We start from the raw sequence: 115,343 nt of genomic DNA, 5'->3' as shown, positions 1-115,343 counted from the left end.
GGGTTGGTGGTATAGATTGGCAGCACTTCCAGTATGATCACGTGAAACAAGGGAAACGTCAGGTAGGATCTACCTTCAAACCTTTCGTTTATGCAACGGCTATCATGCATCTTGGGATGACACCTTGTTCTGAGGTTTCCAACGCAAGTTTCAACAAGGGCTCTTATCACGTTCCAGGACGTGGCGGAATGCTGACATTGAAAAATGCCTTAGCACAATCTCAAAACCCGGTGGCTTTGCGTTTGGCAGAGATGTCCGGAACCAAGAATGTCATTCAAACGGCAAGAGATCTTGGTGTAACAACCGATATTTCTACCAGTTTACCAATGGCATTGGGAACTTCAGATATTACGATCTACGAAATGCTTGGAGCGTATAGCACATTTGCAAACTTCGGAAATTACACCAAACCAGAGATGATCTGGAGAATCGAAGATGCGAACGGCCGTGTGATCAAAGAAGTGAAGCCTGTCGTAAAAGAAGTGATGAACGAAATGTATGCTTACACCATGATCGATCTGATGAAAGGTGTAGCAGAATTCGGTACCGCATCGGGCGAGCTGAGAAGACGAGGTATTCCTGCATCTGTAGAGATTGCTGGTAAAACTGGAACCACGCAGAACAACTCGGATGGTTGGTTTATGGGAATTGTTCCAAAACTGGCAACTGGCGTCTGGGTTGGTTGGGAAGATAGAGCTACCCACTTCTGGAGTACTGGTGAAGGACAAGGAGCTAAAATGGGTCTTCCGATCTGGGCGATCTACATGAAAAAAGTTTTAGCAAACAAAGAATTGAACATTCTTCCAGAGGACAAGTTTATCAAGCCTGCCAATTGGACAGGAAGCTGTTCGGATCTCAATAATCTAAGAAATGGCTACGGCGACGAAGGTGGCTTACAGTCGATAGATGAACTGAAAAATCCAACACGAATCGTTCCAGAAAACCCCGTGAAGAAAGAAGATCGTACCAACGAAGCCCTTAATTCCGGAGAAGATATAGATTTTAACAAATAAAAATATAACCCACATTTCTGATGTGGGTTTTTTATACAAATGAAACTCAATCTCATTACCCAAAAATTCACTAAGTTGTTTCCAGGTGATCTGTCCGGAAACACGATGCAGAGACAAACGCCCGACGTGATGTTTTGCGCCGTAAAGCCTGCTGATTTTATTAATACTGAACTCATTGATTTTAATACAGATCTGTCGGTCGAAATTGGTTTGGGAAATTTAGAAAGTGATCAAGCTTTTCTTGCTGCTCAAGACCTCCCTGACAATGTGGAAACTTACGCCACAGCTTATGCAGGCCATCAGTTTGGTAATTGGGCAGGACAATTGGGCGATGGAAGAGCGATCTACGCTGGTGAAATTCAAAACGGAAACAGGCAGACCGAGATCCAATGGAAAGGTTCTGGCGCAACACCTTACTCAAGAAATGCGGATGGAAGAGCGGTTCTACGTTCCTCGATCCGGGAATATCTGATGAGTGAAGCGATGTTCCACCTAGGTATTCCGACGACCAGAGCCTTGAGTCTTTCCAAAACAGGCGAAGATGTCATCCGCGATATCCAATATTCTGGGAATCCGCAGAAGGAGCAAGGCGCAGTGGTGGTGAGAACGGCGGAATCATTTCTTCGTTTCGGACATTTTGAATTGCTGTCTGCTAGAAAACAAGAAGATCTACTAAAAGAATTAGCAGATTATGCGATTGAAAATTTCTTTCCAGAAGTTCAGTCAGAGAATAATTCCACAAAATACATCGATTGGTTTCAAGCGATTTGCGACCGGACTTTGAAGATGATCATCGATTGGTATCGCGTCGGTTTTGTTCACGGTGTTATGAATACTGATAACATGTCTGTCCTTGGTTTGACAATCGATTACGGGCCCTATTCTATGATGGACGGCTATGATCTGGAGTTCACACCAAACACCACCGATCTGCCAGGAAGACGATATGCTTTTGGGAAGCAAGGTCAAATCTCACATTGGAACTTAGCAACTTTGGCCAATGCTATTTTTCCTCTAATTAATGATGCTGAGGTTTTAGAGAAAATCCTTGATGATTTTGGCAAGCAATTTTGGGTGAAGCATGACAAGATGTTGGCGGACAAATTTGGTTTTGATGGGGTTTTAAAGGAAGATGAAAAGTTCTTCACCGAGTGGCAACAGACGATGCAGGATCTAACTTTGGACTATACTTTATTTTTCCAACACCTTGAAAAACCTGCTTCTGAAATCAAGGTTGAGGATTTCAAAGATTGTTTTTACGGTGTTTTAAATGAAACTGAATTGAAAAAACTGTCGACATTCATCGAAAAATATCAGGCAAGAAAACTTCAAAACAAAATCTCGGAAAGTGAATCGTTAGAATTAATGTCCAAAACGAATCCGAAATTCATTCTCAGAAATTATCTCTTGTTCGAAGCGATTCAGGACGCGGAAAATGGAAATTACGAGATGTTCTTCAAACTGAAAAAAGCGTTGGAAAATCCTTACGAGAATCTATTTCCGGAATTCAATAAAAAGCGACCTTCGAAGTATGATAACCAGACGGGAAGCAGCCAGTTGTCTTGTAGTTCGTAAAATACATGCTAGATTTTTAGATATTAGACCTTAGACTTTTTATTTTTGCAGAAATTATCAAACTTTGAAACTCCTGAACAAATTTCTATCCTTTCTGAAGATCGTTTTCCCATCCACCAAGACCGAAGGTTTTATCTTCCTGTTTTTCGTGATTGCTTATGGCGTTAACGCTTGGTTTATCGCAGACAATTTCACAATTGTCTATGACGACAGGATTCCGTGGGATGGTTACTTTAGTTTCGATAATCGTGCAATTGTTCAGACTGGCGGTGGTTTTGAGAGACATCCGTTGTCCAATTATTTCTTTGATGTCATTCGGGATTTTGCGCTTTGGATTTCGGACAATCATTACAATTCGACTTTCCGATTGATTTTGGCATTGCTGTCAACGTTGATTGTAAGTTTGGCGAATATTCAGATCTTCAAATATCTCAATAATATCATCGGCCTTCCATTGAAGATCAGTCTTTTGATTTTGGCTTTCTACGGCTTGTTTGTGACGAATATCCTTTTGTCTTTCACACCGGAAACTTACACTTATACTTTGCTTTTTCTGTCGGTTTTCAATTACTATTCGGCAAGGAAAATTAATGAAGAAAAACCAATCTCATTTGGGGCGAGCATTTTCGGTTCTGTTTTCATCGGCGGACTTACCATTACGAATATTGTCAAAGTTTACATTCCATTTTTGTTTGAAAAGAAGATTTTCTGGAACTGGAAGAAAATTGGAATGGCCGTTTCGAAAATTGCTGTTTCAATTGGCGTTTTTGTGTTTCTGTTTTTGTTGAGATTGGATTTTAATTTTCAGAATTTCCTGAACAAGACCGAAGAACAGTATGACAAATTCTCCAAACCGAAAGTGACGCCGCTTTGGGATATGATCTCCTCGTGGTTTTTTGGCGGCAATATTTTGTTCTCGAATTATGAGATCAGAGATTATCACAATAAGGACAAAACTTTTTACTACAAAGCTTTGTTCATGGACGTTTATTCGTCTTTCGTTCCTTATATTTTTGTTGGAATTATTTTATTAATGATCATCTGGAGCGTGCTCAAAAATTATAAAAATAAACTTGTTTGGATCTTGGTAATTTCCTTTTTGGTGGATATTATGATCCATTGCGTTTTGAAATTTGGCCTTCATACGTCTTACATTTACGGCGGGCATTTTGTTTTTGTCTTTCCATTGTTGATCGGTTGGCTGTTTTTTAGTTTTAAAGACAAGACTTTGCCACTCACATTTTTGTACGGAACTTTAATGGTCTTGACAGTTTATCTCGCCTTCAATAACTTTTACCGACTTGGCGAGTTCTACCAATTTCTGGAAACTTACTACAAATAAAAAAGCCTCCGAAAAAATCCGAAGGCTCTTATTGTAAAAATTAAAATTAGTTCTTAATAATTTTCTTGGTCACCGGTTTCCCATTTTCAGGTTCAATTTTCATGAAATAAACACCTTTGCTCAAGTTAGAAATATCAATGCTTGATCTGTTTTCTGTTGTCAATAATACTTGTCCAGCCGCATTGTAAAGACTTACTTTGAATTTCGAAACGTTCTGATCCAATTTGATATTGATGATGTCCTGCGTTGGATTTGGATAAACACTGATATTGTCCTTAATGATTTGCGGTGCAGAAGTTCCCAAAGATGTAAAATCAATCACGTCTTTCAAAACGCCTAGAGAAGTTGTTGCCAAAAAGACTTCTGCTTTATTATCATCTGTAAAACGTGTTGTGCCGCTGATAATAATTGAGTTGTAATAGTTAGATGATGCTCTTTCTGTCCAGTTAGCGCCGCCGTTATTTGTGTAAATTACTTTTGGAAGCGTGTCAAAATAGATGGTTCCGATCGCTACAATTTGCCCATCCTTTTCTGTTGAATGCTCTACTTTGTGAACCAATCCAGTGTAGATTTTTGTCCACGTGTTTCCAGAGTCAAGAGAAGTGTAGATCCCGTTTGATGCAGCGATGGTATACTGGTTAGAATTCAAAGGGTTTTGTGTAAGACTGATGACGATATTTGGTAAGGTTAACTCCTCCAGGCCAGCAGTGATGCGTGTCCAAGAAGTTCCGCCGTCGGTTGTTTTCAGAATTTGGTTTCCAACTGTTATCAATATTTCATTGGAATTACTTTGATTGATTTTAATTCCCTGCAGATAATCACCGCTATAAGGCAGGGTGATAAAATCGTTTATCGGATTGTCACGATTCGTAAAATCACTTTTTATTAGCGTTGCCGTTTCCCCATTGAATACGGACATCCATACGATATTTGGGTTTGCAGGGTCAGATTCTGCTGCAGTAAATCCTGTATCGAATGTGCTGTAAAGTGGTGTTTCTGTCAGTCCGTAATCATCACTTACATTTATCATATTTCCCATAAAAGAAGGCGCATATGTGTAGACTCTTCCTGGATGTTTTTTGTCAGGATAGACCAATTTTATTTCTTGTCCCATTGGGAACTCACTCAGTGGATAAACATTACGTGGTGTTTCCTGATTGCTCACAAGATTTTTCAGCACATAACCATACTGAACGCCATACATTAATTGATCTTCTCCGTTGTTGTTTTTTATGATGTCCACTTTTCCCATACAGTTGAAAAATGGATTTGTCATTGTGGTAAGCGTCATACCTTTGTCAGTAGAAGATTTGGCATATCTGTTATTTGAGATCAAGACCTGATTCGGATCATTAGGATTGAATGCTGCATTAATTCCGTAGAAATATGAAGATCCATCTACAAGCCCGTCATGTGGAGTAGATGTCCAAGTTGCACCACCATTGGTTGTTACAGCAACTCTATCGTCTGCCAGAACAACGACGTGATTGGTATCATTCGGGTTGATTTCTATTTTTGGGACGTTTTTCAAGCCTGAACCTGCTTCCCAAGTAATACCTGTTTGTTCTGTCCAGGTATTCCCGCCGTCTGTAGATTTGTAAACAGCTTCGTGCTGGTCAAGATAAGCCCATCTCAGACCAGTTCCAACATAGATGATGTCACTGTTTTGTGGATCGATGGCGATTGTCTGCAGGATAAGTCCGTTCAGTTTTTCTGTCCAAGTTTCACCAGAATCTGTAGAGATCATCAAACCACCATCTACATTTCCTGGTCCACCATTACGAACAACAAAAAGTTTTTGGATATTCTGAGGGTCCATTACGGCATCGTTCAAAAGAACACCTTCATAGTCTGTTCCATCATATACTTTTGCCCAGGTATTTCCACCATTGTTTGTCGTGAAAAATTTATCATTTGCTAACATCGATACATTGTTCATTGTACCGTCATCGTGAATGGTGTAGTTGCTGATAGAGTAGATATCTTCATTTGCGGGGACATCGTATTCTTTAATAGGAGTCAAAGATTGCAGATCCAAAACGATGATCTTATTTAATGAGCTTCCACTTCCAAAATATTGGATAAAACTAAGAGCAGTTCCATTATTTGTAAGTCTCACTTGGGAGATATTCCCGGAAAATGCTGGATATGGAAGGGTGTATAAGACATTCCATGTCACGCCATTATCCATTGATACCATAATGTTCTTATCGATAAAGGTGGTGGCGTAAACCTTGTTTTGGACCACTTTGTCGTAAACAAAATTTCTCAGTTGTCCGTATTGCGGATTACCTTCAAAACTGACCTGGGCAAAAGACAGTGTCACAAGGAAAATTAAAAAGAAAGTAAAAATTGCTTTTTTCATAATAGATTAACTTTATTTGAAAGCAAATGTATTTTTCTGCCAACGAATAAAATTATTTCCGCAATGAATAAACAGGACTATTTAAGAAAAAACGTGACATTTTTCTATATACTTGATATATACGCATATAAATCGTTGGAATTTTCAAGATTTAATTTTTTGGAAATTCTTTCTTTTCTCTTTCGGCAAGCTTCGATAGTAATGTTGAAAATTGAGGCGATCTCCTTGGTAGAGAGATTCATATAGATGTAGGAAATATAACGGATATCGTTTAAAGTCAAATCGTTATGTTTCTCTTTTAATGATTTGATAAACTTGCTGTTGATCTCTTGGAAGTGATTCAGAAAATCGTCACTGTTGTCTTCTTTTGAGAGTACTTCTTTCAATTGATCCAATTGTTTTGCTAAAAGTGGATTCGTTTTCATTTCCGGACGTTCTTTCAGGCGGAGAATGTAATCCTCGATCTTGTCATTTTTTTGGGCAAGATGAATAGCGTTGGCAGCGATTTTTCGATTTTTATTTTCGAGTTCATTTTTCAGTTTTTCTTTTTCCAGAAGAGCGACGGTTTCTTTTTCTTTGATCTGTTTTTCAAGAAGCAAAGCGTAATTCTCTTTATTTTTAAGTTCCAGGGCAATGATCTGCTCATTCTGCTCGGCAAGTCTTCTTTTCTGTTTGTTCTTTTGAAGATAACCTCGGAAAAGCCAGAGAATAAATGCAACCACAGCGATCCAAAATCCGATGATGTAGAACTTTAATTTTTTCTCATTTGTCAGTTCTTTTTGAGAATCCTGAAGCTTCAGTTTGATCTCGCTGTTTTGATACATTGCTTGATTCTGGATCGCATTGAGGGAATCTTTCACGACAAGCACAGAATCTTTGTATTCAAGAGACTTTCTGTAGTCGCCTCCAGCAAAATAATTATCGGAAAACCGAGTGTAGATATCCGTCATATTGCTGTAGTTCAGATTTTCTTTCTGTGCCTGTTTGATGACTGAAAGTGCCTTTTCTGGATTTTTCTCGTCTTCATAAACTTTGGACAATATCAAAAGAGCAGACACTTTGTGGTCGTTATATTCTGGTGTGTTTAGTTTATTGATCAAGGGATTGAGAAGCGCGAGTGTCTTTTTATAGTCTTTTCGCTCCATTGCATTTTTGGCTTCCGCAATGTCAAGCGCTCTCTGGATATCCATTTTTGCGATCGGCCGGGCAACGGAAATATAATAAGAGGCTTTGTCCAGTTCTTTGGTCGTATTGTAAGATCGGCAAGGTTGCCCGCGTACAGGGCAATTCCTATAGTGTCTTTGTTCGAGATAGCAAGGTCGTATGCGCGTTTCTGATGTTTCTCGGATTCTTTATACTTTCCTTGTCGCAGATAAACGAGTGCGATATTGTTCAGAACCGTCATTTCTCTGTCTTTGTTCAGATGTTTCAGAGCAATGGTGTAAGCTTCCAGATAATAATCAAGGGCTTCACTGTAATCCAACATCTGATAATAATTAAGACCGATGCAATTGGTTGCAATGAATTGCTGTAGATACCAATCATTCTGTTCGGACAGGCTTCTAGCTTCGGTAAATAATTCTAAAGATTTTGTGTGATTTTTCTGATATAATGCGTCTATTCCTTTGGATATCAATTCATCACATCGTTTTTTTGAAGTGTCATTTTGTAACCCAGAAAGTAGGATGAGAAAGGATAGCAGAAACTTCATAAGGGTGCAGACGTGAAGAGATTGTCAAGTAAAATTAGCTAAATTATTGATCTAATAAAAATTGCAATTTCAAGATAAGACATAAAAAAAACCGGAACTGAATCCGGTTAATATATTTATTTAGCTTCGACACAAAAAACAGCGTAAGGAATGACCATGGCCGATGGGTAGACCCTCTTGATATTTCTCAGGTCGTCAGCCGCACTTTGCTTTGAAAAGTAACTTCCGGCAAGGATCTTATAGTTTGGTCTGAGAGAAGCGTCTTTCTCAACTTTCAGGTTTCTGAAATTATTTCTGAATTCTACACTGATCTTGCTGGCTTCTTCATTGCTTTTTACCACTACAACCTGGATCTTGTAACCCATGATCTTCGGATTTTTTCTGCAGATCTCGGCATTTGTAAGTTCTCTATTGGCTACCAAAATTTTTGGTGGTGCCTTCACAATTGTTCCGGCAGAACGGTTGCAATTGCCTTCTACCTTTTCCAAAGCATCATTAATGCGTTCGTCCAGCGAGAAGGAAAGCTCGGTTCCAGAGAGTGTGTCTTTCTTCACAATGTATTGAGCATCAATTTGGTAAAAAGAAAATACAGTTGCGATTATGAAAAGCTTAAGCAGATTGTTCATTTAATATTTATTTTAGGCAAATTTAAAATAAATTGATTGAAACGCAAACCTTGTTATTTAGAACGTTTACAAATTAATTGGATTTGACAAAAAGCATGCGATAAGGTCTTCTTAATTTTTGTTAATGTGCTATTTTTGCGGAATTGAATGTAAACAGTCAATAGAATTTACTAACCCAAGATTATATAAATGATTAGTTGGAGAAAGCATTACAAAAAGGGTCTGATAGCAATTAGTTTATTGTTGTCAACCGGCGCTTCTGTTTATGCACAAGGCGATCCAAAGAAGGGGCAAGAGTTGTTCAAAGCAAATTGTACAGCTTGTCACACACTGGATAAACAGGTTATTGGACCGGCGCTTGGTGGCGTTGTCGACAGATTGAAAACGGAGCACAATCTTGATACAGATTGGCTTCACAAATGGATTAAAGACAACAAGGCTTTAAGAGCATCTGGAGATAAGTATGCAAACGAGGTTTTTGAGAAATTCAACAAAACCGAAATGCTTGCGTTTCCAAATTTATCGGATACGGATATCGATGATATCTTGGCTTACACCACAGATCCACCTGCAGAAGAAGTAGTTGCCGATGCCGCCGCTGGTGATGCAGGAGCAAACAGTACTGCAGCTATCGAAGCTCAAAAAGCACAAGAGCTTAATTCTAAAATCGTAATTGCAGCGTTGATTGCAATTTCTGGTTTGTTGTTCTGGTTGTTGTTGAAAATTCGACAATTAGTAAAATTGCAGCAAACTCCAGAGTTGTCAGAGCTTAATACAACTAGAGTTACCAATTTCTCTGCGATGTACGAGAAGTACAGCTATGTAGGAAAAGGTGTTGTGGCATTATTGGCATTGTTTGCATTATACGGCGTTTGGAACTGGTTGATGTGGATCGGTGTTTACAAAGGATACGCTCCTGAACAACCAATCTATTTCTCTCACAAGATCCACGCAGGCGAAAACAAGATCGACTGTCAGCTTTGTCACTCAGGTGCAAAGTATGGTAAAGTTTCTGAGATCCCTTCTCTTAATGTTTGTATGAACTGTCACCGTTCTATTTCTGAATACAAAGGGAAATATATCGAACCTGGAAAAGACAGAGAATTCTACACCGGTGAGATCAAAAAGATCTATCAGCATGTAGGATGGGATGAAGATAAGCAAGCCTACACTGGTAAAACAGAACCTGTAGAGTGGACAAGGATCCACAATATGCCGGATTTTGTTTACTTCAATCACTCTCAGCACGTTGTTGCTGGTGAGCAGGCGATCATCAATGGATTCAATTCTAAGCAAAAAGATGCAGCGAACAAAATCGATGTTGTTTGTAAAGCTTGTCACGGAAAAATTGATACAATGAATGTGGTTCAAATGGCCAACGACTTCACCATGGGATGGTGTATAGAATGTCACAGAACTACAGAAGTAGATATGAATAACGGTTATAATAAAGAATACTTCAAAAATCTGCATGATAAGTTGAAAAAACAATACGGTGAAGGAAGTAAGATCACTGTAGATGCAATTGGAGGTCTTGAGTGTGGTAAATGTCATTATTAATAACAAAAATTAGAAGTATAAATGGCTTCAAATAAAATACAATTCAGAAGTATTCACGAACTAAAAGATCCAACCCTGAACGGGAAGTGGGCGCTGAAAGAGTTTCAGAATGAGATTCCGGTAGATGAATTCTTGGAAGATGCTGGTAACTCAGGAACTTCTCGTAGAGATTTTCTTAAGATATTAGGTTTCTCTACAGCAGCTGTTACTTTAGCAGCTTGTGAGGCTCCGGTTCTTAAAACGATCCCTTACGTGGTAAAACCACACGATATTATTCTTGGGATCCCTAACTTTTACGCATCTTCATATTTTGACGGATTCGATTTCGCTAGTGTTTTAGTTAAGACTAGAGAAGGACGTCCAATTAAAATCGAGGCAAACCCAACAGCTGGTTCATTAGGTAAGACCAATGCAAGAGCTCAGGCAAGTGTACTTTCTCTTTATGATAATGATAAAGTGAAATTGCCAGCTTTGAATGGAGATGAGCAAACTGATTTTAATAAGATCGATGATTTCGTTTTAAAAGGCCTAACAGAATCTCAGGCAAGTGGTAAGAAGATCGTGGTATTATCACATTCTTTCCCAAGCCCGACTTTCAAAAAGTTGTTTGGAGATTTCAAAACCAAATATCCTTCTGCTGAACTGATCACTTACGATGCAATTCCTTACGCTGCAGCATTGGACGCAGCTCAGGAAGTTTTCGGACAAAGAGCATTGCCTGTTTATGATCTTAGTACTTCTCAGTTGGTTGTTTCTTTCCAAGCAGATTTCTTAGGAGACTATAATGCATCAAGCTTAGAAGTTTCTTATGCTGCGGCAAGAAAGCCAGGTCAGGATATGTTGAGACACATCCAGGTTGAATCTAACTTGAGTTTAACTGGAGCTAACGCCGATTCTAGATATAGATTGAAGCCAAGTGCTGTCTTCAAAACTTTGGTAGAAGTTTATAACGGATTGAACGGTGGAACTGCTGATAAAACAGCTTCTGAGATCGTAAAAGAACTTCAGGCGAAAGGCAGCAACGCAGTTGTTTTGGCAGATGGTTCAAAAGCAGCTTATGTTCTAGCTCACTTGATCAATCAAAAATTAGGATCTAAAGCTTTCACAGGTAAAGCTAATTTCCTTAAAGAATATGACAACGCAAGATTCAATGAGTTTTTATCTTGGTTGAATGGCGGACAGGTTGGCGTTTTGATCTCTAACAATGTTAACCCGATTTATTCTCATGCAAAAGGAAAATCTCTAAAAGCAGCTTTGTCAAAAGTTCCTTACTCTGTAGCAATTACAGATAAGAAAAATGATATTTACAAAGCTTCCAAAGCAGTTATTCCAGCTACACATTGGTTAGAATCTTGGGGTGATATTGCTCCGGAAACTGGTGCATATTCATTGATGCAGCCAACGATTCAAAAGATCTTTAAATCAAGACAGGTTGAAGAATCTCTTCTGGTTTGGATCAATGGAAAAAACAGTCCAGCCAATAATTACTACGAATATCTTAAAGCAAATGCTTTAACGCTTAATGAAGGAAAAACTTTCAATAAGACTTTATATAACGGTTTCACGACTGGTGGTCTTTCTACAGGATTGGCTTACTCAGGCGGAAATGCAGCTCAGGCTGTTGCTGAATTATCAGCTTTCAAACCGGCTCAATTAGAATTACAACTTTATACCAAACAAGCAATTGGTGACGGAACGCAATCTAACAACCCTTGGTTGATGGAGCTTCCGGATCCTATCTCTAGATTGTCTTGGGATAATTACTTGACGATCTCTCCAAAAGATGCAGAAGCTTTGAAGCTTGAGAATAGCCTTAACGCTAGAATGCAGCTAGATGGAGACTTGGTTAACGTGACTGTAAACGGTGTAACATTGAAAGATGTTCCTGTTTTCATCCAACCTGGACAAGCTGAAGGATCTTTGGGTCTGGCTTTGGGTTATGGTAAAAAAGATTCAGGGAAAGTGGCTGATACAGGTATCAATGCTTATCCTTTATTCGATGGTTATAATACAGTTCTTACCAATGTAAAAATTGAAAAGACCGGAGAAGATTATGAGTTCGCAGGAATGCAGCTTCAGAATACTTTGATGGGTCGTTATGAGATCGCTAAAGAAGTTTCTTTGGAAGATTTCATCAACAAACCAACAGATGAGTGGAACAAGCCTTTGGCAATGCATACTATTGGAGGTGAACTTCCTATCGGGAAGATCGATCTTTGGGATGCATTTGATGATACAGATGGCCCTCACTTCAACTTGTCAGTCGATCTTAACTCTTGTACCGGTTGTGGTGCTTGTGTTGTAGCTTGTCAGGCAGAGAACAACGTTGCTGTTGTTGGTAAGGAAGAGATCAGAATGTCCAGAGATATGTATTGGTTGAGAATTGACCGTTACTACTCTGCAATCGAAAAGATCGAGACAAAAGAGCAGATCGACAGAGGTCTTAATGCTGCTCAACTTTATGGTGGTCCTTTCACAGAAGGTATCTTGAACCATCCAGCTGATAATCCAGATGTGATCTTCCAGCCGGTAATGTGTCAGCACTGTAACCACGCTCCTTGTGAAACTGTATGTCCAGTTGCGGCAACATCTCACGGGAAGCAAGGTCAAAACCAAATGGCTTACAACAGATGTATCGGTACAAGATATTGTGCGAACAACTGTCCATATAAAGTAAGAAGATTCAACTGGTTCAACTATGCATTGAATGACAGATTTGACTTCAATATGAACAATGACCTTGGAAGAATGGTTCTTAACCCAGATGTTGTTACAAGAACAAGAGGGGTGATGGAAAAATGTTCTATGTGTATCCAAATGACTCAATCTACGATCCTTGAAGCTAAGAAAGATGGTAGAAGAGTGAAGGATGGCGAGTTCCAGGTTGCTTGTGCAAATGCTTGTTCTACAGGTTCACTTAAATTTGGAGATATGAATGATGTAGCTTCAGAAGTTCGTAGCTTGTTCAACAGCACCAGAAAATACGTATTGCTAGAAGAGATTGGTACAAAACCAAACGTTTTCTATCATACAAAAATCAGAAACAGAAAAGAAAGTTTAAATAATAAATAGGTAAAAAATGTCAGGACATTACGAAGCTCCGATAAGGGAACCTTTAATTATTGGTCACAAGACTTATCATGATATCACAGAGGATATCGCAAGACCTATCGAAGAACGCGCAGGGAAATTATGGTGGGCATCATTGTACGCCGCTTTAATTCTGTTTGTTTACGGATTTGGTTGTATTGCATACACCATCGGAACCGGTATCGGTGCCTGGGGACTCAACAGAACCATTAACTGGGGTTGGGATATTACCAATTTCGTTTGGTGGGTAGGTATTGGTCACGCAGGAACATTGATTTCTGCCGTACTATTATTATTTAGACAAAGATGGAGAATGTCTGTAAACCGTTCTGCTGAAGCGATGACGATCTTCGCAGTTTGTCAGGCGGCTATCTTCCCGGTAATTCACATGGGTAGAGTTTGGGTTGGATATTGGGTTTTCCCTTTGCCAAACCAATTTGGTTCTCTTTGGGTTAACTTTAACTCACCATTGCTTTGGGACGTATTTGCGATTTCGACTTATTTCTCAGTATCAGTTGTATTCTGGTTTATGGGATTGATTCCTGACTTTGCAATGATCAGAGATAGAGCAAAAACGCCTTTCAATAAGAAAATTTATACACTACTGGCATTCGGATGGGGTGGAAAAGCAAAACACTGGCAAAGATTCGAAGAGTTATCTTTGGTTCTAGCAGGTTTGGCAACACCACTTGTATTCTCGGTACACACGACGGTATCATTTGACTTTGCTACATCGGTGATCAAAGGATGGCACTCGACCATTTATCCACCATATTTCGTGGCTGGAGCGATCTTCTCAGGATTTGCAATGGTACAAACACTATTGTTGGTTGCTAGAAAAGTTTGTCACTTAGAAGACTATATCACAATGTATCATATCGAAATTATGAACATCGTAATCGTAGTAACAGGTGGAATGGTAACTGTAGCTTACGCAACTGAGTATTTTATCGGTTGGTATTCTGGATCAAGATTTGAAGATTTTACATATCTATCTCCAGGAGCAGCAACTGGACCTTACTGGTGGGCTTTCTGGGCATTGATCATTTGTAACTTGGTTGTTCCTGCAGCATTCTGGTTCAAAAAAGTTAGAACCAATATCTTCTGGACATTCATTATCGCATTGATCATTAATATCGGAATGTGGTTTGAGCGTTTTGACATTATCGTCATCAACTTGTCAAGAGATTATTTACCATCTTCTTGGACAATGTTCAAACCGACGATCATTGACGTTGGAGTATATTTAGGAACGATTGGTTTCTTCTCAGTACTATTCTTATTGTATGCAAGAACATTCCCTGTAATTGCACAAGCAGAATTGAAAAGTATTTTGAAAATTTCCGGTGAAACTTATAAAGCAAAAGAAGGAGATGAGCACCACTAAAATTATATATGGACTTTACGGCGACGACGATGATCTAATGCACGGCGTTAAAGCCTTTATGGATAAAGGAATCAGTATAAACGAAGTGTATACACCGTTTCCTGTTCACGGACTAGACAAAGCACTTGGATTAAAGAAGACCAGAATTTCTGACGCAGCATTCATCTATGCTTGTTATGGAGTGACGATTGGGATTACTTTGACCGCTTGGATCATGAACCACGACTGGCCGCAGAATATTGGTGGTAAACCGTCATTTGACTGGGCACACAATTTCCCGGCATTTATTGATCCAATGTTCGAATTGATGGTATTCTGTTCTGCTCACTTGATGTCATTGACTTTCTTGGTTAGAAATAAAATGTATCCAGGTGCAAAACCTCAGAATCCAGATCCAAGAACTACGGATGACAAATTTATGATGGAGTTTGTTTCTGATGATGTTGAAACTATTAAACAACTGTTGATTGATACAGGTGTTGAAGAAATAACAGTTAAAGATGCTTAAGATGAAGAATAGTATATTAAAAATTACGGCAATCTTTGGTTTAACTACTGTTTTACTGAATTCTTGCGGTGGTCCAAAAGACAATCCACCTTTGGTATATTTTCCAGATATGTATTTTCCTGTAGCTTATGATCCTTTGATGAAAGCGAAAGATGCTTATTCTGATCACGAAAATGAGATCCCTGCATTCGTTGCTCGCAATGGTGCAACCGGACTTTCTCCTGTGGAAGGCAGTGTCGCTCAAAATAGAGATGGAATCGTAACTGAAGAAGCCTTACCAAAAAATGTAGATCAGTACAACGCAGGCTATGAAGCTTCAAGATTGATCACAGCTTCTCCTTTGAAACCAGAAAATCTTGAAAAAGACCTGGCAAGAGGAAAAGTGTTATTTGATCATACTTGCTCTGCTTGTCACGGAACTGGAGGTGACGGACAAGGACCAATTGTAAAAAGTGGTGCTTATGCAGGTGTTCCTAATTATGCTGACAGAGATATCACGATCGGATCGATCCATTATGTTTTGACAAATGGTAGAAACGCGATGGGATCTTACGCAGGACAACTTAATGTAGGAGACAGATGGAGAGTAGCTTTATATGTTTATAATACATTCAAAGCGTCAGCTGCTACAGCAACTCCAGCCGCTGCTGCTCCAGCTGCGACGGCAACAGCTACGACAGAAAAAACTTCTACTGCAGCACCTGCACCGGAAGCTAAAACCAATGCTAAATAAAAAAAGAAAAAAATGTATAGTTTTTCACCTAAATTAAAATTGTATTCTATCATACTCATTGTTGTAGGAGTTGTTTTATTCGGGATTGGTTATGCTCTTAACCATGGTTTGGATGATACTGCAATTTCTCATTGGATGGAGTCTGTTCATTCAAAAGGTCACGAGGCGCCTTCTCATTCTAGTGAGCTAGTTGGTCCTCAGGATCACGATGCCCATTTGGAGCATGCAAAACACCAGATCCACAATCAGCCTTTGGCGGCAGTTCATACATTTGCAGTATTCTTTTTCGGGATCAGCTGTTGTGCATTGTTCTTCTATAGTATCCAGCACGCGGCTCACGCTGGTTGGTCTATTATTGTGACGAGAGTGATGGAAGCAGTTGCTTCGTTCATTCCTTATGGAGGAGCGCTTTTAATTATTCTGACGCTTCTTAATGCTACTCACAATGGACATTTGTTCCATTGGATGGATCCGAATCTAACCGATCCGAATTCTCCAGAGTTTGATGTTATTTTATACGAAAAATCAAGATTCCTTAATATTCCTTTCTATGTTATTAGAACTTTAATCTATACATTAGGAGCCACTTTCTTTGTATTAAAACTGAAAAGTATTTCTAAAAAAGTAGATGAAAACAAAGGAGACAGAAAAATCTATGCTAGTCTTTACAGCTGGAATGTAGGTTACATCGCATTCTTCGGGTTTGCTTCTGCAGCTTGGGCTTGGGATTGGTTGATGTCTATTGACCCACACTGGTATTCTACACTTTATATCTGGTATTCAATGGTTAGTTGTTTGTCAACTGCTGTGGCCTGTATCATTTTGGTAAGTGTTTATATTAAGAAAAAAGGCGTTTATCCTCAATTCAATAATAACCACCTTCACGATCTTGGTAAGTTCTTATTTGCAACTAGTATGCTTTGGAGTTACCTTTGGTTCTGTCAGTTTATGTTGTATTGGTATGCGAACATTCCGGAAGAGATCAATTATTTCTTCGGTAGATTCGAATATTACAAACCGACTTTCTTGCCAATGTTGGTTATCAATTTCCTTGTACCGTTGTTAGTTTTAGTAAGCAGCAGCATCAAGAGAAATTACAAAGTGGTAACATTTATGGCTTGCGTTGTGATTTTCGGTCACGCAGTAGATTACTTCAATATGGTAATGCCGGGAACAGTTGGTCCTTACTGGAACAATATTTCAATGTTGTTCTTAGTATTTGGATCGTTCATTTTCTTTGTTGGTCTTTTCGTTTTCGCCGTGATGACAGCATTGTCAAAACTGAAATTGATGCCAACTGGAAACCCATTCTTCCACGAATCAGAGATCTACGAATATCCTTTCTAATTAATTTTAGAACTGAAAATATAAAACCCAGCAGAGATGTTGGGTTTTTTTATTAATTTTAAAGAAACAAAACTCAGATGATCCATAAACTCCCTATAGAAAATATCCTTTTTCTGGATATTGAAACAGTTTCTCAAATAGATTCATGGAACAATCTTGATACTACAACTCAATATCTTTGGGATAAGAAAACAAAGTCTCAAAGGAAAGAAGAAATAGAAGCTTCCGATTTCTATGAGCAACGTGCCGGAATAATGGCAGAATTTGGAATGATCATCTGCATATCGATTGGAATGATCGATACCAATTCCGGAAAGTTGAAGATCAAGACTTTTTCAGGTGAAGAAAGAAACTTACTAATTGAATTTTGTGAATTGTTCAATGTTCCCAGGATGAACAATGTGATCCTCTGTGCGCATAACGGCAAAGAATTCGATTTCCCTTATATAGCAAGACGACTTTTGGTTCTCGGGATTCAGCCACCTATGCCTTTTCAAATGTTCGGAAAGAAACCTTGGGAAATTCCGCATATCGATACAATGGAACTCTGGAAATTCGGAGACTGGAAAAGTTATGTTTCACTGGAATTACTGGCTCACATTTTCGGAATTCCAACACCAAAAGATGATATTGACGGCAGTATGGTTGCCGATATATACTACAAAGACGGTGATATAGACAGAATCATTCATTATTGTGAAAAAGATGTCTTAACTTTGGCAAACGTTTTCCGGCGTATGCGTCAGGAAGATATATTAAAAAGATTAGATTAAAATGAAACTGACAGACGATCAAATCGCTGATATAGGCGAAGAAATAATCAAGGAACTGAAATCCGTTTATGACCCGGAAATCCCTGTTGATATTTATGAATTGGGATTGGTTTACGATGTTCAGATCTCAGAAGAAGCAGACGTTTTGGTAATAATGACTTTGACATCTCCAAACTGTCCGGTTGCAGAAACTTTACCAGTGGAAGTGGAAGACAAAGTACGAGGCGTAGAAGGTGTAAAATCTGCCAAAATAGAACTCACCTTTGAACCAACTTGGACCAAAGAAATGATGAGCGAAGAAGCCAAGTTTGAACTCGGTATGTTATAAAACAAAATCCTGCACTTCGCAGGATTTTTTATTTTAATTTTTATATTCGAAAAGTAATATCTTTTTAATTTCCGGATGCAAGCTGAGATAAACCGGACTGGTTTTCACAGTATGCTCAATGAATTCCTGTTCTTCGCTAGTGTAAGAATGTGGAAACTTGAAAACTGCGAATATCTCACCAATCCTTCTTGGTTCAAAATACATTGTTTTTTTCAGTTCGCAACTTGCTCCGGTGATATCAACGTGTCTGTCATTCCCCAAAACAACAAGCGAAGCAAATGCGCTTTCTGCCAACGCCGTGGCAAAGATGTCAGTAGGAGAAAAATGTTCTCTTTTCGTAAAGTCGTTGGAAGGAACATAGGTGGAGAAAACGTCGCCAGAAGCTTCGTGTACAGATTCAATTTTGAAGTCGCCTAAGTATGTAGTTTTTGAAGTCATAATGATAGTTTTTAAATTGTTTTTCTGTAATAAATCTACGCTATTTTTTCGGAATTTACAATTTCAAATAGTACTAATTATCAAAATGTGATAAAATTAATATTTGATCTACCAATCTAAAAATGAAAAATATCCTTCGCCATATTGTAAGCGCTTTCAAAATGAAGCAGATTTTGGTGAATGTCAATTTTCTCAGATGACATAAAAGTAAAAACCTTCTCCGTCGGCATGTTTCCTACCAGATCATCCTTCGCCATAGGACAACCGCCAATTCCTTTTATCGCGCTATCAAATCTCCTGCAACCTTCATCGTAGGCCGCTTTCAGTTTAATGTAAGAATCCTCGTAACGGTTGTGGAAATGCGCTCCAAAATTAATTTCCGGATATTTGTGAGGCACTTTGCTGAAGAGAAGTTTAATTCTTTCCACATCGCCCATGCCAGTTGTGTCGGAAAGTAGAATATCCTTGATTCCCATCTCTTCAAAACGTTTCGCCCAAAAATCCACATCTTCCCATTTCCAGCTCTCGCCGTAAGGATTTCCAAGCGCCATAGAAAAATAAAGATTCAACTGTCGGCTTTCAGACTTTGCCAATTCAAAGATTTTCACCACTTCCGTAAAAGCTTCTTCACGGCTTTTGTTTGTATTCCGATGCTGGAAGGTTTCCGAAATCGAAAACGGAAATCCCAGAATATCAACCTGCTCGTGGCTCAACGCTTTTTCAGCACCTTTAAAGTTGGCAACTATTACGGAAAGTTTTGTATTGGAAAGTGATTTATCGATTTCGTCCAGCACAGTTCCAGAATCCGCCATTTGAGGCATCGTTTTCGGGTTTACAAAGCTTCCGCAATCCAGCACATTAAAACCAACTTCCATTAGCCTATTGATGTAATCTATTTTCGTTTGAGTGGGAATCATTTCTCCCCAGCCTTGCATCGCGTCTCTAGGACATTCGGTTAAGAACATTTATTTATGTTTTAAATTTATTTGACTGCGTCGAACCACTTTGTTAGGTTTGGGCAGCTTTATCCGCCTTCCGCTCCCAATCTTTTTTGCCAAGGCTTTTCCCAATGTAAAAAAGGATTTCCGCTCAAGTCGGGCTGCGGTTACGAGTTGCAACATCTTTCAATAGTCAACAATCAATCATCATCTATCGCTTATCATTTATCGCTTAACTCTAGCCACGAATTGTTTGTTGTTCACTGCATAAATATATAACTTTGCGGAGATATAGCAAATTATATGGAAAACATCCAATTGGACGGAGTTTGGAAAGAAAAACTCTTGAACAGATTCATCACATACATCAAGATATTTTCAACCAGCGACGCAGAAAGTGAGACCACACCTTCCACGGAAAGACAGTGGGACATTGCGAATTACCTTCACAATGAGTTACAGGAAATCGGTTTGGAAGATGTCAGTATCGATGACAAAGGCTATGTTTTTGGGTTCATTCCTTCCAATATCGAGGAAACGGTTCCACAAGTTGGATTCATTGCGCATTACGATTCTTCACCAGATTTCAGCGGTGAGAATGTGAATCCGCAGATCTGGGAAAATTATGACGGCGAAGATTTGTTGTTGAACAAAGAAACAGGATTCACCTTGTCTTCAACCAAATTTGAAGCTTTAAAAAAATATATAGGACAAACCATCATCACAACAGATGGAACCACGTTGCTAAGCGCAGATGATAAAGCCGGCGTTGCAGAGATTGTAACAGCTGCAGAGTTTTTGTTAGCAAATCCTCAAATCAAACACGGCCGAATTTCCATTGGATTCAATCCGGATGAGGAAATTGGAAGAGGCGCTCATCATTTCGATGTTGAAAAGTTTGGTGCAGAATGGGCTTACACAATGGACGGTGGCGAAATTGGCGAATTGGAATATGAAAACTTCAACGCGGCTGGCGCGGTTGTGAAAATCCACGGATTGTCTGTCCATCCAGGTTATTCTTTCGGTAAAATGCTGAATGCAGGATTGGTGGCTTCAGAGTTCATCAATTCATTACCGGAAAATGAAACGCCAGCAACAACAAAAGGTTTCGAAGGATTTTTCCATCTGACGGATTTTGAAGGCGATGTTTCCGAAGCTAAACTTCAATACATCATCCGTGACCACGATGACCAAAAGTTTGAAGATAGAAAAAAACTGATTGCTGAAAAAGTAAAAGCAATCAACCAAAAATACGGAGAGAAAACGGCCGAGATAGAAATAAAACCGCAGTATCTCAATATGAAAAAACAATTCGAGGGGAAAATGCACATCGTGGACATCGCTGAACAAGCAATGAAAAACGCAGATATCACCCCGAAAATCAAAGCCATCAGAGGCGGAACAGACGGCGCACAGCTATCTTATATGGGATTGCCTTGCCCGAATATCTTCGCTGGTGGACACAATTTCCACGGTCCTTACGAATTTGTACCTTTGGAAAGTATGATAGCGGCCGTGAGCGTAATCGTTCATATCTCACAATTGGTAAAGTAATTGATTCATTAAATCAAATAAAATCTCTGAATGACAATCAAAGAAAATCAACAAGAATTAGTAGAAGAATTCTCCTTTCTGGAAGATTGGGAACAGAAGTATGAGTACATCATAGACCTCGGAAAAGAGTTGGAAGGACTTCCCGATGACAAAAAAACGGACGACAATCTCATCCGTGGTTGCCAGTCCAAAGTTTGGATAGATGCCGAACATAAGGACGGGAAATTGTTCTTCAATGCAGATTCTGACGGAATTTTGCCAAAGGGAATCGTTTCGCTTTTGGTTAGAATCTACAGTGGACATTCTACGCAGGAGATTTTGGATTCGGATTTTGATTTCATTTCACAAATCGGTTTGCAGGAATTCTTGTCTCCATCCAGAGCCAATGGATTGATGGCAATGACCAAGCAAATCAAATTTTACGCGGTCGCATTTCAACTAAAGAAATAGGTGAAGACAATTTTAGCATATCGTTTTTCCGCATTTGGGGATGTCGCCATGGCAGTTCCCGTCTGTATCGAGTTTCTGGAGCAAAATCCGGATGTGGAAATTATATTCATCAGCAGAGGTCATTTTAAAGATCTTTTTGATGGTCATCCCAGATTGATCTTCAAAGGAATTAGCTTTGATGATTACAAAGGGGTTTTTGGTATCAGAAAACTGACAAGACAACTCATCAAAGAATACAAACCTGATTTTGTAGCTGACCTTCACGATGTGATCAGAACAAAAATGGTGAATTCTATTTTCAAAAGACATCGGTATAAAGTTTTTAAAATCAACAAAGGCAAAGAGGAAAAAGAGAAACTGACCAACGTTTGGAATCTCGATAAAAAACCATTGAAAAGAACTGTGGAACGTTATGCGGACGTTTTCAGAAAAATGGGATTTCCCTTGGAATTATCACATCAATTAAGACCTCAGGCTGATGAAAAAAGCGGAATCGGTTTTGCACCTTTTGCCCAACACAAAGGCAAGATGATGCCGCTTGAAAAGTCTTTCGAACTGGCTCGAGTTCTTGCCAAATCACATAAAATATATTTTTTTGGAGGCGGAAAAGAGGAGGACGAAATCCTGAGGAAATGGGAAAGTCAAATTCCAAATACACAAAGCCTGTCTGGCAAACTGAAACTGAAAGAGGAACTTAAAAAGATTGCTGACCTGGAGACAATGATCTCTATGGATTCGGCGAACATGCATCTGGCAAGTCTTATGGGGACCAGGTGTATTTCCGTTTGGGGTTCCACGCATCATTATGCCGGCTTTTTGGGCTATGGGCAAAGTGAGGAGGATATTATCCAAGTGAAAGATCTTTCTTGCAGACCATGTTCTGTCTTCGGGGACAGAGAATGTTTCCGTGGGGATTATGCCTGTCTTGAGGAGCTTAACATTCAGAAAATTGTCGATAGGATATGAAACTGAGTATCTGTGTTCCCGTTTACAATTTTGATGTCAATGAACTGGTCAATGAACTTAGATACCAAATTGATAAAGGTTTGGAAGCAGAGATTCTTTTGATTGATGATGCCTCAGAAAAGTCCTTTATTGAAAGTAATAGAGATTTAAGATCGAAGGTAGGCCAATTTATTTTTCTCGATAAAAACATTGGGCGCTCCAAGATCCGAAATCTTTTCTTAAAGTATTCCAATTCAGATTATCTGCTATTTTTAGACTGTGATGGGAAGGTCATTAGCAAGAATTTTCTCAAAAATTATATTGAGTACATTGATTCCAAAAATCCAGATGTCATTTTTGGTGGCAGAAAAGTGAGTGATGTCAAACCTGATTCTGAATATGGACTGCGATGGAAATTTGCTACAGAAAGGGAAAATCTACCTGTTGAAAAACGTGTAGAATCGCCGTATTTGGACTTTCAGACCAATAATTTTGTTGTTAAAAGGTCTGTTCTTGAGAAGGTGCCTTTCAATGAAGGAATCACACAATATGGCTATGAAGATCTGGTCTTTTCTAAAGATCTGCACGACCAAGATATAAAAATTGATCACATAGACAATCCGATTTTCAATAATGATGTTGAGACTAATGCTGTTTTTCTAGCCAAAGCTGAGCAGTCTGCAAGAAGTCTAGCTCAGCTGATAAAAAATGATAAAAACTTTGATAGGGTTTCTCAAATCAAATTGGCAAAAGCTTATCTGTTTATGCACAAAACAGGAACTATCTACATTTATAGATTGCTTTACAGAATCGTAAAATCCCGATTAGAAAAAAAGCTCTTAACGGGCAGTGCCTCGCTAAGAGCTCTTGATCTTTATAAATTAGGCCAGCTTACCTTGTATATGAATAGGCTGTAGTTTGATCATAATTTAGGTCTATTTTCAGATTGGCAATATTCATCCAAGTTGCCACTTTCAATCCAAAATATCCAATTAGCATTCCGAATGTATTAAGGAAAACATCATCTATATCTGCTGTTCCCCTTGCTGTGTAATATTGTGCCAATTCTATCATAGAAATTCCACAAACGAAAAGAAAGAATAATAATGGGAGATTGTTAAGTTTCTTTATCAACAATCCAAGTCCACCAAAAGGAATGAAAACTAAAATATTCCCAACAATGTTGACCATAAATTTTTCTGAGAAGAAATTGTTATAGCGCAAAAAGTAAGTGATGCTTTGGAGCGGATTGAGTTGTAAGAATCCGAATTCCGGATGTCTTCCGCAACCGTAGAACATCATATACAATAGAAAAATAGTGTAGAAGGGAATTAACACTGCATAATATCTTTTCATAGGTTTCCTTTTGAGGGGATTAGTAATTAAAAGAGTTTATACCAAAAGAAGGCGTAACAATTTTATTTCCTACAGCCATCAAAAATCTTTCCAAAATAAAAAATTAAACAAGCGATTAACCTTTTTATTGAACTTTAACGTTTTTGTTAAGCCTGGGTTGATAAATTAACATAATTTTAAGAAAGTGGGCAGTACAGGATTCGAACCAGTGACCTCTGCGATGTCAACGCAACGCTCTAAACCAACTGAGCTAACTGCCCAAAATTATTGTAGATGGAAATATAAAAAAAAATCTCCCAGTTTCCTGAGAGATCTTGTGGGCCCTGAGGGATTCGAACCCCCGACCCTCTGGGTGTAAACCAGATGCTCTGAACCAACTGAGCTAAGAGCCCTGAAATTTTTTTAAAGGCTTCAGTATCCTTTTTGTGGGCCCTGAGGGATTCGAACCCCCGACCCTCTGGGTGTAAACCAGATGCTCTGAACCAACTGAGCTAAGAGCCCCACTGAACGGCTTACCGTTTTGAGTGGTGCAAATATACAAATTATTACGAAGTCAGCAAATTTTTTTCTAAAAAATCTCCCACTACGAAGTTGCTTCCGCCAATAAAAATCATTTCGTCCGCTTTACAATTCTGTCTTGCAGAAAGATAACCGTCTTGAACGTTTTGAAAAATTTTGTAATTAATTTCACTTTTTTTCAATAGGTCTGCATAAATTTCAGGATTTCGTCCTCTGTTAACGCTTGGTTTTACAAAATAGTAATGGGCATCTTTGGGTAGAATCAGCAAAACCTCGTCAATTTTCTTATCGTTTACAAAACCAAGAACAATATGTTTATGTAAAGAATATTCATTCAATTGGTTGAAGACTTCTTCCAATCCAGCTTGATTGTGACCTGTATCACAGATGGTCAATGGATTTTGTGAGAACTCAAACCAACGTCCGATGAAGTTGGTGTTTTTATGGACATTCTGAAGTCCGGATTTTAAATTTTCTTCGTTGATTGTCAATCCTTGTTTTTTCAATTCATCGACCAAAGCCAAAACAACCCGTATATTTTTCTTTTGATATTTTCCTTTAAGGTCGGATTCAAGTGAATTTTCAATCGTTGTGGCATCAATGAAATCAGCGTTCAATTCTTTTGCTCTACTAATGACAATGTTTTTTACAACATCTTTTTCATCTCCGGAAATAATAGGCACATTTGCTTTGAGGATTCCGGCTTTCTCAAATGCGATTTCTTGAATCGTTTCACCCAAAAGGTCTTGATGGTCCAGTTGAACGTTTGTTATCGCAGAAACCAATGGTTTGATGATGTTCGTAGAATCCAACCTTCCGCCCAAGCCAACTTCAATGATTGCAAAGTCTACTTTCTGCTGATAGAAATATTCGAAAGCCATTATGGTTGTGAATTCAAAAAAGGAAGGCTGGATCTCACTCGGCAATTCCTGCAGCTTCATAATGAAATTGAAAACAAATTCCTTGTCACAATTCTCGCCATTCACTTTGATTCTCTCCGTAAAATCTATCAAATGCGGGGAATTGTAAAGACCTATTTTATAACCTGATTCATGAAGAACCGAGGCCAGCATATTACTCGTAGAACCCTTTCCGTTGGTTCCTCCGATATGGATCGTTTTGATTTTGTCCTGCGGATTCCCGAAAAAGTCACAGAGCTTTTTGATATTGTCAAGGCCAGGTTTGTATGCCGAAGAACCATCTCTTTGATAATTAGGCGCCTGAGCAAAAAGCCATTCTACGGCATCTTTATAATCTTGTGAAGTCATAATCTTTATGAAAGAACAAATTTAGAAATAAGAAGAATGAAAAAGAATCAATTGTGAGAATTTGAATTAATTAAATGAAATAAAAACGCCTTTGTGATCACTCAACATATCTTTTTCTAAAAATATATTTGCGTCTGTCAGATTTTTTGTAAGAAAATTAGGAATGATGATGTGGTCAATATTTTGTGTGATATTTTCCGTCGCATTTATCAGATTTAGATCATTGAAAAGTGATTTCAATGATTCTGTCGTTTCAATATTAATTGAGAATTGTCTTTCATTATCCAAAAAAGAAGTATTCAAATCGCCAACGATAATCAGATTTGGATTTGTTTCAGAGATTTTTTTGCAATCATTGATGCAATTCTCAAGCTCATTTTTCGCAAAAGGTTTTAATCTAAATCGAGTTCCAATTATTGTAGCATAAATGATAAAATCTCCAAACTTAGTTTCAAATTCCAATGCCAGACTCGTCTTTTCGTCAATGACAGAGAATTTTCTTTTTGCCGGAATTTTGGAATAAATCATTGTCCGGAAAGCTTTTTCTCCTTTCAAATATTTTGAATAGTTCAAACCTTCATAGTCGGTATTATCAGGGATTTGGTCAGAAAAATATTTGTAAGGAAAATTTCTGATGCTTAAATCGATGGCTTCATTAAGAATTAAAAAATCGAAATTTTGCGCATTCAGGAATTGTGCGATTTTTTCTTTACTTGTTTGCAAAGCCCAGTCGATATTTAGACTTGCAATTTTCATTTAGCTAGTTAAAAAACAATCGTGTAAGTTCCCTGAGAAACATTTTGGGACTTCTTCGCCTTCACATATTTCTTTGTCCAAATCACAGCTGCGGTGACGTTGCAAGCATCTTTGATTCCGCTACTACGTCCGGCAGAAGTTACATTTCCGGCTTTGTCAACGGTGATGAACATGACGAGTTGACCCTTTGTTTTACAATTATGAGAAGGCAATTTTCCGGCTTTTCCCATAGTTCCAGGAATGAAGGCGGTCAGGATTCTGTCTTTGCCTATTTTGGTGATCTTGTCGTCCTTCGGATCTTGGCTTCTGAGCGGAGTCGAAGAGTCATCTTTCTTGGCTAGTTTTTTATCCTCGGTTTCGGATTTTGATGGTTCCTTTTTTTCTTCTTTTACAGGAATGGCCCCTTTAGCTATGGAAACGGTATCTGCAGGTAAAACTTCAATATCAGGAAGATAGATTTCAGGTTTTACGACAGAGTCTTTTTCGGGTTCAGCTTCTACCGGTTTCGGAACTTCTGCAACAATTGGTTTTGGTTGTTCGGAAGCTTTGTAATAAAGGGAATTGAAGGAAAATAAAAGCACAAAAAACAGAAGTGCAACTACATAAAATGCAATTGGCAATCCTGATAATTTCTTTGTTCGTCTTCGGAATTCCATTTAATTATTTTAAAAATATTGATGATCGATCTAACTTCTAATTTTTCACTTAAGCCGGTTTGTTGATGATATCCAAAAACTCATTCGTATGAAACTGGATTTTCATCAATAGATAATCCACTTTCGCTACCAAAATATTGTGAAAGATGTAAGATAGAAATCCGACGATAAGTCCAATAACAGTCGGTGCTAAAGCTTTGTAGAAGTCTGCTGCTAAAATATTTTGAGAAATAACGGTTTCGGTTTTTGATAACGTTCCAAAAGTAGAGGTCAGTATCAAAACACCGCCAAGAAGTCCAAGCATTGGTGCTGCGCCAGAAAGCGTTGCAAGGAAACCGATGTTTTTTTCTGCTTTGTGGAGTTCGATCTGGGCGTGCGTTTCCATTGCGTTGGAGATCTCACTTATTGGTCTTCCCAATCTGTTAAGTCCTTTTTCCACACTCCTGGATTCCGGAGAATTATCTCTTCTGCAAAAATCAACAGCGGATTGAATTCGTCCGTCATTCAGAAGGTCGTTCACATTTTTCAAAAGATAGGGGTCAACCTGATTTTCGCGGTTGAGTGCATAAAATTTCTGTCCGAAAAAAACGATGGCTGCTATTCCGGAAATGATAAGAATGATGATGAGCGTCACGCTCAGCAAGCCTCCGCCAAAAAGGAATTCCCAAATAGAGATATGTTGCTCTGCCATAGTTTTTGTTTATTTTTTTACAGTTTCAAATTTATAAATAACTTAAAGATTAATCCTGATAGATTATTGAAAAGTTTACGAGAAATGATTATTGATAGGAATTTTAAAAAATAATCTTGTAAGTCCCTTTTGAGGATATTGTTGATGCCTCAGCTTTCACATATTGTTTCACCCAACTTACAGCAGTACTGGCCACACAAGGATCGGAAACGCCACTGAGACGTTTTGCGGAAATTACCTTTCCGGATTTGTCTACCGTGTAGGAAATACTGATGCTTCCGCTGGCTTTGCAATCGTGATTTGGCTGTGCGCCGCCTCTTCCCATTGTGCCAGGAATGAATCCAACTAGTTTTCTATCCACGCCGATCAAGCTGTTTCCGTCGCCATCGCCACCAAGTGGGTCGCCGTAGTTTCCAGGTCCAGTTCCGTTTCCTTGCGAGCCGGATTTGGTTCCTCTACCTTTTAGCAGATTTCCAATAGCTGCGTTTCCGCGGCCGTCTCCTGTAGCATTTTCTTTTTTGATGTTACCTTTGGTGTTGGTTTTTCCAGTGGTTGTTTTTGTAGAATTGGCAACTGGGGGAGAATTGGTTTTTTCGTTTGACTTCTTGGTTGCGACTGGTGGATTCTTGGTTCTGGTTGGGATTGGAACTGTATTTTCTGAAATGTCTTTATCCACTTTTTCTTTAGAAACTTTTGCAACTTCTGCCACGACTTCTTTTTCGTCTTTCTTTTCTACGATTGGCGCAGGACTTCCTTCTTCCTCTTTTGGCTCTTCCAAGCCTTTTCCATTTCTGTTGTCACCATAGTTGATGCGCATTTCCGTCAGGTCTACAGGAATGATGGTTTCACTATTAACTGCCGTTTTTTGGTGCGATTTGATGAATGAAGCAGGAAGAAAGAACAAGACTGAGAAAATGAAAACTCCCACCACCAAAGCTTTAGTAAGCGTAAACTCATAATGCTTGCGGTACTCGTAGGCGCCGTAGGCCTTGTGTCGGTCTTCGAAAATAATATCATCCAGATCCTGATACATAGGAAAAACTTGTTTGCGTTATAAATTAATTTTATAACGATTCGTAAATATAAATATTATTTCCTGAAAAAATTAGTCGTCAACTTCTATCTCGTCCGGACGGAAGTGACATTTCAGCTTGAAAGGGATCGGATTGTCTGAACCTGTGTAGAAATCTGTGATGTTTCCTGTCCAATAAAGTTGGAGGTCATCTGTTTCATTTTTTTCAAATTTGAGTTCGTTGTCGAATAGAAATGCTTCCTCGTCATCAAAAAGGTCAACTTCTGTAAAGATCTCGTCATCTGTATCTTCTACGATGAAAGTCTGCCCTTCCAACTCAGACGTTGTTACTGGAAACTCTATGATATCTAATGATAGTTGAGGGAAATTGTACTGCAAAGAGTCGTCATCAACATGGTCCAAAGCATCATCTGTGATGACCTCTACTTCCAAGAAATTCTGCGCATTGATGTAAACGGACTTGCAATAAGTGTTCTTGATAAAATACTTCAGAGTTTCCTCTGGGTGATAGATCTTTAGTATTCCTTTCATTGTAAGGATAATAGATTATGAAATGATTTTTTTTAATAGTGTTGAACAAAGATAAAAAATAGAATGAATGTGAAAAATTTTTGTTACTTATTTTTGGCAATAATCATTGAAATTAATAAAATTGTTGATATTCTATTAATATGAAAGCATAACCCGCAATATAAACAGGGTGAAAATTTATAATCATAAAATATTATCTTTACACTACTTAAAAATTTAGAATGAGATCTATTTATACAATATTGACCATTGTGGTATTTGCACTTTCTGCTGTTTCTTGTAAAAAAGGAGATTCACCAATGGTAAAAAATACAGGATTCGAATCCAGTTTGGATACGATCGCTGCCAATTATTACGAGGAATATCTCAAATTATATCCTTTGGAAGCTACTTCGCAAGGAGATGAAAGATATAACGACCTTCTGCCAAACAATCTGAGTCAGGAATTTATTCAAAATGAGATTGCTTTTTATGACTCCATTCAGAATCAACTGAAGTCTGTGGACTACAACAGTTTGGACAATGACCAAAAAGTGGTTTTCGATGTTTTGGAATATACGCTGATTGATAAACAGGAGCGTTACGCGTATCATCCCGAATATATTCCGTTCACGCAGTTTGGTGGACTGCCTTTGGATCTTCCGATGTTGGGAAGTGGAAGCGGTATTCAGCCTTTCAAAACAGAAAAAGATTATGATAATTGGTTAAAGAGAATCGAACTTTTCCCTGTCTGGATGGATTCTGCAATAGAAAACTTCCGAGCTGGAATCAAAACCAATGTTGTTCTGCCAAGATCATTGGTGATAAAAATGATTCCTCAGATGAAAGCCGAAGAGATCACGACTTTCGAAATCGATAAAAATATTTTCTACGGACCAATCAAAAATATGCCGAAGGATTTCAACCCTGTTACCGCAAATAAATACGCAAAACTTTATCAGGATGCTATCAAAAATAAATTGATTCCGGCTTATCTAAAAATGGCAACTTTTCTTGAAAAAGAATATCTGCCAAAAGCAAGAACGACTGACGGTTACAATGCTTTGCCAAATGGTACCAATATTTATACTTACTACGTAAAAAGCTGGACAACAACAAATAAAACGCCGGAAGAAATCCATAAAACTGGACTTTCAGAAGTGGAAAGACTTCGTGGCGATATGGAAAAAGTGAAGAATCAAGTCGGTTTCAAAGGTTCTTTGGAGGAATTCCTCAATTATGTGAAAACCGACCCGAAAGCAATGCCTTACAAAACTTCGAAAGAGGTCTTAGCCGGATTCCAATCCATCCTAGATAAGATTACGCCGAAGCTGAAAACGATGTTCAATGTCACGCCGAAAACACCTTTTGAAATTCGACAAACTGAAAAGTATAGAGAAGCCAGTGCGAGTGCAGAATACATTCAAGGAAGTCCGGATGGCAAACGTCCTGGGATTTTTTATACACCAATTCCTGACCCGACAAAATTCAACGTCACTTCCGGAATGGAATCTCTTTTCCTTCACGAGGCCATTCCTGGTCATCATTATCAAATTTCCCTTCAACAGGAAAATATGAAATTGCCTAAGTTTTTGAGATTCGGTTGGATTGGTGCGTACGGCGAAGGCTGGGCTTTGTACTGCGAATCACTCGGACCGGAATTTGGACTTTACACCGACCCGTATCAGAAAATGGGTTCTTTGAGTGACGAAATGTTACGCGCCGTTCGTTTAGTAATTGATACAGGAATTCACACCGGACAGATGTCGCGAGAAGAAGCGATTAAATATTTCCTCAGCAACGTCGCTTATGATGAAGCGGGCGCAACGGCAGAAGTGGAGCGTTATATGGCGATGCCCGGACAGGCTTTGAGCTACAAAACCGGCGCAATGAAAATCCGTGAACTCAGGGAAAAATATAAATCGGAATTAGGAAAGAAATTCAATATTGCGGATTTTCACGATGAAGTGTTGAGTCAAGGTTGCCTTCCGCTTCAGGTTTTGGAACGTAAAATGGATTTGTGGGCGAAAGATGTAAAGTAAGAATGAAATGAAGAAACAGATCAGAAAAGGATTTAGACAAACCAAATATATTTTTTACCAGGAAACTTTAGTCGATTTCAAAGACCACTTTTGGTCTTTTCTCGGCGCTTTTTTTGGAATTGGATTGATTGCTTTTCTGCAGTCTCAACAGATTTCCGAAATCGAAAATGTATTTTTAATAGGTTCATTCGGCGCATCAAGCGTTTTGATTTATGGTGCGGTCAACAGTCCATTGGCTCAACCAAGAAATTTGATTGGCGGTCACGTTCTATCGGCTTTGGTTGGCGTGACGGTTTTTAAATTTTTACCTGAGATTCTTTGGCTGAATGCTTCTATTGCAGTCGCATCTTCAATCGTAGTAATGCAAATTACAAAAATAATGCATCCACCAGGCGGCGCAACAGCTTTGATTGCAGTTCTTCCATCAGAGAAAATCCAGGAATTAGGCTATTGGTACGCATTGTCGCCGGTTTTGAGTGGTGCGTTTATCTTGTTGATTGTCGCTCTGATTTTCAATAATATTCCAAAAGGGAGAAAATATCCGCATCACGTTCGGCAATCCAAATATGTTCATATGAGAAGAATGTTGAACAAGAAAAATTAAAAATAAATGACAATAGATATTTTAAAATCGCTCTACAAGAGGGATCTGAACAAACTGAAAGTTGAAATTAAATCTTATCAAAACGAAACAACGCTTTGGGAAATAGATAAGCATATTTTGAATTCCGGCGGAAACCTTTGTCTTCATTTGCTTGGAAATCTCAATACTTACATTGGTGCAGAATTGGGGAATTCAAGTTATGTGAGGCAGCGCGATTTGGAATTTTCGTTGAAAGATATTCCAAAAACCGAACTTCTGGAAAAACTTGAATCTCTGATACAAATCGTCAATTCTACATTAGAAAAACTGTCCGATGAAGATTTGAAAAAAGAGTATCCAACAGAAGCTTTAGGCTACAAAATGACCACCGGATATTTCCTAATCCATTTGCTTTCGCATCTCAATTATCATCTTGGGCAAATCAATTACCACAGAAGATTATTGGATATCTAAATTATTTTTCGAATAGCATTTTCGTGATATAATCCTTCTCCCGACTGCCTCTCGCAGGCGAATATTCCCGGCCGTAAAAGATGATTTGAAGATGTAGTTTGTTCCAGACATTTTCGTTCCAGATACTTTTTGCATCGCGCTCAGTTTCCACCACGTTTTTTCCTGAAGTCAGTTTCCATTGCTTCATCAATCGATGGATGTGTGTGTCGACGGGAAAAGCAGGAAATCCAAAACCCTGACTCATCACAACAGATGCCGTTTTGTGGCCAACGCCAGCCAATTCTTCCAGCTCTTCATAAGTCTGAGGAACCACAGAATTATGCTTCTCAACCAGAACTTCTGCCATCTTTTTCAGGTTTTTTGCTTTGGAATTTGAAAGGCCTATTTCTTTGATCAGTTCTTTGATTTCTTCAACACTCAGCTTCGCCATTTTCTCAGGTGTATCGGCAACCGCAAATAGGCGAGGCGTGACCTGGTTCACTTTTTTGTCGGTCGTCTGGGCAGAAAGTGCAACTGCAACCATCAGAGTATAAGCGTCTTTGTGTTCCAGCGGAATCGGAACTTCGGGATATAATTTTTCCAATTCTTCCTGAACTATTTTCGCTCTTTGTTTTTTGGTCATATTTTTTTAATTTTTATGGCAGCTTTATCCGCCTTCCGTTCCCGCTTTTTTTGCCAAACCTTTCCTTATCCAAAAAAGAGCTCCACTCAAGTCGGGCTGCAGATTTCAGCATTTATTCAACATTTCACATCAAATTCACGATGCGAAATCTAAGAATAAACTAATTTTGTGTAAAATTAGAAATTATGTTGAAGCTTGGCGATTCTTTACCAGAATTTATCGGAACAAATCAAAACGGAGAACAAATCGATTCTCAAAATCTGAAAGGCAAAAAACTCGTTGTTTTCTTTTACCCAAAAGCAAGTACACCAGGTTGCACTGCAGAAGCCTGTAATTTGAGAGACAATTATTCGGTTTTGAAAGAAAAAGGTTTCCAGTTGATTGGCGTAAGTGCGGATTCTGAAAAGCGTCAGAAAAATTTCTCTGAGAAATATGAATTACCCTTTGATGTGATTGCGGATGAAGACCACGATGTCATTAATAAGTTCGGAGTTTGGCAGTTGAAGAAGTTTATGGGCAAAGAATTTATGGGAATCGTGAGAACGACTTTTGTCTTTGATGAAAACGGGATTTGCATCCAAGTCATTGATAAAGTGAAGACGAAAGACCACGCTGCGCAGATTTTGGAATAATTTATTTGATAGGAATCCAGATTTCCTCCTGAGCGTTTTCATCGGATGGATTATAATCTTCACCGAAAATCTCAAAATGCGGTCTGTCATCAACCTCAAAATTATTTTCCGGAATGAAGGTCTGAAAAATATAGCCGAAAAGTTCCGGTCCATTTTCAGCTTTTCCTTTGTAAGTGAAAACCAGATATTTTCCGCTTTCTAATGCAAAGGTTTCAAAGTCATTAGACATATTATCAAAATCAGAAACTTCGGCAATTGCGTATTTTGTGAAAGATTGATCGGGTGTGAAGTTCTCAGGATAGATTTGAAGTGAAAAAAGATGGTCAGAAATCCGACTGGTAATCTCATTTTTTCGCATCATCAATTTTCTCCAAACAATCGGCGTTTTGTCTTCCTGAAAAGAAGTTGTAATGCTAAAACCAATTAATTTCTTTGATTCGATGATTTCGATTCGGTGCGGTAAATTCATTATTACAAATTCAGTTCATAAAGATTCAAATCTTCGTTATCATTAGGAATTCTCACAACTTCTTTGAATTTCAGTCCAAGTTTTTCTATTAATTTGATTGAAGAAAAATTCTCAGGCAAAGTGATTGCGCTGACTTTTTTAATACCAAATTCATTGATTCCAACATCCATTATTTTCTGTGCAGATTCGTACGCATAACCTTTTCCCTCATATTCTTCAAAAAAAGCAAAACCAATATCCACACCATCAATTCCTTCGCGGTCGTACAAGCCGACGGTTCCGATTTTTTCATTGTTAGATTTCAGGATCACAATAGCATTTCCAAAACCCAATCTTTCAATTTGCGGAAGATTCTTTTCTCTCACATATTTCTGAGCGTCTTCCAAATTATGAACATTTCTGTCGCCGATATTTTTCAGCCATTTTTCTGTGTTGAGTAATTTCAACAGGAGTTCGGCATCGTCGATATCAACGAGTTTGATGATGAGGCGTTCTGTTTCGTAAGTTTTTGACATTAGTTTTAAATCTTATTTAATTAAAATTTAATCAGTAAATTAATTTTCATAATATCTCAATTCCTCGTTATCATCAGGGAAAATTACATATTTTTTGAATTGAAGTCCGAGTCTTTCAATTAGTTTTTGAGAAGAGATATTCTCGTCAGAAGTCATCGCCGAAAGTTTTTCTACTCCGAATTCCGTTTTGACAATTTCCATCAAATTGACAGCCGATTCGTAAGCGTAGCCTTTTCCTTCGAAGTCAGGGAAGAAAGAAAAACCAATATCAGGAACATCAATTCCTTCTCGCACGAAAACACCCACTGCACCAATTTTTTCATTCAGTTTTTTATGAATGACCACGTAATTTCCAAATCCCAATTTATCGATTTGAGGAAGAAATCGATTGGTGATGTACTTTTCCGCATCTTCTTTTGTTCGAAGATTTTTATCGCCGATAAATTTAATAAACGATGGTAAATTGTAAAGTTTCAGAAAGAAATCTGCGTCTTCTAAAGCTGCAGGTTTTAGAATTAATCTTTCGGTTTCGTAATTTTTCATACCGGTTTTAATTTATATTGAAAAAATCTGAAGATTTTTGAGTTTTTGTTTGTCTTCGAGAACCTCAGACTGACAATGCAAATGCTACAGATAAAGCAATCAGTTTTTGGCGAAAAGCTAAAATTTCATTAATCAAAAATAAAAAATTAAGGAACGATAACGGTAAAAATGTAAGCTAAAAGATTTACTAATAAAACGACTCCGTAAAGAATATTCGTTTTTCCTCGGCTTAAGGAAAGCATCACGGTGTAAAGTGATAAAGCTAGCAAAACCATTGATTTGATGTCAAGTCCAAGAACCAAAGGCATTTCGTAAATAATGGAAACTACGGCAACACAAGGAATCGTCAATCCAATACTCGCAATAGCAGAGCCTAAAGCCAGATTCAAACTCGTTTGAAACTGATTTCGTCTTGCGGCTTTTATCGCGGCCATTCCTTCCGGCAAAAGGACGACCGCTGCGATGATAACACCTACCAAGGCTTGTGGTGCTCCGAGATTGTGGACTACGCTTTCAATCGTTGGAGATAGGGATTTTGCCATTACGACAACAACGCCGAGACATATAAGTAGAAATATCAGACTCAGTATGCTTTCGACATTCGTTGGCGGTTCTGCGTGTGGCTCGTCATCATTTTCAGGAAGAAAATAATTTCTGTGTCTCACGGTTTGAACCATCAAGAATGTACTGTAAATAACCAAAGATGAAACTGAGAAAAAAATCAATTGTGCTTTGCTGAATGTGGCGGATAGTTCTGTTGTGGTGTAATTTGGTAAAATCAAAGTCATTACGACAATGGCAACCAAACTTATTAATGCCATATTTCCAGATGTTCTGGCGAAGAATTGTTCTTTGAATTTGAGTCCGCCAACTAAGAGACAAGCGCCGAGAATCCCGTTCAGAATCAACATTACGGCTGCGAAAACGGTGTCTCTTGCTAATGTGCTGGTCTCTTTACCGCCGGCTACCATCAAGGAGACAATTAATCCAACTTCCAGAACTGTAATGGCAATCGCAAGAATGATTGTTCCGAACGGTTCACCCACCTTATGTGCTACAACCTCGGCGTGATGTACGGCTGCCAAAACGGAACTGATTAGAAGTAAACTTCCTAAAGTGGCGAGCCAAGCGTTGTCATCAACAACACCAAAAAAATAGTATGCGAGCGATAGTAAAGGGAAAATGTAGGACCAGTGAAGTAAAGACTTTAAACTCATAAAAAATGATTTCTCTAATTTACAAAAAAATAATTAAGAAGTGTTTCGCGAGTTTTGACCAACAAAAAAGCCACCAAAATAGGTGGCTTGTATAATATTTGATAAAAAATTATTTTACCAAAGTCAATTCGCTGATGAGTCTTGTTGCTCCAGCATATTTGTCGATCACCCAAAGTACGTAACGAACATCCACGTTGATCGTTCTTTGCAAATTAGGTTCGAAAACGATGTCGCCACTCAAAGCTTCGCTGTTTCCATCGAAGGCAAGACCTAGCAAATTTCCATTTCCATCTATAATCGGAGAACCTGAGTTTCCTCCGGTAATATCATTGTTTGACAAGAAATTGATTGGCATAAATCCTTGTTTGTCTGCATATTGACCGTAGTCTTTTTTCTTAGCAAGGTCAAGGACTTTTTTTGGAAGGTCAAATTCCTCATCGCCTTTTTTGTATTTGGCAACCATCCCGTTGATATCGGTGTAATAGTTTTCTTTGATGCCTTTGTAGTTTCTGTCAGACCTTTCAGGAAGCGTTTGCACCGTTCCGTAAGTCAATCTCATTGTAGAGTTGGCATCTGGATAGAATACTTTTTCCGGCTGTGCTTTTCTAAGTCCGTCCAAGAATAGTCTGCTGTTTTTAGCAAAGTTCTCATCAACCTTGGCATATTTTTCAGTACCTAATTTTTGGTCTTCAACCACGCCGTTTACGAATTGTCTCAATTTATCGCCGTCAATTTTCAGTCTGTCCGGATTTTCTATGAAAGCCAAAGCTGATTTTTTATTAGCAAAAATAGAAGAGAAAGCCATAGTTGAAAGGCTATTAACATCTGCTGCTGAAATGGTAGGAGAAGCAAATTCTTTAGCCACCTTTGTTTTATAAAGAGAAGCCAAAGAGTTAAGCATTTCGCCTTCTACATTATCGTGGAAACCGTCGTAAGCCTTTTCAACAGCCTCGAGAACTTTTGGTTTCATAGCCGTTTTTCCAGCTTCGTCTTGGTCTGCGTAAGTTTTGAATAAACTTCCTAATTGGAACGCTGTAGCAATATAATGCGCATTTCTCTGCAAGATTGAAGCGTAGTTACGCTCAACATTTCTGCCAGAGATTTGCTTGTAATAAGTTTGAATTTCCGGTAAAACGCTGTAATAAGTTTGCTCATTCGGAGACTGAGCTGCCCATTGCGTGTAGATTTGTTCCGTTTTTTGTTTTTCAGAAACTGTTCCATTTTTCTTTACAGCATCAATGGTTCCTTGTCTGTTTTTCCAGTAATTGGCAACACTTGCGTACTGAGATGCATAATCCAACTGAGTCGCTTTGTCCTTGTCCATATACTTTTTCATTACGTCCATCGCTACTTTAGAAGCTTCAACCCAAGCTGGATAATCTTTGTCTACCATTTGTTCGATTCCGTAAGAAGTCAAATAACGGTTGGTTCTTCCAGGGTATCCAAGGATCATTGTGAAATCGCCAGGTTTGTAACCTTTAAGAGAAACTGGTAAATGGTGTTTTGGTTTCAGTGGAACATTGGTTTCAGAATATTCTGCTGGATTTCCATTAGCATCGCCGTAAGCACGGAAAACTGTGAAATCTGCAGTGTGTCTTGGCCATTCCCAGTTGTCTGTATCACCACCGAATTTCCCTAAAGATGAAGGTGGTGCACCAACTAGACGAATGTCTTTATAGTCTTGATATACAAAATAATAAAACTCGTTTCCATTGAAGAAATCTCTTACTACAACAGTGTATTTTCCGTTTTCAGAGTTTTCTGTCTGGATGGCTTTGTATTCTGCATCGATAACAGCTTTTCTGTCAGCAGCAGACATATTGTTGTTCAGTTTTGCATTGATTCTTGCAGAAACGTCATCCATTCTTACAAGAAATCTTACATAAAGACCTTTCGCATTGAATTCCTCATTCGGTTTCATTGCCCAGAATCCATTCTTCAAATAATCTTTTTCAGGTGTCGAAGCCGCCGCAACAGCATCATAACCACAGTGGTGATTCGTAAAAATCAATCCTTTGTCAGAAACCATCTCACCAGTACAGAAACCTCCGAAACTTACGATGGCGTCTTTCAAACTGGAGTTGTTTACGGAATAGATTTCTTCCGGAGTCAGGTGCAGACCTTCTTTTTGCATATCCACGCCGTTCAGACGTTTTACAAGCATCAGAAGCCACATTCCTTCGTCTGCTCTCATTTGCGCAAAACTCAATAAAAAAGTAAGCGCCAAAAATATTTTTTTCATAATAGAAATTTATTTTAATGGGGCTAATTTACTCATTATTTTAAATCTAATGGTATGAATTTGGATAAGAGACTAAGCAAAGTTCAAAGTATGAAATTTCTACAGTCAATCGGTATTTTATCATTAATATTACTTCTTACAGTTTCTTGTAAATCATCAAATCAATCTATGTCAGCAATGCAGAATCTTCACAAAAAATGGATGCTCGTTGAATACAAAGATTTTACTAAACAAGAAATGGTAAAGTTGGAAGCTAATATTGATTTGACAAAAAATGCAGAATCGCCCAATCGTTACACCGCAAAAATGGGTTGTAACGGCATGTTTTTCACGGCAGAATTTAATAACGGAAAAGCAAAATTCTCAGGCGTTGGTTCCACAATGATGTATTGTGACGGCAGGATGAAGTTGGAAGACGCATTCGGAAAAACTTTACCAACTATAACGCAATACAAAATCGAAGGACATTTTTTAACTTTATCCAATGCAAACGGTGACAAAATGAAATTTGTTGAGCAAGATTGGGATTAGGAAATGAATGATGAATTATAAATGATGAATGATTTCATCTGCGATTTAAAACATCAAAAAAAATTAAGCAAATTATAAATCCAAATAAAATTAATTATGAAAAGAAGTGCAAAAGCAGTCTGGAAAGGCACAGTAAAAGAAGGAAGCGGCGTTTTGACAACGCAAAGTACAACACTTAATGATACCCAATATTCTTTCAAAAGCAGATTTGAAGAAGGTGTTGGAACCAATCCAGAAGAATTGTTGGCAGCGGCTCACGCAGGCTGTTTCACGATGATGACGTCTTCGTTATTAACGGAAGCAGGTTACACACCGGAAACTTTGGAGACAGAATGCAAAATCAGTTTGGTGGACGGCAAAATCAGTTTGTCAGAACTCACCTTGAACGCAAAAGTACCAGGAATCTCTGAAGAAGATTTCCAGAAAATCGCAAAAAATGCCGAAGAACAATGTCCTGTCAGCGTCGCTTTCAGTTTCGAAAAATCTTTGACGGCCACTTTAGCTTAATTTGAAAAATCAACTTTCAAATTTCAAGTAGAAAATAAAAACCAAAGTTCATCTTTGGTTTTTTTGTCGAAAAATAGTATCTTGTCAGAATCAGATAATAATATAATTGAATGATAGAAAATAAAGAACATCAGTATGAAACAGCGGTTTTGGTTGGTCTTATTACTCAAAACCAAAGCGAAGATAAACTGATAGAATATATGGACGAACTGGAGTTTTTGGCTTTCACAGCTGGCGCTTCTGTTGATAAACGTTTTACCCAAAGACTGACTCAGCCAGATTCCAAAACCTTTGTTGGTAAAGGAAAAATGGAGGAAATCCGTGATTATGTAAAAGAGCAAAAAATCGGAACGGTTATTTTTGATGATGAATTGTCGCCTTCTCAATTGAAGAATCTGGAGCGCGAGATGGAAGTCAAAGTTCTCGATAGAACCAATTTGATTCTCGATATTTTTGCCCAAAGAGCTCAGACCTCTTATGCGAGAACTCAGGTGGAATTAGCTCAATATCAATATCTTTTGCCGCGATTGACCAGGATGTGGACCCACCTCGAAAGACAAAAAGGGGGAATCGGGATGCGTGGACCTGGGGAAACGGAAATCGAAACCGATAGAAGGATCATCCGTGACCGAATCACATTGTTGAAAGACAAATTGAAGGTCATCGACAAACAAATGGGAACGCAGCGAAACAACCGTGGGAAAATGGTTCGAACTGCGCTCGTTGGTTACACGAATGTTGGGAAATCAACATTGATGAATGCTTTGTCAAAATCCGATGTTTTCGCTGAAAATAAATTGTTTGCAACGCTTGATACAACAGTTCGTAAAGTTGTGATTGGAAATCTTCCTTTCCTTTTGACGGACACCGTTGGATTCATCAGAAAGTTGCCGACGCAGTTGGTAGAGAGTTTTAAATCGACCTTGGATGAGGTTCGTGAAGCGGATTTGCTGATTCACGTCGTGGACATTTCCCACGAAAGTTTTGAAGACCATGTTAATTCTGTGAACGAAATTCTTCAGGAAATAGATGCGCATCAGAAACCGATGATTATGGTTTTCAACAAAATCGATGATTTCAGTTACGAGAAGAAGGACGAAGACGATTTGACGCCGGGCTCCAACAAAAATATTTCTTTGGAAGAATGGATGAAAACCTGGATGGCGAAATCCAAATTCCCAACCGTTTTCATTTCAGCTTTGACGAAAGAAAACTTTCCGGAAATGAAGAAAATGATCTACGATGAGGTTCACAGGATCCACATTTCCCGTTTCCCTTACAACGATTTGCTGTTCGAATATTTTGAGGACGAAGAAGAAATCAATGAATAGAATCTTTTTATTTTTCTTTTTAATGATGGCGACTTTTGGGTTTTCTCAGAAGTCAAAAATCAATTTGGATGATATTAAGAAAGAAATTACGGATAAAGATTCGGAATTTTATTATCAGAAAATGCTTTTCAAATACAAAGGCTTGCCAAAGTCCATAGACAGTGTGGAGGCTCAGCATTTGTATTACGGAAGGACTTTCTTAGATAAAACAATTTCAACAAGCGATAAATCGTTCAGGAAACTTTTGGACGATTTCAAAAAACAGGATTACGCGGAAACCATCACAAAAGCCAACCAGCTTTTGTCCGTTGATCCTACCAATCTCGACTTGCTGATGATCATGTTACAATGCTATGACAAACAGCAGGATGTGAAGAATTTCACCTATTATCTCAGTCAGTTCAAATTGCTGACGAGCGCCATTTTGGATTCGGGCGATGGAAAATCGGAAGATTCAGCTTATCTCGTCAACTCTGTCGGCGACGAATATATTTTGATCAATGTCATCCAAATTCCGAGACAAGCGTCGAGGTCGTCAAAACCGGCAACGGGCGGAATGTTTGATATTTGGGAAAACAACAATACAAAAACCTACATCAAAGTCATTTATAACGACTTCTAACGGAGTCTGAAATTTAGATAAAACAAAAATATTAATGGAGTTATATTACTCATATTCAGTCCTAATCGTATTAGCATCATTGTTTGCTTACATCAATCACAGAATTCTAAAATTGCCAAGTGCAATTGGAATTATGGTCATCGCTATCGTCGTTTCTGTAACTTTGGTTGCCTCGGGCGACAATTTTTTGCCTAAGACAACCACGCATCTTACAGAACTCATCAACAATTTTGATTTCACCGAAGTTCTGATGGGCGCGATGCTAAACTTCCTGCTTTTCGCGGGTGGAATCCACATTAATATCAAAGATTTAAAGGAACAATTTGGTCCAGTCTTGATATTTTCAACCGTCGGTGTTATTATTTCCACGTTTGCAGTCGCTTTTGGTGCTTATTATTTGTTGCCTTTTGCCGGAGTTCAAATCCCTTTTATTTACTGTCTCGTTTTTGGCGCATTGATTTCTCCGACCGATCCAGTGGCGGTTCTAAGTATTTTGAAACAGGCGAATGTTTCAAAATCTTTGGAAACCAAAGTGGCCGGCGAATCGCTTTTCAATGATGGGATGGCGGTTGTGGTTTTCACGGTCGTTTTGCAATTAGCTATCGGAAAAGAAATCGATTTGAATGTCGAAAGTGTCGGCTTGCTTTTATTGCGTGAAGCTGGCGGCGGATTGCTTTTAGGTGTTCTTCTTGGATTATCGGCTTCTAGAGCGATGCGAATGGTGGATGATTATATTATTTCCGTATTGATCACATTATCAGTCGTTATGGGAGGATATTTGATTGCTCACGAGATGCATATTTCTGCACCTTTGGCAATGGTTGCAGCCGGATTATTTATGGGAAATTTTAGCGAGAGTTTCAAAATGAAATCGGAAACACAGGATTATTTGATTAAATTCTGGGAATTGATTGATGAAATTATGAACGCCGTTCTGTTCCTGTTTATCGGTTTTGAATTGCTGTTGATCAAAGACTTAAATGAATATCTCATTGCTGGTGGAATTTGTATTTTAATCGTTTTATTGGCGCGTTGGGTGGCGATTTTTGTTCCGACGAAGTTTATGTCTTTAAGATATCGATTCAGTCCACAAACTGTGAAAGTTCTGGTCTGGGGTGGCATCCGTGGTGGAGTTTCCATCGCTTTGGCGTTGTCGATTCCTCAGAATGAATACAATAAAATCATCATTAGTATAACTTATTGTGTTGTAGTCTTTTCAATTGTAGTTCAAGGTCTTACAATTGGAAAAGTGGCCAATCCGAATAAGATTGCAACGGAAGAAAAAATATTAGAAGAAATTCATTAAAAATGAAAGTGATAGACATCGAAACCTGGAAGAGAAAAGAACATTTCGAATTCTTTTCCGGAATGAAAAGTCCCTATTTTGGAATCGTAACAGAAGTTGATTGCACGGAAACGTTTCAGCTGGCAAAAGATAATAAGGAATCCTTTTTTGCACATTATCTTCACAAATCAATGAAAGCGGTGAACTCAGTTGAAGAATTTGGTTATAGGATTGTAAATGATGAAGTTATAGCATTCGACATTGTACACGTTGGTTCTACGATTGGACGAAATGACGGAACGTTTTGTTTCTCTTATTTCGAATATTCTGATGATTTTCAAATCTTCAATCAGAATTTGCAGAAAGAAATTGATGAGGTTCAAAATTCGACTGGTTTAAGGATTAAAAACGAGTCACTTCCACCAAATCATATCCGACATTCCACGATGCCTTGGACGAATTTCACAGGTTTGCTTCATCCAACAGATTTTGACCCAAAAGAATCGATTCCCAAAATTGTCTTCGGGAAATTCTCTGAGAAAAACGGACGGAAAATGTTACCAGTTTCTATTGAAGCGCACCACGATTTGATGGATGGTTTTCATCTTGCTAAGTATTTGGAAGCGTTTCAGAATCAGCTTAACTTAAAATGATTTTATTTTTGGTTGAGGTTTCGAGTTGGAAATAAGTGCTCCAGCGAAGCAATCTGTTAATAGAAAGATAAATCATATTTTCACGAGGAACTCCGAAGGAGTTCAATTTCCCATACAAAATTGAAACAATATGTCAGTTTCAACCGAAATAAAACAAGATCTCGAAATCCTAGCAATCCCGGAAAAAGCAGAATTTCTCCCCAAATTTTTCAAAACCGGAAAAGGCGAATACGGTGAAGGCGACCTTTTTCTTGGTGTCATCGTTCCAGACCAAAGGAAAGTGGCGAAGGAATATTATAATAAAATTTCTCTCAATGAATTGAGCGAATTTTTATCATCAAAATATCACGAACATCGATTGATGGCTTTACTGATGTTGATTCTGAAATTTGAAAAGTCAAAAGAAAATCCCAGCAAAAAGACATCATCGATTTTTATCTCAAGCATCTTGATTTCATTAATAATTGGGATTTAGTTGATACGTCGTGTTACAAGATTTTAGGTCGGTATTGTTTTGAAAATCAACAAGAAAAGCTATTGATCGATTTGTCGAATTCTGATAAAATGTGGGAGAAACGCATCGCAATTGTCGGAACAATGCATTACATCAAAAAAGGAAATTTTGAACTCACAAAGGAATTTGTAAAGAGAAACCTTGGTCATCCACACGATTTGATGCACAAAGCAAACGGCTGGCTTCTCCGCGAAATGGGAAATAGAAGCGAACGAGAATTACTGGATTTTCTCAACTTGCATTACAGAGAAATGCCAAGAACTTGCCTTCGATATGCGATTGAAAAACTGGATGAAAGTCTGCGTCAGGATTATTTGAAGGGAAGGATTTGATCTATGTCAGTTTTTCAGGAGAAAACACGACTTATTTTGAGAAAGAAAAATTATCTTTGTTAAAAACCAAATCTTATTTTCTGTGAAGGTTATCAAATATATTTTTCTGTTTTGCACAATTCTCACCTTGACGAGCTGTTTCGATATTATCGATAAAATAAGTCTGAAAGCCGATGGAAGCGGAGAATATGCTGTGATTCTGAATGCCAGCAAAAGCAAAACCCGCCTGCAATCCATCTCAAAAATGGAAACCATCAACGGCAAAAAAGTTCCCAAAAAATCCGAGATTGAAAATAAAGTGAATCAAGCTTCCAGCTTTTTCAAAAGCGTTTCGGGAATCAGCAATGTGAAAACGAGTTTGGACTTCGATAATTTCATCATTAAACTGAGTTGTAATTTTAAGAAAATTGAAAATATCAATTCAGGTTTGGAACAATTGAAAGCAAAGAACATCATCGGAAAAACGATTCCAACGCAATTGTACAAACAAAATGTCGCCGAGAAAACCTTCATCAGAAACAAAATCGGAAGTTATAAAAACGATTACGACAAGCTGAGCAAGGCGGACAAAGAAGTTTTCAGTGATGCAACTTACACTTCAATTTTACAATTCGAAAACGTGATAAGGTCTCAAACCAACAATTCTTACACAGTTTCGCCAAACAAAAAAGCGATCAAACTAAATGGGAATATATTGGATCTCATCCTTCAGAAAAAACAAATTCAAAATACCATCTTATTACACTAATCCAAGAAAGATATTAAAACTATGAAATCAATTTTACTAAAAAAACAACTTGTATTTTTCTTGATATTTTGTTGCGGTTTTGCCTTTTCTCAGACCAAAATTCAGGTTCCGGCGAGCGCCGTTTTCTATATGGAAGTCAATGGTAAGCAATTGAATGCAAAAACCAATTGGGAAAAACTAAACCCAATTCTGCAAAGTCTTAACAAAAATAATTTGGATAAACCAACTTGGAAAGATTTCTCCGATACGGGAATTCAGAAAGATGCGAAACAATATCATTACGTAAGTTTCAATGATTCTATCAAGAGTTATACGGCACATTTGATTTTGGAAGATTCGACGAAATTTTTAGAATTCATCAAGGTTTCAGCGAAGAAAGAATTGGAAATAACGAAGAAAGACAAATATTCTTTTACCAATTTGAATGATGATACTTTTGTGGCCTGGGACGGAAAACGTGCTGTAATAACTGGAATTAGCTATACCAAGAAATTTCCAAAATTTGATTACGATTATGCGGCTGACAGTACGGTTGTTGTAGGTGTTGAAGAACCGCCGATGATAGATAGTGCTTATGCAGAAACGGATTCCACTTATTACGAACCTGAAAAACCTTTCAATTATAAAGATGAGATCAAATATCTGAAGGACGAAATAAAATACACAAAAGAAGACATCAAAAGTCATCAGGACGAGATTGCACGGATGCAAAAAGATATCAAATATCTGGAAAAGCATCACAAATATCCTGAAGAAAAAAAATCTGATACAACAAGTGAAATGGACGAAGTAGCCTCTGCGAAACCAACGGAGGAGTATGATGAGGAAGCGGAGGATCTAGCTTATCAAAAGGAAATGGACTCTATCAAACTGGTGGATTTTAAAATGGTAAAAGCCTTTGCAGAGAAGGATTTTGACAGCTACTTTAGTTCTAATATGGAAGTTGAAGTTCCAAAAGAAATGGTCAAGTTCCAAGACCCGAATTCTGATGTGTTCGTATATTCAAATTATGGCGAGATCTTCAAAAACGGCGTTTACAAAGACTTGATGAAGTTGTACAGTTTCGGTGATGTATTGGACAATCTTTACAATTCCAATTCATCTTACAATCTGTATTTTGACAAGGACAAAGTAAGACTTGTGAATAACTATCAACACAGGAATAAGGAAACCCAAAAACATTTTGCCGCCGTCTATCAAGGTAAAAAGAACAAGAAACTGATGTCCCTGATCTCTGACAAAAGCATTGGTTATTATGCTGTGAATCTGGATGGATACAAGTATTTTGATCTGATGTACAACCTATTCGAGAATAATAACGGAAATGGTAAATATCAGAAAGAATTGGCATTGATGATGGAAACTGTGAAAATCGTATTGGATGAAGAAGCCATTTCCAAGATCGCTCCTGGAAACGGGATTTTTGTTCTGAATGCACTGAATACCAAAAAAGTGGATTACACAGATTATGAATACGATGAGAACTACAACAGCAAAGAACTAAGGAAAACCAAAGACGTGGTAGTTCCTGATTTTACCTTTGCATTTGCAACTCAGAATGACAATTACTGGAAACGCGTTTTTGATGTTTTGGCTACTAATAAAGAATTATCGGAACAGTTCGGGAAAAATGGCGATATCTATTATCTGAAGAAAGACCCGAAAAACAGCAATTATATCGATCAAATATTTTTCACAGTAAAAGACGGCGTCGTTTATCTGAGTTCTTCTCTGGATAATCTGATGGTGAAAAAACAATCTGCAACTTCTGAGAAATGGGCAAAAGATGCAGCGAAGCATCCAGCTTCTGGAAGTATCAATATGCAACGATTGATGTTGGGTCTGGAAAAAGAATTCAAAACGATCTCGGAAAAAAAGGCTTTGAACTTGTTTAAGAAAAATGTGGGCGATGTTTATTTTAAGACCGATGTAAAAGGCGAAAGCTTAGAAACAGAATTCAATTACACGACGCCCAATTCTTCTGAAAACAGTTTGATGTATTTCTTTGATTTTTGTAATGATCTGATCAAAATTTCTGAAAAGGAAACGTCAACCGCTTTGTAAATGAAAAGAGTAATTGCCTTTGTAGCATTCATTTTTGTGTTGGCGGTGGTCAGCTATTTCGTGTGGTCTCTGAAGGATAAAGATTTGAAGGCAGTTCCCAGAAATACAGACGTTTTGCTTCTGGTCGATTCTAAAAAATTGTCGGAGCAATATATTTTAACGTTAATAAAAAATCCGTCCAAATGGTTTGGAACTGCAAAGGGTTCATCTAAAAAGAGTGGAGTAGCAGTTCCGGATTATATCCAGATTTTCCATTTGAAAGGCACGAGTTTTTCTCAGTGGTACAGCGTTTTTGATATTTCGGATAAAGAGGAATTAATCAAATTTTTGAATAATAAAGGTTTTAAATTAATTAATAATAATTTTTACAAAAAAGACCAGTTTTCCGTGAAAATCGAAGCTTCGAAGTGTGTTGTCGGATTTTCAAATTTAAATTTTGATAGTGTAGCGACTGAGATTTTAAAGTCAAAATTCAAAAATTTATACGCTGACGAACTTATTAATAACTCAATTGCCAGCGTTTCTTATCTCGCAAAGTCCAAGATTCATAAGTTTGCGGTTTATTTGAATGATGATAATATCGAAATCAAAACAAAAACTGTCGACGATAATTTTTCGGCGATGATTTCAGATTTGGACAAGCAAACTTCATTTTTAAAATTGAATTTAGATTCCACCAACATAAAATTTGCTTCCGAATTATTCAATAAAAAACTGAGTGATTCCATCAAAATCAATTCGCTTTCAGCTGTTTCAGAGCTCGAAATGGTGAATGACAAGATCATAAGCTACAGCTACGATGACAATTTCAATGAAGTGGAGAAAGTGAGTTATCAGAAGCTTTTGCAACCCAATTATTCCATCAAGCTTCAAAGCTGGGAATCGGAAAATCTATGGCTGTATTTTCAGCAAAAGAGTTGGATCAATGCTCAAAATCAATTTACACCAATTCCATTTCAGCCGAATATCATTAAGAAAAACGGCATTGACATTTCAATTAGGTCAACAAGAAAGGACATAGAATTTGGAAAGAGTTTTTCTGGTAATTATGTTTTTATTAAAAATAATCCGTTATTAATTAAGTCAATCAAATTGCTTTCGCCTTCAGAAAAGAAAACCATCTCGAATATTGATTATGGTTTTTATGGAAACAAAGGTGATTATTATTACTTGAAAATTAACTTTAAAAAAGATAAATTACCACTTATTTTAAGATGGTAAATTAGACCAAAATGCAGATGGATTTTTTTGAGATAGTGTCTTTAAGAACAGTTGTACATTACTTTTTACACTTGGTTTTTCCGATAGCGATCGCTTACGTTCTTTTTAGAAGTGATTGGAAAAAAGCCTACTTTATTTTGCTTGGGACAATGTTGTTAGACGCAGATCATTTGCTGAGCACGCCTATTTTTTGTCCCGACCGTTGCAGCATCAATTTTCATTTGTTGCACACTTATTGGGCAATGGGAATTTATGTATTGCTCCTGTTTTTCAAAGGTGTTCCTAGGGTCATTGGTGTCGGACTACTGTTCCATATGCTGACAGACTGGATCGACTGCCAATTGCACATGATGAATCTGTAAAGAAAGAAGTTTAACTTCTAGCATTCATCATTTTGTGGTGCATAATTCTGGCGATGTTCAAAGCGCGCGCAATCGCAGTTTCGGTATTTTGACCTTCGAAGTTTTCATGGACAGTTTCTTCCCAGATCTGCAGCCAACGGTTGAAATGCCTTTCTTCCAACGCAACAACTTCATTGATCGGGAAATGAACACGCATAGGATTACCTTCGTAAACAGGATTTCCCAAAAGAATACTTTCCCAGAAATTATACATTTTCGGCAGATGTTTGTTAAGCTCTATCTTTGCAACATCTGTGAAAAAAAATCCAATGACATCGTCTTTTATGACTTTATCATAGAACTTATTGACCAGCGTCTCTACGTCTGCTCTGCTTGTAATATCTTTCATAATACAAAGTTATGGATTTTGTATCAAGTTGAAAATAAGATTATTATCAGTTTTTTTTATCTTTGCTGAAAATTAATAATGTTCACTTTCACTGTTTTACCAACTTTAGTAATCATAACTTTTATTATTGTCATCCTCTACAAACATTTTGTGAAAAAGGATAGGCAGGATTTGAAGTCATCTTTCCTATTCGCTCTGTTTTTTTCGGTGATTTGGGGTGGTCTATATTATTTAGTATTTTCATAATAAAACTACTAATTTTGCAAAATGGATCTAGAATTCTTTAAAAAGCAAGCCCAACAAAAACAGAAAGAACATCGGAAATTTTTGGACGGACTCAAAAAGAAACCGCCGAAAAATCTGGATTATTTGACTTTGGAAACCCACGAGGAAACCTTCCAAGAGATCGATTGCCTCAGTTGTGCTAATTGTTGTAAAACCACAGGTCCACTTTATACGGAAAAAGACATCGAGCGCATTTCCAAACATCTGCGAATGAAACCCGCCGACTTCGAAGCCAAATTTCTAAGAGTAGATGAAGATCAGGACAAAGTGCTTCAAGATCTGCCTTGTTTTTTCCTGAATGAGGACAACACTTGTTCGATCTACGACGTTCGTCCAAAAGCCTGTCGCGAATATCCGCACACAGACCGTAAGAAGATCTATCAGATCAATAATCTCACAATTCAAAATACTTTGATTTGTCCTGCAACTTATGTTTTTGTAGAGAAATTAAGGAAGGTTTTGGAGAAATGAGACTAATAAAGTTATCATAAAAATCTTAGCAATTCATAACTTTAACATAACTTGGTTTGATGTTTGTCATTGATAATCAAATCAATAAAAATAAAGTATTATGAAAAAGTTAATCACAACAACAGCATTTCTAGTCTTTGGGACGATATTTATGACGGCTCAAACGACAAAGAAAAAAGACAATACGGTGAGATCAGCTGAGAAACCAGCTAATAGTACGGAAATGAAAATGGAAACTCAGGTTCAGCCAAATGGAATGAACAGGACTATAGATACAGCAGCGGTCAATAACAGGTCCAAGATGCAAACCAATCCAAATAGGATCCAGCAAAATCAAGCTTTTCCAAATAACGGAACTTTGCAGAATCCAAACACAACATTACCAAATAATGGAACGTTGCAAAACCCAAATAGCACAATGCCTAACAATTCTACCACCTCACCACAAGTAATGCCTGTGAGTCCTGTAGAAGGTACGAAACCAAATAGATAAGATAATTTACAAGAAAAAAACCAGAGCCGATTGTTCTGGTTTTTTATGATTTTAATTTAGAATGATTGATTTAAATAGATATAATAAAAAGTTGGTTTGATATTTGGCTTTGTTAATTATCATTAAAAATAAATCATTATGAAAAAGATAATAACAACCGCAACATTTCTCGTTTTTGGAACAATGTTGATGATGGCGCAAACCACAAAGAAAAAAGAAACCAAATCGACTTCTACAAGAACAGAAATGAAAGCAAAGTCTTCTGTTCAGCAAAACAATATACCCAAAATGGTGGACACTGCGAATATCGAGCAACGACAAAAAGAAGCAGACGAAAAATTGCAACGACAAACAATTCCTCAAAAAGACGGATTGAATAACGAGACTGTAAAACCAGCACAACCACAGCCGGTTCCAGGACAATTAGAATAAAAAAACCAGAGCAAATCGCTCTGGTTTTCGTTTTATGCTTTCCAATCTACAACAGCCTTAATAAAAGCTTCTGCATTTTCAACCGGAATATTGGGGAGAATCCCGTGTCCGAGATTCACAATGTATTTATCTTTTCCAAAACGGTCAATCATCTCGTGAACCATTTTCCGAATCGTCGCCGGCGTCGAGTGCAATCTTGATGGGTCAAAATTTCCTTGCAGCGTTACCGAATTATTCGTGAATTGTCTTGCCAATTCCGGCGTAATTGTCCAGTCAACGCCCAAAGCTGATGCTTTAGATTTCGTCATATCTTCCAACGCAAACCAACAGCCTTTCCCGAAAACCACAACGTGCGTCAACGGTGCTAGAGCTTCCACGATTTGATTGATGTATTGCCAGGAAAACTCCTGATAATCCGCTGGCGAAAGCATTCCGCCCCAACTGTCAAAAACCTGAACGGCAGAAACACCTTTCTCCACTTTTCGTTTCAAATAAGCAATCGTCGTGTCCGTAATTTTCTGTAATAATTTATGCGCCGCTTCCGTTTGAAGGAAACAAAAAGATTTCGCAATATTGAAATCCTTAGAACCTCTTCCCTCGATGCAATAGCAGAAAATCGTCCAAGGCGAACCCGCAAATCCAATCAACGGAATCTCATTGTCCAACTTTTCCAAAGTCATTTCTATCGCATCGAAAACGTAACCCAAAGTCTCATTCACGTCTGGAACAATTACATCATCAACTTGTTGAACAGTTCTGATAGGTTCGTCCAACCAAGGTCCAACAGATTCCTTCATTTTGAAATCGATGCCCATCGCTTGCGGAACCACCAAAATGTCCGAGAACAAAATCGCCGCGTCCAAAGGAAATCTTCTGATCGGCTGAACCGTAATTTCCGAAGCCAATTCCGGCGTCTGGCATCTTGTGAAAAAGTCGTATTTGTCGCGCAACGCAATGAATTCCGGCAAGTATCTTCCGGCTTGTCTCATCATCCACACGGGCGGTCTTTCCACGGTTTCGCCTCGCAAGGCCTTCAAGTATAGGTCGTTCTTTATCATTTTCTTAAATTTTTTGGGCGCCATTTTCCGCCTTCCGTTCCCAATCTTTTTGCCTTGGCTTTTCCAGCCACAAAAAAGGATTTCCACTCAAGTCGGGGCGCGCTTCGCAAAGTTTCAACTTTAGTCTTCCAAATCAGCTTTTCCGGCAGTTGAACTTTCCTTAGAAATCAAATTCAACAAATCGGCTAACGTATTTTTATGACTTGTAATTATTTTATTTTCAGTGAGTTTCTTCAATTCTGAAGTCGTCGTTTTTCCAATCGAAAAAATCTTCAAATCCCCCAAACCATTGAACTTCGCAAAACTACGAACTCCGCTCGGACTGAAGAAAACCACAGCCTGATATTTCTCATTGATTTTCGGAAATAGTAGCTCGGTCTTATAAACAGGGATTTTCTTGTAAGAAATATTCTGCAAAGGCAATTTCTCATCCAAAACATCCAACGCCAAATCACCACAAAAATGCAGAAACTTTTCATTCACAGAATTTTCTGTAATAAACTGAGACAATTCGCTCGCATTCTTACAAAGTTTGAAAGTCCCAAAATTATGTTTCCTCAATTCCTTTTTAGTCTGCGAACCAACGGCGTAGATCTTATTATAATTTTTCTCAGCAAAATTCTCATTCGCGTCGAAACCATTTTCAAAAAAAGCTTTCACGCCATTCACACTGGTAAAAATCAAGGAATAATTCTTCAAATCGAAAGTTTTCGTTTTAATGAATTCCGTTTTGATGACCTCCACAAAATCAACTGACGTTTCCGTTCCCAATTTCTCAGCAACTTTTTCTTGGTCCAGTGATTTTGTAAAAAGGATTTTCATTGTGAGGATTTTACCACAAGGTTCACTAAGTTTTTTCACGAAGAACACAACGATTTTTTTAACTAGTGCGCTTTGTGAAATCCTTTGTGTCCATTGTGGTTAAGTATTTTAAAGGCTTTTTCTAATTACGTCCATCAATTCCTTTCCGCCGTTTTCCAAAACCTTCAAAGCTAATTTCGCTCCAAAATTCTCAGATTGGTTCCAGTCAAAGATCTCATCCGTTTCGATGCAATCTTTTCCATCAAGCGAACAAAGTCTGCCAACGAATCGGATTTGATTTCCAATCAATTCAGCTTTTGCACCAATCGGCGCCGTACAACCGCCTTCCAAAGTTTTCAGGAATTCTCTTTCTATAGTAATGCAAATCTCAGTTTCCTTATGAGAAATCGATTTTAAAATATCGCTCAATTCTGGATTGTCAATTTTGCTGGCAATTGCAACAACACCTTGCGAAGGCGCTTGCAATAAAAACGGGATTTGCTCATATTCCACATCCAGATTCATCCTTTTGATTCCAGCTAAAGAGAAAAGAGTCGCATCAGCAACGTCTCCGTCCAGTTTTTTCAAACGTGTTTGAACATTTCCACGGATGTCCGTAAATTCAGTTTCCGGAAATTCCTTCAACCAAAAAGCGCGTCTTCTCAAACTGCTGGTTGCAATTTTCAAAACATTCAAATCCAAAGCTTCCGCATCTTTATTTCTTACCAAAACATCTTCCGGAAAATCTCTTTCCAAAACTGCCGAAATCTGAACATTTTCAGGCAAAAGCGTCGGAACATCTTTCAAGGAATGAACGGCAATGTCAATCTCATCATTAAGCAAAGCAATGTCCAGATCTTTCGTGAAAATTCCCGTGATTCCCAATGCGTAAAGCGGTTGATTCAGGTTTTTGTCGCCAGAACTGATGATTGGAACGATTTCAGTTTGTAATCCAAGATTCTGAAGTTTGGCTTCAACTTCGTGAGCCTGCCAAAGGGCAAGTGGACTATTTCTGGTTCCTATTCTTATGGTTTTCATTGTTTTACTGTTTGTGGATGTCGAGGATTTCCTCCATCAATTTTGTGATTTCGTCGGCACGCGAAGGATTTTCCATAATGTATTTCGCAAATCGATTCGTGATTTTCTGAACCAGATTGTTGGACAGTTCCATATCTTCGATTTTGGCGTAATGGAATTTCTTATGGATATTATGCATTTCGTTTTCCTCGATTTTCTTCAAAGAATTTTTGAAATGATTGATTTGAGGTGCTAGTTTTCTTTTCTTTTCCCAATCGGCAAATTCCTTAGCCATTTCCTTGATGATGCCTTCCGCTTTCGGGATTTCCTTCTTGCGCTGTTCCATCGTTTCTTGGATGGTCTGCGAAAGTTGGTCCACGTCTATCAAAGTCACGTTTTCCAATTTCCCTATTTCCTTCTGGACATTGTTCGGCATCGAAAGGTCGATGACAAGCATTTCCTTGTTTTTAGGAAAATTGGTGTCGTCGATAATATATTTTTGAGCGCCGGTTGCAACAATTAGAACATCGGTTTGCTTCAATTCTTCGGGGAACGTTTCAAAATCGATTTGAGGAATGTTGTATTTGTCAGCAATCTTTTCAGCTTTTTCAAAAGAGCGGTTGGCTATTTTTATTTTTGGCTGATAGATGTGCTTTACCAGATTTTCAATCGTGTTTTGGCCAATTTCGCCAACACCCAAAAGCAAGATATTCTTCTCGTGAATGTGTTTTGTATTGTTCAAAATATAATGAACCGCAGCGTAAGAAACCGAAGCTGAACCTGTGCTGATCCCCGTTTCGTTCTTGATCTTCTTCGAAATTTGAATCGAAGAATTGATGGCGCGTTCCAAATATGGATTAGAAAAATCTTTGTATTTTTTGAATCGGTGATATGCGTTCTTGATCTGAGAGACGATCTCGAAATCACCAATGATCTGACTTTCTAGACCGGCCGCTACACGGAAAAGGTGAAACAAAGCATCTTCTCTTTGTAGCACATTCACGTATTTCAGAAACTCGGAAAGCGAAACGCCAACTGTGTTGCAATATAGTTCTGCAATGTGAAGATAATTCTTCGTCGTAGAGTAGATCTCTGTCCTGTTGCAAGTGGAAACCACGAATGCGTCACCATAATCCTGCTCGTGGATCTGGTTGACAAACGCTTTGATATGATCATCGAAAAATGCAAATCTCCCACGGGTTTCTGCATCGGCTTTTTCATAACTGATGCTAAGAACGGCCAGGTCTGAGGTTTGATGAAATTTATTTTTAGTGCTCATTTTCAGTCTGCAAATTTACAATTTTTAATACAAAGACTCTTTCCGAATTTCATTTTGAAAAATTGATAAAATCTATAGGCAAAACTTGGAATCGTGTAAGAATTGTAAAAATTTTAAAGTTTTGGTGTGAGAGTAATAATTTTTGATATTTAATTGATAATTAGATTTTTTTTAAGGGATAAATTATTGAAATTTTAAGGAAAATTTAACCAAATTATTTTTAATTCGAGATAGAGAATGACTCTAAATTTATATCTTTGTAAACTTAATAATTACTGAACGAAATGGGTATAATGGATATGTTTACGCAAGAGATTGCGATCGACTTGGGAACTGCGAACACACTTATCATACACAACAACAAAATAGTTGTAGATCAGCCGTCTATCGTTGCGATAGAGCGCTCGTCCGGCAAACCGATTGCCGTAGGTGAACAAGCAAAACATATGCAGGGGAAGACCCACGAGGATATCAAAACCATTCGCCCGTTGAAAGACGGTGTGATCGCGGATTTCCACGCTTCAGAACATATGATCAAGGAATTCATCAAACAAATTCCAGGGATCAAAGGAAAACTTTTCCAACCTGCACTTAGGATCGTGATCTGTATCCCTTCAGGAATTACCGAAGTTGAGAAAAGAGCGGTAAGAGATTCAGCTCAAAAAGTGAATGCCAAAGAAGTTCGTTTGATATATGAGCCAATGGCAGCTGCAATAGGAGTTGGGATCGATGTTCAGAAGCCGGAAGGTAATATGATCATCGATATAGGTGGTGGAACTACGGAAATTGCTGTGGTTGCATTGGGAGGAATCGTTTGTGACAAGTCTGTCAAAATTGCAGGTGATGTTTTCACAAATGATATTGCTTATTACCTGAGAACGCATCATAACTTATACATCGGGGAAAGAACTGCTGAGAGAATTAAAATCGAAGTTGGTTCTGCTGTGGAGGAATTAGATGTTCCAATTGATGATATTCCTGTACAAGGTCGTGATCTGATCACTGGGAAACCAAAAGAGATCATGGTCAACTATAAAGAAATTGCTAAAGCGCTTGATAAATCGATCATCAGAATCGAAGACGCGGTGATGGAGACTTTATCTCTTACGCCTCCGGAATTAGCTGCTGATATCTACAAAACGGGTATCTATCTTGCTGGTGGTGGTGCTCTTTTGAGAGGTTTGGCAGACAGACTTCACAGAAAAACGGGACTTCCTGTTTTCGTGGCAGAAGATCCTTTGAGAGCAGTGGTAAGAGGAACCGGAATTGCTCTTAAGAATATGGACAAATTCAATTTCCTTATCAAGTAATTAAGATTTTTCTCAAGTTTTTAGATGGGTGCTTTGCTGAGATTTTTTTCTAAGAATGCTTTGTTTGTGTTCTTTGTCTTTCTGCAATTGGTTGCAATTGTACTTATTTTCAGCAAGAATTCTATGCAGCAAAGTTTCATTGCGGCTAGAGCTGCGGCTTTCAATTCGTGGGTGTCTGGATATATAGATGAAGGAACTTCTTATCTGAAATTAAAACAGATCAATGAAGACCTTGTCACTCAAAACAAAGCCTTGATGTTGGAACTTTATGGAAAAGATAAAGTTGCCAAACCAAATTTCCGAAAAGTTTACGACACGATCGGCGGTGGACAGATCTATACTTTTGTAGATGGAGAAGTTGTTTTCAACAGCATCAACAGACGCGATAATTATTACACGATCAACCGTGGACGTCTTCAGGGCGTGAGTTCCAATATGGGTGTTATCGCTCCCAAAGGAATTGCTGGGATTGTGATCAATACTACTGATAATTATTCATTAGTTAAATCGATATTGAGTGTCAATAAAATAAAAATCAGCGCGTCGCTCAAAAAATCTGGCTACTTCGGCACATTGTCGTGGAAAGGCGATGACACTAGAACGATGACACTAGCTGATATTCCAAAATACGTTCCTCTGAAAGTTGGTGACACTGTTGTGACCGATGGCAAATCATCCATTTTCCCAGCTGGCGTTTTGGTTGGAACAATTGCAGGTTATGAAGTGGATAGCAAAACCGGTTTCTGGGATATCTCTGTAGAACTCAGCGAAAAGATCGGAAAACTAAGTAAAGTTTATGTGGTACGAAATCTGAAAAAATCCGAAGTTCAGAAAATAGATGATTCATTAAAAGTTCAAATTAAAAAAGATGATCAGTAGAAACGTTGTGTCAGATCTGGCTTTGATCGCAATATTGACGGCTTTTCAGATCTTTATTCTGAACAGGATCGCTCTATTCGGGCAATATATTCCGGTACTTTATCCGGTTTTTGTAATGTTTTATCCTTTCTTTAGAAATAGATTTCATTTTTTAGCATTGAGTTTTATTTTAGGGTTATGCGTGGATGCATTTCTTGGAACTTGGGGGATCAATGCATTTGCTACAACAGTTGTAGCTTATTTCAGAACAATTATATTCAGGACTTCTACAGATACGACAACAGATTTTTTCTCTTTCCAAAGTATCCAATGGACACAGTTCATCTTCTTTATTGTGACCAGCATCTTCATTCATCAGCTTTTGGTGCAGTACATCGAGTTCTTTAAGTTCGATAGATTTTTTGAAATTTTATTTAATGTAATAGTTACCAGTATAATCTCGTTTGTATTTATATTAGCCTATGCATTAGCATTTAAGATCAAGCAAAAAGTCTGAAACCGGAAGAACGTATATGATAAAAACATTATCACATTGAGGTTGCATATGTCCTCTGAAAAAATATTAAAGCACATATGAAGTCACAATATCTCAAGATCACACTCGCCCTTTCTATCATTGCATTGATGTTCATTGCAAGGCTTTCCTATCTGCAATTATTCACAGACCGATATGCCTTGAACGCTGCGAATACTTCTATCAAAATAGAATATGTCATCCCGCCGAGAGGTGTCATCTTTGACCGGAACGGAAAGATATTGGTTGGAAATCAGCCTTCTTTTGAGATTTCTTACACTGCAGCACTTCTGAAACCGGATTTCGATACGATTGGATTTTGTAAATTATTGGGAATTACAGAGCCTGAGTTCATCCAAACGATGAAAAATATAGAGAAGGAAAAGTATTATTCCAAGTTGACGCCAATGACTTTTATGAAAAATCTAAGTCGTGAGGAAATGGCAAGAATTCAGGAATTGATCTTCAAATATCCAGCTTTCAGCATCGTTCCACGTCCGCAAAGACAATATGAGGTCAACACTTCGGGAAACCTTTTGGGATATACCAACCAGGTCAATGATGCGGATATCAAAAAAGATTCAACTTACTATTTACCAGGAGATTTTGTAGGTAAAAGTGGTGTGGAGAAATCTTACGAAAAAGAACTTCGAGGTGAAAAGGGAATGAAATATATCCAGAAAGACATTCGCCAGAGAAGCATCGGTTCTTACAAAAATGGAGAACTGGACAAAGAAGTGGTTACAGGAAAGGATCTTACCTTGACCATCGATTATGACCTTCAAAGAATGGCCGAAGAGATGCTCGTGAACAAACACGGCGCAGTTGTCGCTCTCGATCCAAACAACGGAGAGATCCTGACAATGGCAACTGGTCCGGATATCGACCCAAATCTTTTCACCGGTCCCAATAAATCTAGAAACCTTTACAAATTAGCCAACGATACGATCTTCGAAAACAAACCGACTTTCGATAGGTCTGTTCAGGCTGCTTATCCTCCCGGATCTACTTTCAAATTGCTCACAGCTTTGGCCGCAATGGAAATGGGCGTGATGACAGACCAAACGATCTTTCCGTGTGGAAGAGGATTTTTTTACCGAGGAAAAAGTATCAAAGGTCACGGGGGTGCAGATCCGCTGATTCCGTCAATCCAGGTTTCCAGTAACTGTTATTTTACCTATGCTTATTTGGCCATCATCAAAAAGTATCCTGGAAATCCTTCTAAAGGCGTGGATGAATGGAAAAAAATCATCAACAGTTTTGGGGTGGGAGAATTCCTTAATAATGATCTAGCCGTTGGTGCAAAAGGCAGGATCCCTTCTGGCGAATTTTACGAAAAACGAATGAAGTCCATCTATAAGGCAAGTGGCTCCAAAAGGACAGATTTCAAAAATTGGGACGAGATGCCGACCGGAGCGATATACAACGGCATGGGACAAGGTGATGTTCTTTTAACACCGCTTCAAATGGCAAACTTCGTAGGTGCAATTGCCAACAAAGGCTGGTACTACACGCCGCATATCGTTAAATCTGTTGACGGAAAACCAAATCCAGATCCAAGATTCAAGAAGAAACATATGACCATGATCCAGAATCCTCAATACTATAATGTTGTCCTTCAAGGGATGGAAGCGGTAATGATAAAGGGAACGGGAAGAAGTCTGAAATCAAAAGATTTTACGCAACTGGCGAAAACAGGTACAGCGCAGGTTCCGCAAGGAAAAGATAATTCGATCTTTGTATTGATCGCGCCTGCAGATAAACCCAAAATTGTTGTAGTTGCAGTGATGGAGCATGCAGGATTTGGAGCAACGTGGGCTGGTCCAGCTTGTACCGTAATTGCTGAAAAATATATCACTGGAGAACTGAAGAGAGAAAATCTGTATAAGAAAATGATCACGTCCAGCTTTATGCCGGAGTACAGAAGACAATACATCTCCGAGATGAAACGTAAAGGCTGGTACAAAGAACCACCGAAAGATTCCGTGAAACTGAAAAGGATCAAAGATAGTCTCCAGGCCATCGAAAATAAAAAATTAAAGAAAGAAAGTTCACAAGTTAAACCTTTAAAAACCGGTGCGAAATGAAGTGGACAGAAGGGATTGATAAATTAGGAATTGCGCTTTATTTGATGCTTTGCATTTTCGCTATCTTCAATATTTATAGCGTGAAAGCCGATTTGGGACAAAAGCAACTGATTTTCTTCGGGATTTCTTTGTTTGTTGGGATGATGATTTTCTTTATGAGAACCAAATTCTTCGAGAACATGTCCCCAATTATTTATGTTGGAGGTGTCTTGCTTTTGATTGGTTTGTTTCCTTTCGGAACTGAGATCCTAGGTCAGAAAAACTGGTATAAGTTCGGAGGATTCACGATGCAGCCGGTTGAATTTGCCAAAATTGGAACGACGCTGATGCTCGCCAACTACGCTTCAAACCAGGATTTTGACATCAAAAAGAAAAGGTCACTGTATACTTCTATAGGCATTGTTGCAATACCAGGAATTGTCGTTTTAATGATTCCGGATGTTGGATCACTTTTGGTGTTTTTTGCATTCACATTAGCACTTTACAGAGAAGGGCTATCAGGATGGTTATTCGGTATCATTTTTTTCTTTGCTATAATTTTTCTGACTTCATTAGGAATTCACAATATAGATTTAGAAAACTCAAACCGGAATTTGTTGTTTTTTGTCATTTTTATTTTATTGATTGCCACAGGTCTAATATTCCTTAATTTTCGAAGGATCCCTTGGAATATCATCTCTATATTATCAATTGTTGGAGCTTTGGTTGTAGTTTGCAGCATAGCTTATGCCTCTCCCAAGATATTAGAGAAATTACCCACACACCAAAGACAAAGAATAGATGTTCTATATAAAGGAGAGAGTAAAAAAGAATTCAGAGACAATATTGGTTATAATCTACTCTATTCCAAAACAGCCATTGGCTCTGGAGGATTTATGGGAAAAGGCTACAAGCAAGGTTCCGTAACGCAAGGTAGATTCGTTCCTGAGCAGGAAACCGATTATATCTTCTGTACGGTTGGCGAAGAGTGGGGCTTTCTGGGAAGTACGCTTTTGATTATTTGTTATTCCGTTTTCATTGGGAGGATCTATTATCTCGCAGAAAATCAGAAATCCACTTTCAATCGGGTTTTTGGTTACAGTTTCGCCTCGATCTTATTGATCCACTTTGCGATCAATCTTGGTATGGTCATGGGACTTTTCCCGACGGTTGGGATTCCGTTGCCGTTCTTCAGTTATGGAGGAAGTTCTCTCTTGGCATTTTCGATAATGACCTTTATTTTCTTTAAACTCAATTACGCTGACAAAAATAGTTTGGTTTAATTTGTTTTAATTCCCCAATGGTATGTTAATTGTTGCGGAATTCTAAACAAATAAATAAAACTTATGAAAAAAATTATTTTATGTGCGTTTGTATTGGGAAGTCTTACAATGCAAGCTCAAAAGATCAGTTTAGGAAAGGCAACGGACATTGCTGGAAAAGGTTTGAAAGCAATGACTTTTACCAATGCTGATGCTGCAAAACTAGCCAAAGAATCTGTAGATTGGATGGACAACAACAATCAGGTGGCTGGCCCAAAAGATCCTTACACTGTAAGATTGAACAAGCTTTTTGCAAAACACAAATCTCAAGACGGATTAAATCTTAATTACAAAGTTTACAAAGTGAAAGACATCAATGCTTTTGCTTGCGCAGACGGCAGCGTGCGTGTCTTTTCTTCTTTAATGGATATTATGACAGATGATGAGCTGCTGGCCGTAATCGGTCATGAGATCGGTCACGTTAAAAATGAGGATACCAAAGATGCGATCAAATCTGCTTACTTGAAAGCAGCTGCATTGGACGCGGCATCGGCTTCTTCAAATACTGTCGCTGCACTAAGTAATAGCCAAATTGGTGAAATGGCAAATGCGATGTTAGACGCTACACACAGCAAAAAACAAGAATCTCAGGCCGACACATATTCGTACGATTTTATGAAAGCAAACGGATATGATGTTGTGGGTGCATACAGAGCCTTCAAAAAATTAGCTTTGTTATCAGAAGGTGGATCGGCTCAATCTGGATTCCAAAAGATGTTCAACTCGCATCCGGATAGCAATAAAAGAGCAGAGGCTATCAAAAAGAGAGCAGAGAAAGACGGACTTTGGAAAGATCCGGGAACAGTTTCTCTACCAACTACAAAACTTACAAAATAAAAAATTAAAGCAGCCAATCGGCTGCTTTTTTTTAGTTCTTTACCAAAACCAGATATTCCCAGGGTTTCAAATTAATTGTCGTCTTTTCAGAATTAATATTAAAGATCTTTCCAGTGAACAATTCCCGATATTGGCCATAATAATATTTTGTATCGACATTCGTTGGAAGACTTTTATCGGAGAAATTATAAATGGATAGGACAGCATCATTGTTCTTTTCACGATAGATGGAGAGAACATCACTCATCTGATTGTTTGTAACTCTTATCATTTCACCTCCAGATTTTCCATTCCACAAAGCTTGGTTTTTATGTTTCAAATCGAATAACTTCTGATAAATTCCATAGAATTTGTGATTTTTCCAAACGATCTCATCTTTCTCGAAGAACTCAAGACTTCTGTCCAATCCAGCTTCCTGACCGCTGTACACCAGAGGCATTCCGTTGGCTGTTCCACAAAGTACCATCGCCGTTTCCAATCCTTTACCAAAATTAGAAAACTGATTGCCTTCCCAGGAATTTTTGTCGTGATTGTCTGTGAACAACATTCTGTAAGAGTCTAATGGGAAACTTCCGACGTCGTGCGCCATGTATTCGTAGAGGGCTTCTGCGCCTTTTCCACCTGTTGTCGCCAATTTCAGTTTGTCCCAAAGCGACCAAGAGTAGGTCGCGTCAAAGGATTTTTTGTATAGGTCACGCGATTCCCATTCGGCAAGCATAAATACGGGTTTTATCGCATCCATTTCTTCCCTCGCATTGTCCCAGAAATCTACGGGAATAAAACCTGCAACGTCACATCTGTAACCATCAATGTTGGCTTCTTTTACCCAATATTTCAATGCGCCGGTCATGTATTCTCGGAAGTCTGGATTGTTGTAGTCAAAATCGATGACATCGTCCCAATCATACCAAGGTGTTGGTTGGAAGTTGCCTTCTCTGGATTTGGTGTACCAGTCCGGATGTTCCTTGGTCAAAGGATTGTCCCAAGCAGAATGATTCCCTACCCAATCGATGATGACGTACATTCCCATCGAGTGGATTTTGTCAACCAATGTTTTAAAATCCTTCAAAGTTCCAAAGTCCGGATTCACGCCTTTGAAATCTTTTACGGAATAATAACTTCCCAATTTTCCCTTTCTGTGTTCTTCACCAATGGGATGGATTGGCATGAGCCAAAGAATATCGACACCCATTTTTTTGAGTCTTGGCAAATGTTTTTCAAAAGCTTTGAAAGTGCCTTCTTTTGTATACTGTCGGATGTTGACCTCATAGATCGTCGCGTTCTTGCTCCATTCCGGATGTTTGAGTTCTACATAAGGTTTTGGCTGATAGCGTGGGTCTTTGGTCTGAGAGAATCCTAGGAACGGGATCATCAGAAGTAATAATAAGTATTTTAATGAATTCATAAGGTCTATATATTTCTCTAAAATTAAAAAGAGTTTTTCAAACTGGATTTATTAATATTCAAATTTCTCCAAAATATTTTCAAAAATAATGCAGCTATTAGTTTAAAAGTTACCGCAAATGATGTAATACGACTTTTAAGATTTAAAATAAAGCCACGGAGTGGCGACCTGTTAATAGAAATTAATCATTACACGAGCAAAGCTCCGTAGGAGCGGCCTGTAAAAAATTAAATAATAACACACACCATTTACAACAAACCTGATTTCAACCACAAACAGGCAACCGCCAACCACAAATAGACAACTGCCAACTACGAATGGGCAACTGCCAACCGCAACCAAGCAACTGCCAGCCACAAACAGGCAACTGCCAACCACAAATAGACAACTGTCAACTACGAATAGGCAACTGTCAACTACGAATAGGCAACTGCCAAACACAACTAAGCCACTGCCAATAGCAACAAGACAACTGTACAACAAAACAAGACTAGTTGCAAACGCAACAACCAAACAACTCCGGTTGCTGAGCGTAGCCGAAGCAAAAAAAAAGCATCCCGAAAACTCGAGATGCTTTTATAAAATTTATTTTAATGGAGGATTAAGCGTACATCTGCTCCTGCAATTCTTTGATTTTCTTATCTCCAAGATATTCGTCGTAAGTCATATCTCTGTCGATGATACCTTTCGGCGTCAACTCGATGATCCTGTTACAAACTGTTCCTAGCAACTCGTGGTCATGAGAGGACAACAAGATGTTTCCTTTGAAGTTGTTCAATGAGTTATTCAAAGTTGTGATACTTTCCAAGTCTAAGTGATTCGTAGGCTCATCAAGCAAAAGAACATTAGCTTTCTGAAGCATCATTCTACTGAACATACATCTCATTTTCTCACCTCCGGAAAGCACTTTACAAGATTTAAGAGCCTCGTCTCCTGAGAAAAGCATTCTTCCCAAGAAACCTCTCATAAATTCTTCGTGACGCTCCTCATCATTCTTCGTGAACTGTCTCAACCAATCCACCAGGTTGATGTCATCTTGGAAGAAATTGGTGTTGTCCAAAGGCATGTGAGATTGGTTTGTTGTAACGCCCCAAGCAATATTTCCTTTGTCTGCAGGTAGATTTCCAGCAAGGATTTCGAAAAATTCTGTGATTGCCAAAGAGTTTCTTGAGATGACCGCTACCTTATCACCTTTCTTAAGATTAAGGTCGATGTTCGAGAATAATAATTCGCCGTCTTTTGTTTTCTCTAGACCTTTGACATCCAGGATCTGGTCGCCAACTTCTCTTTCCGTATCGAAAATGATGGCTGGATATCTTCTTGATGAAGGTTTGATGTCATCGATGTTCAATTTGTCGATCATCTTTTTACGTGCAGTAGCCTGCTTAGCTTTCGCTACGTTGGAACTGAATCGTGCGATGAAATCCTGTAATTCTTTTTTCTTGTCCTCAGCTTTTTTGTTGGCCTGAGCTCTTTGTCTTGTTGCTAGTTGAGAAGCCTGATACCAGAACGAGTAGTTACCTGTGTATAGATTCAATTTTGCATAATCTAGATCGCCGATGTGCGTACAAACAGTATCCAAGAAGTGACGGTCGTGAGATACCACGATCACCGTATTCTCATAATCTGCTAAGAAATCCTCCAACCAAGCGATAGTCGCGATGTCCAAGTCATTGGTAGGCTCATCCAGGATCAGTACATCCGGATTTCCGAACAAGGCCTGTGCAAGTAGAACCCTTACTTTGTCTTTGTTCTCTAGTTCGCCCATCATTTGATAATGCATATCTTCTGAAATGCCAACATTAGAAAGCATCGTCTGAGCATCAGCTTCTGAGTTCCATCCGCCCATCTCGTCATAAACAACACCAAGTTCTCCCGCTTTGATCCCATCTTCATCAGAGAAATCTTCTTTTGCATAAAGAGCATCCATTTGTTCTTTAATGTCGAAAAGCATTTTGTTTCCTCTAAGAATGGTTTCGAGTACAGTAAAATTGTCGTAGGCAAAGTGGTCCTGCTCTAGGACAGACATTCTTTTTCCGTTTTCCAAAGAGGTGTTTCCGGAGGTTGGATCTTGTTTTCCGCTTAATATCTTAAGGAATGTAGATTTCCCTGCTCCATTGGCACCAATGATACCGTAGCAATTTCCTTTTGTAAATTTTATATTGACTTCATCAAAAAGAACTCTTTTCCCGAACTGTAATGATAAATTAGATACTGTTAACATATTGTTTTGTAAGTTTGTGCAAAATTACGAAAATTAGTTGGGATGAGGAAAGCCCGATAGTTATAATAATTTAACACTATGAAAATAGAAAAAACTGTTAATATCTTCAATAAAAGAGCCCGCTTCGAGTATGAAATCCTTGATGAGTATGAAGCTGGTTTAGTCCTGACAGGTACAGAAATAAAATCGCTCCGATCTTCCAAAGCATCAATCACAGAAAGCTTTTGCCAGTTTATTGATGAGGAACTTTACGTCATCAATATGATGATTGATGAATATAAATTGGGAACTTTTTATAATCACAAAACAAAAAGGGAACGGAAGTTGCTACTGCATAATTACGAATTGCAAAAACTTAAAAAAAAGTTAAAGGATGTTGGCAATACGATAATTCCCCTAAAGCTTTATATAAATGACAATGGTAAAGCAAAGCTACTTATATCATTGGCTAAGGGTAAAAAACTGTTTGATAAAAGAGAAGCGATCAAGGACAGAGAGAATAAGGTAAATATCCAACGGATATTAAAGAAAAGTTAAAAAAACTTTGTTTATAAAGAAAAATTATATTTATTTTGCATTATCAATTATTTAATCATTTAATTCTATGAAAAATCTAAAATTAGGAATTACAGCTTTGGCGCTTACTGTTGCCTCTTCTGTTTTTGCGCAAACTACTACTAACCCTTGGGTTATAGGTGTAGGTGCTCATGGAGTGAATCACGTTGCTCAAAGAAACAATTTCAGCAATACGTTCTCATTCAACAATTTTAAGGAAAACTTATTCGGAGTTTCAAAGTATTCAATTACACCGCCACTTTCTAAATTGACAGTTGCAAGAAGCCTTGGTAAAGGTTTAGTATTGGACTGGCAAACGACTGTTGGTAATGTTGACAACAAGAGATTCGCTATGGAGAAGGAATTCTTTTTAATGACTGGTCTTGGTGTTCAATTCAAAGCTGCAGGTCTTTTATGGGACGAAGAGTCTTGGTTTGACCCGTACTTGAGAGTTGGTGCTAACTATTTAAGACATGATTATACAGGTCTTACTTTCCCTGCGACTGATACAAAGTCTGGAGAAGTTCGTTCTGCATATAATGAAGATGGCGACTTGACTGGTAAAGCAAACCACTTCACTGTTAGTACAGGTGCTGGTATCAACTTCTGGGTTACTAAAAACTTCGGTTTAGGTGTTCAAGGAGATTATGTTACTACTCCAGTTGATAAATCAAACGTTGCTAACTTCTGGCAAGCTTCTGCGTCTCTATTATTTAGATTCGGAAATACTGACAGAGATAAAGACGGAATTCCAGACAAGGAAGATGCTTGTCCAGATACTCCAGGTTTACCAGAATTCCAAGGATGTCCTGACACAGATGGAGATGGTATCCCAGACAAAGACGATCAATGTCCAGATGTAGCAGGTCCTAAAGAAAACAACGGTTGTCCTTGGCCAGATACAGACGGAGACGGTGTATTAGACAAAGATGATGCTTGTGTTGACGTTCCCGGTCCAGCTGAAAACAAAGGTTGTCCTTGGCCAGATACAGACGGAGACGGTGTACTAGACAAAGATGATGCTTGTCCTACAGTATTCGGTCTTGCTCAATACCAAGGTTGTCCTAAACCAGCTTCAGCTTACGCTGACGAGGCTACAGGAGCACTTACAAACATCTTGTTTGACTTCAATAAAGCAACTGTAAGAGCAGAATCTGCAGGTAAAATCGAACAAGCTGCTTCTATCCTTAACGGAGCGAAAGATGCTACTTTCTTAGTAACTGGTCACACAGATGCTAAAGGTGCTGAAGCTTATAACTTGAAACTTTCTAGACAAAGAGCTGCTGCTGTAGTTGCTGCTTTAGAAGCTAAAGGTGTAAGTAAAACACAATTGAAATCAGTAGGAGTTGGTGAAAGAGACGCTAAAGTTTCTGAAAAAGCTTCTGATGCTGAAAGACAAGCTGATAGAAAAGTTGTAGTAGAGGCTGTAAACGGCGCTGCTTGGGATGCTCTTCAAAAATCAGATCTTCCAGTAGTAGAGAAAAAAGTAGTTAAGAAAAAAGCTACTAAAAAAAGAAAATAATTAGTAATTAATTTCTAAATATAAATACCTCCAATTTGATTGGAGGTATTTTTTTTGTTTCTATATTTCAGTACTTTTGTAATATAAAATAAAACTTGTAATGGGAAGAGCATTCGAATATAGAAAAGCCTCAAAAATGGCCAGATGGGACAAGATGGCCAAAACGTTTTCCAAAATAGGAAAAGATATAGCACTAGCTGTTAAAGCCGGCGGTACAGATCCAGAAGCCAATCCTGCGCTGAGAAGATGTATCCAGAATGCCAAAGGTGCAAACATGCCAAAGGACAATGTGGAAAGAGCCATCAAGAAGGCAAGTGGAGCAGATGCCGAGAACTACGAAGAAGTAACATATGAAGGTTATGGACAAGGCGGCGTGGCGTTCTTTGTAGAATGTACGACGAACAATACAACAAGAACCGTTGCCAACGTAAGAGCGATTTTCAATAAGTTTGACGGCAATCTTGGGAAGAATGGAGAGTTAGCTTTCATCTTTGATAGAAAGGGGATTTTCACTATCGAGAAAGCACAGATCAAGACAGAATGGGATGATTTCGAGATGGAAATGATAGACGGTGGTGCAGAAGAGATCGATCAAGACGAAACTGAAGTTCTAATCACAACAGCGTTCGAAGATTTCGGAGCAATGTCACATAAATTAGATGACCTAAAAATCGAAGTTAAAAGTGCAGAACTACAAAGAATCCCGAATAATACAAAAGAAATGACGGATGACCAGTTCAAATCCAATATGAAGATGTTAGAACGTTTCGAAGAAGATGATGACGTTCAGAACGTATTCCACAATATGGAATTCACAGAAGCGCAATTAGAAACGCTTTAGTCGGTAATTACCAAATAAAAAATCCTGAAACATAAGTCTCAGGATTTTTTATTTTTATAAAACGCTTTAATTATGCGTTTGGTTCAATAGATACAAATGATCTGTTGTTAGCTTTCTTTCTGAAAACAACTTTACCGTCAACAAGAGCATGCAAAGTGTGATCCTTACCCATACCAACATTTTCACCTGGGTGATGTTGAGTACCTCTTTGTCTGATGATGATGTTACCAGCAATAGCGTTCTGTCCTCCGAAAATCTTTACACCCAATCTTTTAGAATGAGATTCTCTACCGTTTTTGGAACTACCAACTCCTTTCTTATGTGCCATTTTATTTTAAGGTTTTTTGGTTAAAAAATTATTCAGCAGTTTCGCTGGTTTCAGTTACTTCAGCTTTAGCAGCTTTCTTAGGAGCAGCTTTTTTAGCTTCTTTTTTCTCAGCACCAAATCCAGTAATACCAGTTACGATGATTTGAGTAAGAGATTGTCTGTGACCATTTTTCTTCGCATAACCTTTTCTTCTCTTCTTTTTGAAGATGATTACTTTGTCAGCTTGAACGTGGTCAAGAATTTCTACATCTACGGTAATACCGCTTACAGCCGGGGCACCTACAGTTACGGAGCCGTTTACAGTAAGAAGAACTTTATCAAAAGAAACTTTCGTTCCCTTGTCTCCTTTCAAACGGTTCACAAACAACTTTTGGTTTTGCTCAACTTTGTATTGAAGCCCTGCTATTTCTACAATTGCAAACATTGTTTATAAATTTTATATTATTCGAGGTGCAAAAGTACATTTTTTCTTTCTAAAACACAAACACTTATCACAAACTTTACAATAATAATTATTAGGGCAGCTATTTCCGCCTTCCGTTCCCAATCTTTTTTGCTCACGATCTCAGTCTCAATAGAACACGAAGTCCACGCAAAAAAGGATTTCCACTCAAGTCGGGCTGCAGATTCTACATAAAAACACGAGACGAGATTATAAACACATTTTTTGATTCCAAATGAGTCTCAGAAGTCAAACATTTCTGAATTCCCATTCGTATTTTAAAAGAAATCAAATCTAATATCTAAAATCTAACTTCTAACATCTAATATATAAAAGAATACTTATAAATTTGACGACCGAAAATTCTTAATGATGCTGGATTTTATCAAGAAAAATATCGCGCTCATCTGGGCCAAAAAACATATCGCCAAAACAAAAGATTTTAAAACCAATGCGGTCAAGAATCAGGAAGAACTTCTGCTTTCGCTCGTCAAAACGGCTGAGAAAACTCTTTTCGGAAGAGAACATCAATTCGAAACGATAAAAAATATTGAGGATTTTCGAACCAATGTTCCGATTGCTGATTACGAAGATTTGAAACCTTACATCGAGAAGATCAAAAAAGGACAATCCAAAATCCTTTGGCCGGACTTGCCAGAATATTTTGCGAAGACTTCAGGAACAACCTCCGGCGCAAAATACATTCCGATTTCCAAAGAAGCAATGCCGTTTCAAATTGGCGCTGCGCAAAGTGCACTTTTTCATTACATTGAAAAGAAAAATAACGCTGATTTCGTCGGTGGAAAAATGATATTTCTACAAGGTTCTCCTGAATTAGAAGAAATCAATGGCATCAAAAACGGAAGATTGTCGGGGATCGTGGCACATCACATTCCAAACTATCTTCAGAAAAACAGATTGCCAAGTTGGGAAACCAACTGCATCGAAGATTGGGAAACCAAAATCGATAAAATCGTGGAGGAAACTGAAAAAGAAAATATGACCTTGATTTCCGGAATTCCGCCTTGGCTCATTATGTACTTCGAAAAATTGATTGACCGACACGGAAAGAAAATCACAGAGATTTTTCCAAACCTTCAATTGATCATAACTGGTGGCGTGAATTACGAACCTTACCGAGATAAGATGAATGAGTTATTGGGGAAACCTGTCGATATTGTTCAGACGTTTCCAGCTTCGGAAGGATTCTTTGCATTTCAGGATGATTATACGAAAGATGGATTATTGCTTTTGACCAATCACGGGATTTTTTATGAATTTGTTCCTTTGGAAGAATTCGGAAAACCAAATGCAAAAAGATTGACACTAAAAGACGTGGAACTTAATAAAGATTACGCCTTGATTTTGACGACAAATTCTGGACTTTGGGCGTATTCAATCGGTGATGTTGTGAGATTCATTGATAAAAATCCGTACAGAATTGTTGTTTCTGGAAGAACGAAACATTTCACTTCGGCTTTCGGCGAACACGTGATTGCATTCGAGGTGGAAGAAGCGTTGAAAGCAACCGTGGAGAAATTTCCTGCACAAATCACAGAATTCCATCTTGCACCACAAGTGAATCCTGCGGAAGGTCTACCTTACCACGAATGGTTCATCGAGTTTGAAAAAGAGCCGGAGAATTTTGAAGCTTTCAAATCTGAATTGGATTTGCAACTCAGAAAACGAAATACTTATTACGACGATCTCATTTCCGGAAATATTCTACAACCTTTGGTGATTGCGAAACTGAAGAAAAATGCCTTCCAGGATTATGCAAAATCCGAAGGGAAGTTGGGTGGACAAAACAAGATTCCAAGGCTTGCAAATGACAGAAAAATTGCATTATATTTGGAAAAACTAAATTTACAATGAGAACTTTTTCTTTTCTGATTGCCTTGCTGATCCTTTTGCAATCTTGCACCACAACCATCTACAGAAGTAGTTTGAACAAAGACGATTTTTCCGCAGTTCAGACGGGTAAGAAATACACTTTTTACGAAAACGGTAAACCAAAATATAAAGCCAGGGTTTCAACTGTGGATGAGAATAAAATTGTGGCGGTTGCAAACAGTCAGGAAGTGAACATTGCGAAAAATGATATCAGAGTGATTAAAAAAAATAATCCTGGCGGAACGACGGCTATCGTTGTAGGCTCTGTTGCTGGTATGACGGCGTTTGTTGCCTTAATCGTTTCGCTGGTCAATAACAGTTCTCCCGATTATTACTATTATTAGAATCTGAATATTAGAATTTGAAAATTTTGGTTGTTGTCCCGACTCTTCAATACACCGACCAATCCCATAGCCCCGATAGGAACGGCATCCTTTTTTGTCATTGCGATTTTTGAAACGTTCAATTCTGTAATAATGTCGTTCGCAATGACAAAAAAGATATAGTGGATAGCGGGATCAAGCTCCTGAAAATCCATCTTTCCAAATTATTTCCTAAAAATCGAATGCCAGTTGGAAGCTATCTGCTATTTTTGCATAATGGTTTCATTTACACCGCTTCGGGTTTTAAAAAATATAGAATTTCGTCATCTTCTCACGGGTAGATTTTTCCTTATCATCGCATTTAGGATGCTGGCAACGTTGCTTGGCTGGTGGGTTTATCAATTGACAAAAGACCCGTTTTCTATTGGTTTGATTGGCCTTTCGGAGGTTGTTCCTGCGGTTTCTTGCGCACTTTATGCTGGTCACGTGATCGATATGAACGAGAAGAAGAAGCTGCTCTTGCTTTGCAATTATGCTTATGTGGTTCTCATCAGTTTGCTCTTGATTCCGGCCTTTCTTGGACATAAATTACATTTTACCGGACACGAAATCACCTATTTTATTTACGCCGTCATTTTCTTTACTGGGATTTGTCGTTCGTTTTTGGGACCGCTGGTTCCTTCTATGATTCCACGGATTGTGAAGCAGGAAAATTTGCCTTATGCTGTCACTTTGAATCAGGCGACGTTTTTGATTGCTTCGGTTTCCGGTCACGCTTTGGGAGGATTTTTGATTGCCTTGATTACGATAAAATGGACTTTGGTGGTGATTGTGAGTTGTATGGTTTTATCGTCTTTGTTTTTCTGGACCATCAATAAACAGTTTTCTGAAAATAAAAATAAAGACGTCAAAATCTTCGAAAGTGTGAAGGAAGGTTTGGCGTACATCTATAAAACGAAGGAAATCCTAGGCGCACAAATGTTGGATATGTTTGCGGTACTTTTTGGAGGTGCAGTGGCTATGATCCCGGTTTTTGCAAGTGATATTCTGAAGGTTGGTTCCGAAGGTTTTGGACTTTTGAATGCGGCTTCCGATATTGGCTCGATGTTGATTATCATTACATTGTCTATGGTTCCGCTTCGTAAAAATCAAGGGAAAATATTGCTTTTTGTGGCGACTGGTTTTGGACTTTGTATCATAGGATTCGGATTGTCGAAAATGTACTGGCTGTCGTTTGCATTCTTGGTTCTGAGCGGAATGTTGGACGGAATCAGTGTTGTTATCCGTGGAACGATTGTCCAGTTGAAAACGCCTGAGGAAATCCGTGGACGTGTTTTGAGCGTGAATTCTATTTTCATAATGTCCAGTAATGAGCTTGGACAGTTTGAAAGCGGATTGACGGCGAAACTGATGGGCGTTGTCCGTTCTGTGGTTTTTGGTGGGACGATGACTGTTTTGACAGCGTTGTTCATCGGCGCGACTTCTAAGAAGTTGAGAAAGATGGAATATTAAGTTGCACGCTTTAACAAAACCTTGTTTGTAACCTAAGAAGAACTCCGGAAGTCTCCTGCAAGTTGTTTGAAACAAACCACGATCTCCGTTGGTTTGAAACAAGTCTGTTTGTAATCAAAGAAGAACTCCGGAGATTTCCCGCAAGTTGTTTGAAACAAAACGCAGTCGCAGGAAGTCTAAAACAAGTCTGTTTCTAACCAACGGAGGACTCCGGAAGTTTCCCGCAAGTTGTTTGAAACAAAATGCAGTCGCAGGAAGTCTAAAACAAGTCTGTTTGTAACCAACGGAGGACTCCGGAGGTTTCCCGCAAGTTGTTTGAAACAAAACGCAGTCGCAGGAAGTCTAGAACAAATCTGCTTGTAACAAAATGCGGTTGCAGGAAGTTTAAAACAAGGTTGTTTGTGACAAAACGCAAATTAGTTTAGGCAAAAACAGACTTGATTGTAAATAAAAAAGGAAGCAAAATTTGCTTCCTTGATTTTTGTTTTAATAGTGACCTTTTAGAGATTCGATATAAATAATTTCGTCAATTACTTCGTAAACAATTCTGTGTTCCATATTGATTCTTCTGCTCCAAGAACCACTCAAACTGTATTTCAAAGGTTCTGGTTTGCCAATTCCTTCAAACGGATTTTGTTGAATGCTTTTTAAGATGTCAGAAATTTTCTTTTGAATCAATTTATTTCCAGACTTCTTCCAAAATTCCAAATCATTCTCAGCTTGTTTGGTGAATTCTATTTCCATAGGTCATCAAGAGCGATTTTTTTTGTTTCCCCTTTTGAGATTTCTTTTCTTGATTTTTCAATCTTTAAAACAAAATCTTTATCGTAAGAATCTTCACTTTCAATGAAATCTACTTCAATCGCTTTGAGAATGGTTTTAATTTTAGCCAGTTCTTTTTTATTTTTTGGATTAATAGTAATTGTCATTTTGTAATTTTTATTAAAATTAATAAAAATATTTTATATCAAACTTCTGATCTTAGCGATCATATCATCGCCCAATTTATCCGCTTCTTCCTGAGAAAAAGCCTCAGTGTAAATTCTGATGATCGGTTCTGTGTTAGATTTTCTCAAATGAACCCAGTTTTCGGGGAAGTCAATTTTTACTCCGTCAACGGTTGAGATTTCTTCGTTCTTATATTCTTCCTGAACTTTGATTAATAAAGCATCAACGTCGATATCCGGCGTCAGTTCGATTTTCTTTTTACCCATAAAATAACTTGGGTACGTTGCTCTCAGTTCAGAAACGGTTTTGTTTTCTTTAGCCAAATGAGTTAAGAATAATGCAACGCCAACCAAAGAATCACGTCCGTAATGAAGCTCTGGATAGATGATTCCACCGTTTCCTTCACCACCGATTACGGCATTTTTTTCTTTCATTAAAGTCACCACATTCACTTCGCCAACAGCACTTGCAAAATATTCTGAATCCAGGTTTTTCGCAACATCTCTCAATGCTCGGCTGGAAGAAAGATTGGAAATGGCCACGCCTTTTTTATCTTTCAAAAGGTAATCTGCAACGGCAACCAAAGTATATTCTTCACCGAACATCTCGCCTTTTTCGTCCACCAAAGCCAATCTGTCCACATCCGGATCAACCACGATTCCCATATCTGCATTTTCCTTGATGACCAATTCGCAGATGTCGCCAAGATGCTCTTTCAAAGGTTCTGGATTGTGTGGGAATTGTCCGTTTGGTTCGCAATATAATTTCACCACTTCAACACCTAGTTTTTCCAACAAAGGTGGAATAGAAATTCCGCCGGTAGAATTTACAGCGTCAAGTACAACTTTGAATTTTTTAGCTTTTATCGCCTCAACATCAACTGTTGGTAAATCTAAAATTTGTTTGATGTGAATATCAAAAGCGTCATCTCTGGTTTCGTATTTTCCCAAATCATCTACTTCAGCGTAATCGAAATCTTCATTTTCTGCCAAAGCCAAAACATCGGCACCATTTTCTCCGCTGATGAATTCGCCTTTGTCATTCAATAATTTCAAAGCGTTCCATTGTTTTGGATTGTGAGAAGCGGTTAGGATGATTCCGCCGTCAGCTTTCAATTCAGGGACCATAATTTCTACGGTTGGCGTTGTGGAAAGTCCCAAATCAACCACATTGATTCCCAAACCTTGCAAAGTTGAAGCAACCAGAGAAGAAACCATTTGACCGGAGATCCTAGCATCACGACCGATGACAAGCGTTAGATCTTTTTTATTTTTATTGTTCTGAAGCCAAGTTCCGAATGCCGAAGCAAATTTCACCACGTCAAGAGGCGTCAAATTATCGTTTACTTTTCCGCCAATAGTTCCTCGGATTCCAGAGATTGATTTTATTAATGACATTTTTGAATTTTAAGGTTTGGCAAAAATACGATAATCTCGCATTTGGGGAAAAATAAAAGTGTTCGATGTGAACACTTTTTAATTCTAATGAAAAATTGAAGTTTTAGTTTACAATGATTGATGTTGTGACTTGCTGATTTTTTTTAATAGAAATTTCTGGATGTGTTTTGCTAACCCAGACTAGATTATTTCCTTCTTTTTTAAACGCTTCGAAATAATAAGTTGCAGCAATATTACTTGTGATGTAACTTGATAAATCCAAAGTTGCCAATCCATTTGCGTCCGAAGTTGCCTGTTTTTCTATCGTTGGGAGATTGCTGGCAGATGTTACTTTGGTTTTGAACATCATCACAACAACATCTTTTTGGGCAACACTCTGAGAATTTAAAACATTCATTTTGACAAGCGTTGGAGAAGTTTGGGTGGATGTTTCAGTTTCTGTAGAACTAGATTCTTCTGTGCATTCTGATCGGCAGCTTACTAATAAAGAGAATAAAGCTAAACTGTAAAATAATTTTTTCATGAATAAATGAGTTGAATAGTTTTTGTTTATAAAGCTGCTAATCTATAAAATTATTGCAATATTCATAATTTATTTAAGTATTTAGTGTAAATATTTTATTTAGAAAGAAAATCCTTAAGAACACCCACAATCCGAATCACAACCTTTGCCGTCTTTTTTCTTGGAGAAGGTCTTAGCAAATTTCTTAAAAGTAAAGTAAAGCGCTCCCAAAACCAATAATCCGATGATTGCGTATTGTATGATGATTGAGTTTTCCATTTTTCAGATATTTAATTTATTTCAGAATCTGATAAGCAACAAGTGCCGAAAAGTATGCCAAAAGCGTCATGGCAAAAGTCTGCAACATGGTCCATTTCAAACTCTGAGTTTCTCTGTAAACCACGGCGATTGTCGAGATACATTGCATTGCAAAAGCATAGAAAAATAAAATCGAAACGCCAGTTGCAAAACTGAAAACCTTCTCACCATTTGGATGTGTGTCCAATCTCATTTTCTCAATCAATCGGCCTTCCGGAGCTTCATCGTCCAAACTGTAAAGCGTAGATAATGTTCCAACGAAAACTTCTCTCGCCGCAAAACTCGTCAAAATCCCAATTCCCATTTTCCAATCGTAACCCAAAGGTGCAATTGCAGGTTCAATGCCGCGACCGATTTTCCCAAGATAAGATTGTTCTAGTTTCACATTGGAGGCAACACTTTGATTTGCCTTTTCCGAAGGTCCGAAATAACTCAATGTCCAAAGAATAATACTGACGGTGAAAATCACTTTCCCTGCGCCGCTGATAAAGTCCCAAACCTTTCCTAGAACCAATTTGAAGTCATAACCGAATAATGGCATTTTGTAAGTTGGCAAATCCATGACCAGGAAACTTTTGACTTTGGTTTTGATCACATTTTTCAGAATTAATGAAGAAAATAATGACATTCCGAAACCTATAAGATACATTGCCATCAAAGCAATCGCTCTGTATTTAATACCGTAAAAATTCTCGTCTGGAATAATTAATCCGATGATGATGCTGTAAACTGGCAATCTTGCGGAACAAGTCATAAAAGGTGTTACGAGAATCGTGATTAATCTTTCCTTGATGTTTTCAATATTCCTGGTGGACATAATCGCCGGAATCGCACAGGCTGTTCCAGAAACTAGTGGAACAATACTTTTTCCATTAAGTCCAAAAGGGCGTAAAAATCTGTCCATTAAAAAGATAACTCTCGCCATATAGCCGGAATCCTCGAGGAGATAAAGGAAATAAAGTAAAATCCCAATCTGTGGTGCGAATATGACGATGCCGCCAATTCCAGGAACAATTCCATTTGATATCAATGAATTGATCGGGCCTTCCGGAAGCTGTTCTGCTGAGAAAGTGGAGAGCCAACTGAAAGCGCCTTCTATCCAGTTCATCGGATATTCTGCCAAAAAGAAAACACTTTGGAATATCATTAATAAAATCAAAAAGAAAACCAAATAACCCCAAACCGGATGCACCAGAATTCTGTCCAATTTTTCTGTCAGAAGTTGTTTTCTCTGAGGGATTTTCTCTGTCGTTTCAGAGATGATTTTGTCAATATTCTGATATCTTCTTACAGTTTCCTGGATTTGAAGACGTTTCGGAACATTGCATTTGGCATCTTCCTGCGTGATCATTTCGTTAATTCTTTCAATCTTTCCGAGGTAAGTGTCGGCAGCTAAAAGTGTCCAAATCTTGTAAAGATTGTGGTCTTTGGTATTTTCTGCAATCTTGTAAACCAGACCTTTCTGCTCGATCGGGATTTCAAAAGTGCTTTGTGAAGATTTTTTGAATTGATTATTAAAAATGGCTTCTCGAACTTCCTCGATTCCCAAATGTTCCTTCGCATTAGTCCTTAGAATATCTACGTTCAGTTTTTTGGAAAGTTCACCTGTGTTGATCTTAATGCCTCGTTTTTCGGCTTCATCAATTTGATTCACGACCATCAGAATTGGAATTCCAAGATCCTGGATCTGCTGAAAAAGAAGCAAACTTCGCTTCATATTGATGGCGTCAGCGATGTACAAAACGCCAGCATAATTCTCCTGCTCTTGAATCAAATATCTTGAAAATATCGCTTCATCCTCGGAAGTCGGGTAGATGCTGTAAGAGCCGGGTAGGTCGGTGATCTCGACTTCTTCATTTTTATAAGTATAATTTCCGGAAAGGCTTGCAACGGTAACGCCAGCGTAGTTTCCGGTTTTCTGTTTTCTGTTACAGAGACTATTGAAAAGTGTGGATTTTCCCACATTCGGGTTCCCGACCAATAGGATCTGTTTCTTTTTTTTCTGATTCTGCATTATCCCAAAACTTCTACTTTGATGAATTTTGCTTCCTGTTCTCTCAATGCCACTCTTGTTTTCTCCGAGCCATATTCTATGTAAAGCGGACCGCCAAAAGGAGCCTGGTACAGAACTTTGAACGCGGTTTCCGGGAGAAGTCCCATTTCCAATATTTTTGTGGGCATCTGCAGGTTTTCATTGTCGTAGCCTGTGATCTTGCCCAATTGGTTTTTAGGGAAGCAGCACAATTTATCAGGATGTTTATTTTGCAAAATTCAAAGATTTAGAACTGCAAATATAGCTTGTTTTAAATAAATCTAAATAAGGATATTAATCATAAAAAAACCGGGAAGCAATTTTCCCGGTTTCTGATTTTATTTTTTCTTTTTGTCTGTGACAGTTTGTACCTCGATCGGATTGTCGTTGCTGTTGAAGAAATCTTTCAGCATTTTTTCTTGAGTTTTTAAGGCCTCACCAATGGTTACATCGCTTCCTGGCATTTTCATGCTAAGCATATTCTGTGGAACCTGAGTTCTTGCTTCCGCCATCGGATCTTGTTTGAAAGCCGCATAAGACTTCTCGAACTTATCTTTTGGAATTATTTTTAACTCATTGCTCATCCCGAATTTTGCATTCAGTTCTTCAGCATAGGTCAATTCTTTCCAGTCTTTTATAGATTTGTTTCCGGATAGCAACCAAGAGTAATTTTTACCTTCATCTTCAACTTTTACGATAAGCCCAGGCAATCCATAGAATTTATAAGGGCCATCTTGGAAAGGAATTTCCGTTGCGAACCAAGCGGTCCATTTTCTACCTCCAAATTCTGTCGTCGCTTTCTGAGTATTGTATTCTCCGATTTTTTCCTTGTCAGTTGTGATCTTCCATTCAAATTTGATGTTTTCTTCATATCCGAAAAGGTTTCTGCTGATTCTATCGCTGTAGGTCTCAACCATAGATGGATATACTTTGGAAATCTTGTATGAGAATTTTGGCATTTTGATCATTTTGGAAATGTCTTTCCATGTCTTTGTTTTTTCCATCTCTTCCACGGCTACTTTGATGATAGAATCCTGAGCTGGGAAAGTAAAGTCTTGGTAGATTGATTTATCTTTAACGATATCAAGCGTTGTCATCACTTTGTCAATTTTTGCAGAATCTTTTTTCGGTTTAAAACTTAATTCGTAGAAAAAACGATTGGCTGTTTGCTGCGCGGATGCTATAAATCCAAATAAAAGTATTGGAATGATGAACAATTTTTTGAGAGATTTCATAAGCGATTTTTATTTTTTTTTAATTGTCATATGCAATTGCGTGAGCAATTTCATAAATAGTATTTTTTGTATCTGAATAATTAGTGCAGGATTTTTTAAAATGTTACACAATTATTGATACATTTTTTTGATAGACTCGTTCAACGTTTTATAAATGTCAAGCTGTTCTTCATTTGTAATCGATTCTTCGTGAAGTTTCAAAACTCTTTCATCACCTCTCACGGCTGGTCCAGTTTGGGCAAGTTTTGGGTCGAGATGATAAATCTTTTCAACGGTTTCATTAATTAAAGGAAGGAAATAATTAAAATCCAGATCCTGGGAATCCGAAATTTCCTTAGCTCTGGCAAATAAATGATTCACGAAGTTGCAAGCGAAAACTGCAGTCAGATGAATGTATTTTCTTTTTTCATAATTTGAAACTTCTACATTTTCAGAAATGATTGAAGCTAATTCGAACAATGATTTTTCATCGATCTGATCTTCAGCTTCTATGAAAAACGGAATTTTGGAATAATCCAGAACTTTGGTTTTCGAGAAAGTCTGCAAAGGATAGAAACTTGCTTTTCGGTAATTGCCTTTCAATATTTCTTTTGGTAGAGAACCAGAAGTGTGGGCAACGAGCGCATTTTCATTTTTAATTAATTCGGAAACATTTTCCAGGGAAGAATCTGAAACAGCGATGATGTAAAGTTCCGCTTCTTCAAGATTTTCATTTGAATAAGGAATATTAAACTCATTTGAGATGTTAGAAAGTTCAATTTCATTTCGCCCAAAGATCTGATGAACCTTAATATTATTTTGAGTGAAAGCTTTTGCCAAATGATAAGCCACATTTCCCGAGCCGATGATTACTGTCTTCATAAGAACAAAGATAAGGATTTGAAGATTTGGATTTGACTAATATATTTAAGTCTCGATTTTAGATTTAGCTATATCCAAAGAAATTGAAAAAATAATTTAACTTTGGTCTTATTTTTTAATCAAAACTACGAAACATCTGAATGAAGCTCAAAGATGCGGAAATTGTAAACCTGCTGACTGCACCTCAAACGGTAGAGAAAGGTTTGCGTGCGATGATGGATGCTTATCAGAGTCGTCTCTATTGGCATATCCGTAGGTTGATTGTCGACCACGACGGCGCTCAGGATGTTTTGCAGGATACATTTATCAAGGCGTATCAAAATATTCATCAGTTCAAAAGTGATAGCAAATTGTACACTTGGTTGTACAGAATTGCTACCAATGAAGCATTGCAAGCGCTTAACAAAATGAACCGGATGAAAAAGACAGATGAAGATGCAGAATATCATATGCAGAATCTGGTAGCGGATAATGCAGGACAAGATGCTGAGGAGATTCAGGTTTTTTTGCAGAAAGCGATTCAGACTTTACCGGAAAAGCAGAAATTGGTATTCAATATGAGGTATTATGATGATTTGCCTTACGAAGAAATATCGAAGATTTTGGATATGTCGGTCGGAACCTGTAAAACGAATTACCACTACGCCAAAGACAAAGTAGAAAATTATATTAAGGACAATTACTCGCAAGAGTTTTAAAAAAATAAAAGGAAATGAAAATCGATATAGAAAAACTAAGCAAAAAAACGCCTTATCCGGAACCTTCGGAGGATTTTTTCAAACAGATGCAGGCGAATGTCATTTCGCAAACTGTTGGCAAAGAAACGGTTGTGGTTAAAAAAGAAACGAGAGTTTTCGCTCTTGATTTTAAGTGGATGGCAGCGGCAGCAGTAGTTCTGATTGCTGGGATCACTGCATTTTTAGGTTTTAATAATGATCCAGAAGTTACTATTGCTCAGCAAGCACCAATTGTTGATAGTGTTTATCAAATTGAACAGCCTGTTAACAAGACTTCTACTAATTTGATTGCAAAAAATGATATTTCAATTGAAACCCAAAATGAAACTTCAAAGCCAAAACATTTGAAAACACATTCTGCTTTAGCTTCATCTGACTCCAAAACGACAACTTCATCTGATAGAATTATCACAGACAGACAAGATTACGCTGTTGGGACGAATAAAAAATCCGATCTGGATGTAGAAAAAGTTTTAGCGGCCTTCACGCCGGACCAATTGAAGGATATTGATAGAAATAGTGAACAAGATGTTTATCTTGACCTGTATAATTAATTAAAAATCAGAAAAATGAATAAATTCTTATTAATTGTTTTGATTGCCGGATTTTCCTCCGTACATACCATAAAAGGGCAGCGGCGAAATTCTGGAAATACTTCTGGAAGGACCACTACCACAAGTCCATCATACAGAAGTGTGCCATCGAGTTCATTACTACCCTCAGGATCTACGCAGAGACAAACAATTCCCAGAACTTCTGAATGGAAATCTATGAACATGCAGGAGAAAAAGCAAGCGGTAAGCAATATGTCTGTAAAAGACAGAAGCGTTTTCCTTCAAAACATTAAAGAGAATATCGTGATCGATGACCTTGATATTCCTAAGGAAAAACAAGATGAGTTCAAAACGCTGTATGCCGAATATCAGAATAATCAAAAGCAGATCAAGGAGAAATTCCACGTAGATAAAAATCTGGATAATCTTTCTGATGAAGATGCTACAAAACGCCTCAACCAAAGTTTTGAGGTTGGCCAGCAGCTTCTCAACAACAGGAAAACCTATGCTGATAAATTCTTAAGGATACTCACGCCGCAACAAGTTCTGACGCTCTTCCAGACAGAAGGGAAAATGCGCGAAAAGATGCTTGATAAAAAAAATGACAAATAGCTTCAAAACCTCTATATTTTAGAGGTTTTTTTTATTTTATGTAACACATTCACAAATGTTTCTAAATAATTTTTCCTATTCTGTTAAAATTATGTATTTTCGCACACTGATTATAAACATATAATATAAAATGGCAATTTTAGGCGAAATTAGAAAAAGATCGTGGCTATTAGTAGGAGTTATTGCATTAGCACTTTTGGCTTTCTTGGTAAATCCTGACACTATAGACAAGGTTTTTGGTAAAAATCCAAACATTTTGGGTAAAGTGAATGGCGAAGAGATCACAAGAGACGAGTTGAATGACCAGTTGTTCATCATGCAACAGCAGGCTCAGCAACAAGGTCAGCCTACAAAAGGTCTGGAAGAGCAGGCTTGGCAGATCCTTGTGCAGTCCAAACTGATCAAACAACAATTTGAAAAAACGGGTCTTACACTTTCAGATGAGACTTTCTGGAGCCAATTGCAATATGATCCTATTTTCGCTCAGAATCAACAATATTTTGATGAAAAAGGAAACTTCAAACTAAAGGATATCAAAGGTGAGATTGAAAAATCTCAAGCTACAAATCCTGAAAACTATACGTTTTGGTTGAAAAACAGAAAAGCTATCGAGTATAGAATGATGGCGAGAATGCTTTTTGGAAACATCACATCAGGAATTACAACCAGCAAAAAAGAAGCTGAGTTGATGGTGAAATTCCGTGATGAGATGGCAAACATCGATTTCGTGAAAGTTGATTATCTTGAATTCTCTAAAAAGAACAATGTAAAAGTTACAACTCAGGATCTTGCAGATTATATCAAATTACATCCAACAAGATTCAAAGCTACAGCTAGCAGAAATATTGCTTATGCTTATTTCCCAGCTGCACCAAGTGCTCAGGACGATGCTGCAACACTTAATGAGATCAATAAACTTTTCCTTAAAGGAACTGATGCTTCCAATGGCGCAGAAAACTTCCAGAACACGACGAATGATTCTATGTTTGTAGAACTTAATTCTGATGTGCCTTTCATTCCTCAGTACGTTAGCCCAGCTCAATTGCCAACTGAGTTGAAAGATAAAATTGCAACAGCTGCCATCGGACAGACTTTTGGACCGTACAAAGAGCAAACGCTTTATGTGGTATCAAAATTATTGGATAAAAAAGCTTCTGACTCTACATTGTCAAAACATATCTTGATTGGTTACAAAGGTGCGGAAAGATCTACAGCAACTAGAACCAAAGAAGCAGCTAAGAAAACTGCTGATAGTTTATTAGCAGTGATCAAAGCGGATCCAGCGAAATTTGCTGAAGGACTTAAATTATCTGACGAACCAAATGCTGTTGAAAGAAACGGTAGTGTAGGTTGGACAACACCAGCAAGTCAATTTGCGCCTGGATATCTTAGTTTTCTGGCAAACAATGCAAAAGGTACAACTGGATTGCAGGAGACAGCTTTCGGATACCACATCATCAATGTTGAAGACAAGAAAAGTGGTGCAATGACTTACAAAATTGCTCACTTAGCTAAAAATATCAAAGCTTCTGACAAAACTGAAAATCAAGTTTTGACTCAGGCTACTAGATTCATTCAGCAGACTCAAGGAAAAAGCTTTAACCAATTCAAGAACTTAGCAGAAAAAAACAAATACAAGTTTGATAACCCGAAAATGGTTGGCCGTTTCCAAGGGACACTTCCAGGAATAGGAACAGACAAGGATGGTGACGTTATCGCTTGGGCTTTTGATAAGAAAAGAGAAATTGGTGATACAGATATCTTTACAGTAGAAGGAACTGGCGACAGAATCGTTGCTTATGTTGTAGGAAAACAGGATGAAGGTCTTGCTGACCCAGAAACTGTAAGAGATCAGATCGAACCGATCGTAAAAAACAAAGTTCTTGCTAAGAAAATCCTTGAGAAGATCAACGCTGGAAAATATGCTTCTCTAGATCAAGCTGCAAAAGCACTTGGGACAACCAAAGCTAGTGCTGCAGTCAATGTCTTCAATCCTTCTGTAAATGGAGCGATGGAGCCTAAGGTTGCTGGAGCTGCCTTCGGAGTTGCTGTGAATAAATTATCTCAGCCGATCGAAGGGATGACTGGTGTTTACTTGGTAGTTAAAAAATCAGTGACGACCAACAAATTGCCAGGTGATATCAAACAAATCACAGAATCTATCACACAACAGAATTCTCAGCAATTTACAGGCGCATTCTTGAAGAGTCTTCAGGATAACGCTAAGATCAAAGATTACAGAATTGAAGTTTGGGATAAATCGCCTCAACAATAATTTTCGAATTATTTAAGAATAAACAAAAGCGGCATAATTGTCGCTTTTGTTGTTTTTTATTTATAACAATTATAGATCCAATATTCATATATTTGCTAATTAGTAAAACCAAAAAACGTGAAGTTAAGTAAAGAATTAAAAACAGGGCTCATCGCTATTTTTGCCATTATAGGTTTCGTTGTATTGTATCAATTTATGAAAGGTAAAAACCTTTTCACGACAGACAATGTTTTCTATGCAAAATATGATAATGTGGAAGGGCTTTCTGTTTCCAATCCCGTTTCTATCAATGGATTGAAAGTCGGTCAGGTAGACGAGATAAAACCAATCACTACAAAAGATGGTAAACTGCATTTCGTGGTGAAAGTGACCATTGATGATACTTTCGAATTTTCAAAAAATTCAACCGTTGAGATCTTCGAGCCAGGATTAATGTCTGGAAAAGAGATGAAGATCAATTTGTTCTACGGTGGAGATACAGCAAAAGACGGCGATACTTTGAAGGGAAACTATCAATTATCGATGCTTAACTCTTTGTCTTCTCAGGTAAAACCAGTGAAAGACCAATTGTCAAATGTATTGTTGAAATTGGATTCTACGCTTGCAAGCACCAACAAAATTGTTGATGAGCAAAACAGGAGAGAAATTAAATTGTTGCTTTCCAATCTTAATAGAACCGTCGAATCTTTCAAAGGTGCATCCGACAGAACGAATTCAATCTTAGCAAACAACGAAAAAGGTCTGCATGAAGTTGTGGCTAATGCCAATGTGGCAATGTTGACAGCTAATAAGACTTTGGATAAATATGGTTCTGTTGCAGAACGTGTGGACATCGATAAATTGAATGGGACAATCGACCAGTTCAACCAAACGGCTGGCAAACTGAATAACGTTATTTCCGGCATACAAAACGGCGAAGGTTCTCTTGGTAAATTGGCGAAAGATGAAGAGCTTTACAACAATCTTACAAAGACTTCAAAAAATCTTAATGAGCTAGTAGAGGACTTCAAAGTCAACCCTAAGAGATACGTGAACTTCTCGGTATTTGGTAAAAACGCAGACAAAAAATAACATATGCAATATATTGATAATGCTATTTTCCTGATTCTTTTAATTGCTGGTTTCGGACTGTTCTTTAAAAGTCTGAAAGAGATCTATCGCAATATCAAGTTAGGAAGAGAGATCAACAGAACCGATAGAAAAGCAGAACGGTGGGCAATCATGTCCAGAGTTGCGCTCGGACAAAGTAAAATGGTAAAACGCCCGATTGCTGGTATTTTGCATATTTTCGTTTACGTTGGTTTCGTTATTATTAATATTGAGTTACTAGAAATTATCATCGATGGGATCTTCGGAACACATCGATTTTTACAAGGGATTTTAGGTGACTCTTTCTACGCATTTTTCACTTCAACTTTAGAAGTTTTAGCTTTGTTGGTGGTGATTGCAGTCGTGGTGTTTTTTATCAGAAGAAATTTCTACGGTGTCAAAAGACTGACGATGAAGGAACTGTTCGGTTGGCCAAAGAAAGATGCCAATTGGATTCTGATCATCGAGTTTGCTTTGATGGTCGCTTTCTTCACAATGAACGGTGCCGATTATTATGCTGATGCCAATCGTTTCGGAAGCAATTTTCCAATTTCAAAATACCTATTTCCGTTCTTCCAGGATTTTAACATAGAGACACTTCACATTATTGAGAAATCGGCTTGGTGGTTTCACTTTGTCGGGATCTTGTTCTTTATGAATTATCTTTATTACTCAAAGCATCTTCACATTATATTAGCTTTCCCAAATACTTGGTTTTCAAACCTTGAGATAAAAGGGAAATTCAATAATCTGGATTCTGTTACAAAAGAGATCAAATTGATGATGGATCCAAATGCAGATCCTTACGCTGCTCCGGCAGAAGGAGAAGCGGAAGCACCTTCGAAATTTGGAGCGGAAGATGTTTTCGACCTTAACCAACATCAATTGATGAGTGCTTATTCTTGTACAGAATGTGGACGCTGTACTTCAGTTTGTCCTGCTAACATCACAGGTAAGAAATTATCGCCAAGGTTGATCATGATGAAGACCAGAGATCGTCTGGAGGAAGTAGGAAAGAACATCAACAAGAATGGAGGTAAATTTGTAGAAGACGGGAAAAAATTGGTCAATGATTATATTACCAAGGAAGAGCTTTGGGCTTGTACAACTTGTAATGCTTGTGTAGAAGCTTGTCCGGTGCTTATCGATCCATTATCCATCATTTTCGAAATGAGAAGATTCTTGGTCATGGAACAATCTGCGGCGCCACAAGAATTAAACTTGATGATGACAAACGTTGAAAATAATGCTGCGCCATGGCAATACAATCAGGCAGACCGCTTGAATTGGGCAAAAGATTAATCTGAAAGTAAAAGTACATTTTACATTAATACAAAATACATTTTACAACAAATGGATTTCACTATAAAAACAATGGCAGATTACGCTGCAGAAGGCAAATCTCCTGAAGTTCTCTTCTGGGTTGGTTGCGCCGGAAGCTTCGATGATCGTGCTAAAAAAATAACCAAAGCATTCTGCAAAATTCTGAATAAGATCGGGGTTGAATTCGCTGTTCTGGGTCAGGAAGAATCTTGTACGGGCGATCCCGCAAAACGTGCTGGAAACGAGTTCGTTTTCCAAATGATGGCTTTGACCAACATCGAAGTTCTAAATGCTTACGAAGTCAAAAAGATCGTGACGGCTTGTCCACATTGTTTCAATACTTTGAAGAATGAATATCCAAGTTTGGGTGGGAAATATGAAGTTTTGCATCACACACAGTTCTTAAAAGATCTAATGAATGATGGCAGACTGAAAATCGAAGGTGGAAGTTTCAAAGGTAAGAAGATCACTTTCCACGATCCTTGTTATCTCGGAAGAGGCAATGACGAATATGAAGCGCCAAGAATGCTGCTCGAAAAATTGGATGCTGAATTGGTAGAAATGAAGCGTTGCAAGACCAACGGACTCTGTTGTGGAGCTGGTGGTGCTCAGATGTTCAAAGAGCCTGAAAAAGGCAATAAGGACATCAACGTTGAGAGAACAGAAGAAGCACTTTCTTTCGAACCTAAGATCATCGCAACGGGTTGCCCTTTCTGTAACACGATGATGACAGATGGTGTAAAGCATTTCAATAAAAATACAGAAGTAGAAGTTAAAGATATCGTAGAGCTTTTGGCAGAGGCGGATGATCTTTAAACTTTAAGACTTTTTAGAAATACAAACCCAGAGCAATTCTGGGTTTTTCGTTTTTACAGAATTGGATAAAAATCCGTAATTTTATATCTTTAAATACAAAAATGAAATCGGCATAGGCGATTCCATTAGATAAATAAAAATCAATAAATATCTTCTTATGAAAATCGAGGAATCAAATATTGTAGAGACGAGCGATTACCGCGTGATCATCTATCCAGCTTCAAGACCTTTTACAGCAAAAGAAAGTAAGACCATCGCAGAGAAATTATACGATTTCTTGGGCGATTGGGCAGCACATGGGAAAGAATTGTCTTCTTCTTTCAAGATTGAAAAAAATCAATTCATCATCATCTGTGTCGATGAGGAAAAAGAAGCGGCTTCCGGTTGCAGCATCGATGCTTTGGGAAAAGTGATGAGAGAATTGGATTCGGAATTTGATCTTGGCTTGTTTGACAGAATGAAAGCCAGTTTTATTGAAAACGGTGAAGTCAAAACTTTGAGACTAATTGATTTTAAGAACAAGATCAGAAGTGGCGAATTGTCAAAAGACATCGAGGTTTTCGATTTCTCCAAAAACACTTACTTAGATTTTTTGAGCCATTTTATCCAGCCTTTCAGTAGAAGTTGGGCTTCTTCTATTTCTTAATTATCATGAATTCACGATTCAATTAATTTCAAGATCAGATTTTGAAAATACTTTTCCTTTCTTCCTGGTTTCCGAATAAGCTAGAACCTACGAATGGTAATTTTGTGCAACGCCACGCAGAAGCCGTGGCTATGAAACACGATGTGGAGATCCTTCACACCATCGGAGATTTTGACCAAAAAGAAACTTACATTTTTGATGATAAAGTGATTAATGGAATCAGAACTTTGATCATTTATTACAAAAATTCTAAGAACCCGATCCAGAATTTCATCAGAAGAATGAAGGCTTACAAAATGGGATTTGTGAAAATGCAAAAACCAGATGTGGTGCACGCCAACGTGCTTCACAACAATATGCTTTTTGCGGTTTATCTGAAGAAGAAATTCAAAATTCCGTTTGTAGTGACGGAACATTGGACAGCTCTTCGGAAAATTAATCAAGATTCTACATCTGGTTCCGTGAAGAAAATAGCGAAATTCATTGGTAACCAATCTTCTATGATGTTGCCGGTTAGCAATGATTTGAAGGCTAGCCTTGCAGAATTGGGAATTACAACACCAATGCAAGTGATTCCGAATGTTGTTGATACACAGCTTTTTGAACCAAATAATTCAGCTCTTGATGATTTTACTTTCGTCCACGTTTCCAATTTGATTCCAAGGAAAAATGCAGATAAAATATTAAATGTTTCCATCAAATTACTAAAAGAAGGTTACAAATTAAAATTAAAAATCGGTGGCGACGGTGAAACCAAAACGTTGCGAGAAATTGTACAGAAAGAAGGTTTCGAAAACCAAATCGAAGTTTTTGATACTTTGACGTTACCAGAAGTTTCCGAAAAATTGAAGACTTCCGATTGCTTCATCCTTTTTAGTGAAGATGAGAATCAACCTTGTGTAATTGCAGAATCTTTCGCATCGGGAATCAAAGTGATCTCTACAAATGTTGGAGGAATCTCTGAGTTTTTCCCTGACAATTTCGGAATATTGGTTGAGAGATCGGATGAAAGTCTTTTGGAAAATGCGATGAAGGCATTACTGAATGAAAAGGTGATCACCAATAAAAAGGAAATCTCAGATTACGCAGAAACGACCTTTTCCAAAAACGCGATTGCGCAACAATTCACAGATGTTTACGAGGAAATATTAAATTAAATGAAAGGATTTAATATTCATATTTCTGAAGGTCAGATTGAGACCAATCTTTATTTTGAAAACGATTACGACTCTTTCATTTTCCGAAATGAAGAACTTCAAATCGTAATTGAAGGAATCATCCTTAATAAAAAGCAACTTCTGCAAAGTGCTTCCGATTCTGTATTTTCAGATTTTTTCCTAAAACTTTATCAAGAAAAAAACATCATTGCTATCAAAGAACTTGATGGGGAATTCCGTGGCTATATTTGGGATAAATTGGAACAAAAAATCTTTGTTTTTACGAATCCAACATCTACCCAACGTGTTTTTTACACGAAGCAAGATGGACAGATTTTCATTGATTCTCATTTGGTAAGACTGAGTAATTCATTAAGAAAAAATCATATTTCCGTCAGCCCAAACATCGATAATCTTTATCAATTATTGACCTTCGGAAATATGCTGGAAAATGAAACGCCAATTGAAAATGTTTTCAAGATTCTAGACGGACATTACATCGAAATCGATTTAAAAACTCAGAACATTATTGAGAGAAAATATTTTGACCTGAATAATATCCACTATTACAAAGATTCTAAAGAGAAGGCAATTCAGGATTTGGATTCGATTTTTTCTGAAAATATTGCTTTAGAATATCAAAAAGACAATGAGCTAAAATCAAAACACTTCACATTATTAAGCGGCGGTTTGGACAGTAGAATTGCTATGCTTTATGCAGATAAATTGGGCGAAACACCAGATGAGGCGTTTTGTTTTTCACAGTCCGGTTATTTGGACGAGACCATTTCCAGACAAATTGCGAAAGACTACAAGATTCCTTACACTTTTCAATCTTTGGATGGCGGAAGTTATTTGAAATATATCGATAAACTTACAGCTTTATCCGAAGGTTGCGGACTTTTCACAGGCGGGATCCATATTCAATATGCTTTTGAAAATTTGAAAAATAAAGATTTCAAATTGGTGCATAGCGGTTCGATTGGTGATGGTATTCTCGGAGGTTTCAACACGGTTCCTTATCGCAAAAAACCTGGTGAATTTAAAATTGTCGTCAATCCAAAGTTTCTTCCGAAAGTGAAGTCTGATTTTGAAAAAGTTTTGAAACAATACGAATCAGAGGAATTGTTCTATCTCAGAAATGTGGCTTACAACAGAACTGTTTTGGGCGCGCAGGTCATCCAACAATTTGATGCATACCAAACCTCGCCTTTTATGTCGAAAACAATGTTGGAATTCGCCATTGGTCTTCCCGAAAAATGGAAGGTCAATCAGAAACTCTACTTGGAATGGCTTAATCGATTTACTCCCAATGCAAGCGATTACGTTTGGGAAAAAACGGGAATGAAGCCAAATGCGCAATGGAAAAGCACGTTTGGACCAAAGGTAAAAAAGAGATTTTTCAAAATTTGGAATTCCAAAATTACCAAGCGAACCGAGAAAACAAGTATGTATCCATACGAGTTTTATTATTACAATTCGCAGGATATTCAGGATTACTATCAATCATATTTTATTGAAAATATCTGGCGTTTGGAAAATTTCCCTGAGCTGAAAAAAGATGTCGATTTTCTTTTCGTGCAAAAAGACTTTTACCAGAAAAGCCAGGGCGTTAATATTTTGGCTATTTTTAAGTTATTTTTCAGCTAGTGGGAAACCTATCGGATTTCATCAGAAATTTCTTTAAGAACAAAGGTCATTTTGTCTTTGGCTCTTTGCTCATTGCGAAGATCTGTGGTTTTATTGGTTCGGTTGCGATCATCCGGTTGTTACCGGAAAATGATTTCGGGTTGATCAGCATTGTTGCATCATTGTCGGCTATTTTTTTAGCATTTAGCGGATTCGGAAGCCAGCAGATTCTCTTGAGATATGGTTCTATATCCAAAACAACTGAAGAGAAAAACAAACTTTCCAGCTATCTCTTGAAGTACGGTTTTTATTATCAACTCGTACTAAGTTTAATTTTTCTGCTTTCGTCTTTCTTTTATCTTGATAAATTTGAGAAGGTCATCATTCTATTTTTAGCTTTTTCTGTCCGGCTGATCGGTTTTTTTTTCTACAATCATATCCAGTCGCAATTGCGGATCAACGGTAAAAACAAAGAATTTGCAAAACTCAATAATGTGGTAAATGTTTTTGGACTGGTCGCAACACTTGTCCTGACATATTTTATGGGATTGATTGGTTATCTGCTCGCAATTACGATCATGCCATTCATCGCCTTGTTTTGGTTCAAGACTATTGACTTTTCAAAAAAGACCACATTGCCAGGTCTCTCAAAAAAGGAAATTTGGAAATACGGATTTTTCACTGCGGGAACAGCCGTTTTAGGAGATGCGTTGTTTTCTTTGGACATCATTCTGATGGGTTTTCTGATGACGGAGTCAGCCGTTGCAGATTACAAGACCGCCATATTGATCCCGGCCAATTTGACCTTTATTGCACTGACCTTTATGCAAAGCGATTTTCCGGAACTGGCAAGAAATCACAAGGATAAAAAATATTTAAAATATTATATATCAAATTATTACAAGATATTCATTCCGCTTTGTTTGGTTCTTTTTATCCTTTTTTATTTTTTGAAGGATTTTATCGTGACAATGATTTTCGGAGAGAGATATCAAGGAATCGAAACCTCATTTTTAATCCTTACAGCAGCATTTCTTCTCAATATGATCCTCAGGAATCTCTATGGAAATCTTTTATCTGCAGTTGGAAAAATGGCTTATAATACCATTATTTCTGGAGCTGCATTGATCATTCTGTTGGGTTCTGCCATTTTCCTGGTTCCAAAATTTGGGGTCGAAGGAATGGCCATCGCACAATCTCTGACGCTATTCATCACAGGATTATTATTGATGGGTGGATTCTTATCCTACTACCGAAAATTGTCTTGAAAGAATTTTTATCTTTGCAAAGATGAAACTCAAGATATCCATACTTTTAGCAGCTACGATCCTGTTGTTTTCTTGTCAAAGAGATCAGGAAGAAACACAAACCATCGATCAGGTTCTGAAACTTTATATTAAAAATTCTACCAGTCCGGACTTGTTGAATCCTAAAATCAAAGGATCTTACACATCCGCTAGTTTGCTCGATCTTTTGGGAGCGAAGGATTCGATTGCTATTACTGGATATAGTTTATTAAAAGATTCTGATACAATTACTTATCTCGATTATCCAGCTGGTGCGATAAGATTGAAGATAGATTCTCTCAGCAATGATGATGAGCAGATTTACTACTCCTTATTTGCCCTTAAATTAGCAAAGTCAGCAACCAGCAGTGATAAAGACTTGATCAAAATTGAATACAAGTCCACACCATCAGTTTTTCAGATCTCAAAACTTTGGTATAATGGTGAACTGAAATTTACAAAAATCCCAGGTCAGCCAAACATTGTCACAATCGTGAAATAAAATCCTTAAATTTGCAATTATAGTCAGAGCATTAGTTTCTGACAACCAATAACTATCAACCAACAACCAAACTATGTTACAGGTTAATTTTTTGCGCGAGAACAAAGAGCGCGTTTTGGAAGGCTTGAAGAAAAGAAGCTTCAAGGAATTAGATTTGGTCGATGCAGCCATCAACGCTGACGACGAAAGAAAAAAACTACAGTTTGAGCTAGACTCACAACTTTCCGAAATGAACAAAATTTCGAAAGAGATTGGGATTTTGATGAAAGAAGGAAAGAAAGACGAAGCTGAAGCCGCAAAATCCAAAACTTCGCAGTACAAGGAATCGAGCAAAGAATTGCAATCTCAACTCGGTGAAGCGGAAAAAGCATTGATCACCATTCTTTATCAAATCCCTAATGTGCCTTACGAAAAAGTCATAGCGGGTGTTTCTGCTGATGATAATGAGATCGTTTACGAATCTACAACGGTAGAAGGTCTTGGCGAAGGTGCAATTCCACATTGGGAATTGGCGAAAAAATACAATTTGATCGACTTCGAATTGGGCGTTAAGATCGCTGGTGCAGGTTTCCCTGTTTATTTCGGCAAAGGTGCAAGATTGCAGAGAGCGTTGGTTCAATATTTCTTGGATAAGAACGTTGATGCAGGTTATCTGGAAGTGAATCCGCCACACGTGGTGAACGAAGCTTCTGGCTACGGAACTGGACAATTGCCCGATAAAGAGGGACAAATGTACTACATTAATGCAGATGATCTATACCTAATTCCAACAGCGGAAGTTCCGGTGACGAATCTTTACCGTGATGTTTTGTTGGATGAGAAAGATCTGCCAATCAAGAATACGGCTTTTTCTCAATGCTACAGAAGAGAAGCGGGAAGTTACGGTGCTCACGTGAGAGGTTTGAACAGACTTCACCAATTCGAAAAAGTGGAGATCGTAAGACTTGAAAAACCTGAAAATTCTTATGCTGTTTTGGAAGAGATGGTAGAGCATATCAAATCCATTTTGGAAGATCTGGAATTGCCTTACAGAATCTTGAGACTTTGCGGAGGCGACACAGGTTTTGCCGCAGCAATGACTTATGACTTCGAAGTTTGGAGTGCAGCGCAGGAAAAATGGTTGGAAGTAAGTTCTGTTTCCAACTTCGAGACTTTCCAGGCAAACCGTTTGAAATGCCGTTACAAATCAGACGGGAAATCACAATTGGTTCACACGCTGAACGGTTCTGCAATGGCTTTACCAAGAATTATGGCCGCTTTGCTGGAAAATAATCAAACAGAAGAAGGAATCAAATTACCAAAGAAAATCGCAGACTATGCGAAGTTTGAATTGATCAATTAATTCTATTCTTTAAAAATATGAAAGCCACAAAGTTGATTTGTGGCTTTTTATTTTGATAAATCTAACATCATTTTGTCATTCCGAAGGAATCTAAACTGTTGAGATACTTCCGGAATGACAAATTTACGGTATAAAATATTTGCCGGCTTTTATGTTAAAACTACTTCTTCAAATTCAAATAATAATTCCAGATCAATCGGATCTCACCAAAATCAAAATCCGCGGGCAAAGCCGCTTTCCAATCATTGATATTCTCCTTTGGACTTTGCTTGAAAACCTTTTCGAAGGCAGTTACTTTTTCCTTTGGATAGATTCTCAATAAGTCGCTTTTATCAAGCAAATTTTGCTCAGCATATTTAGATAAATGTCCAAAAATAGTTGAGTTCACCAAACCTCGTTCTCTAGCAATTTCAGAAATGGTTTTTCCGTCCTGGAACAATTGGTAAGTCAAAACGTGCGTCGGAACTTTATTGATTGACATTGAGATGACAGCGTCTTTTTCCTTATCAAACAAAGGTGTTTCCAAAAGATGAACGTCTTTCAAATCTTTCAAATATTCCTCCAGATCATCCAGCCAAACTCGAAAATCCTCATTAAAAGCTTTTAAACCTTTGACGCCTTTCGTCTCAGAGTAAAAATCTTTAAGCGGCGAAAAGATCTTCTCATTCACATTAGAGAAAAAGAAATTGACTGCACCTTTTGCTTTGACCTCAACTTCTTGCCATTCTTCTTCACCTTTCAGGAATTTTTGCGTTTTCTGAAGTAAGATTCTCTCAAATTTCTGGAAGATAGACGTCAGATTTTCTATTTCGGATTTTAAAGTGATGTAAAGCTTTTGCGATTGGTCTTTGTCAATGGATTTGCTGCTTCGGGTCATCACCATCCAGCTTTCCAAAGCGGAAACAAACCATACACAATCGATTCTTCTAATGACTTTTTGAATGCTGTAATCGTACTTTTCAGAATTAAGGATTTCATCGATTTTCGAATTGGCGTGCGTCTCGTCCTGAAACTTCGACACCCGTTTGTCACTGAATATCACTTCGGGCGTGATCTTAGATTTAAGAATGATGCCTTCCAAAGTTCTGCAACGCGAAAGTGCCACATAAACTTGACCAGATGCAAAACTTTTTCCTGCGTCAATGATCAATCTATCAAAGGTCAAACCTTGGCTTTTATGAATCGTAACCGCCCAAGCCAACCGGATCGGAAACTGCTTGAAACTTCCCAAAACTTCTTCTTTGATGTTCTTTTCATCATCCAGAGAATATTTTTTCTGTTCCCAAGTTTCTGCTTTCAAAGTGATTTCTTCTTCGCTGCCGTCGAGGATTACGGAGATCTCGTCTTCATCGAGATAAGAGATTTGAGCTAATTTACCATTGAAGTATTTTTTGTCTGGCGAAGTATCATTTCGGATAAACATAATTTGTGCGCCGATTTTCAATTCCAAAACCTCATCATTCGGATATTGTGTTTCCTTGAAGTCTCCTTTCACATCGGCTGTGTAAGAATGCGCTCTTCCGCCAAGTTCTTTTATTTTTTTCTGATTGATGTCGTCCGCCATTTTGTTGTGTGAACAGAGATAGACGTAAGCTTCATCATTTGGGTCGAAGTCTGGTTGGTATCTCTCGTTCAAGGTTTCGAAGTCGATATCTTCGGTGATTCCGTCTCGGATGGCGTTGAGGATTTCCAGAAAATGTTCATCCGTTTGTCGGTAAACTTTGGTAAGTTCTAGCGTGATGAAATTACTGCCTTCCAAAGCTTTGGCGTGAAAGAAAAAAGGCGATGGATAATACATTCCGAGAATATGTTCATCTCTCACAACTGGAGGTAACTGGTAAAGGTCGCCGATGAACAACATCTGAACACCACCAAACTTCTGCTGATTCCTACGAACGTGTCTCAACGAAAAATCCATCATATCAAGCACATCCGCACGCAACATCGAAGCTTCATCGATAATGATGATTTCGATTTCGCGAAGGAGTTTCAGTTTGTCTTTTCGGTATTTGAAATGGACCATCAGATCCGGAATATTGTTTCCAAGATTTTGGTCGATTCTTTCTGTCGTTGGAAGAAAAGTTCTGAGTGGCAATCCGAACATCGAATGGATTGTGACGCCACCAGCATTGATGGCTGCAATCCCAGTGGGGGCAACTACAATGTGTTTTTTCTTGGTTTTTTTTACAAAATCATTTAGAAATGTAGTCTTCCCGGTACCTGCTTTTCCTGTGAGAAAAATGCTTCGGTTGGTGTGTTCTACGATTTCAAAAAGAGAGTTATTCATTGGTTCAAAGGTAAAGAATCAGGAGACAAGAATCAAGAGACAAGAATTAAGAAAAAGGCAAAAGATTCAAGAATAGAAATTAATTTTGCAACTATCAACTATCAACTATCAACTATCAACTATCAACTATCAACTATCAACTATCAACTATCAACTATTTCACCCGATCCGGATTCTGTTTCAAGAAGCTGTCCCAGCCAGAATAAGATTTGTCTGTCGTGATAGTTCCAGAATTGAAATGATGACAAACGGCTACGGCCAGACCATCAGAAGCATCCAGATATTTCGTAGGAAATTCTTTCAGTTTCAACAGGTTTTGGAGCATTCCGGCAACCTGTTCTTTGCTGGCATTACCGTTTCCGGTGATGGCCATTTTTACTTTTTTTGGAGAATATTCGGTGATGGGAATATTTCTGTGAAGACTTGCTGCAATGGCAACACCTTGAGCGCGTCCGAGTTTCAACATACTTTGAACATTCTTCCCAAAGAATGGTGCTTCCAAAGCTGTTTCGTCCGGATGATATTCATCGATCAAGGCTAAGGTTTTATCGAAAATAACTTTCAGTTTGGTCTCGTGGTTTTCATATTTCTTCAACACCAATTCGTGCATCACGATCAACTCCATTTTCCCACCTTTCACAGAGATGATCCCGAAACCCATGATGGATGTTCCCGGATCGATACCCAAAATTATTTTCTCAACTTGCATAAGCACAAAAATACGTTAAGATTTTCATAAAGATCGACAGCTTAATTATATTTTTAATGAAAAGTTATTAAATTTAGAAACCAAAAATTATAACTATCAAAACATGAAGAATTTTCTACTGACTGCGGCAGTCGTGTTCTATGCAGGCTTTAATACGCCTGTATTTTCTCAAAAAGCCGAAACTCCAACATTTGTCGGAAACATCGAAGGTGTCAAGGAATACAAACTTTCCAATGGGATGAATGTCCTTTTGATTCCCGATCAATCACAAAGTAATATGGTGGTCAACATCATCTACAACGTAGGTTCCAAAGACGAAGGCTACGGCGAAAAAGGTATGGCGCACTTGCTGGAGCACATGCTTTTCAAAAGCACCAAAAACTTGGGCGACATCAAAAAACAATTGTCTGACAAGGGTGGTGTGGCCAACGGAACAACCTATTACGACAGAACCAATTATTACGAGATCTTCCCATCCAACGACGAGAACCTGAAATGGTCTCTTCAAATGGAAGCCGACAGAATGATAAACGCTACAATCCTTCAAACCGATCTGGACAAAGAATTTTCTGTGGTGAGAAACGAATTCGAGATCGGGGAAAACAATCCCACGAGAGTCATGATCCAGAATGTTTTCTCTAATGCCTATACTTGGCACAACTACGGGAATTCCACCATCGGAAGCAAAGAAGACATTGAAAGAGTGAAAGCACCAACGCTTCGTAAATTCTATGAGAAATATTACCAGCCAGATAATGCAACTTTGGTGATTGCTGGTAAATTTGATGAGAAAAATGCATTGAAATATGTATCGGATTATTTCTCTGCTCTCCCAAAACCAACGAGGGAATTAGGTGTAACTTACACGGTAGAGCCCGCTCAGAATGGTGAGAAATATTTCGAGATCAAAAGGAATAACGATCAGCAGATTATTGCAGCTGGTTATCACGCCGCAGCTTTTGCAGACAAAGATTATGCTGCACTCAGCGCGCTGAATGAGATTTTGACGGCTGATCCATCTGGCTATTTGTACAAAGGTCTTGTGGATGGCGGAAACGCATCGTCTGTTTGGGCTTATTATATTCCGGCAAGAGATCCGGGGATGATCTATTACAATTTTGATATTTCGAAAGAGAAAAATCTGGACGAAGCGACAAAATTGGTCAAAGCTCAATTAGATAAGATTGCAACCATCAATTATACGGAAGAAGACCTGAACAGGGCCAAATCAAAACTGTTGAAAGATATTGCGACAGAAAAAAATAATACCATCAACTACGCGATTGGATTCACGGAAATCGTAGGAACAGGAAGCTATAAGTTAGCCTTCGTTTATAGAGATAATGTGGAGAATCTGAAATTGGAAGATATCAAAAGGGTTGCTGCGAAATATTTCAAAAATAACAACAGAACACTTGGCGTTTTCCGCCCTTCTTCCAATGAAGAACGTGTTTTGCCAACTGAATTCAGGTCTGAGCAAATCGCTACATTGACCAAGGATTACAAAGGAAAAGCATTAGAGAAAGAACCGGCGCCTTTTGAAACCAGCATTGCCAACGTTAAGAAAAACCTGACGGAAGGCACACTTTCCAACGGCATGAAATACGGCTTGATCAACAAAGAACTGAAAGGCGACAAGGTCCAAGGTTCTTTCCGTTTCAGAATCGGGAACGAGAAAGACCTTCAAGGTAAATCTGCCGTGGCAAGTATGACTGCTTCACTATTAAAATCTGGAACTAAGACCAGAACGAAGGAGCAGATCCAAGATCAATTGGATCAGATGAAGTCATCACTTAATTTCTATACTTCAGGTCAGAATCTGATTGTCCAGTTTGCAACATACAAAAATGACTTCCCTAAAGTAATGGCAATCATGCAGGATGTGCTTTCCAATGCTACTTTCCCGGAAAATGAATTGACAAAAACCATCGCGGAAAACAATACTTACCTGGACGGACAATTAAAAGATCCTGAGGCCATCGCTTACAATGAGTTGGCAAGACTTTCCTCGCCGTATCCGAAAACCAGTATTTTCTATACCTCAACTTTGGAGGAAGAAATTGCTGACAACAAAAAAGTAACCCGCGCCCAAGTTGTTGATTTCTATAATAATGTTCTTGGTGCTTCCAACGGAGCAGGAACGATCATCGGAAGTCTTGATGCAAAATCTGCAGGTTCAGAATTAGAAAAAACTTTTGGGAAATTCACCGCGAAATCCAAGTTCGAGGAAGTAAAACCTACTTTGTTCGAAACTAAGAAAGTCGATAAAAATATCATCACACCAGACAAAGAAAATGCAGTAGCACTCGGAACTTCAAGCTTCACCATGAAACAGGACAGCCCAGAATATCCGGCTTTGGTTTTGGCGAATGAGATCCTGGGAAGCGGCGGTTTTCTTTCTGCAAGATTGCCAATGAGACTTCGTGAAAAAGACGGCATCTCTTACGGCGTTGGTTCTTATTTGAACGTTCCAATTACAAACGACGTTTCCTCTTGGAACTACTACGCTTACCTGAATCCAACAAAACGCGACGCCGTAGAATCTGCAGTAAAAGATGAGGTGAGCAAAGCTTTGAAAACAGGATTCACGCAGGAAGAATTGGACTCCAACAAGAAAAGTTACGCCAACATCCGAACTACAAGTCTTGGAATGGAAAATACGCTGATCAACCTGGAGAACACCAAACTTCTCTTCGGTGTTCCATTGGAAAATTATGACGAGCTGAATGCCAAGATCCAAAACCTGAAACTATCAGAAGTAAATGCTGTTTTGAAGAAATATATCTCGCTTGACAAAGTGACTTCCATCTACGCGGGAGATTTCAACAAGAAATAAATTTTCTACACCAATAGAAAAAGCCGTCCTGAGATTAGGGACGGCTTTTTTATTTTAAAAAGTTAACTGTTACTTCGCATTATTGATCATTTGATTGGTATCAGTAAAATTGTCTCTCAGTAATGTCACAGAACTTACTTTTCCATCAGTAAATTCAAATTTCAGTAGATTTGGATAATCAGTAATTCTAAATAATCCGTTTTTTAAATACACCAATTCATGTTCATTTTTCCCTTTAAAGTGTTGAAGAATCATAGATTCCACATAAAGGCGGTTATTTCTTTCTACGATTTTGGTTTCCATTTTTTGTCCGTAAAGAAAGTCGTCGTAAGTTCCGATGAGTTTTTCTTTTAAGTTTGAAGGTAGCTCTAGTGTTTCTTCATTATGGGAATCTCCGTTCCAATTCATCAGTGACAGAATCTTTCTTTGTGTTTGTCCCATCACGGGAAAGCGATTCGGTTTTTCGCCATTGGCAAGAAAGGCAAATCCGTTTCCGTCTTTCATCGTTCCCATCACGCTTCCGCCAACTCCGGTGTTTGAGCCGTTGCAGGCAAACCAGTCATAGTTGTTATAACCAAAAGATTTTTGCCAACCGTAACTCCATCCGCCAACCGCATTTTTGAAAGCCGAGACTTCGGTCATTTTTTTTGCTACATTGTGGGAAACGACTTTGTTGTTTTTGTTGCGCAAAGCATTTTGAATTTCTATAGCAATCTTAGCTAATTCTTTTGGAGTTGACCATAATCCTGACGGACCAACTTGTGGAGTAATTGGCAAACCTGTTTTGATCACTTTTCCGTCTTTATCGTGAACCATAGCAACATTTCTCAGAAATCCTTTTTCATTGGGCTGAATCATGGTGGTGTGTTTTAAACCAAGCGGAGAAAATAGGTGTTGTTTTGCAAGTTCTGCAATTGATTTGTTGAAAGTATCTTCCAGAGCCATTTGGATAATCGTGTAACCGCCGCCGCTGTATTGCCAATCGGTTCCCGGTTCGAAAAGGAATTCGATTTCTTTATCATATCTCGGGATTTTACCCATTAAACTTTCTTCTAATGTTGGGATTTTTTCACCTTCATAATGGTCTTCAAAACCGTCTTGAGACGTTCCTGCAGTATGATTCAAAAATTGTCTCCAGGTCGGAGCTTTGTTTTCTGTGAATTTACTTTTTGGCAAATGTCATCTTTTCAAAGATTTGTCAATTGGTGCGTTCAGATCAAGCAAACCTTTTTCTTCCAAAATAAAACAAAGAAGGGCAGTAATTGGTTTTGAGATAGATGCTGTATAAAATGCCGTGTTTTCATCGATTTTTTCAAGTGAATTTGCAGATTTCACCCCAAATTGTTTAGAATAAACAATCTTATAATTTTCAAAAACAACCACACTAAAACCTGGGAGTTTATATTTTTCTAACTGCTCTTCAATTTTCAGACTGTCAGTAAGAAAGCTGTAATCTTTTTTCTGTCCAAAGATCGTGGAACTTGTCATTAATAATAGAAAAAAGCTGGTGTAAAAGATAGTTTTCATTGTATCGTTATTTTAGGTTGATCAATATTTCGATACAAAGATGTGGAAGCAATCAGTCTTGTGCGACCGAGTAAAAGTAGTCGTCCAGATTTCGTGAAAAGAATTGGTTCGAATATTTAAACCAGAAAGTACGAGTAATTATAACGATTTGTATTGCAGTGATTTGCGATATTCAGTTGGTGTGTTTCCCGTATGTTTTTTAAAGGCCGTATTGAAAGAAGATTTTGAATTAAAACCAACTTCATACAAGATTTCAAGAATTGTAACCTTTGTTTTGGATGGATCTTTCAGGATTTCCATTGCATTTTCGATACGGTAAGTATTCACAAAATCATAAAAATGCTGTCCTAATTGATGATTAATTAAAACCGATAATTCTCGCACCGGAACATTCATTTCCTTCGAAATATCCTGAATCGTCAAAGCAGGATCCAGAAATGGCTTTTCATCAACCATATATTTTTTTTACTTCAAAAGATCTTCGTTCAGAATTTCCGGTTCAATTTTTTTCTCTTGCAAAATCAAGTCGGCAACAAGTGTCAACTTCGAATCAATATTTCTGAAAAGGCCGGGATTATTCAGTGCTTTGTAAAGGTACCAGCAAATGATAAAAAGCTGCATCACCAGAATTCCAATTTTGATCCAATCAGAAACGTATGGGTAATCAGAAAATTTAAAAATATTCTTTAAAATAACAATCAGGTAGAGCGCGGTAAGAACGCTTGTAAACTGAAACAGCCAGTTGTAAGAATTAAGGTCTCCGCCTGAATTATTTTCTAGATAAAGCTTTTTTACTTTTTTCAACAACAGAAAAACCGCCGTAAAATAAACCAAAACCTGAAGATGAAACAGCCAATGCGTCAACTGTAGCTCAATCATGTCTTGACGGTTGATGATGAAATCAAGCTTCGAAGCCAAATCCACCGAATAAAACCGAGGTACCAAAACAAGATTTCCAATAAAAAACGGAAGCAGATGGATCAGATATTTAGGCTTCCACTGAAAATCGGAATAACAAACCGACAAAACATACAGATAAAAAGCAGGGATCTGTAAAAAAGCCAACAGAGTTCGCAACATTCCAAGATTCGATGGACCGTCAGTTATTTGACTGATCAAAGGTTCGCTAATATCAACCGAGGTAATGATGAGGAAAAAGGCAAAGAGCCGGTTGCTGATTTTGTGCTCAGTCTTCACCGTCAGTAGAAAAAATGCCAGAAAAAATGAAACGAACAGCGAGATCACCGTCACAATTCCCAATAGATCCATTTTATCCATTTGTAATCCTGTTTCCCATTCTCGTTCGCACTTATTTTTCGTAAAGATAATTATTTTGCCTCTGGAAAATCAAGGAATAGAATTCACCTCAACAGATTTATAATTTTTCAGGAGCCGGGAACCTGCTTTCCGCTGCAATTCCTCGCGCCAAAGCTTTTCCCATCGCCAGCTGTGGGATTTCCACTGCAATCAGGGCTATGGGGTTTCTGTGTAAATACCATTTTCCTTTTGGTAGAATGCTCCACAATATTTGTCATTCTGAAAGAATCCATTAAGTATCGTAAATAATTGAAAACTATTTATACGAAGTTTGCGAAATGCAATTTATATAAGCATAAAGATTAATTATAATTATTTTTTCTTAAGAGTATTTCAAATTCATTTTTTAGACTTTCAATTTTCTCTGTTGTTGTATTTTCTAATGCAGATAGATATATTAGAGGATACATACTTCCTCCTTTGAAATTATTAGCTTTATATAAAGCGACAGTCTCTCTATATTTTTTCCATTTTTCAATACTTGATTTAAATAATTTAAAATCTATTGAAAACTGTTCATCAATATTTTCTTTATTATCGATAATGAAATCTATTAAAGTTTGAAGTTCATCATCCTTTTTTTTGAAATTCATATCTGCCTCGTGATTCATATCGGTTTGTGTTTCAGGAGAGTCAGGGTATAGTATTTTCCAAATAATAGTATTTGTAAATTCCAAAAAATCTTTGCAATTTTGATAATTCTTAATGATTTTATCCTTATCTATATGAATATTTGTAGCAAATTCGTGGCAAAAAATATGTCTCAACTCATAAGTTTCTTTTACGCTTTGAATAATTTCAGGCAATCGATTTCTTTTGTCATCGTTCAAGATTTTGGCGGTTTTATAGACTGATTCTTTTTTGAAATTTTTCATCTCATCTAAAAAATCTCTCCCTAAAATCACCGATAAATTTGAATTGATATCTTCAAAATTATTAAAAGGTAATAAATGCCCAATTAACTCCCCAACAGTTACTGATTTTGTTTGTATTGCTCCAATAATTTCAAAATCTAGTTTAATGTTTTTTGACTGATTGAAATTTGCTATGTTTTTATTATATGGTTCACCAAAATCAACTACTTCTTTAATAACCGATTTAAAAAATGCTTCGAAACAAGCTACTGTTGAAATTGGTATGTATTTTAAAATTTCTGAATTGTAATCTCCATTATAATTTGTAAATTCATTAAGAGCATAATCAATTTCGTACAATCTTGACGTTAAATCATATCTTGAGTTAAATTCTGTTCTAGATTTAATTAATTTTATTTCTTGAATAAAGTCTCTTTTTTTCACTTTTTAATGTATGTTGATTGGAAATTAATTTTGACTAAGGATTAATAGTATACTTTTATCTCGTTTTTATGTAAATATAATTATAATTTACAACAATCACTTTGTCAAAAACCAATGACAAAAAAAGACTTCAATGAAAATTGAAGTCTTGTAATTTATTTAGTAATTCTAAGGTCAGAAATAATGATCTTGTAATGATCACAATCTTCAAAACAGATTCCATTTTCTTTCCAATAAGGATTCTTAGGTGTCACAGTCGGAACTTTAAAATGTTCAAGATTGGCCAAGATCTTCTGGAACTCTTCCAAGGTTTCCGGATAGAAAACCAGGATGTCGTCATCATCAAATTTTGACTCCGGCAAATTCCCATCCTGCGTGAATTCCAAATGCCAATTCTCACCAGCTTTCCCAAGGAAAACGCCGTCGTAACCATTATGGTCTTCAAACTTCCCTATCACCTCAAACTCCAAAACGGAAGTGTAAAAGTAGATCAGTTTCTCAAGATTCTGCGTATGTCGTGCGTATCGGAAAATCATTTGATCTGAATATTAATGAAAGTAAAAATCATTCAGCTTTTCTTCACAAAGCGTTTTCACAACATTCACCCAGCTTTGTTCCTCGTTCAGACAGGGAATATAATCAAATCTTTCACCGCCGCCGTGAAGGAAGATCTCCTTACCTTCCACAGAGATCTCTTCCAAAGTTTCCAAACAGTCGGAAACAAAAGCAGGACAAACGATTGCCAGTTTTTTGATGCCTTTTTTGCCAAGACCTTCCAAAGTAGCGTCTGTGTAAGGTTCCATCCATTTGTCTTTGCCCAGTCTGGACTGGAAGGTGACCATCACTTTTTCTTTTGGCAATCCCAGTTTTTTGCACACCAATTCGGTTACTTTATAACATTGGTGTCTGTAGCAGAATTTGTGCGAAGGATTGTCTTCCTTTTGGCAACAAGTATTCATGTTGCAAGTGTTCGTAGGATCGGTTTTGTAAATATGACGTTCCGGCACACCGTGATACGAAAACTGTAGTAGATCAAAATCCGCAGGTAGTTTTTCCCTGATACTTTCAGCTAAAGCATTGATGTAGATCTCGCGGTCGTAGAATGGCTCCACGTAATTGATCTTGATATCTGGGAAGAATTTCAGTCTCACTTCCTCAGCTTTGTCAATCACGGTTTCTGTCGTGCTCATCGCATATTGCGGATAGAGCGGGAACAGAGAGATCTCGGTAATGCCTTTGTCCACCAACTCTTGGATTCCAGTTTTAATTGAAGGTTCAGCGTAACGCATTCCCAAACCAACCGGAACATCCACAATCTCCTGAAGTCTCTTCTGAAGATGTTTGGAAATCACGATCAAAGGCGAACCTTCGTCGGTCCAAACGGTTTTATAAGCTTCGGCAGATTTCTTAGGTCGGGTTTTCAGGATGATTCCCTGAACCAAAAGTGCGCGGAAGATCCAGCGGTAATCGATGACCTTTTCGTCCATCAGGAACTCGTCCAGATATTCTTTTACATCTTTTACGTCCGTCGATCTCGGAGATCCGAGGTTGACGAGAAGAATTCCCTTGCGGTTGTTAGTTGTTGGTTGTTGGTTGTTGGTTTCCAATTTTGAAATTATTTTATAGGCGTTTCTGGAAGTCGGTCAACTGACAATGAGAAACTATCAACTAAATATTATCCATTCACAGCTTCCACATTCTCCACCAATTCCGGAACGAATTGTTTCAGGATATTTTGGATTCCGCTTTTTAAGGTTGCTGTTGATGATGGACATCCACTGCAAGCGCCTTGAAGCAACATTCTCGCAGTTTTGTTTTCCTGGTCATATTCGATCAATGAGATTTTTCCACCGTCGTTTTCTACGGCTGGTGCCACATATTCGTTCAGGATGTCGCTGATCTTTTGCTCGTCACTGGTATATTCTCTGTTGATGATCTTCAACATTGGATTCTCGTGGTTGTGAGGTTCTGCATTGGAAATGGTTTTTCCGGCCTGCAAAAATTCTGCGATAAAAGAACGAACTTGGTTCATGATCTCGTGCCATTCAAACTGACCGTCTCTGGTCACGGCAACGAAATTATCACTCACGTAAACTTCTTTCACAAAATCAAAAGCTTCGTATAATTCTTTTGCCAAAGGCACTTCGTCCGCTTCTTCTCTGGATTTGACCTCGATGAAACCATCCATCAAAATTTTGCTGGAAATGAATTTCATCACCGCAGGATTTGGGGTCATCTCAGAATAGATCTGGTAAAGTTCTTTTTTCTTCTGAAGATAGATCCTTGGGTTGGCTAACAATTCGTCCTCGATGATATTTTTAAGACTTTCGGAAACGTGTTCCCACTCAACAGTATCTTCTTTCGCCACCGCAATGAAATTGGCTGTGATGAAAATTCTGTTGACGAAAGGATAATTGAAAAGTTCTTGGGCCAACGGAATCTCTGAAATATCAGATTCTCTATCAAGCTCCAATGAACCTGGAATCAGATTGTAGTCTGTTACGAACTTCAATACTTTTGGATTCTCTGTTGGTTCTATAATGATTTGTCTCATTTTAAGTATATTGAACTACAAAAATATCGTAATTTGGTGGAACAAAAAAGCCGATGAATCCCAATGTTGTGTTAAGTTTTGATTATGAGCAGGTTTGCGGATATTCGATTTTTTCTATTGGTTTGATTTTGGCTGTTTCGGATGAGAAAACGTGAAATGATGACCAATAAGCGCCCCGAATTATCTCATCTTTTTTAATTTTTATTTGAATCGATGAACCACTTCGTTAGGTTTGAACGGAAATCCTTTTTTGCATGGACTTAATTTTCTATTTGAACGGAAAGTGTCTGCAAAAAAGATTGAGAGTGGAGGACGGATCAAGGCGCCCAAATTATTACAATTAACAATTAATCATTAACAATTGAGAAGATGGCAATTATAAGAGAACTTTTAGGAAAGAAACCACAGTTTGGAGAGAATGCATTTGTCGCAGAAACTGCGGTAATTATCGGCGATGTAACGATGGGAGATGACTGTAGTATTTGGTATAACGCGGTTTTGAGAGGCGATGTGCATTACATCAAAATGGGAAATAAAGTGAATGTCCAAGACAACGCGATGATCCATTGCACTTACAAAAAAAGCCCCACGACGATAGGCAATAATGTTTCGATTGGCCACAATGCGATTGTTCACGGTTGCACGATCAAAGATAATGTACTGATCGGAATGGGCGCAATCGTAATGGATGATTGCGTGGTGGAAAGCAATTCTATTGTTGCAGCTGGTGCTGTGGTGACTGCCAATACGATCATCAAAGAAGGCGAGATCTGGGCTGGCGTTCCGGCGAAAAAAGTGAAAGATATTTCGCAAAGTCTGATTGAAGGCGAGATTGACAGGATTGCAAATAATTATGTTAAATACTCCAGCTGGTACAAACATGAGTAGATTGGTACAAAGATTGAATTTTCCAAAGAAATGTAAACTATGACAAAGCTTAAATCTTTTTGGGAAGTTCTAAAGGAAACTTTCAATGAGTGGACGTCCTCGTCCGCATCCAAAGACAGTGCAAGTATGGCTTACAATGCAATATTTGCGCTTCCGGGTTTGCTGATCATCATCATCTGGACAACTGGTCATTTTTTTGGTGAAGAAGCTGTGAATGGAGAAATCCGCCGACAACTACAAGGAATAATGGGTTATGACGGCGCAAAAAGTATCCAAGACATCATCGCTAGTGCGATGGTGGACAAAGAGAATTTCTGGATGAAAGCTTTGGGTGTGGCGACTTTGGTTTTTGGTGCAACCAGTTTGTTTTTCCAAATGCAAAGCACGCTGAACAATCTTTGGGATGTAGAAGCAAGACCGAAAAAGGCGTGGCAAAAATTCATCCTCGATAGAGCCAACTCACTCGGAATGATTTTGATGATTGCGTTTTTGCTGTTAATCAGTATGGTTTTGTCATCTCTCATTGGTTTGGCTAATGGATTAATAACCAAATATTTTGGAGTGGACACTTACTTTATCATTCAAGTTACGAATTTCGTTTTAGGATTGGCTGTCGTTACAGTTCTTTTTGCGATGATGTTCAAGGTCTTGCCTGATGTTGAGATCAAATGGAAATCTGTTTGGATTGGCGCAATTGTGACGGCTTTGCTCTTCAATCTTGGGAAAATGGCAATGAGTTTTTACTTTGATATGTCAAAACCAACTTCAGTTTTCGGCGCTGCAGGAACAGTGATCTTGTTGATGATGTGGATCAATTATTCTTGTCAATTGATTTTCTTCGGGGCAGAATTTACCAAAGTTTATGCAAAGCGAAAAGGACACAACATTGTTCCATCCAAACACGCGACTTGGAGCAAAGCAAAATTGTATAGAGATGCTGAGGAACAAAAAAAGAAAATTGCTCCTCAGGAGATTTAAATATTATTTGAAAACGGGTTTGTCATTTTCACAAACGATATTTTCCGGTTGCATTACCAACATACAGTCTGACATTAGGCTGTATTTTTTGTTGTACTCCACAGATTTTTGATTGTACAACTCCACCTTTTCTAAGAAACTTTTCTCATCAAGTTTAACTGAATAGGCAATATGTTCAACTGGTCCACCACACGCTTTTACGCCCAAACCAACTGTTTTCCAATCGGCGGAATTCGTACATTTTTCACTGCTTGCCAAGGTTTGGATTTCCGTTTTCAAAGTTTCCATTTCTTTGGATTCCTCGGCTGTCAATCCATTGCTAGGTACGACATCTTTTGGTCGTTCGGGTAATGGTTTTGGGAGATTATCCGCTGTGTAAGAAGGTTTACAAGCAAATGTAAACACAGAAACCAGACTTAACAAAATTAAATTTTTCATAAATGAATTTTGAATTGAGCTATCAAATATAATACCTGCAAACGTTTCCTCCAATTTAATTTTTGAAACCTTTTCTGAGATAATTGATGTCGGTGGTCAAAGGATTCTTTACTGATTTCATTCATATTCGATAAATTTTATAAGGTATTGTAACAAATAATATTAGCAATCGTCTAATAAAATTATAATACTTTAAAACAATAACTATGGAACTGTCGATTAAAAACATTAGTAAAACCTACGCCAATGGTTTGAAAGCTTTGGATAACGTCAATCTCACGATTGGGAAAGGAATGTTCGGATTACTCGGACCTAATGGTGCAGGGAAATCTTCACTAATGAGAACCATCGCAGGTTTGCAAGCGCCGGACAGTGGCGAGATTTTTCTCGGCGACCTCAATGCATTGACCCAAAAAGAAGAACTGCGTAAAGTTCTAGGCTATCTTCCACAAGATTTTGGGTTTTATCCGAAGGTAAATGCCGTAGAACTTCTCAATCATATTGCGATTCTGAAAGGAAATTCAAATAAATCTGAACGTAAGGAAATCGTTGAAGGCTTGCTTCATCAGACCAATCTCTTCGAAGCTAGAAAAAGAAACGTCAGCGAATATTCTGGCGGAATGAGACAGCGTTTCGGGATTGCACAAGCTCTTCTTGGAAATCCAAAACTCATTATTGTGGATGAACCAACCGCTGGCCTAGACCCGATGGAAAGAAATCGCTTCCATAATCTCCTGAGTGAAATCGGGGAAAATACGATTGTCATTCTTTCCACGCACATTGTAGATGATGTGAAAAATCTATGCAATCGCGTGGTCGTTTTGACTTCGGGACACATTATTTTAGATGGAACTCCGAAAGGTGTGATAGAAGATTTCCGAGGTAAAATCTGGAAAAAACTAATCGAGAAATCCGAAGTTGAGGTTGCGAAAGAACAATTCCAAGTGATTTCCACACATATTTCTGAAGGAAAAGTGGAGATTCGGGTTTTTTCGGAGACTCAGCCAGACGCCAATTTTATTCCTGTAGAATCCAATTTGGAAGACGTGTATTTCTCAAGTATCACCAAAAAAATTGCAACCAATGTTTAAAGAATTATTCTCTTTTGAACTCAGAAACGGTTTCAAAAAATGGAGTACGCAGATCTATTTTTTGGTTTTCCTCACGCTTGGCGTTCTAGTAGGACTTGGAACTACAGGCGCATTTGACACTTCGACCTCAGATTCGATTTTAACTAAAAATTCCTCTTTGGCAATCGCAAGATTGATTGTCGGGATGAGTGGCAATATTATGGTGCTCATCAACGGAATTATGATGATCAGCATTATGGCAACTGCGATTCAGAAAGATTATGCCTATAATTTCCACGGCTTGTTGTACACGACGCCAATTACCAAATCCGGCTATTTTTTCGGCAGATTTTTAGCTAATTTTCTGATATCGATTTATGTCTTTTCAGGAATTTTAATCGGGTATTTCTTCGGAACGCTTTACGGACTTGGAACTTCGCAACTTGGTCCCATCAATATCATCAATTTTCTTTGGCCATTTTTGATTTTCACTGTAGCTAATACGTTGATCATCGGTTCGATATTTTTCGCATTGACAACGATTACCAGAAGCACTTTGGCTTCCTATCTTTTCTGTGTGATTTTGCTTTTGTTATCGATTTTGAGCGACAGCATTCTTTCCGACATCGAAAACAAAGATTTGGCCTCACTTCTGGACCCTTTTGGGAATTTCGCATTGAGACAAACTACCGAATATTGGACGCCTTACGAACAAAATGAAAATACAGTTCCGCTTTCTGGAATTTTGCTTTGGAACCGTTTGGTTTGGTTAGGAATTGCAGTTTTGTGTGTTGGAATCACTTATTTTAAATTTGATTTTAACCAATTTTTACAGCCTTTTTCTTTGTTTAAAAAGAAGAAAAATGCATTGGTAGAAACTTACACTAATTCTGAAAAATCATTGCAGGAAATCCTGAATGTTCAAAAAGATTTTGGATGGATTGCGAAACTGAAAGAGCTTTTCTACCTTTCCTTTTTCGAGGTCAAGAGAATCGTTTATACTCCATTTTTCGGAATTATTGCTTTCATTTTTGGCGTTTTGCTGATTGTGATTTCCAATTATATGAAATCGATGTACGACGCAGAATCCATTCCTGTCACATTTTTGATGGCGGAATTGGCAGAAGAAGGATTGTCTTTTTTCCTGCTTTTGTTGATTGTCTTTTTCGCAGGAAATATCGTTTGGAGAGAGCGTGAAAATAAGATTGATGAACTGATTGGCGTGAGTACGGTTTCCAATTTCAACCTGTTGTTTTCCAAGTTTTTGGGAATGGTTTGGATGGTCATCATTATGCAGATTTTCTCTAATTTGATTTGCATCGGCATTCAGTTTTACAAAGGATTTTATGACATTGAACCTTTGACGTATTTGAAATTTAACCTTTACCATCTGCCTTATTATCTGGTTTTGATAGGGTTCAGTTTGTTTATTCAGTTGATTGTCAATAACAAATATTTTGGGTTTTTCTTAGCGATTTTCCCTGTCGTTTTCCTTCCGATCTTGTACGATTATTTGGAAATGAATGGCATTTTGTACAGTTTTAATTCCAACGGACCAACACTTCCTTATTCAGCTTTGAATGGTTTTGGGCAAGTGCTTTACAGCTATTTTATTGTGAAATCGTATTGGATTCTGATGATGCTGTTCTTATTGTTCATTGCACTTTTAGTTTTCCCAAGAGGCAAAGAAAAAGGGTTGTCCAAAAAATATCTGTTATCGAAAACATCATTCAAATCAAAACATAAAGCTTTATTGTTTCTATTCTTGTTCGCAACTGTTGGACTTGGAGGATACATTTATTACAACACCCATATTCTGAACAAATCCTACACAGAAGTTGAGATGGAAAAAATGCGTGTGGATTATGAGAAAAAATATAAATATCTGGAAAAAATCGATCAGCCAAGAATCGTTTCCTCGGATTTGAAAATTGATATTTTCCCTGAGAAATCGGGCTGGAGTGTTGAAGGTATTTATTACATCAAAAACAAACATCAAAAACCAATTGACAGCATCATCCTCAAATATCCGAATAATCTGGACGGACATTACACTTACAAAAAGATGCAATTGGCAAGTCCTGGGAAAGATATTTTCAATGATGAAAAAGTAGGTTTGAAACTTGTAAAACTGAATCAGCCACTTCAACCCGGAGATTCTGTAGCACTTAATTTTCAATATGCATTCGAGCCGAAAGGTTTTGCCAATTCTGAAACCGAAACGGATGTGGTTGGAAATGGCTCGTTTTTCAATTCTAATAATTTGCCAGGATTAGGTTACAGTGCAGATGCGGAACTTTCGGAAAACTCAGCCCGAAAAAAATATGGTCTGAAACCAAAACCAAGATTGGCAAAAGTGAATGACACGAAAGCAAGAATGAACAATTTCATTTCAAATGATTCCGATTGGATTCGTTTCCAGACTCAGATTTCGACTGATAATGACCAAATCGCAATTGCGCCAGGTTATTTACAAAAAGAATGGAAAGCCAATGACAGAAGGTATTTCACCTACAAAATGGATTCGCCGATTCTTAATTTCTATGCGTTTCTTTCTGGCGATTATCAAGTGAAAAAATCAAAATGGAATAACGTGAATATCGAGGTTTATTACCAAAAAGGTCACGAATACAATTTGGACAGAATGATTTCTTCCATTCAAAACAGTTTAAATTATTACACCAAGAACTTTGCACCGTATCAGCACAAACAAGTTCGAATTATCGAGTTTCCAAGATATGCTTCCTTTGCACAATCGTTCCCGAACACGATTCCATATTCCGAAGATATTGGTTTCCTAACGAAGATTGAACCCGATAAACCACAAAAAATAGACGTTCCTTTCTATGTGACGGCTCACGAAGTTGCGCATCAATGGTGGGGACATCAGGTGGTTGGTGCCAATGTTCAGGGCAGCGCGATGTTGTCGGAAACATTTTCCCAATATTCCGCTTTGATGGTAATGGAACACGAATACGGCGCGCCTGCGATGAAAAAATTCCTGAGTTATGAGCTCGATAAATATTTGCAAGGTCGAACAAGAGAAACGAAAAATGAGATGCCTTTGATGTTAATTGAAAATCAAAGTTACATCCATTACAACAAAGGAAGCGTCGTGATGTACGCGCTCAAAGACTATTTGGGAGAAGCAAAACTGAATTCGATTTTGAAGAAATATCTAGAGCAAACCAAATTTCAGGAACCGCCTTATACCAATTCGGTGGAGTTTGTGAATCTTCTCAAAAAGGAAACGCCTGACAGTTTGCAATACCTCATCAAAGATCTCTTTGAAACGATTACACTGAACGAAAACTATTTGAAGGATTTATCGTACAAAAAAGTTGGAAAGCAATTTGAAGTCAAACTCACAGTTGGAAGCGCCAAATACCGCGTTGATGGCAAAGGGAAATCGAAGAAAATTCCGGTCAATGATTATGTTGATATCGGCGTTTTTGGACAAAAATCTAAGAAATTCCCTGAAGGTAAAGAATTGATTTTCCAAAAAGTGAAGATGGATAAGCCTGAAAAAACCTTTGCTTTCGTAGTCAATGAAGAACCTTTGCAAGCGGGAATTGACCCTTACGCAAAACTGATTGACAGAAATATGGATAATAATGTTCACGATTTCAAATCAAAACCGGAAAAAGTAAATCTGGATGCGGATGAAAAATCTGGAGGTGCAGGTGTGAAAGTTACTGTGAATACGGGAGATTAATTTCGCTTCAAATAATTATAATTAATAGCGTCTGCTTTTCTAAAGGGCAGACTTTGTTGTTTAATATTCGAAATACAATTTGGTACATAATTAGCTATTTGGTTTTACCTAATACTATTTGTAACAATTTAACGTTTTGAGTTACATATTGTGATAATCATTAATATGAAAAATACAGCTAGCACTAATAAAATGAATTGGTTCCAGCACTTCTTGATGCTGTGTTCGGGCGCCAATATTCACCTTTTGAAAAAATCGCCAAGCGAATGGAACAAATTTGCCGGAATTGGCGGAATCGTTTTGTTCACGGCAGTTTTTGCAACACTTTCCGCGGGTTATGCAATGTTTACCGTTTTTGATAATGTTTGGACAGCCGTAGGATTTGGACTTCTTTGGGGATTGATGATTTTCAATTTGGACAGATATATTGTTTCCTCAATCAAGAAAACCGGAACGTGGTGGAATCAAGTTCTGATGACAATTCCAAGGTTGATTTTGGCGACGTTTCTCGGAATCATTATTTCAAAACCTTTAGAGTTGAAAATCTTTGAAAAGGAAGTCAACAAACAACTGAACACGATTATTCAAAGAAATAAAAAACAACTTCAGGCAGAAATGACTGGAAGGATTTTGCAACAATCGGGACCTTTTGATACAGAGAAGAAACAAATTCAAACTCAAATCAAAAATTACCAAATGGCTTATGATTCTGCGTCTGTAGAATTAGAAAAAGAAATTCTTGGCAAAGAATCTGGTTTGACAAGTGGAAAAGTCGGCTACGGAACGAACGCAAAACGAAAAGCTGAACTCAAAGAACAAAAACGCCTTGACCTCGAAAATTACCAAAAACAACAGCAATCGCGATTGGAATATTTGGACAAAGAAGTTTCGAAAGTTTACACCAATTTGGAAACCGAAAGAAAATCTACAGAAACTGTGGAAGACAAGTTCAATGGATTTGCGGCGCGTTTGCAAGCCTTGGATGAGTTGGGGAAAAATTCTGCAATCATTGCGCTGGCAGCGAGTTTCATTATGGGATTATTCATTTGTTTGGAAATATCACCGGTTTTGATAAAATTGATTTCTCATGTTGGACCTTATGATCATCTTTTGGAAAAAACGGAGAATGATTTCAGGTTATATTCAAAGGAAAAAATCACCAAAGGGAATGTACTGACGGATTACAGGATCGATGATTTCAAGGATGATCTGGACATCCGGAAAAGAAAGAAAAACGGCAATGACCTATAAAAGAAAAGCTTCCAAATTGGTAGTCATGGTCGGAAG

Annotated in this window: 110 protein-coding genes, 3 tRNA genes and 2 pseudogenes (1 of these 115 running past the window's edge); 64 read left to right on the top strand and 51 right to left on the bottom strand. The window is 38.0% G+C overall.

The window, feature by feature from the left end; translation table 11 throughout:
* The 3 genes from AXA65_RS19275 to AXA65_RS19265 form a co-directional block, all read left to right on the top strand.
* Window positions 1-1,013, top strand: the 3' end of a protein-coding gene (locus tag AXA65_RS19275; RefSeq protein WP_063971666.1) for a penicillin-binding protein 1A. It extends 1,345 nt beyond the left edge of the window; only the last 1,013 of its 2,358 coding nucleotides appear in the window; its start codon lies beyond the left edge, outside the window; it ends in the stop codon at window positions 1,011-1,013.
* A 39-nt stretch (window positions 1,014-1,052) separates the two neighbouring features.
* Window positions 1,053-2,588, top strand: a complete 1,536-nt coding sequence (locus AXA65_RS19270; RefSeq protein ID WP_063971665.1) for a protein adenylyltransferase SelO — start codon at window positions 1,053-1,055, stop codon at window positions 2,586-2,588.
* Window positions 2,589-2,652: 64 nt separating this feature from the next.
* Window positions 2,653-3,930, top strand: coding sequence for a DUF6080 domain-containing protein (locus AXA65_RS19265; RefSeq protein ID WP_063971664.1), 1,278 nt, complete (start codon window positions 2,653-2,655; stop codon window positions 3,928-3,930).
* 46 nt (window positions 3,931-3,976) lie between these two features.
* Here AXA65_RS19265 and AXA65_RS19260 read toward each other — a convergent pair whose 3' ends face one another.
* From AXA65_RS19260 to AXA65_RS19245, 4 genes are all read right to left on the bottom strand, one after another.
* Window positions 3,977-6,295 carry a T9SS type A sorting domain-containing protein gene (locus tag AXA65_RS19260; RefSeq protein ID WP_063971663.1) on the bottom strand — a complete coding sequence of 773 codons (2,319 nt, stop codon included), beginning with the start codon at window positions 6,293-6,295 and terminating at the stop codon, window positions 3,977-3,979.
* A gap of 104 nt (window positions 6,296-6,399) precedes the next feature.
* Window positions 6,400-7,485, bottom strand: a complete 1,086-nt coding sequence (locus AXA65_RS19255; RefSeq protein WP_131797855.1) for a hypothetical protein — start codon at window positions 7,483-7,485, stop codon at window positions 6,400-6,402.
* Window positions 7,392-8,006, bottom strand: coding sequence for a tetratricopeptide repeat protein (locus AXA65_RS19250; protein ID WP_063971661.1), 615 nt, complete (start codon window positions 8,004-8,006; stop codon window positions 7,392-7,394). The genes AXA65_RS19255 and AXA65_RS19250 overlap by 94 nt, the downstream gene beginning before the upstream one ends.
* Window positions 8,007-8,122: 116 nt before the next feature.
* Window positions 8,123-8,632 carry a hypothetical protein gene (locus AXA65_RS19245; RefSeq protein WP_063971660.1) on the bottom strand — a complete coding sequence of 170 codons (510 nt, stop codon included), beginning with the start codon at window positions 8,630-8,632 and terminating at the stop codon, window positions 8,123-8,125.
* Window positions 8,633-8,821: 189 nt separating this feature from the next.
* On the opposite strand from AXA65_RS19245, the gene AXA65_RS19240 reads away from it, so the two are divergent.
* From AXA65_RS19240 to AXA65_RS19205, 8 genes are all read left to right on the top strand, one after another.
* A complete protein-coding gene (locus AXA65_RS19240; RefSeq protein WP_063971659.1) occupies window positions 8,822-10,192 on the top strand; it encodes a c-type cytochrome in 1,371 nt (456 codons plus the stop codon).
* 21 nt (window positions 10,193-10,213) lie between these two features.
* Window positions 10,214-13,264 carry a TAT-variant-translocated molybdopterin oxidoreductase gene (locus AXA65_RS19235; RefSeq protein ID WP_063971658.1) on the top strand — a complete coding sequence of 1,017 codons (3,051 nt, stop codon included), beginning with the start codon at window positions 10,214-10,216 and terminating at the stop codon, window positions 13,262-13,264.
* A 7-nt stretch (window positions 13,265-13,271) separates the two neighbouring features.
* Complete coding sequence (nrfD, locus tag AXA65_RS19230; RefSeq protein WP_034973937.1) at window positions 13,272-14,669, top strand: NrfD/PsrC family molybdoenzyme membrane anchor subunit; 1,398 nt, start codon at window positions 13,272-13,274, stop codon at window positions 14,667-14,669.
* Complete coding sequence (locus tag AXA65_RS19225) at window positions 14,656-15,177, top strand: DUF3341 domain-containing protein (protein ID WP_063971657.1); 522 nt, start codon at window positions 14,656-14,658, stop codon at window positions 15,175-15,177. The genes nrfD and AXA65_RS19225 overlap by 14 nt, the downstream gene beginning before the upstream one ends.
* Window positions 15,170-15,910 carry a c-type cytochrome gene (locus AXA65_RS19220; protein ID WP_086048282.1) on the top strand — a complete coding sequence of 247 codons (741 nt, stop codon included), beginning with the start codon at window positions 15,170-15,172 and terminating at the stop codon, window positions 15,908-15,910. The genes AXA65_RS19225 and AXA65_RS19220 overlap by 8 nt, the downstream gene beginning before the upstream one ends.
* Window positions 15,911-15,922: 12 nt before the next feature.
* Window positions 15,923-17,257: a hypothetical protein gene (locus AXA65_RS19215; protein WP_063971656.1), complete on the top strand. Its 1,335-nt coding sequence runs from the start codon at window positions 15,923-15,925 to the stop codon at window positions 17,255-17,257.
* 77 nt (window positions 17,258-17,334) lie between these two features.
* Window positions 17,335-18,030: a 3'-5' exonuclease gene (locus AXA65_RS19210; protein WP_063971655.1), complete on the top strand. Its 696-nt coding sequence runs from the start codon at window positions 17,335-17,337 to the stop codon at window positions 18,028-18,030.
* 1 nt (window position 18,031) lies between these two features.
* Window positions 18,032-18,358 (top strand): SUF system Fe-S cluster assembly protein, encoded by a 327-nt coding sequence (locus AXA65_RS19205; protein WP_063971654.1) that lies wholly within the window; start codon window positions 18,032-18,034, stop codon window positions 18,356-18,358.
* Window positions 18,359-18,391: 33 nt separating this feature from the next.
* Here AXA65_RS19205 and AXA65_RS19200 read toward each other — a convergent pair whose 3' ends face one another.
* Both AXA65_RS19200 and AXA65_RS19195 read right to left on the bottom strand, forming a co-directional pair.
* Window positions 18,392-18,796, bottom strand: coding sequence for an OsmC family protein (locus tag AXA65_RS19200; RefSeq protein ID WP_063971653.1), 405 nt, complete (start codon window positions 18,794-18,796; stop codon window positions 18,392-18,394).
* Between the two features lie 116 nt (window positions 18,797-18,912).
* A complete protein-coding gene (locus AXA65_RS19195) occupies window positions 18,913-19,761 on the bottom strand; it encodes a hydroxymethylglutaryl-CoA lyase (protein WP_063971652.1) in 849 nt (282 codons plus the stop codon).
* Window positions 19,762-20,037: 276 nt separating this feature from the next.
* Between AXA65_RS19195 and pepT the strand changes: the two genes are divergently transcribed.
* From pepT to AXA65_RS19175, 4 genes are read left to right on the top strand one after another with little or no spacing between them, the layout of a single operon-like run.
* Window positions 20,038-21,288: a peptidase T gene (pepT, locus tag AXA65_RS19190; RefSeq protein ID WP_063971651.1), complete on the top strand. Its 1,251-nt coding sequence runs from the start codon at window positions 20,038-20,040 to the stop codon at window positions 21,286-21,288.
* Window positions 21,289-21,318: 30 nt separating this feature from the next.
* A complete protein-coding gene (locus AXA65_RS19185; protein WP_034963970.1) occupies window positions 21,319-21,738 on the top strand; it encodes a SufE family protein in 420 nt (139 codons plus the stop codon).
* The gene (locus tag AXA65_RS19180; RefSeq protein WP_228391715.1) at window positions 21,739-22,704 is read left to right on the top strand and encodes a glycosyltransferase family 9 protein; all 966 of its coding nucleotides are present in this window, start codon (window positions 21,739-21,741) and stop codon (window positions 22,702-22,704) included.
* A complete protein-coding gene (locus AXA65_RS19175; RefSeq protein ID WP_063971649.1) occupies window positions 22,701-23,600 on the top strand; it encodes a glycosyltransferase family 2 protein in 900 nt (299 codons plus the stop codon). The genes AXA65_RS19180 and AXA65_RS19175 overlap by 4 nt, the downstream gene beginning before the upstream one ends.
* On the opposite strand, the gene AXA65_RS19170 is transcribed toward AXA65_RS19175, so the two are convergent.
* The 10 genes from AXA65_RS19170 to AXA65_RS19125 all read right to left on the bottom strand — a co-directional run bounded on the left by AXA65_RS19170 (window position 23,575) and on the right by AXA65_RS19125 (window position 29,493).
* Entirely contained in the window at window positions 23,575-24,039 is a 465-nt protein-coding gene (locus AXA65_RS19170) for a VanZ family protein (protein WP_086048281.1), read from the bottom strand. The genes AXA65_RS19175 and AXA65_RS19170 overlap by 26 nt on opposite strands.
* Window positions 24,040-24,224: 185 nt before the next feature.
* Window positions 24,225-24,299 (bottom strand) — tRNA-Val (locus AXA65_RS19165).
* Between the two features lie 57 nt (window positions 24,300-24,356).
* Window positions 24,357-24,431: transfer RNA gene (locus AXA65_RS19160), tRNA-Val, on the bottom strand.
* Window positions 24,432-24,465: 34 nt separating this feature from the next.
* Window positions 24,466-24,540: transfer RNA gene (locus AXA65_RS19155), tRNA-Val, on the bottom strand.
* A 44-nt stretch (window positions 24,541-24,584) separates the two neighbouring features.
* Window positions 24,585-25,826 carry a bifunctional folylpolyglutamate synthase/dihydrofolate synthase gene (locus AXA65_RS19150; protein WP_063971647.1) on the bottom strand — a complete coding sequence of 414 codons (1,242 nt, stop codon included), beginning with the start codon at window positions 25,824-25,826 and terminating at the stop codon, window positions 24,585-24,587.
* Between the two features lie 66 nt (window positions 25,827-25,892).
* Window positions 25,893-26,582: an endonuclease/exonuclease/phosphatase family protein gene (locus tag AXA65_RS19145; protein WP_063971646.1), complete on the bottom strand. Its 690-nt coding sequence runs from the start codon at window positions 26,580-26,582 to the stop codon at window positions 25,893-25,895.
* Between the two features lie 8 nt (window positions 26,583-26,590).
* Window positions 26,591-27,238 carry a hypothetical protein gene (locus tag AXA65_RS19140; protein WP_063971645.1) on the bottom strand — a complete coding sequence of 216 codons (648 nt, stop codon included), beginning with the start codon at window positions 27,236-27,238 and terminating at the stop codon, window positions 26,591-26,593.
* A 49-nt stretch (window positions 27,239-27,287) separates the two neighbouring features.
* Window positions 27,288-27,929 (bottom strand): MotA/TolQ/ExbB proton channel family protein, encoded by a 642-nt coding sequence (locus AXA65_RS19135; RefSeq protein WP_063971644.1) that lies wholly within the window; start codon window positions 27,927-27,929, stop codon window positions 27,288-27,290.
* A 103-nt stretch (window positions 27,930-28,032) separates the two neighbouring features.
* Window positions 28,033-28,962: a ferric siderophore ABC transporter substrate-binding protein gene (locus AXA65_RS19130; RefSeq protein WP_228391714.1), complete on the bottom strand. Its 930-nt coding sequence runs from the start codon at window positions 28,960-28,962 to the stop codon at window positions 28,033-28,035.
* Between the two features lie 72 nt (window positions 28,963-29,034).
* A complete protein-coding gene (locus AXA65_RS19125) occupies window positions 29,035-29,493 on the bottom strand; it encodes a hypothetical protein (RefSeq protein ID WP_063971643.1) in 459 nt (152 codons plus the stop codon).
* A gap of 221 nt (window positions 29,494-29,714) precedes the next feature.
* Here AXA65_RS19125 and AXA65_RS19120 point away from each other — a divergent pair, with 221 nt between their 5' ends.
* Genes AXA65_RS19120 through AXA65_RS19110 form a run of 3 tightly spaced genes read left to right on the top strand, consistent with a single transcriptional unit; the run spans window position 29,715 to window position 32,571 of the window.
* On the top strand, window positions 29,715-31,514 hold the full coding sequence (locus AXA65_RS19120) for a DUF885 domain-containing protein (protein WP_063971642.1): 1,800 nt from the start codon (window positions 29,715-29,717) through the stop codon (window positions 31,512-31,514).
* A 7-nt stretch (window positions 31,515-31,521) separates the two neighbouring features.
* The gene (locus AXA65_RS19115) at window positions 31,522-32,118 is read left to right on the top strand and encodes an HPP family protein (protein WP_063971641.1); all 597 of its coding nucleotides are present in this window, start codon (window positions 31,522-31,524) and stop codon (window positions 32,116-32,118) included.
* Between the two features lie 6 nt (window positions 32,119-32,124).
* The gene (locus AXA65_RS19110; RefSeq protein ID WP_063971640.1) at window positions 32,125-32,571 is read left to right on the top strand and encodes a DinB family protein; all 447 of its coding nucleotides are present in this window, start codon (window positions 32,125-32,127) and stop codon (window positions 32,569-32,571) included.
* A 1-nt stretch (window position 32,572) separates the two neighbouring features.
* Here the strand turns inward: AXA65_RS19110 and nth are convergent, their stop codons facing one another.
* Window positions 32,573-33,193 carry an endonuclease III gene (gene nth / locus AXA65_RS19105; protein WP_063971639.1) on the bottom strand — a complete coding sequence of 207 codons (621 nt, stop codon included), beginning with the start codon at window positions 33,191-33,193 and terminating at the stop codon, window positions 32,573-32,575.
* Window positions 33,194-33,378: 185 nt separating this feature from the next.
* Here nth and bcp point away from each other — a divergent pair, with 185 nt between their 5' ends.
* Window positions 33,379-33,825, top strand: coding sequence for a thioredoxin-dependent thiol peroxidase (bcp, locus tag AXA65_RS19100; protein WP_063971638.1), 447 nt, complete (start codon window positions 33,379-33,381; stop codon window positions 33,823-33,825).
* A 1-nt stretch (window position 33,826) separates the two neighbouring features.
* Here bcp and AXA65_RS19095 read toward each other — a convergent pair whose 3' ends face one another.
* The 5 genes from AXA65_RS19095 to AXA65_RS19075 form a co-directional block, all read right to left on the bottom strand.
* On the bottom strand, window positions 33,827-34,294 hold the full coding sequence (locus AXA65_RS19095) for a GyrI-like domain-containing protein (RefSeq protein ID WP_063971637.1): 468 nt from the start codon (window positions 34,292-34,294) through the stop codon (window positions 33,827-33,829).
* 2 nt (window positions 34,295-34,296) lie between these two features.
* Complete coding sequence (locus tag AXA65_RS19090; RefSeq protein ID WP_063971636.1) at window positions 34,297-34,809, bottom strand: GNAT family N-acetyltransferase; 513 nt, start codon at window positions 34,807-34,809, stop codon at window positions 34,297-34,299.
* Window positions 34,810-34,848: 39 nt separating this feature from the next.
* Window positions 34,849-35,352 carry a GNAT family N-acetyltransferase gene (locus AXA65_RS19085; RefSeq protein ID WP_063971635.1) on the bottom strand — a complete coding sequence of 168 codons (504 nt, stop codon included), beginning with the start codon at window positions 35,350-35,352 and terminating at the stop codon, window positions 34,849-34,851.
* A gap of 146 nt (window positions 35,353-35,498) precedes the next feature.
* Complete coding sequence (locus AXA65_RS19080) at window positions 35,499-36,569, bottom strand: calcium:proton antiporter (RefSeq protein ID WP_063971634.1); 1,071 nt, start codon at window positions 36,567-36,569, stop codon at window positions 35,499-35,501.
* Between the two features lie 109 nt (window positions 36,570-36,678).
* Window positions 36,679-38,811, bottom strand: a complete 2,133-nt coding sequence (locus tag AXA65_RS19075; RefSeq protein WP_063971633.1) for a S46 family peptidase — start codon at window positions 38,809-38,811, stop codon at window positions 36,679-36,681.
* A gap of 90 nt (window positions 38,812-38,901) precedes the next feature.
* Here AXA65_RS19075 and AXA65_RS19070 point away from each other — a divergent pair, with 90 nt between their 5' ends.
* The 11 genes and pseudogenes from AXA65_RS19070 to AXA65_RS19020 all read left to right on the top strand — a co-directional run bounded on the left by AXA65_RS19070 (window position 38,902) and on the right by AXA65_RS19020 (window position 48,981).
* On the top strand, window positions 38,902-39,342 hold the full coding sequence (locus AXA65_RS19070) for an META domain-containing protein (protein ID WP_063971688.1): 441 nt from the start codon (window positions 38,902-38,904) through the stop codon (window positions 39,340-39,342).
* A gap of 96 nt (window positions 39,343-39,438) precedes the next feature.
* A complete protein-coding gene (locus AXA65_RS19065) occupies window positions 39,439-39,849 on the top strand; it encodes an OsmC family peroxiredoxin (RefSeq protein WP_063971632.1) in 411 nt (136 codons plus the stop codon).
* A gap of 110 nt (window positions 39,850-39,959) precedes the next feature.
* Complete coding sequence (hflX, locus tag AXA65_RS19060) at window positions 39,960-41,180, top strand: GTPase HflX (RefSeq protein ID WP_063971631.1); 1,221 nt, start codon at window positions 39,960-39,962, stop codon at window positions 41,178-41,180.
* Window positions 41,173-41,802, top strand: coding sequence for a DUF4919 domain-containing protein (locus AXA65_RS19055; protein WP_063971630.1), 630 nt, complete (start codon window positions 41,173-41,175; stop codon window positions 41,800-41,802). The genes hflX and AXA65_RS19055 overlap by 8 nt, the downstream gene beginning before the upstream one ends.
* A gap of 34 nt (window positions 41,803-41,836) precedes the next feature.
* On the top strand, window positions 41,837-43,108 hold the full coding sequence (locus tag AXA65_RS19050; RefSeq protein ID WP_063971629.1) for a cation:proton antiporter: 1,272 nt from the start codon (window positions 41,837-41,839) through the stop codon (window positions 43,106-43,108).
* Window positions 43,109-43,110: 2 nt separating this feature from the next.
* The gene (locus tag AXA65_RS19045) at window positions 43,111-43,740 is read left to right on the top strand and encodes a chloramphenicol acetyltransferase (protein ID WP_063971628.1); all 630 of its coding nucleotides are present in this window, start codon (window positions 43,111-43,113) and stop codon (window positions 43,738-43,740) included.
* A 130-nt stretch (window positions 43,741-43,870) separates the two neighbouring features.
* Window positions 43,871-44,586, top strand: a pseudogene (locus AXA65_RS19040) (DNA alkylation repair protein).
* An 82-nt stretch (window positions 44,587-44,668) separates the two neighbouring features.
* Entirely contained in the window at window positions 44,669-45,334 is a 666-nt protein-coding gene (locus tag AXA65_RS19035) for a hypothetical protein (protein WP_063971627.1), read from the top strand.
* A gap of 21 nt (window positions 45,335-45,355) precedes the next feature.
* Window positions 45,356-47,398: a hypothetical protein gene (locus AXA65_RS19030; RefSeq protein ID WP_063971626.1), complete on the top strand. Its 2,043-nt coding sequence runs from the start codon at window positions 45,356-45,358 to the stop codon at window positions 47,396-47,398.
* Window positions 47,399-48,619, top strand: a complete 1,221-nt coding sequence (locus AXA65_RS19025; RefSeq protein ID WP_063971625.1) for a hypothetical protein — start codon at window positions 47,399-47,401, stop codon at window positions 48,617-48,619.
* An 11-nt stretch (window positions 48,620-48,630) separates the two neighbouring features.
* Window positions 48,631-48,981, top strand: coding sequence for a DUF6122 family protein (locus tag AXA65_RS19020; protein ID WP_317040366.1), 351 nt, complete (start codon window positions 48,631-48,633; stop codon window positions 48,979-48,981).
* A gap of 10 nt (window positions 48,982-48,991) precedes the next feature.
* On the opposite strand, the gene AXA65_RS19015 is transcribed toward AXA65_RS19020, so the two are convergent.
* Complete coding sequence (locus tag AXA65_RS19015) at window positions 48,992-49,369, bottom strand: group III truncated hemoglobin (protein WP_063971624.1); 378 nt, start codon at window positions 49,367-49,369, stop codon at window positions 48,992-48,994.
* Between the two features lie 267 nt (window positions 49,370-49,636).
* On the opposite strand from AXA65_RS19015, the gene AXA65_RS19010 reads away from it, so the two are divergent.
* The 3 genes from AXA65_RS19010 to AXA65_RS19000 all read left to right on the top strand — a co-directional run bounded on the left by AXA65_RS19010 (window position 49,637) and on the right by AXA65_RS19000 (window position 51,050).
* Window positions 49,637-50,125, top strand: coding sequence for a YkgJ family cysteine cluster protein (locus AXA65_RS19010; RefSeq protein ID WP_063971623.1), 489 nt, complete (start codon window positions 49,637-49,639; stop codon window positions 50,123-50,125).
* A 100-nt stretch (window positions 50,126-50,225) separates the two neighbouring features.
* Window positions 50,226-50,618: a hypothetical protein gene (locus AXA65_RS19005; protein ID WP_063971622.1), complete on the top strand. Its 393-nt coding sequence runs from the start codon at window positions 50,226-50,228 to the stop codon at window positions 50,616-50,618.
* A gap of 138 nt (window positions 50,619-50,756) precedes the next feature.
* Complete coding sequence (locus AXA65_RS19000; protein WP_063971621.1) at window positions 50,757-51,050, top strand: hypothetical protein; 294 nt, start codon at window positions 50,757-50,759, stop codon at window positions 51,048-51,050.
* Window positions 51,051-51,082: 32 nt separating this feature from the next.
* Here AXA65_RS19000 and hemE read toward each other — a convergent pair whose 3' ends face one another.
* The 4 genes from hemE to hemA all read right to left on the bottom strand — a co-directional run bounded on the left by hemE (window position 51,083) and on the right by hemA (window position 55,205).
* Window positions 51,083-52,108 carry a uroporphyrinogen decarboxylase gene (gene hemE, locus AXA65_RS18995; protein WP_063971686.1) on the bottom strand — a complete coding sequence of 342 codons (1,026 nt, stop codon included), beginning with the start codon at window positions 52,106-52,108 and terminating at the stop codon, window positions 51,083-51,085.
* Between the two features lie 120 nt (window positions 52,109-52,228).
* Window positions 52,229-52,930 carry a uroporphyrinogen-III synthase gene (locus tag AXA65_RS18990; protein ID WP_063971620.1) on the bottom strand — a complete coding sequence of 234 codons (702 nt, stop codon included), beginning with the start codon at window positions 52,928-52,930 and terminating at the stop codon, window positions 52,229-52,231.
* Between the two features lie 108 nt (window positions 52,931-53,038).
* Entirely contained in the window at window positions 53,039-53,947 is a 909-nt protein-coding gene (gene hemC, locus AXA65_RS18985) for a hydroxymethylbilane synthase (protein ID WP_063971619.1), read from the bottom strand.
* A 4-nt stretch (window positions 53,948-53,951) separates the two neighbouring features.
* Window positions 53,952-55,205, bottom strand: coding sequence for a glutamyl-tRNA reductase (gene hemA, locus AXA65_RS18980; RefSeq protein ID WP_063971618.1), 1,254 nt, complete (start codon window positions 55,203-55,205; stop codon window positions 53,952-53,954).
* Between the two features lie 284 nt (window positions 55,206-55,489).
* On the opposite strand from hemA, the gene AXA65_RS18975 reads away from it, so the two are divergent.
* From AXA65_RS18975 to AXA65_RS18950, 6 genes are all read left to right on the top strand, one after another.
* Window positions 55,490-56,515, top strand: coding sequence for a rod shape-determining protein (locus tag AXA65_RS18975; protein ID WP_063971617.1), 1,026 nt, complete (start codon window positions 55,490-55,492; stop codon window positions 56,513-56,515).
* A 24-nt stretch (window positions 56,516-56,539) separates the two neighbouring features.
* Window positions 56,540-57,394, top strand: a complete 855-nt coding sequence (gene mreC, locus AXA65_RS18970) for a rod shape-determining protein MreC (protein WP_063971616.1) — start codon at window positions 56,540-56,542, stop codon at window positions 57,392-57,394.
* Window positions 57,384-57,890 carry a hypothetical protein gene (locus tag AXA65_RS18965; protein ID WP_063971615.1) on the top strand — a complete coding sequence of 169 codons (507 nt, stop codon included), beginning with the start codon at window positions 57,384-57,386 and terminating at the stop codon, window positions 57,888-57,890. Before mreC ends, AXA65_RS18965 begins: the two co-directional genes overlap by 11 nt.
* A 77-nt stretch (window positions 57,891-57,967) precedes the next feature.
* Complete coding sequence (locus tag AXA65_RS18960; protein ID WP_063971614.1) at window positions 57,968-59,995, top strand: peptidoglycan D,D-transpeptidase FtsI family protein; 2,028 nt, start codon at window positions 57,968-57,970, stop codon at window positions 59,993-59,995.
* Window positions 59,992-61,257 (top strand): rod shape-determining protein RodA, encoded by a 1,266-nt coding sequence (gene rodA / locus AXA65_RS18955; RefSeq protein WP_063971613.1) that lies wholly within the window; start codon window positions 59,992-59,994, stop codon window positions 61,255-61,257. The genes AXA65_RS18960 and rodA overlap by 4 nt, the downstream gene beginning before the upstream one ends.
* 63 nt (window positions 61,258-61,320) lie before the next feature.
* A complete protein-coding gene (locus AXA65_RS18950) occupies window positions 61,321-62,133 on the top strand; it encodes a M48 family metallopeptidase (protein WP_063971612.1) in 813 nt (270 codons plus the stop codon).
* 31 nt (window positions 62,134-62,164) lie between these two features.
* Here the strand turns inward: AXA65_RS18950 and AXA65_RS18945 are convergent, their stop codons facing one another.
* Window positions 62,165-63,538 carry an alpha-amylase family glycosyl hydrolase gene (locus AXA65_RS18945; protein WP_218281615.1) on the bottom strand — a complete coding sequence of 458 codons (1,374 nt, stop codon included), beginning with the start codon at window positions 63,536-63,538 and terminating at the stop codon, window positions 62,165-62,167.
* Window positions 63,539-64,139: 601 nt separating this feature from the next.
* Window positions 64,140-65,762, bottom strand: coding sequence for an ABC-F family ATP-binding cassette domain-containing protein (locus AXA65_RS18940; protein ID WP_063971611.1), 1,623 nt, complete (start codon window positions 65,760-65,762; stop codon window positions 64,140-64,142).
* A 78-nt stretch (window positions 65,763-65,840) separates the two neighbouring features.
* On the opposite strand from AXA65_RS18940, the gene smpB reads away from it, so the two are divergent.
* The 3 genes from smpB (at window position 65,841) to AXA65_RS18925 (ending at window position 68,680) form a co-directional block, all read left to right on the top strand.
* Entirely contained in the window at window positions 65,841-66,299 is a 459-nt protein-coding gene (smpB, locus tag AXA65_RS18935) for an SsrA-binding protein SmpB (RefSeq protein WP_063971610.1), read from the top strand.
* Window positions 66,300-66,366: 67 nt separating this feature from the next.
* Complete coding sequence (locus tag AXA65_RS18930; protein WP_063971609.1) at window positions 66,367-67,839, top strand: OmpA family protein; 1,473 nt, start codon at window positions 66,367-66,369, stop codon at window positions 67,837-67,839.
* Between the two features lie 100 nt (window positions 67,840-67,939).
* Window positions 67,940-68,680, top strand: a complete 741-nt coding sequence (locus AXA65_RS18925; RefSeq protein ID WP_063971608.1) for a YebC/PmpR family DNA-binding transcriptional regulator — start codon at window positions 67,940-67,942, stop codon at window positions 68,678-68,680.
* Between the two features lie 70 nt (window positions 68,681-68,750).
* On the opposite strand, the gene rpmA is transcribed toward AXA65_RS18925, so the two are convergent.
* Window positions 68,751-69,008, bottom strand: a complete 258-nt coding sequence (gene rpmA, locus AXA65_RS18920) for a 50S ribosomal protein L27 (protein WP_063971607.1) — start codon at window positions 69,006-69,008, stop codon at window positions 68,751-68,753.
* 28 nt (window positions 69,009-69,036) lie between these two features.
* On the bottom strand, window positions 69,037-69,432 hold the full coding sequence (gene rplU / locus AXA65_RS18915) for a 50S ribosomal protein L21 (RefSeq protein ID WP_063971606.1): 396 nt from the start codon (window positions 69,430-69,432) through the stop codon (window positions 69,037-69,039).
* A 390-nt stretch (window positions 69,433-69,822) separates the two neighbouring features.
* Here rplU and AXA65_RS18910 point away from each other — a divergent pair, with 390 nt between their 5' ends.
* The 3 genes from AXA65_RS18910 to AXA65_RS18895 all read left to right on the top strand — a co-directional run bounded on the left by AXA65_RS18910 (window position 69,823) and on the right by AXA65_RS18895 (window position 73,178).
* A complete protein-coding gene (locus AXA65_RS18910; RefSeq protein ID WP_063971605.1) occupies window positions 69,823-71,325 on the top strand; it encodes a GH3 auxin-responsive promoter family protein in 1,503 nt (500 codons plus the stop codon).
* The gene (locus AXA65_RS18905; protein WP_063971604.1) at window positions 71,322-71,687 is read left to right on the top strand and encodes a hypothetical protein; all 366 of its coding nucleotides are present in this window, start codon (window positions 71,322-71,324) and stop codon (window positions 71,685-71,687) included. The genes AXA65_RS18910 and AXA65_RS18905 overlap by 4 nt, the downstream gene beginning before the upstream one ends.
* Window positions 71,688-71,942: 255 nt before the next feature.
* The gene (locus tag AXA65_RS18895; RefSeq protein ID WP_063971602.1) at window positions 71,943-73,178 is read left to right on the top strand and encodes an MFS transporter; all 1,236 of its coding nucleotides are present in this window, start codon (window positions 71,943-71,945) and stop codon (window positions 73,176-73,178) included.
* A gap of 486 nt (window positions 73,179-73,664) precedes the next feature.
* Here the strand turns inward: AXA65_RS18895 and AXA65_RS18890 are convergent, their stop codons facing one another.
* From AXA65_RS18890 to AXA65_RS18855, 9 genes are all read right to left on the bottom strand, one after another.
* Complete coding sequence (locus AXA65_RS18890) at window positions 73,665-73,922, bottom strand: Txe/YoeB family addiction module toxin (protein ID WP_063971601.1); 258 nt, start codon at window positions 73,920-73,922, stop codon at window positions 73,665-73,667.
* The gene (locus tag AXA65_RS18885) at window positions 73,913-74,107 is read right to left on the bottom strand and encodes a DUF2683 family protein (RefSeq protein ID WP_063971600.1); all 195 of its coding nucleotides are present in this window, start codon (window positions 74,105-74,107) and stop codon (window positions 73,913-73,915) included. The genes AXA65_RS18890 and AXA65_RS18885 overlap by 10 nt, the downstream gene beginning before the upstream one ends.
* 33 nt (window positions 74,108-74,140) lie before the next feature.
* Entirely contained in the window at window positions 74,141-75,523 is a 1,383-nt protein-coding gene (glmM, locus tag AXA65_RS18880) for a phosphoglucosamine mutase (RefSeq protein WP_063971599.1), read from the bottom strand.
* Between the two features lie 103 nt (window positions 75,524-75,626).
* Window positions 75,627-76,046: a hypothetical protein gene (locus AXA65_RS18875; RefSeq protein WP_063971598.1), complete on the bottom strand. Its 420-nt coding sequence runs from the start codon at window positions 76,044-76,046 to the stop codon at window positions 75,627-75,629.
* 114 nt (window positions 76,047-76,160) lie between these two features.
* The gene (locus AXA65_RS19675) at window positions 76,161-76,304 is read right to left on the bottom strand and encodes a FeoB-associated Cys-rich membrane protein (RefSeq protein WP_086048279.1); all 144 of its coding nucleotides are present in this window, start codon (window positions 76,302-76,304) and stop codon (window positions 76,161-76,163) included.
* A 16-nt stretch (window positions 76,305-76,320) separates the two neighbouring features.
* Window positions 76,321-78,357 carry a ferrous iron transport protein B gene (gene feoB / locus AXA65_RS18870; protein ID WP_063971597.1) on the bottom strand — a complete coding sequence of 679 codons (2,037 nt, stop codon included), beginning with the start codon at window positions 78,355-78,357 and terminating at the stop codon, window positions 76,321-76,323.
* Window positions 78,357-78,611: a ferrous iron transport protein A gene (locus tag AXA65_RS18865; RefSeq protein WP_063971596.1), complete on the bottom strand. Its 255-nt coding sequence runs from the start codon at window positions 78,609-78,611 to the stop codon at window positions 78,357-78,359. The genes feoB and AXA65_RS18865 overlap by 1 nt, the downstream gene beginning before the upstream one ends.
* Before the next feature lie 102 nt (window positions 78,612-78,713).
* On the bottom strand, window positions 78,714-79,610 hold the full coding sequence (locus tag AXA65_RS18860; protein WP_063971595.1) for a GLPGLI family protein: 897 nt from the start codon (window positions 79,608-79,610) through the stop codon (window positions 78,714-78,716).
* A 111-nt stretch (window positions 79,611-79,721) separates the two neighbouring features.
* The gene (locus AXA65_RS18855) at window positions 79,722-80,471 is read right to left on the bottom strand and encodes a Rossmann-like and DUF2520 domain-containing protein (protein WP_063971594.1); all 750 of its coding nucleotides are present in this window, start codon (window positions 80,469-80,471) and stop codon (window positions 79,722-79,724) included.
* A 140-nt stretch (window positions 80,472-80,611) separates the two neighbouring features.
* Between AXA65_RS18855 and AXA65_RS18850 the strand changes: the two genes are divergently transcribed.
* The 13 genes from AXA65_RS18850 to serS all read left to right on the top strand — a co-directional run bounded on the left by AXA65_RS18850 (window position 80,612) and on the right by serS (window position 94,439).
* Window positions 80,612-81,169, top strand: a complete 558-nt coding sequence (locus AXA65_RS18850) for an RNA polymerase sigma factor (RefSeq protein ID WP_063971593.1) — start codon at window positions 80,612-80,614, stop codon at window positions 81,167-81,169.
* 14 nt (window positions 81,170-81,183) lie between these two features.
* Window positions 81,184-81,762: a hypothetical protein gene (locus AXA65_RS18845; RefSeq protein WP_063971592.1), complete on the top strand. Its 579-nt coding sequence runs from the start codon at window positions 81,184-81,186 to the stop codon at window positions 81,760-81,762.
* A 15-nt stretch (window positions 81,763-81,777) separates the two neighbouring features.
* Window positions 81,778-82,374, top strand: a complete 597-nt coding sequence (locus AXA65_RS18835; protein ID WP_131797854.1) for a hypothetical protein — start codon at window positions 81,778-81,780, stop codon at window positions 82,372-82,374.
* Between the two features lie 130 nt (window positions 82,375-82,504).
* Window positions 82,505-84,649: a SurA N-terminal domain-containing protein gene (locus tag AXA65_RS18830; protein WP_063971589.1), complete on the top strand. Its 2,145-nt coding sequence runs from the start codon at window positions 82,505-82,507 to the stop codon at window positions 84,647-84,649.
* A 117-nt stretch (window positions 84,650-84,766) separates the two neighbouring features.
* On the top strand, window positions 84,767-85,720 hold the full coding sequence (locus tag AXA65_RS18825) for an MlaD family protein (RefSeq protein ID WP_063971588.1): 954 nt from the start codon (window positions 84,767-84,769) through the stop codon (window positions 85,718-85,720).
* A 3-nt stretch (window positions 85,721-85,723) separates the two neighbouring features.
* Window positions 85,724-87,040: a (Fe-S)-binding protein gene (locus AXA65_RS18820; protein WP_063971587.1), complete on the top strand. Its 1,317-nt coding sequence runs from the start codon at window positions 85,724-85,726 to the stop codon at window positions 87,038-87,040.
* Window positions 87,041-87,091: 51 nt separating this feature from the next.
* Window positions 87,092-87,877 (top strand): (Fe-S)-binding protein, encoded by a 786-nt coding sequence (locus AXA65_RS18815; protein ID WP_063971586.1) that lies wholly within the window; start codon window positions 87,092-87,094, stop codon window positions 87,875-87,877.
* Window positions 87,878-88,034: 157 nt separating this feature from the next.
* The gene (locus tag AXA65_RS18810; RefSeq protein ID WP_063971585.1) at window positions 88,035-88,523 is read left to right on the top strand and encodes a hypothetical protein; all 489 of its coding nucleotides are present in this window, start codon (window positions 88,035-88,037) and stop codon (window positions 88,521-88,523) included.
* A 41-nt stretch (window positions 88,524-88,564) separates the two neighbouring features.
* Window positions 88,565-89,680: a glycosyltransferase gene (locus AXA65_RS18805; RefSeq protein ID WP_131797853.1), complete on the top strand. Its 1,116-nt coding sequence runs from the start codon at window positions 88,565-88,567 to the stop codon at window positions 89,678-89,680.
* A complete protein-coding gene (locus AXA65_RS18800; RefSeq protein ID WP_063971583.1) occupies window positions 89,681-91,330 on the top strand; it encodes an asparagine synthase-related protein in 1,650 nt (549 codons plus the stop codon).
* A complete protein-coding gene (locus tag AXA65_RS18795; protein WP_165596633.1) occupies window positions 91,330-92,577 on the top strand; it encodes an oligosaccharide flippase family protein in 1,248 nt (415 codons plus the stop codon). Before AXA65_RS18800 ends, AXA65_RS18795 begins: the two co-directional genes overlap by 1 nt.
* 22 nt (window positions 92,578-92,599) lie before the next feature.
* Window positions 92,600-93,097 (top strand): hypothetical protein, encoded by a 498-nt coding sequence (locus AXA65_RS18790; RefSeq protein WP_063971581.1) that lies wholly within the window; start codon window positions 92,600-92,602, stop codon window positions 93,095-93,097.
* A 73-nt stretch (window positions 93,098-93,170) separates the two neighbouring features.
* Entirely contained in the window at window positions 93,171-94,439 is a 1,269-nt protein-coding gene (gene serS / locus AXA65_RS18785; protein WP_063971580.1) for a serine--tRNA ligase, read from the top strand.
* Between the two features lie 160 nt (window positions 94,440-94,599).
* On the opposite strand, the gene AXA65_RS18780 is transcribed toward serS, so the two are convergent.
* Together AXA65_RS18780 and ruvC are read right to left on the bottom strand one after the other, a co-directional pair.
* Window positions 94,600-96,726, bottom strand: coding sequence for a helix-turn-helix domain-containing protein (locus AXA65_RS18780; RefSeq protein WP_063971579.1), 2,127 nt, complete (start codon window positions 96,724-96,726; stop codon window positions 94,600-94,602).
* A 154-nt stretch (window positions 96,727-96,880) separates the two neighbouring features.
* Window positions 96,881-97,435, bottom strand: a complete 555-nt coding sequence (gene ruvC / locus AXA65_RS18775) for a crossover junction endodeoxyribonuclease RuvC (RefSeq protein WP_063971578.1) — start codon at window positions 97,433-97,435, stop codon at window positions 96,881-96,883.
* Between the two features lie 103 nt (window positions 97,436-97,538).
* On the opposite strand from ruvC, the gene AXA65_RS18770 reads away from it, so the two are divergent.
* The gene (locus tag AXA65_RS18770) at window positions 97,539-100,271 is read left to right on the top strand and encodes a M16 family metallopeptidase (protein ID WP_063971577.1); all 2,733 of its coding nucleotides are present in this window, start codon (window positions 97,539-97,541) and stop codon (window positions 100,269-100,271) included.
* Between the two features lie 69 nt (window positions 100,272-100,340).
* Here AXA65_RS18770 and AXA65_RS18765 read toward each other — a convergent pair.
* The 8 genes and pseudogenes from AXA65_RS18765 to AXA65_RS18735 all read right to left on the bottom strand — a co-directional run bounded on the left by AXA65_RS18765 (window position 100,341) and on the right by AXA65_RS18735 (window position 106,967).
* Window positions 100,341-101,759, bottom strand: a pseudogene (locus tag AXA65_RS18765) (serine hydrolase domain-containing protein).
* Window positions 101,760-101,936: 177 nt separating this feature from the next.
* Window positions 101,937-102,254, bottom strand: a complete 318-nt coding sequence (locus AXA65_RS20335; RefSeq protein WP_218281616.1) for a helix-turn-helix domain-containing protein — start codon at window positions 102,252-102,254, stop codon at window positions 101,937-101,939.
* Window positions 102,255-102,263: 9 nt separating this feature from the next.
* Window positions 102,264-103,076, bottom strand: coding sequence for an AraC family transcriptional regulator (locus tag AXA65_RS18755; protein WP_218281617.1), 813 nt, complete (start codon window positions 103,074-103,076; stop codon window positions 102,264-102,266).
* A gap of 97 nt (window positions 103,077-103,173) precedes the next feature.
* Window positions 103,174-103,323 carry a hypothetical protein gene (locus tag AXA65_RS20010; RefSeq protein ID WP_165596632.1) on the bottom strand — a complete coding sequence of 50 codons (150 nt, stop codon included), beginning with the start codon at window positions 103,321-103,323 and terminating at the stop codon, window positions 103,174-103,176.
* A 94-nt stretch (window positions 103,324-103,417) separates the two neighbouring features.
* Window positions 103,418-104,413, bottom strand: coding sequence for a HEPN domain-containing protein (locus tag AXA65_RS18750; RefSeq protein ID WP_063971574.1), 996 nt, complete (start codon window positions 104,411-104,413; stop codon window positions 103,418-103,420).
* 155 nt (window positions 104,414-104,568) lie between these two features.
* Complete coding sequence (locus tag AXA65_RS18745) at window positions 104,569-104,949, bottom strand: VOC family protein (protein ID WP_063971573.1); 381 nt, start codon at window positions 104,947-104,949, stop codon at window positions 104,569-104,571.
* Between the two features lie 12 nt (window positions 104,950-104,961).
* A complete protein-coding gene (gene hemH / locus AXA65_RS18740) occupies window positions 104,962-106,020 on the bottom strand; it encodes a ferrochelatase (RefSeq protein ID WP_063971572.1) in 1,059 nt (352 codons plus the stop codon).
* Between the two features lie 68 nt (window positions 106,021-106,088).
* Window positions 106,089-106,967 carry a NifU family protein gene (locus tag AXA65_RS18735; RefSeq protein ID WP_063971571.1) on the bottom strand — a complete coding sequence of 293 codons (879 nt, stop codon included), beginning with the start codon at window positions 106,965-106,967 and terminating at the stop codon, window positions 106,089-106,091.
* Between the two features lie 369 nt (window positions 106,968-107,336).
* Between AXA65_RS18735 and AXA65_RS18730 the strand changes: the two genes are divergently transcribed.
* A complete protein-coding gene (locus tag AXA65_RS18730; protein ID WP_063971570.1) occupies window positions 107,337-107,855 on the top strand; it encodes a gamma carbonic anhydrase family protein in 519 nt (172 codons plus the stop codon).
* Between the two features lie 39 nt (window positions 107,856-107,894).
* Window positions 107,895-108,833 (top strand): YihY/virulence factor BrkB family protein, encoded by a 939-nt coding sequence (locus tag AXA65_RS18725; RefSeq protein ID WP_063971569.1) that lies wholly within the window; start codon window positions 107,895-107,897, stop codon window positions 108,831-108,833.
* Between the two features lie 3 nt (window positions 108,834-108,836).
* On the opposite strand, the gene AXA65_RS18720 is transcribed toward AXA65_RS18725, so the two are convergent.
* On the bottom strand, window positions 108,837-109,271 hold the full coding sequence (locus tag AXA65_RS18720; protein ID WP_063971568.1) for a hypothetical protein: 435 nt from the start codon (window positions 109,269-109,271) through the stop codon (window positions 108,837-108,839).
* Between the two features lie 206 nt (window positions 109,272-109,477).
* On the opposite strand from AXA65_RS18720, the gene AXA65_RS18715 reads away from it, so the two are divergent.
* The 3 genes from AXA65_RS18715 (at window position 109,478) to AXA65_RS18705 (ending at window position 115,307) form a co-directional block, all read left to right on the top strand.
* Complete coding sequence (locus tag AXA65_RS18715; protein ID WP_063971567.1) at window positions 109,478-110,362, top strand: ABC transporter ATP-binding protein; 885 nt, start codon at window positions 109,478-109,480, stop codon at window positions 110,360-110,362.
* Window positions 110,355-114,056 (top strand): ABC transporter permease/M1 family aminopeptidase, encoded by a 3,702-nt coding sequence (locus AXA65_RS18710; RefSeq protein WP_063971566.1) that lies wholly within the window; start codon window positions 110,355-110,357, stop codon window positions 114,054-114,056. Before AXA65_RS18715 ends, AXA65_RS18710 begins: the two co-directional genes overlap by 8 nt.
* Before the next feature lie 165 nt (window positions 114,057-114,221).
* On the top strand, window positions 114,222-115,307 hold the full coding sequence (locus AXA65_RS18705; RefSeq protein WP_063971565.1) for a DUF4407 domain-containing protein: 1,086 nt from the start codon (window positions 114,222-114,224) through the stop codon (window positions 115,305-115,307).
* Window positions 115,308-115,343 lie beyond the last annotated feature (36 nt).

Origin of the sequence: Chryseobacterium sp. FP211-J200 (genome assembly GCF_001643375.1) — a bacterium.
GTDB classification, from domain to species: domain Bacteria; phylum Bacteroidota; class Bacteroidia; order Flavobacteriales; family Weeksellaceae; genus Epilithonimonas; species Epilithonimonas ginsengisoli.
This window is presented reverse-complemented; position numbering and strand designations above follow the sequence as displayed.

Coding starts and splice junctions, on each gene's coding strand:
- AXA65_RS19095 (WP_063971637.1), bottom strand. CDS start 34,294: ATGAATTTACCGCACCGAATCGAAATCATCGAATCAAAGAAATTAATT.
- AXA65_RS19125 (WP_063971643.1), bottom strand. CDS start 29,493: ATGAAAGGAATACTAAAGATCTATCACCCAGAGGAAACTCTGAAGTAT.
- AXA65_RS18810 (WP_063971585.1), top strand. CDS start 88,035: ATGAAAATCGAGGAATCAAATATTGTAGAGACGAGCGATTACCGCGTG.
- AXA65_RS18710 (WP_063971566.1), top strand. CDS start 110,355: ATGTTTAAAGAATTATTCTCTTTTGAACTCAGAAACGGTTTCAAAAAA.
- AXA65_RS18975 (WP_063971617.1), top strand. CDS start 55,490: ATGGGTATAATGGATATGTTTACGCAAGAGATTGCGATCGACTTGGGA.
- AXA65_RS18910 (WP_063971605.1), top strand. CDS start 69,823: ATGCTGGATTTTATCAAGAAAAATATCGCGCTCATCTGGGCCAAAAAA.
- AXA65_RS19220 (WP_086048282.1), top strand. CDS start 15,170: ATGCTTAAGATGAAGAATAGTATATTAAAAATTACGGCAATCTTTGGT.
- AXA65_RS18990 (WP_063971620.1), bottom strand. CDS start 52,930: ATGAAAATCCTTTTTACAAAATCACTGGACCAAGAAAAAGTTGCTGAG.
- AXA65_RS19270 (WP_063971665.1), top strand. CDS start 1,053: ATGAAACTCAATCTCATTACCCAAAAATTCACTAAGTTGTTTCCAGGT.
- AXA65_RS19085 (WP_063971635.1), bottom strand. CDS start 35,352: ATGAAAAATTACGAAACCGAAAGATTAATTCTAAAACCTGCAGCTTTA.
- AXA65_RS18885 (WP_063971600.1), bottom strand. CDS start 74,107: ATGACAATTACTATTAATCCAAAAAATAAAAAAGAACTGGCTAAAATT.
- AXA65_RS19170 (WP_086048281.1), bottom strand. CDS start 24,039: ATGAAAAGATATTATGCAGTGTTAATTCCCTTCTACACTATTTTTCTA.
- AXA65_RS19140 (WP_063971645.1), bottom strand. CDS start 27,238: ATGGAATTCCGAAGACGAACAAAGAAATTATCAGGATTGCCAATTGCA.
- AXA65_RS18735 (WP_063971571.1), bottom strand. CDS start 106,967: ATGAGACAAATCATTATAGAACCAACAGAGAATCCAAAAGTATTGAAG.
- AXA65_RS19115 (WP_063971641.1), top strand. CDS start 31,522: ATGAAGAAACAGATCAGAAAAGGATTTAGACAAACCAAATATATTTTT.
- AXA65_RS18875 (WP_063971598.1), bottom strand. CDS start 76,046: ATGAAAAAATTATTTTACAGTTTAGCTTTATTCTCTTTATTAGTAAGC.
- AXA65_RS18800 (WP_063971583.1), top strand. CDS start 89,681: ATGAAAGGATTTAATATTCATATTTCTGAAGGTCAGATTGAGACCAAT.
- AXA65_RS18755 (WP_218281617.1), bottom strand. CDS start 103,076: ATGGATAAAATGGATCTATTGGGAATTGTGACGGTGATCTCGCTGTTC.
- AXA65_RS18790 (WP_063971581.1), top strand. CDS start 92,600: ATGAAACTCAAGATATCCATACTTTTAGCAGCTACGATCCTGTTGTTT.
- AXA65_RS18745 (WP_063971573.1), bottom strand. CDS start 104,949: ATGATTTTCCGATACGCACGACATACGCAGAATCTTGAGAAACTGATC.
- AXA65_RS19010 (WP_063971623.1), top strand. CDS start 49,637: ATGGATCTAGAATTCTTTAAAAAGCAAGCCCAACAAAAACAGAAAGAA.
- AXA65_RS19215 (WP_063971656.1), top strand. CDS start 15,923: ATGTATAGTTTTTCACCTAAATTAAAATTGTATTCTATCATACTCATT.
- AXA65_RS18930 (WP_063971609.1), top strand. CDS start 66,367: ATGAAAAATCTAAAATTAGGAATTACAGCTTTGGCGCTTACTGTTGCC.
- AXA65_RS18925 (WP_063971608.1), top strand. CDS start 67,940: ATGGGAAGAGCATTCGAATATAGAAAAGCCTCAAAAATGGCCAGATGG.
- AXA65_RS18780 (WP_063971579.1), bottom strand. CDS start 96,726: ATGAATAACTCTCTTTTTGAAATCGTAGAACACACCAACCGAAGCATT.
- AXA65_RS18725 (WP_063971569.1), top strand. CDS start 107,895: ATGACAAAGCTTAAATCTTTTTGGGAAGTTCTAAAGGAAACTTTCAAT.
- AXA65_RS19210 (WP_063971655.1), top strand. CDS start 17,335: ATGATCCATAAACTCCCTATAGAAAATATCCTTTTTCTGGATATTGAA.
- AXA65_RS19000 (WP_063971621.1), top strand. CDS start 50,757: ATGAAAAAGATAATAACAACCGCAACATTTCTCGTTTTTGGAACAATG.
- AXA65_RS18830 (WP_063971589.1), top strand. CDS start 82,505: ATGGCAATTTTAGGCGAAATTAGAAAAAGATCGTGGCTATTAGTAGGA.
- AXA65_RS18940 (WP_063971611.1), bottom strand. CDS start 65,762: ATGTTAACAGTATCTAATTTATCATTACAGTTCGGGAAAAGAGTTCTT.
- AXA65_RS19005 (WP_063971622.1), top strand. CDS start 50,226: ATGAAAAAGTTAATCACAACAACAGCATTTCTAGTCTTTGGGACGATA.
- AXA65_RS19015 (WP_063971624.1), bottom strand. CDS start 49,369: ATGAAAGATATTACAAGCAGAGCAGACGTAGAGACGCTGGTCAATAAG.
- AXA65_RS19020 (WP_317040366.1), top strand. CDS start 48,631: ATGCAGATGGATTTTTTTGAGATAGTGTCTTTAAGAACAGTTGTACAT.
- AXA65_RS20335 (WP_218281616.1), bottom strand. CDS start 102,254: ATGGTTGATGAAAAGCCATTTCTGGATCCTGCTTTGACGATTCAGGAT.
- AXA65_RS19200 (WP_063971653.1), bottom strand. CDS start 18,796: ATGACTTCAAAAACTACATACTTAGGCGACTTCAAAATTGAATCTGTA.
- AXA65_RS19145 (WP_063971646.1), bottom strand. CDS start 26,582: ATGAAAATTGCAAGTCTAAATATCGACTGGGCTTTGCAAACAAGTAAA.
- AXA65_RS18850 (WP_063971593.1), top strand. CDS start 80,612: ATGAAGCTCAAAGATGCGGAAATTGTAAACCTGCTGACTGCACCTCAA.
- AXA65_RS19065 (WP_063971632.1), top strand. CDS start 39,439: ATGAAAAGAAGTGCAAAAGCAGTCTGGAAAGGCACAGTAAAAGAAGGA.
- AXA65_RS18960 (WP_063971614.1), top strand. CDS start 57,968: ATGAAGTCACAATATCTCAAGATCACACTCGCCCTTTCTATCATTGCA.
- AXA65_RS19120 (WP_063971642.1), top strand. CDS start 29,715: ATGAGATCTATTTATACAATATTGACCATTGTGGTATTTGCACTTTCT.
- AXA65_RS19175 (WP_063971649.1), top strand. CDS start 22,701: ATGAAACTGAGTATCTGTGTTCCCGTTTACAATTTTGATGTCAATGAA.
- AXA65_RS19135 (WP_063971644.1), bottom strand. CDS start 27,929: ATGGCAGAGCAACATATCTCTATTTGGGAATTCCTTTTTGGCGGAGGC.
- AXA65_RS19245 (WP_063971660.1), bottom strand. CDS start 8,632: ATGAACAATCTGCTTAAGCTTTTCATAATCGCAACTGTATTTTCTTTT.
- AXA65_RS19045 (WP_063971628.1), top strand. CDS start 43,111: ATGAAAGTGATAGACATCGAAACCTGGAAGAGAAAAGAACATTTCGAA.
- rplU (WP_063971606.1), bottom strand. CDS start 69,432: ATGTTTGCAATTGTAGAAATAGCAGGGCTTCAATACAAAGTTGAGCAA.
- glmM (WP_063971599.1), bottom strand. CDS start 75,523: ATGTCATTAATAAAATCAATCTCTGGAATCCGAGGAACTATTGGCGGA.
- AXA65_RS18770 (WP_063971577.1), top strand. CDS start 97,539: ATGAAGAATTTTCTACTGACTGCGGCAGTCGTGTTCTATGCAGGCTTT.
- AXA65_RS19030 (WP_063971626.1), top strand. CDS start 45,356: ATGAAATCAATTTTACTAAAAAAACAACTTGTATTTTTCTTGATATTT.
- AXA65_RS19675 (WP_086048279.1), bottom strand. CDS start 76,304: ATGGAAAACTCAATCATCATACAATACGCAATCATCGGATTATTGGTT.
- AXA65_RS19025 (WP_063971625.1), top strand. CDS start 47,399: ATGAAAAGAGTAATTGCCTTTGTAGCATTCATTTTTGTGTTGGCGGTG.
- AXA65_RS18855 (WP_063971594.1), bottom strand. CDS start 80,471: ATGAAGACAGTAATCATCGGCTCGGGAAATGTGGCTTATCATTTGGCA.
- AXA65_RS18860 (WP_063971595.1), bottom strand. CDS start 79,610: ATGAAATCTCTCAAAAAATTGTTCATCATTCCAATACTTTTATTTGGA.
- AXA65_RS19195 (WP_063971652.1), bottom strand. CDS start 19,761: ATGTTCTTAACCGAATGTCCTAGAGACGCGATGCAAGGCTGGGGAGAA.
- AXA65_RS19240 (WP_063971659.1), top strand. CDS start 8,822: ATGATTAGTTGGAGAAAGCATTACAAAAAGGGTCTGATAGCAATTAGT.
- hflX (WP_063971631.1), top strand. CDS start 39,960: ATGATAGAAAATAAAGAACATCAGTATGAAACAGCGGTTTTGGTTGGT.
- AXA65_RS19070 (WP_063971688.1), top strand. CDS start 38,902: ATGAAATTTCTACAGTCAATCGGTATTTTATCATTAATATTACTTCTT.
- AXA65_RS19185 (WP_034963970.1), top strand. CDS start 21,319: ATGACAATCAAAGAAAATCAACAAGAATTAGTAGAAGAATTCTCCTTT.
- AXA65_RS18945 (WP_218281615.1), bottom strand. CDS start 63,538: ATGAATTCATTAAAATACTTATTATTACTTCTGATGATCCCGTTCCTA.
- AXA65_RS18715 (WP_063971567.1), top strand. CDS start 109,478: ATGGAACTGTCGATTAAAAACATTAGTAAAACCTACGCCAATGGTTTG.
- AXA65_RS19130 (WP_228391714.1), bottom strand. CDS start 28,962: ATGTATCAGGATCTGGATGATATTATTTTCGAAGACCGACACAAGGCC.
- AXA65_RS19080 (WP_063971634.1), bottom strand. CDS start 36,569: ATGAGTTTAAAGTCTTTACTTCACTGGTCCTACATTTTCCCTTTACTA.
- hemA (WP_063971618.1), bottom strand. CDS start 55,205: ATGAGCACTAAAAATAAATTTCATCAAACCTCAGACCTGGCCGTTCTT.
- AXA65_RS18730 (WP_063971570.1), top strand. CDS start 107,337: ATGGCAATTATAAGAGAACTTTTAGGAAAGAAACCACAGTTTGGAGAG.
- nth (WP_063971639.1), bottom strand. CDS start 33,193: ATGACCAAAAAACAAAGAGCGAAAATAGTTCAGGAAGAATTGGAAAAA.
- AXA65_RS18845 (WP_063971592.1), top strand. CDS start 81,184: ATGAAAATCGATATAGAAAAACTAAGCAAAAAAACGCCTTATCCGGAA.
- AXA65_RS19235 (WP_063971658.1), top strand. CDS start 10,214: ATGGCTTCAAATAAAATACAATTCAGAAGTATTCACGAACTAAAAGAT.
- ruvC (WP_063971578.1), bottom strand. CDS start 97,435: ATGCAAGTTGAGAAAATAATTTTGGGTATCGATCCGGGAACATCCATC.
- AXA65_RS19090 (WP_063971636.1), bottom strand. CDS start 34,809: ATGTCAAAAACTTACGAAACAGAACGCCTCATCATCAAACTCGTTGAT.
- AXA65_RS19075 (WP_063971633.1), bottom strand. CDS start 38,811: ATGAAAAAAATATTTTTGGCGCTTACTTTTTTATTGAGTTTTGCGCAA.
- AXA65_RS18895 (WP_063971602.1), top strand. CDS start 71,943: ATGGTTTCATTTACACCGCTTCGGGTTTTAAAAAATATAGAATTTCGT.
- hemC (WP_063971619.1), bottom strand. CDS start 53,947: ATGAAAACCATAAGAATAGGAACCAGAAATAGTCCACTTGCCCTTTGG.
- AXA65_RS19205 (WP_063971654.1), top strand. CDS start 18,032: ATGAAACTGACAGACGATCAAATCGCTGATATAGGCGAAGAAATAATC.
- AXA65_RS18965 (WP_063971615.1), top strand. CDS start 57,384: ATGATCAGTAGAAACGTTGTGTCAGATCTGGCTTTGATCGCAATATTG.
- bcp (WP_063971638.1), top strand. CDS start 33,379: ATGTTGAAGCTTGGCGATTCTTTACCAGAATTTATCGGAACAAATCAA.
- AXA65_RS19055 (WP_063971630.1), top strand. CDS start 41,173: ATGAATAGAATCTTTTTATTTTTCTTTTTAATGATGGCGACTTTTGGG.
- hemE (WP_063971686.1), bottom strand. CDS start 52,108: ATGATAAAGAACGACCTATACTTGAAGGCCTTGCGAGGCGAAACCGTG.
- AXA65_RS18820 (WP_063971587.1), top strand. CDS start 85,724: ATGCAATATATTGATAATGCTATTTTCCTGATTCTTTTAATTGCTGGT.
- AXA65_RS18890 (WP_063971601.1), bottom strand. CDS start 73,922: ATGGAAATAGAATTCACCAAACAAGCTGAGAATGATTTGGAATTTTGG.
- AXA65_RS18905 (WP_063971604.1), top strand. CDS start 71,322: ATGAGAACTTTTTCTTTTCTGATTGCCTTGCTGATCCTTTTGCAATCT.
- AXA65_RS19050 (WP_063971629.1), top strand. CDS start 41,837: ATGGAGTTATATTACTCATATTCAGTCCTAATCGTATTAGCATCATTG.
- AXA65_RS19255 (WP_131797855.1), bottom strand. CDS start 7,485: ATGGATATCCAGAGAGCGCTTGACATTGCGGAAGCCAAAAATGCAATG.
- AXA65_RS18815 (WP_063971586.1), top strand. CDS start 87,092: ATGGATTTCACTATAAAAACAATGGCAGATTACGCTGCAGAAGGCAAA.
- serS (WP_063971580.1), top strand. CDS start 93,171: ATGTTACAGGTTAATTTTTTGCGCGAGAACAAAGAGCGCGTTTTGGAA.
- rpmA (WP_063971607.1), bottom strand. CDS start 69,008: ATGGCACATAAGAAAGGAGTTGGTAGTTCCAAAAACGGTAGAGAATCT.
- rodA (WP_063971613.1), top strand. CDS start 59,992: ATGAAGTGGACAGAAGGGATTGATAAATTAGGAATTGCGCTTTATTTG.
- smpB (WP_063971610.1), top strand. CDS start 65,841: ATGAAAATAGAAAAAACTGTTAATATCTTCAATAAAAGAGCCCGCTTC.
- AXA65_RS19110 (WP_063971640.1), top strand. CDS start 32,125: ATGACAATAGATATTTTAAAATCGCTCTACAAGAGGGATCTGAACAAA.
- pepT (WP_063971651.1), top strand. CDS start 20,038: ATGGAAAACATCCAATTGGACGGAGTTTGGAAAGAAAAACTCTTGAAC.
- AXA65_RS18720 (WP_063971568.1), bottom strand. CDS start 109,271: ATGAAAAATTTAATTTTGTTAAGTCTGGTTTCTGTGTTTACATTTGCT.
- AXA65_RS18950 (WP_063971612.1), top strand. CDS start 61,321: ATGAAAAAAATTATTTTATGTGCGTTTGTATTGGGAAGTCTTACAATG.
- feoB (WP_063971597.1), bottom strand. CDS start 78,357: ATGCAGAATCAGAAAAAAAAGAAACAGATCCTATTGGTCGGGAACCCG.
- AXA65_RS19250 (WP_063971661.1), bottom strand. CDS start 8,006: ATGAAGTTTCTGCTATCCTTTCTCATCCTACTTTCTGGGTTACAAAAT.
- AXA65_RS19260 (WP_063971663.1), bottom strand. CDS start 6,295: ATGAAAAAAGCAATTTTTACTTTCTTTTTAATTTTCCTTGTGACACTG.
- AXA65_RS19225 (WP_063971657.1), top strand. CDS start 14,656: ATGAGCACCACTAAAATTATATATGGACTTTACGGCGACGACGATGAT.
- AXA65_RS18705 (WP_063971565.1), top strand. CDS start 114,222: ATGAAAAATACAGCTAGCACTAATAAAATGAATTGGTTCCAGCACTTC.
- nrfD (WP_034973937.1), top strand. CDS start 13,272: ATGTCAGGACATTACGAAGCTCCGATAAGGGAACCTTTAATTATTGGT.
- AXA65_RS18835 (WP_131797854.1), top strand. CDS start 81,778: ATGAATAAATTCTTATTAATTGTTTTGATTGCCGGATTTTCCTCCGTA.
- mreC (WP_063971616.1), top strand. CDS start 56,540: ATGGGTGCTTTGCTGAGATTTTTTTCTAAGAATGCTTTGTTTGTGTTC.
- AXA65_RS19150 (WP_063971647.1), bottom strand. CDS start 25,826: ATGACTTCACAAGATTATAAAGATGCCGTAGAATGGCTTTTTGCTCAG.